Source organism: Rhodospirillaceae bacterium (genome assembly GCA_028819475.1).
Taxonomy (GTDB): Bacteria; Pseudomonadota; Alphaproteobacteria; order Bin65; family Bin65; genus Bin65.
Genome location: JAPPLJ010000060.1, coordinates 1 through 114,967 on the forward strand (window position 1 = coordinate 1; position 114,967 = coordinate 114,967).

The 114,967-nt window shown below is 67.6% G+C and carries 105 protein-coding genes and 2 pseudogenes (1 of these 107 cut by a window edge); 55 read left to right on the forward strand and 52 right to left on the reverse strand.

From position 1 onward, the window contains the following. Positions 1–156: 156 nt before the first annotated feature. Positions 157–1,038: an outer membrane beta-barrel protein gene (locus OXM58_17745; GenBank protein ID MDE0150204.1), complete on the reverse strand. Its 882-nt coding sequence runs from the start codon at positions 1,036–1,038 to the stop codon at positions 157–159. A gap of 240 nt (positions 1,039–1,278) precedes the next feature. Here OXM58_17745 and OXM58_17750 point away from each other — a divergent pair, with 240 nt between their 5' ends. The 6 genes from OXM58_17750 (at position 1,279) to OXM58_17775 (ending at position 5,162) form a co-directional block, all read left to right on the forward strand. Further along, positions 1,279–2,730: an aromatic amino acid lyase gene (locus tag OXM58_17750; protein MDE0150205.1), complete on the forward strand. Its 1,452-nt coding sequence runs from the start codon at positions 1,279–1,281 to the stop codon at positions 2,728–2,730. A gap of 372 nt (positions 2,731–3,102) precedes the next feature. Then, positions 3,103–3,447, forward strand: a complete 345-nt coding sequence (locus OXM58_17755; GenBank protein ID MDE0150206.1) for an MmcQ/YjbR family DNA-binding protein — start codon at positions 3,103–3,105, stop codon at positions 3,445–3,447. A 113-nt stretch (positions 3,448–3,560) separates the two neighbouring features. After that, positions 3,561–3,785 carry a ribbon-helix-helix protein, CopG family gene (locus OXM58_17760; GenBank protein ID MDE0150207.1) on the forward strand — a complete coding sequence of 75 codons (225 nt, stop codon included), beginning with the start codon at positions 3,561–3,563 and terminating at the stop codon, positions 3,783–3,785. Continuing rightward, a complete protein-coding gene (locus tag OXM58_17765) occupies positions 3,763–4,026 on the forward strand; it encodes a type II toxin-antitoxin system RelE/ParE family toxin (GenBank protein ID MDE0150208.1) in 264 nt (87 codons plus the stop codon). Before OXM58_17760 ends, OXM58_17765 begins: the two co-directional genes overlap by 23 nt. A 206-nt stretch (positions 4,027–4,232) precedes the next feature. Then, positions 4,233–4,589, forward strand: coding sequence for a DUF2384 domain-containing protein (locus tag OXM58_17770; GenBank protein ID MDE0150209.1), 357 nt, complete (start codon positions 4,233–4,235; stop codon positions 4,587–4,589). Beyond that, positions 4,590–5,162: an RES family NAD+ phosphorylase gene (locus tag OXM58_17775; GenBank protein MDE0150210.1), complete on the forward strand. Its 573-nt coding sequence runs from the start codon at positions 4,590–4,592 to the stop codon at positions 5,160–5,162. Here the strand turns inward: OXM58_17775 and OXM58_17780 are convergent. Beyond that, positions 5,159–5,914 (reverse strand): Crp/Fnr family transcriptional regulator, encoded by a 756-nt coding sequence (locus tag OXM58_17780; protein MDE0150211.1) that lies wholly within the window; start codon positions 5,912–5,914, stop codon positions 5,159–5,161. The genes OXM58_17775 and OXM58_17780 overlap by 4 nt on opposite strands. 173 nt (positions 5,915–6,087) lie before the next feature. On the opposite strand from OXM58_17780, the gene OXM58_17785 reads away from it, so the two are divergent. The 5 genes from OXM58_17785 (at position 6,088) to OXM58_17805 (ending at position 13,067) form a co-directional block, all read left to right on the forward strand. Then, positions 6,088–7,608, forward strand: coding sequence for an amidase (locus tag OXM58_17785; GenBank protein ID MDE0150212.1), 1,521 nt, complete (start codon positions 6,088–6,090; stop codon positions 7,606–7,608). 79 nt (positions 7,609–7,687) lie between these two features. Next, entirely contained in the window at positions 7,688–9,214 is a 1,527-nt protein-coding gene (locus OXM58_17790; protein MDE0150213.1) for an ABC transporter substrate-binding protein, read from the forward strand. A 127-nt stretch (positions 9,215–9,341) separates the two neighbouring features. Next, entirely contained in the window at positions 9,342–10,361 is a 1,020-nt protein-coding gene (locus OXM58_17795; GenBank protein ID MDE0150214.1) for an ABC transporter permease, read from the forward strand. A gap of 14 nt (positions 10,362–10,375) precedes the next feature. After that, a complete protein-coding gene (locus tag OXM58_17800; GenBank protein MDE0150215.1) occupies positions 10,376–11,248 on the forward strand; it encodes an ABC transporter permease in 873 nt (290 codons plus the stop codon). Positions 11,249–11,258: 10 nt separating this feature from the next. Beyond that, positions 11,259–13,067, forward strand: coding sequence for an ABC transporter ATP-binding protein (locus tag OXM58_17805; GenBank protein MDE0150216.1), 1,809 nt, complete (start codon positions 11,259–11,261; stop codon positions 13,065–13,067). A gap of 190 nt (positions 13,068–13,257) precedes the next feature. On the opposite strand, the gene OXM58_17810 is transcribed toward OXM58_17805, so the two are convergent. Together OXM58_17810 and OXM58_17815 are read right to left on the reverse strand one after the other, a co-directional pair. Beyond that, on the reverse strand, positions 13,258–14,985 hold the full coding sequence (locus OXM58_17810; protein ID MDE0150217.1) for an SPFH domain-containing protein: 1,728 nt from the start codon (positions 14,983–14,985) through the stop codon (positions 13,258–13,260). 305 nt (positions 14,986–15,290) lie between these two features. After that, the gene (locus OXM58_17815) at positions 15,291–16,184 is read right to left on the reverse strand and encodes a LysR family transcriptional regulator (GenBank protein MDE0150218.1); all 894 of its coding nucleotides are present in this window, start codon (positions 16,182–16,184) and stop codon (positions 15,291–15,293) included. Positions 16,185–16,447: 263 nt separating this feature from the next. Here OXM58_17815 and cnbCb point away from each other — a divergent pair, with 263 nt between their 5' ends. The 9 genes and pseudogenes from cnbCb (at position 16,448) to OXM58_17860 (ending at position 25,137) form a co-directional block, all read left to right on the forward strand. Then, positions 16,448–17,404 carry a 2-aminophenol 1,6-dioxygenase subunit beta gene (gene cnbCb / locus OXM58_17820; protein ID MDE0150219.1) on the forward strand — a complete coding sequence of 319 codons (957 nt, stop codon included), beginning with the start codon at positions 16,448–16,450 and terminating at the stop codon, positions 17,402–17,404. Next, positions 17,401–18,213, forward strand: coding sequence for a tRNA U-34 5-methylaminomethyl-2-thiouridine biosynthesis protein (locus tag OXM58_17825; GenBank protein ID MDE0150220.1), 813 nt, complete (start codon positions 17,401–17,403; stop codon positions 18,211–18,213). Before cnbCb ends, OXM58_17825 begins: the two co-directional genes overlap by 4 nt. Positions 18,214–18,227: 14 nt before the next feature. Continuing rightward, positions 18,228–19,493 (forward strand): ABC transporter substrate-binding protein, encoded by a 1,266-nt coding sequence (locus tag OXM58_17830; GenBank protein ID MDE0150221.1) that lies wholly within the window; start codon positions 18,228–18,230, stop codon positions 19,491–19,493. 79 nt (positions 19,494–19,572) lie between these two features. Next, a complete protein-coding gene (locus tag OXM58_17835; GenBank protein MDE0150222.1) occupies positions 19,573–20,319 on the forward strand; it encodes an ABC transporter ATP-binding protein in 747 nt (248 codons plus the stop codon). After that, positions 20,300–21,067, forward strand: coding sequence for an ABC transporter ATP-binding protein (locus tag OXM58_17840; protein MDE0150223.1), 768 nt, complete (start codon positions 20,300–20,302; stop codon positions 21,065–21,067). Before OXM58_17835 ends, OXM58_17840 begins: the two co-directional genes overlap by 20 nt. Beyond that, a complete protein-coding gene (locus OXM58_17845; protein ID MDE0150224.1) occupies positions 21,064–21,987 on the forward strand; it encodes a branched-chain amino acid ABC transporter permease in 924 nt (307 codons plus the stop codon). Before OXM58_17840 ends, OXM58_17845 begins: the two co-directional genes overlap by 4 nt. A 27-nt stretch (positions 21,988–22,014) precedes the next feature. Further along, a pseudogene (locus tag OXM58_17850) lies at positions 22,015–23,064 on the forward strand (branched-chain amino acid ABC transporter permease). A 114-nt stretch (positions 23,065–23,178) separates the two neighbouring features. Then, positions 23,179–24,027, forward strand: a pseudogene (locus OXM58_17855) (hypothetical protein). Between the two features lie 354 nt (positions 24,028–24,381). Next, the gene (locus OXM58_17860) at positions 24,382–25,137 is read left to right on the forward strand and encodes an alpha/beta hydrolase (GenBank protein MDE0150225.1); all 756 of its coding nucleotides are present in this window, start codon (positions 24,382–24,384) and stop codon (positions 25,135–25,137) included. A 254-nt stretch (positions 25,138–25,391) separates the two neighbouring features. On the opposite strand, the gene OXM58_17865 is transcribed toward OXM58_17860, so the two are convergent. The 10 genes from OXM58_17865 to OXM58_17910 all read right to left on the reverse strand — a co-directional run bounded on the left by OXM58_17865 (position 25,392) and on the right by OXM58_17910 (position 34,634). Next, positions 25,392–27,038, reverse strand: coding sequence for a sulfatase-like hydrolase/transferase (locus OXM58_17865; GenBank protein MDE0150226.1), 1,647 nt, complete (start codon positions 27,036–27,038; stop codon positions 25,392–25,394). Between the two features lie 99 nt (positions 27,039–27,137). Further along, positions 27,138–27,878, reverse strand: coding sequence for an alpha/beta hydrolase (locus tag OXM58_17870; protein ID MDE0150227.1), 741 nt, complete (start codon positions 27,876–27,878; stop codon positions 27,138–27,140). Positions 27,879–27,952: 74 nt separating this feature from the next. After that, entirely contained in the window at positions 27,953–28,174 is a 222-nt protein-coding gene (locus OXM58_17875) for a hypothetical protein (GenBank protein MDE0150228.1), read from the reverse strand. A 170-nt stretch (positions 28,175–28,344) separates the two neighbouring features. Beyond that, positions 28,345–28,857 (reverse strand): aromatic-ring-hydroxylating dioxygenase subunit beta, encoded by a 513-nt coding sequence (locus OXM58_17880; GenBank protein MDE0150229.1) that lies wholly within the window; start codon positions 28,855–28,857, stop codon positions 28,345–28,347. Then, positions 28,854–30,206 carry a Rieske 2Fe-2S domain-containing protein gene (locus OXM58_17885; protein MDE0150230.1) on the reverse strand — a complete coding sequence of 451 codons (1,353 nt, stop codon included), beginning with the start codon at positions 30,204–30,206 and terminating at the stop codon, positions 28,854–28,856. Before OXM58_17885 ends, OXM58_17880 begins: the two co-directional genes overlap by 4 nt. A 224-nt stretch (positions 30,207–30,430) precedes the next feature. Further along, positions 30,431–31,219, reverse strand: a complete 789-nt coding sequence (locus OXM58_17890) for a short-chain dehydrogenase/reductase (protein MDE0150231.1) — start codon at positions 31,217–31,219, stop codon at positions 30,431–30,433. Positions 31,220–31,344: 125 nt separating this feature from the next. Further along, a complete protein-coding gene (locus OXM58_17895; GenBank protein MDE0150232.1) occupies positions 31,345–31,779 on the reverse strand; it encodes a hypothetical protein in 435 nt (144 codons plus the stop codon). Between the two features lie 15 nt (positions 31,780–31,794). Then, positions 31,795–33,087, reverse strand: a complete 1,293-nt coding sequence (locus OXM58_17900) for a TRAP transporter large permease (protein MDE0150233.1) — start codon at positions 33,085–33,087, stop codon at positions 31,795–31,797. Continuing rightward, complete coding sequence (locus tag OXM58_17905; protein ID MDE0150234.1) at positions 33,084–33,557, reverse strand: TRAP transporter small permease subunit; 474 nt, start codon at positions 33,555–33,557, stop codon at positions 33,084–33,086. Before OXM58_17905 ends, OXM58_17900 begins: the two co-directional genes overlap by 4 nt. 54 nt (positions 33,558–33,611) lie before the next feature. Beyond that, positions 33,612–34,634, reverse strand: coding sequence for a TRAP transporter substrate-binding protein (locus OXM58_17910; GenBank protein ID MDE0150235.1), 1,023 nt, complete (start codon positions 34,632–34,634; stop codon positions 33,612–33,614). 100 nt (positions 34,635–34,734) lie between these two features. Here OXM58_17910 and OXM58_17915 point away from each other — a divergent pair, with 100 nt between their 5' ends. From OXM58_17915 to OXM58_17930, 4 genes are read left to right on the forward strand one after another with little or no spacing between them, the layout of a single operon-like run. After that, positions 34,735–36,840: a hydantoinase/oxoprolinase family protein gene (locus OXM58_17915; protein MDE0150236.1), complete on the forward strand. Its 2,106-nt coding sequence runs from the start codon at positions 34,735–34,737 to the stop codon at positions 36,838–36,840. Beyond that, positions 36,837–38,588, forward strand: coding sequence for a hydantoinase B/oxoprolinase family protein (locus OXM58_17920; protein ID MDE0150237.1), 1,752 nt, complete (start codon positions 36,837–36,839; stop codon positions 38,586–38,588). The genes OXM58_17915 and OXM58_17920 overlap by 4 nt, the downstream gene beginning before the upstream one ends. Next, positions 38,585–39,010, forward strand: a complete 426-nt coding sequence (locus OXM58_17925; GenBank protein ID MDE0150238.1) for a VOC family protein — start codon at positions 38,585–38,587, stop codon at positions 39,008–39,010. Before OXM58_17920 ends, OXM58_17925 begins: the two co-directional genes overlap by 4 nt. Beyond that, a complete protein-coding gene (locus OXM58_17930) occupies positions 38,997–40,412 on the forward strand; it encodes a hypothetical protein (protein ID MDE0150239.1) in 1,416 nt (471 codons plus the stop codon). Before OXM58_17925 ends, OXM58_17930 begins: the two co-directional genes overlap by 14 nt. Here the strand turns inward: OXM58_17930 and OXM58_17935 are convergent. The 4 genes from OXM58_17935 to OXM58_17950 are packed head-to-tail and all read right to left on the reverse strand — an operon-like array spanning position 40,379 to position 44,231. Further along, the gene (locus tag OXM58_17935; GenBank protein MDE0150240.1) at positions 40,379–41,704 is read right to left on the reverse strand and encodes an amidase; all 1,326 of its coding nucleotides are present in this window, start codon (positions 41,702–41,704) and stop codon (positions 40,379–40,381) included. The genes OXM58_17930 and OXM58_17935 overlap by 34 nt on opposite strands. A 54-nt stretch (positions 41,705–41,758) precedes the next feature. Continuing rightward, positions 41,759–42,592, reverse strand: coding sequence for an enoyl-CoA hydratase (locus tag OXM58_17940; protein MDE0150241.1), 834 nt, complete (start codon positions 42,590–42,592; stop codon positions 41,759–41,761). Continuing rightward, the gene (locus OXM58_17945) at positions 42,589–44,043 is read right to left on the reverse strand and encodes an amidase (protein ID MDE0150242.1); all 1,455 of its coding nucleotides are present in this window, start codon (positions 44,041–44,043) and stop codon (positions 42,589–42,591) included. Before OXM58_17945 ends, OXM58_17940 begins: the two co-directional genes overlap by 4 nt. Further along, the gene (locus OXM58_17950; GenBank protein MDE0150243.1) at positions 44,040–44,231 is read right to left on the reverse strand and encodes a hypothetical protein; all 192 of its coding nucleotides are present in this window, start codon (positions 44,229–44,231) and stop codon (positions 44,040–44,042) included. The genes OXM58_17945 and OXM58_17950 overlap by 4 nt, the downstream gene beginning before the upstream one ends. A gap of 121 nt (positions 44,232–44,352) precedes the next feature. Here OXM58_17950 and OXM58_17955 point away from each other — a divergent pair, with 121 nt between their 5' ends. Continuing rightward, entirely contained in the window at positions 44,353–45,297 is a 945-nt protein-coding gene (locus tag OXM58_17955) for an NADP-dependent oxidoreductase (protein MDE0150244.1), read from the forward strand. Between the two features lie 60 nt (positions 45,298–45,357). Here the strand turns inward: OXM58_17955 and OXM58_17960 are convergent, their stop codons facing one another. Further along, positions 45,358–46,053 (reverse strand): FCD domain-containing protein, encoded by a 696-nt coding sequence (locus OXM58_17960; protein MDE0150245.1) that lies wholly within the window; start codon positions 46,051–46,053, stop codon positions 45,358–45,360. 298 nt (positions 46,054–46,351) lie between these two features. Between OXM58_17960 and OXM58_17965 the strand changes: the two genes are divergently transcribed. Genes OXM58_17965 through OXM58_17975 form a run of 3 tightly spaced genes read left to right on the forward strand, consistent with a single transcriptional unit; the run spans position 46,352 to position 50,979 of the window. Then, entirely contained in the window at positions 46,352–48,451 is a 2,100-nt protein-coding gene (locus tag OXM58_17965; protein ID MDE0150246.1) for a hydantoinase/oxoprolinase family protein, read from the forward strand. Beyond that, positions 48,448–50,346: a hydantoinase B/oxoprolinase family protein gene (locus OXM58_17970; GenBank protein MDE0150247.1), complete on the forward strand. Its 1,899-nt coding sequence runs from the start codon at positions 48,448–48,450 to the stop codon at positions 50,344–50,346. Before OXM58_17965 ends, OXM58_17970 begins: the two co-directional genes overlap by 4 nt. A gap of 3 nt (positions 50,347–50,349) precedes the next feature. Continuing rightward, entirely contained in the window at positions 50,350–50,979 is a 630-nt protein-coding gene (locus OXM58_17975) for an urea carboxylase-associated family protein (protein MDE0150248.1), read from the forward strand. Positions 50,980–51,224: 245 nt separating this feature from the next. Here OXM58_17975 and OXM58_17980 read toward each other — a convergent pair whose 3' ends face one another. The 18 genes from OXM58_17980 to OXM58_18065 all read right to left on the reverse strand — a co-directional run bounded on the left by OXM58_17980 (position 51,225) and on the right by OXM58_18065 (position 72,160). Then, on the reverse strand, positions 51,225–52,430 hold the full coding sequence (locus OXM58_17980) for a CaiB/BaiF CoA-transferase family protein (protein MDE0150249.1): 1,206 nt from the start codon (positions 52,428–52,430) through the stop codon (positions 51,225–51,227). Positions 52,431–52,472: 42 nt separating this feature from the next. Next, a complete protein-coding gene (locus tag OXM58_17985) occupies positions 52,473–54,110 on the reverse strand; it encodes a methylmalonyl-CoA mutase family protein (protein ID MDE0150250.1) in 1,638 nt (545 codons plus the stop codon). Further along, positions 54,095–54,529, reverse strand: coding sequence for a cobalamin-dependent protein (locus OXM58_17990; protein MDE0150251.1), 435 nt, complete (start codon positions 54,527–54,529; stop codon positions 54,095–54,097). Before OXM58_17990 ends, OXM58_17985 begins: the two co-directional genes overlap by 16 nt. Continuing rightward, positions 54,526–55,656, reverse strand: a complete 1,131-nt coding sequence (locus OXM58_17995) for an acyl-CoA dehydrogenase family protein (GenBank protein ID MDE0150252.1) — start codon at positions 55,654–55,656, stop codon at positions 54,526–54,528. The genes OXM58_17990 and OXM58_17995 overlap by 4 nt, the downstream gene beginning before the upstream one ends. 19 nt (positions 55,657–55,675) lie before the next feature. Beyond that, positions 55,676–57,418 (reverse strand): hydantoinase B/oxoprolinase family protein, encoded by a 1,743-nt coding sequence (locus tag OXM58_18000; GenBank protein MDE0150253.1) that lies wholly within the window; start codon positions 57,416–57,418, stop codon positions 55,676–55,678. A 12-nt stretch (positions 57,419–57,430) separates the two neighbouring features. Continuing rightward, complete coding sequence (locus tag OXM58_18005; protein ID MDE0150254.1) at positions 57,431–59,518, reverse strand: hydantoinase/oxoprolinase family protein; 2,088 nt, start codon at positions 59,516–59,518, stop codon at positions 57,431–57,433. A gap of 29 nt (positions 59,519–59,547) precedes the next feature. Beyond that, the gene (locus OXM58_18010) at positions 59,548–60,885 is read right to left on the reverse strand and encodes a TRAP transporter large permease subunit (protein ID MDE0150255.1); all 1,338 of its coding nucleotides are present in this window, start codon (positions 60,883–60,885) and stop codon (positions 59,548–59,550) included. Next, a complete protein-coding gene (locus OXM58_18015) occupies positions 60,886–61,404 on the reverse strand; it encodes a TRAP transporter small permease (GenBank protein ID MDE0150256.1) in 519 nt (172 codons plus the stop codon). It lies immediately after the preceding gene. Between the two features lie 71 nt (positions 61,405–61,475). Continuing rightward, entirely contained in the window at positions 61,476–62,438 is a 963-nt protein-coding gene (dctP, locus tag OXM58_18020; GenBank protein ID MDE0150257.1) for a TRAP transporter substrate-binding protein DctP, read from the reverse strand. A 214-nt stretch (positions 62,439–62,652) separates the two neighbouring features. After that, positions 62,653–64,035: an MmgE/PrpD family protein gene (locus OXM58_18025; GenBank protein MDE0150258.1), complete on the reverse strand. Its 1,383-nt coding sequence runs from the start codon at positions 64,033–64,035 to the stop codon at positions 62,653–62,655. Next, positions 64,032–65,204 (reverse strand): iron-containing alcohol dehydrogenase family protein, encoded by a 1,173-nt coding sequence (locus tag OXM58_18030; GenBank protein ID MDE0150259.1) that lies wholly within the window; start codon positions 65,202–65,204, stop codon positions 64,032–64,034. The genes OXM58_18025 and OXM58_18030 overlap by 4 nt, the downstream gene beginning before the upstream one ends. Then, the gene (locus OXM58_18035) at positions 65,197–67,623 is read right to left on the reverse strand and encodes a xanthine dehydrogenase family protein molybdopterin-binding subunit (protein ID MDE0150260.1); all 2,427 of its coding nucleotides are present in this window, start codon (positions 67,621–67,623) and stop codon (positions 65,197–65,199) included. The genes OXM58_18030 and OXM58_18035 overlap by 8 nt, the downstream gene beginning before the upstream one ends. Positions 67,624–67,677: 54 nt before the next feature. After that, the gene (locus OXM58_18040) at positions 67,678–68,322 is read right to left on the reverse strand and encodes a flavin reductase family protein (GenBank protein MDE0150261.1); all 645 of its coding nucleotides are present in this window, start codon (positions 68,320–68,322) and stop codon (positions 67,678–67,680) included. Positions 68,323–68,394: 72 nt separating this feature from the next. Beyond that, positions 68,395–69,711: an O-acetylhomoserine aminocarboxypropyltransferase gene (locus OXM58_18045; protein ID MDE0150262.1), complete on the reverse strand. Its 1,317-nt coding sequence runs from the start codon at positions 69,709–69,711 to the stop codon at positions 68,395–68,397. 55 nt (positions 69,712–69,766) lie between these two features. Next, positions 69,767–70,255, reverse strand: coding sequence for a CoA-binding protein (locus tag OXM58_18050; protein MDE0150263.1), 489 nt, complete (start codon positions 70,253–70,255; stop codon positions 69,767–69,769). A gap of 127 nt (positions 70,256–70,382) precedes the next feature. Further along, positions 70,383–70,742 (reverse strand): DUF86 domain-containing protein, encoded by a 360-nt coding sequence (locus OXM58_18055; protein MDE0150264.1) that lies wholly within the window; start codon positions 70,740–70,742, stop codon positions 70,383–70,385. Continuing rightward, positions 70,739–71,185: a type II toxin-antitoxin system ParD family antitoxin gene (locus OXM58_18060; GenBank protein MDE0150265.1), complete on the reverse strand. Its 447-nt coding sequence runs from the start codon at positions 71,183–71,185 to the stop codon at positions 70,739–70,741. The genes OXM58_18055 and OXM58_18060 overlap by 4 nt, the downstream gene beginning before the upstream one ends. A 156-nt stretch (positions 71,186–71,341) precedes the next feature. Beyond that, positions 71,342–72,160, reverse strand: a complete 819-nt coding sequence (locus OXM58_18065) for an enoyl-CoA hydratase (GenBank protein ID MDE0150266.1) — start codon at positions 72,158–72,160, stop codon at positions 71,342–71,344. Between the two features lie 232 nt (positions 72,161–72,392). On the opposite strand from OXM58_18065, the gene OXM58_18070 reads away from it, so the two are divergent. From OXM58_18070 to OXM58_18090, 5 genes are all read left to right on the forward strand, one after another. Then, positions 72,393–72,752, forward strand: coding sequence for a DUF427 domain-containing protein (locus tag OXM58_18070; GenBank protein ID MDE0150267.1), 360 nt, complete (start codon positions 72,393–72,395; stop codon positions 72,750–72,752). A gap of 196 nt (positions 72,753–72,948) precedes the next feature. Next, the gene (locus OXM58_18075; GenBank protein ID MDE0150268.1) at positions 72,949–74,142 is read left to right on the forward strand and encodes an amidohydrolase family protein; all 1,194 of its coding nucleotides are present in this window, start codon (positions 72,949–72,951) and stop codon (positions 74,140–74,142) included. Between the two features lie 87 nt (positions 74,143–74,229). Further along, the gene (locus OXM58_18080) at positions 74,230–75,213 is read left to right on the forward strand and encodes a tripartite tricarboxylate transporter substrate binding protein (protein MDE0150269.1); all 984 of its coding nucleotides are present in this window, start codon (positions 74,230–74,232) and stop codon (positions 75,211–75,213) included. A 151-nt stretch (positions 75,214–75,364) separates the two neighbouring features. After that, a complete protein-coding gene (locus OXM58_18085; GenBank protein ID MDE0150270.1) occupies positions 75,365–75,931 on the forward strand; it encodes a tripartite tricarboxylate transporter TctB family protein in 567 nt (188 codons plus the stop codon). A 42-nt stretch (positions 75,932–75,973) separates the two neighbouring features. Beyond that, positions 75,974–77,485 (forward strand): tripartite tricarboxylate transporter permease, encoded by a 1,512-nt coding sequence (locus tag OXM58_18090; protein MDE0150271.1) that lies wholly within the window; start codon positions 75,974–75,976, stop codon positions 77,483–77,485. A 29-nt stretch (positions 77,486–77,514) separates the two neighbouring features. On the opposite strand, the gene OXM58_18095 is transcribed toward OXM58_18090, so the two are convergent. The 3 genes from OXM58_18095 to OXM58_18105 form a co-directional block, all read right to left on the reverse strand. Beyond that, on the reverse strand, positions 77,515–77,904 hold the full coding sequence (locus OXM58_18095; GenBank protein ID MDE0150272.1) for a (2Fe-2S) ferredoxin domain-containing protein: 390 nt from the start codon (positions 77,902–77,904) through the stop codon (positions 77,515–77,517). An 84-nt stretch (positions 77,905–77,988) separates the two neighbouring features. Further along, positions 77,989–79,350, reverse strand: a complete 1,362-nt coding sequence (locus tag OXM58_18100; GenBank protein ID MDE0150273.1) for a hypothetical protein — start codon at positions 79,348–79,350, stop codon at positions 77,989–77,991. A 103-nt stretch (positions 79,351–79,453) separates the two neighbouring features. Continuing rightward, on the reverse strand, positions 79,454–80,806 hold the full coding sequence (locus OXM58_18105; protein ID MDE0150274.1) for an amidase: 1,353 nt from the start codon (positions 80,804–80,806) through the stop codon (positions 79,454–79,456). A gap of 335 nt (positions 80,807–81,141) precedes the next feature. Between OXM58_18105 and OXM58_18110 the strand changes: the two genes are divergently transcribed. Both OXM58_18110 and OXM58_18115 read left to right on the forward strand, forming a co-directional pair. Beyond that, entirely contained in the window at positions 81,142–82,263 is a 1,122-nt protein-coding gene (locus tag OXM58_18110; protein MDE0150275.1) for an amidohydrolase family protein, read from the forward strand. A gap of 49 nt (positions 82,264–82,312) precedes the next feature. Continuing rightward, positions 82,313–83,731 carry an MmgE/PrpD family protein gene (locus tag OXM58_18115; GenBank protein MDE0150276.1) on the forward strand — a complete coding sequence of 473 codons (1,419 nt, stop codon included), beginning with the start codon at positions 82,313–82,315 and terminating at the stop codon, positions 83,729–83,731. 44 nt (positions 83,732–83,775) lie between these two features. Here OXM58_18115 and OXM58_18120 read toward each other — a convergent pair whose 3' ends face one another. Next, the gene (locus tag OXM58_18120; GenBank protein ID MDE0150277.1) at positions 83,776–84,552 is read right to left on the reverse strand and encodes a GntR family transcriptional regulator; all 777 of its coding nucleotides are present in this window, start codon (positions 84,550–84,552) and stop codon (positions 83,776–83,778) included. Between the two features lie 131 nt (positions 84,553–84,683). On the opposite strand from OXM58_18120, the gene OXM58_18125 reads away from it, so the two are divergent. Together OXM58_18125 and OXM58_18130 are read left to right on the forward strand one after the other, a co-directional pair. Continuing rightward, positions 84,684–85,586: a sulfite exporter TauE/SafE family protein gene (locus OXM58_18125; protein MDE0150278.1), complete on the forward strand. Its 903-nt coding sequence runs from the start codon at positions 84,684–84,686 to the stop codon at positions 85,584–85,586. A 98-nt stretch (positions 85,587–85,684) separates the two neighbouring features. After that, positions 85,685–86,698 carry a quinone oxidoreductase gene (locus tag OXM58_18130; protein MDE0150279.1) on the forward strand — a complete coding sequence of 338 codons (1,014 nt, stop codon included), beginning with the start codon at positions 85,685–85,687 and terminating at the stop codon, positions 86,696–86,698. A gap of 57 nt (positions 86,699–86,755) precedes the next feature. Here the strand turns inward: OXM58_18130 and OXM58_18135 are convergent, their stop codons facing one another. Further along, complete coding sequence (locus OXM58_18135; protein ID MDE0150280.1) at positions 86,756–87,769, reverse strand: NAD(P)H-quinone oxidoreductase; 1,014 nt, start codon at positions 87,767–87,769, stop codon at positions 86,756–86,758. Positions 87,770–87,893: 124 nt separating this feature from the next. Here OXM58_18135 and OXM58_18140 point away from each other — a divergent pair, with 124 nt between their 5' ends. Then, entirely contained in the window at positions 87,894–88,466 is a 573-nt protein-coding gene (locus tag OXM58_18140) for a VOC family protein (protein ID MDE0150281.1), read from the forward strand. 43 nt (positions 88,467–88,509) lie between these two features. Next, complete coding sequence (locus OXM58_18145; protein ID MDE0150282.1) at positions 88,510–89,298, forward strand: glutathione S-transferase family protein; 789 nt, start codon at positions 88,510–88,512, stop codon at positions 89,296–89,298. 97 nt (positions 89,299–89,395) lie between these two features. Here OXM58_18145 and OXM58_18150 read toward each other — a convergent pair whose 3' ends face one another. Then, positions 89,396–90,220, reverse strand: a complete 825-nt coding sequence (locus OXM58_18150) for an FkbM family methyltransferase (GenBank protein MDE0150283.1) — start codon at positions 90,218–90,220, stop codon at positions 89,396–89,398. Between the two features lie 161 nt (positions 90,221–90,381). On the opposite strand from OXM58_18150, the gene OXM58_18155 reads away from it, so the two are divergent. Both OXM58_18155 and OXM58_18160 read left to right on the forward strand, forming a co-directional pair. Next, entirely contained in the window at positions 90,382–91,032 is a 651-nt protein-coding gene (locus OXM58_18155; protein ID MDE0150284.1) for a hypothetical protein, read from the forward strand. Beyond that, entirely contained in the window at positions 91,022–91,453 is a 432-nt protein-coding gene (locus OXM58_18160; GenBank protein ID MDE0150285.1) for a hypothetical protein, read from the forward strand. Before OXM58_18155 ends, OXM58_18160 begins: the two co-directional genes overlap by 11 nt. 46 nt (positions 91,454–91,499) lie before the next feature. On the opposite strand, the gene lexA is transcribed toward OXM58_18160, so the two are convergent. From lexA to OXM58_18180, 4 genes are all read right to left on the reverse strand, one after another. Then, positions 91,500–92,213 carry a transcriptional repressor LexA gene (gene lexA, locus OXM58_18165; protein MDE0150286.1) on the reverse strand — a complete coding sequence of 238 codons (714 nt, stop codon included), beginning with the start codon at positions 92,211–92,213 and terminating at the stop codon, positions 91,500–91,502. 124 nt (positions 92,214–92,337) lie between these two features. Then, entirely contained in the window at positions 92,338–93,564 is a 1,227-nt protein-coding gene (locus tag OXM58_18170; protein ID MDE0150287.1) for a molybdopterin molybdotransferase MoeA, read from the reverse strand. Then, positions 93,561–94,055 carry a cyclic pyranopterin monophosphate synthase MoaC gene (gene moaC / locus OXM58_18175; GenBank protein ID MDE0150288.1) on the reverse strand — a complete coding sequence of 165 codons (495 nt, stop codon included), beginning with the start codon at positions 94,053–94,055 and terminating at the stop codon, positions 93,561–93,563. The genes OXM58_18170 and moaC overlap by 4 nt, the downstream gene beginning before the upstream one ends. A gap of 37 nt (positions 94,056–94,092) precedes the next feature. After that, on the reverse strand, positions 94,093–96,006 hold the full coding sequence (locus OXM58_18180; protein ID MDE0150289.1) for a SurA N-terminal domain-containing protein: 1,914 nt from the start codon (positions 96,004–96,006) through the stop codon (positions 94,093–94,095). Between the two features lie 283 nt (positions 96,007–96,289). Here OXM58_18180 and tpiA point away from each other — a divergent pair, with 283 nt between their 5' ends. The 13 genes from tpiA to OXM58_18245 all read left to right on the forward strand — a co-directional run bounded on the left by tpiA (position 96,290) and on the right by OXM58_18245 (position 109,419). Next, entirely contained in the window at positions 96,290–97,033 is a 744-nt protein-coding gene (tpiA, locus tag OXM58_18185; GenBank protein ID MDE0150290.1) for a triose-phosphate isomerase, read from the forward strand. A 184-nt stretch (positions 97,034–97,217) separates the two neighbouring features. Next, positions 97,218–97,460 (forward strand): hypothetical protein, encoded by a 243-nt coding sequence (locus OXM58_18190; GenBank protein MDE0150291.1) that lies wholly within the window; start codon positions 97,218–97,220, stop codon positions 97,458–97,460. Beyond that, on the forward strand, positions 97,460–97,861 hold the full coding sequence (locus OXM58_18195) for a type II toxin-antitoxin system VapC family toxin (GenBank protein MDE0150292.1): 402 nt from the start codon (positions 97,460–97,462) through the stop codon (positions 97,859–97,861). The genes OXM58_18190 and OXM58_18195 overlap by 1 nt, the downstream gene beginning before the upstream one ends. A 161-nt stretch (positions 97,862–98,022) precedes the next feature. Continuing rightward, positions 98,023–98,436, forward strand: a complete 414-nt coding sequence (locus OXM58_18200) for a rhodanese-like domain-containing protein (protein MDE0150293.1) — start codon at positions 98,023–98,025, stop codon at positions 98,434–98,436. A gap of 157 nt (positions 98,437–98,593) precedes the next feature. Then, on the forward strand, positions 98,594–101,143 hold the full coding sequence (locus tag OXM58_18205) for a CoA transferase (GenBank protein MDE0150294.1): 2,550 nt from the start codon (positions 98,594–98,596) through the stop codon (positions 101,141–101,143). 267 nt (positions 101,144–101,410) lie between these two features. After that, positions 101,411–102,199 (forward strand): PhnD/SsuA/transferrin family substrate-binding protein, encoded by a 789-nt coding sequence (locus OXM58_18210; GenBank protein MDE0150295.1) that lies wholly within the window; start codon positions 101,411–101,413, stop codon positions 102,197–102,199. Between the two features lie 179 nt (positions 102,200–102,378). Continuing rightward, a complete protein-coding gene (locus OXM58_18215; protein ID MDE0150296.1) occupies positions 102,379–103,413 on the forward strand; it encodes a TRAP transporter substrate-binding protein in 1,035 nt (344 codons plus the stop codon). Positions 103,414–103,472: 59 nt separating this feature from the next. After that, a complete protein-coding gene (locus OXM58_18220) occupies positions 103,473–104,009 on the forward strand; it encodes a TRAP transporter small permease subunit (protein ID MDE0150297.1) in 537 nt (178 codons plus the stop codon). Positions 104,010–104,029: 20 nt separating this feature from the next. After that, a complete protein-coding gene (locus OXM58_18225) occupies positions 104,030–105,313 on the forward strand; it encodes a TRAP transporter large permease (GenBank protein MDE0150298.1) in 1,284 nt (427 codons plus the stop codon). 23 nt (positions 105,314–105,336) lie between these two features. After that, complete coding sequence (locus tag OXM58_18230; protein MDE0150299.1) at positions 105,337–106,224, forward strand: fatty acid desaturase; 888 nt, start codon at positions 105,337–105,339, stop codon at positions 106,222–106,224. A 183-nt stretch (positions 106,225–106,407) separates the two neighbouring features. Then, entirely contained in the window at positions 106,408–108,126 is a 1,719-nt protein-coding gene (locus OXM58_18235; GenBank protein ID MDE0150300.1) for a hypothetical protein, read from the forward strand. A gap of 291 nt (positions 108,127–108,417) precedes the next feature. Next, positions 108,418–109,194 (forward strand): SDR family NAD(P)-dependent oxidoreductase, encoded by a 777-nt coding sequence (locus OXM58_18240; GenBank protein MDE0150301.1) that lies wholly within the window; start codon positions 108,418–108,420, stop codon positions 109,192–109,194. 15 nt (positions 109,195–109,209) lie between these two features. Beyond that, entirely contained in the window at positions 109,210–109,419 is a 210-nt protein-coding gene (locus OXM58_18245; GenBank protein MDE0150302.1) for a ferredoxin, read from the forward strand. A gap of 6 nt (positions 109,420–109,425) precedes the next feature. Here the strand turns inward: OXM58_18245 and OXM58_18250 are convergent, their stop codons facing one another. The 4 genes from OXM58_18250 to OXM58_18265 form a co-directional block, all read right to left on the reverse strand. Beyond that, positions 109,426–110,358: a fumarylacetoacetate hydrolase family protein gene (locus OXM58_18250; GenBank protein ID MDE0150303.1), complete on the reverse strand. Its 933-nt coding sequence runs from the start codon at positions 110,356–110,358 to the stop codon at positions 109,426–109,428. 29 nt (positions 110,359–110,387) lie between these two features. Beyond that, positions 110,388–111,257, reverse strand: coding sequence for a hypothetical protein (locus OXM58_18255; protein MDE0150304.1), 870 nt, complete (start codon positions 111,255–111,257; stop codon positions 110,388–110,390). Between the two features lie 75 nt (positions 111,258–111,332). Continuing rightward, positions 111,333–112,574 (reverse strand): cytochrome P450, encoded by a 1,242-nt coding sequence (locus OXM58_18260; GenBank protein MDE0150305.1) that lies wholly within the window; start codon positions 112,572–112,574, stop codon positions 111,333–111,335. A 193-nt stretch (positions 112,575–112,767) separates the two neighbouring features. Further along, positions 112,768–113,664 (reverse strand): NAD(P)-dependent oxidoreductase, encoded by an 897-nt coding sequence (locus OXM58_18265; GenBank protein MDE0150306.1) that lies wholly within the window; start codon positions 113,662–113,664, stop codon positions 112,768–112,770. 44 nt (positions 113,665–113,708) lie between these two features. On the opposite strand from OXM58_18265, the gene OXM58_18270 reads away from it, so the two are divergent. Next, a complete protein-coding gene (locus tag OXM58_18270; protein MDE0150307.1) occupies positions 113,709–114,839 on the forward strand; it encodes a 12-oxophytodienoate reductase in 1,131 nt (376 codons plus the stop codon). Positions 114,840–114,847: 8 nt separating this feature from the next. On the opposite strand, the gene OXM58_18275 is transcribed toward OXM58_18270, so the two are convergent. Further along, a protein-coding gene (locus OXM58_18275) for an EthD domain-containing protein (GenBank protein ID MDE0150308.1) crosses the window boundary here: on the reverse strand, positions 114,848–114,967 show its 3' portion. The gene runs 573 nt beyond the window's last position; only the last 120 of its 693 coding nucleotides appear in the window; its start codon lies off the right edge, out of view; its stop codon occupies positions 114,848–114,850.

Consider the following 114,967-nt stretch of genomic DNA (forward strand, 5'->3'; position numbering starts at 1 on the left):
GGACAGGTTGAGAATCCCCTTTCGCAGAGAAATCCTCTGAAGAGGGGGAAGGACAAGGTGGCGGCGGCTTGGCCCTCTTCGCTGAAGAATCCCAAGGGGCGGGCCGGACATCTCAGCACTCGGCCGGGCGGCGTGCGGCCGGACCGGCCGGCGGCGTCAGAAAAGATAGCGGAAGCCGACCTCGAAGAGGTGGATGCGCATGGCGGACTTCGTCTTGATCGTGGTGCCGCCGGTCTTGCCGTCGAACTGCAGGCCCGGCGCCATCTGATACTTGTAGCTCAGATGGACCGAAGTTTCGTCGCTCACCTTGTAGGCGACCCCGCCGCCGACCTGAAAGGCGAAGACGGTATCCTTGTCGGCGGGCCGGGCGCCCTTGATTCCGGCCAATGCCCCAGCGCATTCCGGAGAGCCTGGCGTTGGCGCGCCTCCCACGCCGGAGCACACAAGCGGTGCTGCGAATCTTTGGGCGATCAGGTCGGTATTCCATTTCAGGCCGCTGAAATCGGCGTGAAAGACGCCGACTCCGCCGCCGACATAGGGGCTCCATTGCGAGTCCACGGGAATGTCGTACCAGGCGTTCACCATGGCGCCCAGCATCTTGGCGTTGCCCTTGATCCTGGCGGTCACTTTGCCGGGAATCGGTATTGTGACGGGCCCAGCCACTACGCGCGTGCCGCTATGGACGGACTTTTTCACCCGCGCGAAGCCGTAGAACACTTCGCCCTCGAGCCGGAGATTGGGTATGACGTAATAGCCCACCGTGCCGCCGACCCTGAACCCGAGCCCGTAGTGAGAAACGGCATTCGTCGTGTATGTGCCGGTCTGTCCATCAAGCGTCATAGACCCGCTCACGTCGGTCTTCGTGTTGTCGATGAACATCACGGGGACGTTCAGGCCGAAATACCACCTGCCCTCGTTCCCCTCGTCGGCCTGCGCGCCGGTCGCGAAGGCCGGTGCGAGGCCCGGCGCAAGGCAAAGCGCAAACGCCGCCGCCGCAACCCGGCGGCCAGCGGTTTTCGGTAATGCAATTGTTTTCATAATCCTCCCTCCAGCCTGTCCGGCCGACGAACCTGCGCCCCCGAACTTACCCTCCAGGCCGTTTCGCCGCAACCGGGACCGGCGCACGGGCCCGCGTTTGCGGTCGGAGTCGCGCCGCCCGACGCGGCCGATTGCCGGTGCGCGGCGGCTGCCCTAGGGTGCGCGCCCCGACGCCGGCACGCCGAGCAAGCTGCCGGACAGGGGATTCTACACAGAGGATTCCACACAGGGGACCGGAGCATGACCGTACGCGTGAACTCCCGAGCCGATCTCACCCTCGAAGCGGCCCGGCGGGTCGCCTGGGAGGGCGAGGGCGTCGAACTCGGGCCCCGGGCGCTCGCGGCCATGGCGCAGGGCCGCGACCGGCTGGAGCGCATCCTCGAGCACGATCCGGATGTCACGATCTACGGCGTGACGACGGGGCCGGGTCAGCTTGCCCGCGCCAGGCTGACCGCCGAGCAGCGCGCCCAGTGGGCCGGCATGTCGCCGGCGCGCGCCGCGGCCTCCTGGGGCGATCCGCTGCCCGGCCGCGCCGTGCGCGCCATCGTGCTTGCGCGGCTCGCCAACTTCGTCGAGGGCCATGCCGCGGTGTCGCCGGAGATCGCCTGCCGGGTCGCCGCCATGCTGGACGGAGATGACCTGCCCTTCGTGCCGGTGCAGGGCCACGGCGGGGCGGGCGAGATCCTGGCGCTGAGCCACCTGTTCACCGGCCTGGCCGAAGCCGGGCGGTTGGCGCCCAAGGACGTGATGTGCCTGATCAACGGCTCGCCGGCGGCGGCCGGGCTCGTCACCGACGCCGCGCTCGCCGCCGCGGGGCGGCTGGAGGCGGCGGCGCGGATCTTCGCCCTGTCCTTCGAGGCCTTCAACGCGCCGCTCGGCCATCTCGACCCGGCGCTGGAGGGCTACTGGAACAATCCCCACGACACCTGGGCGCTGCAACGCCTGCGCGACCTGGTGGGCGAGGGCGACGAGGCCGGACGGCGGCCCTACCAGGCGCCGGTCAGCTACCGCATCCTGCCGCGCATGCTGGGCCAGGCCCGGCGCGCCGCGGCGCTGGCCGCCGAGGTCGCCGAAGAGTCGCTGCAGGCCGTGACGGACAACCCGGTGTGGATCGACGATACCGGCGAAGACCATCCCTTCGGCCGGTTCGTCTCGACCGGCGGCTATCACAATCCCCACGCCGCGCTCGCCATGGACGCGCTCGGCGCAGCCTGCGCCAATCTCTGCCTTCTCGCCGGGCGCCACGGTGCGAAACTGCTGGACGGCAAGGTGTCGCTGCTGCCCGACCAGCTCGCCGACTCCGAAGACTTGGGCGATGTCCGCCGCGCCTATCTGGGCTGCCTGCCGATGGCCCAGACCGGCTACGAGGAGGAGGCCCGCCTCCACGCCCAGGCCACGCTGCTGCCGGGCAGCGAATCCGGCGGGTTCGGCCAGAACGACGTCGCGAGCCCGGTGTTCCTGGCCTGGTCGAAGCAGGACCGGGCCGGCCGCTGCCTCGACATGGCGCTCGCCAGCCTGGCGCCGATCGCCCTGCGCGCGCTGGACCTCACCGGCCGGCCGGTGCCGCCGCAACTGGCCGGGCTCGAAGCTGCGGTCCGCGAAGGCCTGCCCGATCCGATGCAGCCCGTAGCGCCCGGCCAAGCGGCGGCGTCGATCGCCGAAGCCCTGCGCCGGGGGATCTATCCATCGTGACGCCCGAACAAGCGGCCATCGCGGAATTTGCCGGTATTCGCCCCCTATCGATTCCTCTGCGAAAAGCCGTGAGGCGGACCCGGCAGGCAAGACAACGTATCCCCCCTCCCCTTGGGGGAGGGGGTCAGGGGGAGGGGTATGCGGCCTCTGTCGCGGCTCCGGGTTCGGACATCGGTACGGCGGCAGGCAACCCCTCCCCTAACCCCTCCCCCAAGGGGAGGGGGATTCGCGCGGCGCCCTTTTTCGCAGTGGAACCCTTTGGGGGGACGCGTTGTTTCGCCTGGTGGTCGGGGCCGATGGGCATCGCCTCGGCCTTCCGGGTCGTGCTACGAACCGCGCCGGGAAACCGGGCCGGACGACGGGAGAGGCAGAATGAGCCGCGACAGGGTGAACGAGATTTGCCGGGCGTTTCCCGGCGCCGAGGTTTCCGACCCCTGGGGCGGCGGGCACGACGCCTGGAAGGTCGGCGGCAAGATGTTCGCCTGCATGGGCTCGGTGACGTCCGGCGTCTCGGTCAAGACCGACAGCATCGAGACCGCCGAGATGCTGATCGAGTTCGGCGCCGGCCGCAAGGCGCCCTATTTCCACCGCTCCTGGATCAACATCCCCTGGGACCTGCCGGAGGAGGAACTGCGCCACCGGCTCGCCGAATCCTACCGCCTGGTGCGCGGGGCGCTGAGCAAGAAGGCCCAGTCCGCGCTGGCGCCGTTCGCGTGAACGTCGTCTTCCCCTTGCATCCGGCGCGGCGGTCTGTAAGGCCCGCATTTTTGACAAACGCCTACAGTTACAGTATCATGATGTAACTGACATCAAACGGCTTCAGTGCTGCCATGACCCAGCAGATTACCGCGCGTTTGCCGGATTCGGCGGTTGAAGCCCTGGACCGGGCCGCAGACAGCCTGCGGCGGAGCCGGGCCGAGGTCATCCGGCAGGCGGTGGAGCGCTACCTGGAAGATTTTGACGATCTTGCCGTTGCGATCGACCGGCTTCGCGACCCCCACGACCCGGTGCTGGATTGGGACACGGTCCGGCGTGACCTACTCGATTCGGATTAAGGCCAGCGCGGCGAGAGAACTCAGGCGCATCGCGGAACCGGAGCGGTCGAGGATCGTCGCGGCGATCGACCGGCTTGCGGAGAATCCGTTTCTCGGCAACGCGCTCAAGGGCGATTTGAGGGGCCTGCGGCGGATTCGTGTCGGCGACCATCGGGTGCTTTACGAAATGCGCGACGATACGCTGGTCGTGCTGGTCGTGCGCGTTGCACACCGCCGGGATGCCTATCGCCGGAGACCGTAACTGCGAAAGGCTGCCGGGGCCTCTGCCGGGTAAACGGGAGCGTGCCGAACGCAATAATACCCAAAAAGATTTCTTAGATTGATTTGTTGAAATTTTTCTGTAATTCAATCGAAGGCGGGTCTCGCGACCCGATCCGCGAAACCTGCGGGAGTCCGCACGATGCGCCCGGACATGCGCGCTGCAACACCGGCTCGAAAGGGCAGGGCATGGCCGTAGCTGCCGAGCGATCGACGGCCGTTTCCCGCATGGTCGGCGAATTGCGCCGGTTGAGCGGCCTGAAGAATGTCGATCTTGCGAACATCGTCGGCGTCTCTCCGCCGACGGTCCACCGCTGGAGCCGCGGCCAGGGCAGCCCGACGATCGAAAAGCAGCAGGTCATCGCCGACCTCCGGTGGGTGGCCGAACGGCTGTCGGACTTCTACGAACCCGACGAAGCGCGCCTCTGGCTCCAGACGGGCCATCCGCAACTTGGCGGCGCGCGGCCGTACGACCTGATCAACGACGGCCGTATCGCGGACGTGCTGGAGGTGATCGACCGCCTGGAAAGCGGGGTCTATCTCTGAATGGCGGTCCGGCGCGCCGGTCACGAACTCGGTCTCCTCGATGCGCTGGCGGACCTCCCGGAAACGGTCTTCGACGGCGAATTCTGGCGCGCCGTGCACGGCGCAAGGTCGCCGCTCGACGGCTCGAAAGGCGCCGGCCGGTGGAATGTGCGCGAGAGCGAGGTGCTGTATTGCGCCCTGGAGCGGGACGGCGCGCTGTCGGAAATCTTCTTTCACATCAACCGCCAGCAATCGGTCTTTCCCAGCCGCCTGCGCTCGACGGTTCACCGCATGCGCGGCCGGTTCGGCAAGGCAATCGACCTGACCGGTATGGCCCTGCTGGAACGGCTCGGCGTGGACCCGGCGCGCTATCGCGAGATCGTCTACGGCGACACGCAAAGGATCGGCGAGGCTGTGGGCTTTCTCGGCTTCGAAGCCATGCTCGTGCCGAATGCCCGGCACCCGAGCGTCAATCTGGTCGTCTTTCCGGCAAACTGCGACCTCGATGCGATCGAACGGATCGAGGCGGAGGCGGTCGATTGGGCGGAGTGGCGCCGCCGCCGGGCCGGCCGCGGCCGCGATGAAAGACCCTAACCCGACGCGGTGAAACGGCGGAGGGCGAAGCGGTCGCGGATTTCGGCCCGCGGCCCGTCGACATGGACCCCCCGGTCCCGGAGCGTCGACAGCGCGCGCGAGAATGTCTCCGGCTTCATGCCCAGCCGGTTGGCGATCAGCTGCTTGTCGTAAGGCAGCAGGACGACGACGCGCGCGGCATCCGCCCCCGAATCGGCCCCCGAATCGGCCCCCGAATCGGCCCCCGAATCCGTCCCTGCATCCGTCCGGGGGGCCGGCCCGCCGAACTTGAGGAGGAAATCCGCGACCCGCTGGGCGGCGGTCTGGGTTTCCTTTTTCTCGATACGGTTGACGAGCTCCTTGAGCCGCACCGCCATCGACGCGAGCATGCTGATCGCCAGGTTCGGATCCTGCCGCACCCGCTCGCCGAAGGCCGCGGTCGGCACCGCCAGCAGCCGGCCATCCTCGACCATCTCGGCGCTGACCGGATAGCCCTCGGGCATGTGCATGGCGCCTTCGGCGAAGGATTCGCCCGGACCGAAGATCTCCACCACCACTTCGGCGCCGTCCGGGCGCAGGCGGAACAGCTTTACCCAGCCGGAGAGGACGACAAAGAAATGGGTTGCCGGGTCGCCCTGCAGGAACAGGGTCTTGCGTTTGCCGTGCATCCGGACCGCGCAATCCCCGAGCAGGTCCGTGAGGCTCTCGGCAGACAGGCCCGCGAAGAGGGGCAGGGCGTGCAGGCGGGCGATTTCCTGGGCGCTGAGATTCATGGGCGCTCGCAGCGGCTGCCGGAATTCGGCGCCAGCATGCCACAAGTCGCCGCCTTTCCGCGATCACGCTGTCGTGGCCGGCTTTCAGCGCCGCCGGTCTGTGCTATGGGTTCCCGCCGGAACGAGAACTGTACACCGGGCTATACACCGGGCGAAACGGAGGACGCTGCCCCATGACGGCCAAACCGCCCACACGGGAACAGATCGCGCGCGCCGCGGACACGCTCGGCCTTTCGCTCGAACCCGCCGATCTGGACGAATTCACCGACATGATCCGCGGCACGGTGGAGACCTATTACCGGCCGCTCGACCGGCTGCCGGACAACCTGCCGCCGGTCAAATATCCGCGCACGCCGGGCCATTTCCCGACCGACGCGGAAGACCCGCTGCGCGCCTGGTACGTCAAATCGACCATCGAGGGCAGCAAGCGCGGCAAGCTGCGCGGCAAGACGGTGGCGATCAAGGACAATATCTGCGTCGCCGGCCTGCCGATGATGAACGGCGCCTCGGTGCTGGAGGGCTATGTGCCGGAGGTCGACGCCACGGTGGTGACCCGCACGCTGGACGCCGGCGGCACGATTCTCGGCAAGGCCCATTGCGAGTATTTCTGCTATTCCGGCAGCAGCCATACCAACGCCCAGAAGACGACGCTCAACCCGCTGAATCCGGAATACACGCCGGGCGGTTCGTCCTCCGGCTGCGCGGCGCTGCTGGCGGCCGGCGAGGTCGATCTCGCCATCGGCAGCGACCAGGGCGGCTCGATCCGCGAGCCGGCGGCGTTCAGCGGCCTTGTCGGCATGAAGCCGACCTGGGGCCTGGTGCCTTATACCGGCGCGGCGTCGATCGAGATGACGCTCGACCATCTCGGCCCGATGAGCCGGACCGTCGAGGACAATGCGCTCTATCTGGAGGTGCTGGCCGGGGAAGACGGGCTCGACCCGCGCCAGTACACGCCGCGCACCGCGCGCTATACCCAAGCGCTGGGCCAGCCGGTCGCGGGCCTGCGTATCGGCGTCATGCAGGAGGGCTTCGGTTTCGAGGACAGCGAGGCGGATGTCGACGAGGCCGCGCGGGCCGCCGCGCAGGTCTTCGCCTCGCTGGGCGCGGCGGTGACGGAAATTTCCGTGCCGGCCCATCGCGAACTCGGCATGCCGGTCTGGGTGCCGATCGCCTGCGAGGGCGCCTACGAGCAGATCCTCAAGGGGCTGGGCAACGGCCACAACTGGAAGGGCGCCTATGTGCCCAGCCTGCTGGAAAAGCTCAACGGCTGGCAGGCCAAGTCGAACATGTTCTCGGAAATCTTCAAGCTGGGGATGCTGTGCGCCGAGCACATGCGCACGGTCCATCACGGCCGCTACTACGCCAAGGCGCAGAATCTCAGCCGCCTGCTGCGCGCGGCCTACGATGCGGCGCTGGAGGACGTCGATATCCTGCTGACGCCGACCTCGCCGATCAAGGGCTCGAAGCTGCCGCCGGAAGACCGCAGCCGGGAGGAAGATATGGTGCCCGGCTTCACGCCGATCCCGAACACGGCGCCGATCGACTGCACCGGCCATCCGTCGATCAGCATTCCCTGCGCCATGCGCGGTGGATTGCCGGTCGGCCTGATGCTGACCGGGCGGCATTTCGACGAATCGACGCTCTATCGCGCCGCCCACGCCTTCGAGCAGGCGGTCGACTGGAAATCGGTCTAGCGCGGCATTTGTACAGCGGCGCCGGTTGCTGTTACGGTGTCGCCGGAATCTTACGTCATCGCACAAGGAGGAGGGTTCAATGCGTAGACGCACTTTGATTGCCGGCGTGGCCGCCGGCGCCGCGGCCGTTCTGGCCGTTGCCGGGTCGCTGGCGCCCCAGGCCCAGGCCGCGAAGGACAGCGTGGTGATCGCCTGGCAGGTCGATCCCCAGACTTGGGATCCGAACAAGCGGACGGTTCCGGTCCGGCAATCGCTCTACAAGATGGTCTACGACCAGCTGCTCACGCAGGCGCCGGACATAAAGCTGGAGGCGTCGCTCGCGACGAAATGGTCCCAGTCGGCGGACGGCAAGACCGTGACGCTGGACATCCGGGACAACGCCTACTGGCACGACGGCACCAAGGTGACGTCGGCCGATGTCAAATACACCTTCCTCGAACGCGGCAAGGCGGGCCACAAGATCGACCTCGTGCGGATTTGGCGCAACGTCGCCGATATCGAGACCCCGACGCCGACCCGCGCGGTCATCAAGCTGAGCAAGCCGATGGCGACGGCGATCCCGTGGCTGGCGTTCCTGGCCAACTTCGTGGTGCCGAAGCACCATGTCGAGAAGGTCGGCGCCGACGGCTTCGCCGACAAGCCGATGGGCAGCGGGCCCTACAAGGTCGTGGACTATCAGCGCAACTCGCGCATCGTGCTCGAAGCCTTCGACAAATACTGGGGGCCGAAGCCGAAAATCCGCAAGGTGACGATCCTGATCATGAAGGACCCGTCGGCCCGCGTCGCGGCGGTCCAGTCCGGCCGGGTCGATTTCGCGCCGGACGTGCCGATTCGCGAAGTCGGACGGCTGGACAAGATGGCGGCGCTGAGCGGCCGGATCTTCCCGATCTCGCGCGTGATCCTGCTGCAGATCCGCAGCGACAAGGCGTTCGCCGACAAGAATGTCCGGCTGGCCGCACATCACGCGATCAACAAGAAGGCGATTTCGCAGGCGCTCTATGCCGGCAAGGCGGTGCCGCTGTCGATCGTCGCGCCGCCCGGCACGCCCGGCTATGTCAAGGATTTCGAATTCCCCTACGATCCGGCGAAATCGAAGGCGCTGCTGGCGAAATCCGGTTTCAGCACCGACAAGCCGCTCAAGATCGGCATGGCCAGCTTCAACGGCAATTTCCCCGGCGACTACGACATCGCCCGGGCGATCGTCTCGATGTGGAAGAAGGTCGGCATCGAGGCCAATCTGCAGGTGATCGAGTACTCGAAATATTTCGAGCTCAACCGCGGCAACAAGCTGCCGGAGGCGACTCTCTACAGCTGGGACAACGCCGTCGGCGACCCGGAGATGTTCACCGGCTACCTGATGCATCCGAAGCTGCCCTTCTCGGCCTGGAAGGACATGGATGTCGGCGGCCGGGTGATGAAGCTGTTCGGCGTCGTCGACTATGACAAGCGCATCCAGGGCTACAAGGATGTTGCCGTCTACGCGTCGAAGCAGGGCGCCGTCATGCCGCTGCTGCAGTCCGTGATCACCTGGGTCCACAAGAGCGATCTCGGGGTGGTGCAGTACAACAACGGCTGGGCGCTGCCCCAAACCTGGTCCTGGAAATAGGCCCTGAAACGCCGGTAATGCGCGCGGCCCGGCGGAGAACATCCCGCCGGGCCGCCGCGTTGCCGGTTTTCCTTCTCTTCCCGGCCGCCGCTTGCGCGCCTGTGCGCGCGGGCCTTATGTCTGCCCGATGAGCGGCGAAATCCTCGGCATCGTGTTGCGCCGGATCGCGGTCGCGATCCCGCTGATGCTGCTCGTCTCGATCCTGGTCTTCATCGTGCTGCGGCTGATTCCGGCCGATCCGGTGGCCATGTCCATGCCGCCGAACGCGACGAACGAGGATATTGAGGCACTGCGGCGCGAAATGGGCCTGCACCTGCCGGTCATGCACCAGTATGCGATCTGGCTCGGCCACATCCTCGAAGGCGACCTGGGCCGGTCCATCGCCTTCGGGCAGCCGGTTTTCAAGCTGATCGGCCAGTCCCTGCCGGCGACCATCGAACTCGCGGTTTTCGGCGCCCTGTTCGCGACGGCGATCGGGCTGCCCGGCGGCATTCTCCTGTTCCGGCTGCGCGGCCGGCCGTCGGAGCAGGCGGTCGATGTCGGCAGCACGCTGATGATGTCGATCCCGGAATTCCTCTGGGCGCTGTTCCTGATCCTGGTCTTCGGCGTCGCGTTCAACCTGCTGCCCTTCGCCGGCCGCCTGCCGCCGGACATGACGATTCCCAGGGTCACCGGTTTCCTGCTGCTCGACTGCCTGCTGACCGGCGACCTCACGGCCTTCTTCGAAGCGATCCGGCACATGCTGCTGCCGGCGCTGGCGCTCGCGCTCGGCACCGTGCCGCTCATCATGCGCCTGCTGCGCTCCAGCCTGCTCGACGTGATCGGCGAGGATTATGTCACGATGGCGCGGCTGCGCGGCGTGCCGGAGCGCCGGGTGGTCAACCGCCACGCCCTGCGCAACGCGCTGCTGCCGACCCTGTCGCTGATGGGCGTCCAGTTCGGCTTCCTGTTCGGCGGCACGCTTCTGGTCGAGGTCATCTACTCCTATCCCGGCCTCGGCAACCTGATGGTCGAGGCGGTGCGCAATACCGACCTGCCGATCATCCAGGGCGCCGCGCTGGTCTTTGCGCTGGCCGTGCTGACCATCAACCTGGCCGTCGACGTGGTCTACATCGTCGTCAACCCCAAGCTGCGGCGGGCCCGGTGAGCGCGGAATTGGCAATGAGCGCGGCGGCCGTCGCCGGCGAGAGCCCGCTCCGGCGCGCCTTGCGGTCGGGCCGCGTCGTCGTCGGCGGGTCGATCCTGCTCATCTTGCTGTTCTGCGCCGCCGCCGCGCCGCTGATCGCCCCCTACGATCCCAACGAGCAGGACCTGCTCAACGCGCTCAAGGGGCCGTTCTGGACCGACAATGCCGAGCCGGGCTTCTGGCTCGGCACCGACAATCTCGGCCGCGATACCCTGTCCCGGCTGATCTACGGCACAAGGGTCGCCCTGTTCGTGGCGGTCTGCGCCGCGGTCGGCACGATGCTGATGGGCACCGCGCTGGCCCTGCTCGCCGGCTATTTCGGCGGCGTGATCGACTGGCTGATCTCGCGCGCCGTCGACCTGTGGATGTCCTTCCCGCCGGTCGTGCTGTCGCTGATCCTGATCGTCGGCTTCGGCGTCGGCATCGGCAACGTCATCCTGGCGATCATCCTGGTCGACTGGACGCGCTTCTGCCGCGTCGTGCGCAGCGAGGTGCTGGTGATCCGCCGGCAGAATTATGTCGATGCCGCCCGGCTCTCCGGCTTTTCCCACATGCGCACGATGGTGCGCGAGGTGCTGCCGGCCGCCGCGCCGACGATCATCACGCTGATGAGCCTGGAGATGGGCATCGCCGTGATCGTCGAGGCGATCCTCAGCTTCGTCGGCATGAGCGTCGAGGCGAGCATCCCGGCCTGGGGCGTGATGATCGCCGACGCGCGCAACTACATGTACCAGTCGGCCTGGGGGCTGGTGCTGCCGATCCTCGCCATCGTGACGACCGTGCTCGCCTTCAACCTGCTGGGCGACGGTCTGCGCCGGACCTTCGACGCCCGGCTGCAGCAGCACTGAGCGCCCTGTCATGACGCTCCTCGCCCTCAACGACGTCAACGTGACGACCGAGGCCGGCGGCCGGCGGATCGACGTGCTGCGCGATGTCTCGCTGGCCGTCGGCCGGGGCGAGCTGGTCGGCGTCGTCGGCGAATCCGGCGCCGGCAAGTCGATGGTCGGCCGGCTGATCGCCGGCATGCTGCCCAGGGGTTTCGCAACGAGCCGCGGCAGCGTGACCTTCCTCGACCGCGACCTGCTGGCCATGGCGCCGCGCGAGCGCACCGGCCTGCTCGGCGACGCCATCGCCTTCGTGCCCCAGCACCCGATGACGTCGCTCAACCCGGTCCTGTCGCTCGGCGCCCAGTTCGACGAGCATCTCCGGCGTCTCGGCCGGGACGGCAAGGCGGCGCGGCGCGAACGGGCGCTCGCCGCGCTCGATTCGGTCCATCTGCCGCGCCCGGCCGACCTGCTCGGCCGCTTTCCGCACCAGCTTTCCGGCGGCCAGTGCCAGCGCGCGCTGATCGCCATGGCCTTCGCCGGCAAGCCTGACCTGATTATCGCCGACGAGCCGACCACGGCGCTGGACGTCATCACCCAGGCGCGGGTGATGGAGCTGATCGACGAATTGCAGCGCGACAGCGAGACCGGCCTGCTCTTCATCACCCACGATCTGCGGCTGGCGGCGCAGCATTGCCAGCGCCTTGCCGTGATGTATGCCGGCGAGATCGTCGAGACCGGGCCGGCGGCGGCGCTGCTCAGCGATCCGCTGCATCCCTATACGCGCAGCCTGGTCGCCGCCAATCCCGGCATCGCCGGGCCGGTGCGCCGGCTGGCCGCGCTGCCCGACCACATGCCGGGCCTGAGCGGTTTCGCCGACCTGCCCGGCTGCCGCTTCGCCCCGCGCTGCCCGGTGCGCGACGAGGCCTGCGCCGCCGCCCGCACGGCGCTGACCGAGGTTGCGCCGGGCCGGTTCGTGCGCGGCGCCGGGGCGTGCATGAAACAGGCGTCGGCGCTGGCCGGGCAGGGCGACCTGCCCCGCGCCGCGGCCGACGCCGCCGCGCCGCCGATCCTGTCGGTCGACGGGCTGGGCAAGACCTTCCGCTCCGGCCGCAACTGGCTCGGCCGCCGCCGCGCGCCGGTGGTCGCGGTCGACGGGGTGAGCCTCGACATCGCGCCCGGCGAATTCGTCGGCCTGGTCGGCGAGAGCGGCAGCGGGAAATCCACCGTCGCCCGCCTGCTGCTCGGCCTCGAAACGCCGGACGGCGGCCGGATTGTCGTCGACGGGCAGGACATCACAGGCCCGTTCCAGCGCACCGCGAAGCAGCGAATCGCGCTCATCCAGATGATCTTCCAGGACCCGCAATCGGCCCTCAACCCGCGCCAGCGCATCGGCCGGCTGGTGACCCAGTCGATGGAGGTGCGCCGCCCGCCGGCGCGCTGGCCCGAGCGGCTGGAGCGCGCGCGCGACCTGCTCGGCCAGACCGGCCTGCCCCAGGACACGATCGGCCGCTATCCGGTGCAGGTCTCCGGCGGCCAGCGCCAGCGGGTCAACATCGCCCGGGCGCTGTGCACCGCGCCCAAGGTGCTGGTCGCCGACGAGATCGTCTCGGGCCTCGACGTGTCGGTGCAGGCGCAGATCCTCAACCTGCTGCTCGACATGCGCGCGCAGATGCAGATCTCCATGCTGTTCATCAGCCACGACCTCTCGGTCGTGCGCTACCTGTGCGGCCGGGTCGCGATCATGAACCGCGGCCGGATCGTCGAACAGGGCCCGACCGAGCAGGTCTTCCGCGCGCCGCAGCACGACTATACGAAGGCGTTGCTTGCGGCTGTGCCGTAGGGGGCGGGTGTGAAGGCCTGACCCGTCATTTCGACCGGAGCGGCGAAGCCGCGTAGTGGAGAAATCTTTCGGCTACGGCGCTTCGGACCCGCCACGGCGCGGGAAAGATTTCTCCGCTGCGCGGGCGTGCGGCCCGCTCCGGTCGAAATGACGGTGAGTGGCTCGGGGAGCGGCCGGCAGAATTCCGCCCCTACTCCTTCTCGCCGCCCGTCTCCCCCGCATCCCCCGAGCGCAGCATCCGGGTGAGCGCGCTTTGCAGTTCTTCCGGGTCGTCGGCGGAGAAGCCGACGTCTTTCAGGAGCTGGTCGAGCACCGGGGCGTGGGCGCGGTAGCGCAGGGCGCTGTTGACGATCTGGTCGGAGAGGCCGGTCTCGCGCTTCTCGCCCTCCGCCGCGCCGCCGCCGCTCTGGGGCGCGAGGCCGTCGACATGGACGATCTTGATGCCCTCGATCCGCTCCAGCGGCTTCACGCTCTCGGCGATCATGCCCTGGAGATGCTCGACGATGGCGAGCCGGATCTTCATGTCGATCAACTCCGGGCTGAGGCCGGAATCGGCGTCGTTCATGGCGCGCTTGGCGGCGGCCTCGATGCTGCTGCGCAGCTCCATGGCGGCGGCGCGCAGCTTTTCGCCTTCGGATTCCGCTTCGGCCATCGCCTTGATCCGGCCGGCTTCGCTGTCGGTCTGGAGCCGGTCGGCCTCGGCCAGTTCGCCGGCGGCCTCGCGCTTCGCGGTCGCCGAGGACACGGTGTCGATGGCCGATTTCTCGGCCTCCCGCTGCGCCTCGATCAGGTCGATCCGCTTCTGCCGTTCGGCGCGCTCGATCTCGCGCACCGTCTCCACGGCCTCCGCCGCGCGTTCGGCCTCGGCCCGCGCATCTTCGGCCTCGGCGCGGACCTTGCTCTGCTCTTTCGCTTTGGTGTCGATCTCGATGCTGCGGTTGTGCCGGGCCAGTTCCACGGCGATGTCGCGCTCGATGTCGCGCTCGCGCACTTCCTGCTCGGCGGCGATGCGTCTTGCCTCGATCTCCTGGTCGCTCGCCACCTTGGCGAGGTCGATCGCCTTGCCGGACGCGATCCGGGCCTCCTCCATCTCGCGTTCCTTCTCGGCCTCGCGCGCGGCGACCTCGCTGCGCTGCTCGGCGCGCCGGGTCGAAACCGCCCGTTCCTGTTCGAGGCGGGCGAATTCCTCGTCGCGCGCGATCTCCAGCTTTTCCTGCTCGGCCTTCAGGTTGCGCGCCTGGATCTCGACCTCCGTGTCCTGCTCGATCTCGTTGCGCTGGCGGCGCCGGTTCTCGATCTCCTGGGTCAGCCGGGTCAGGCCCTCGGCGTCGAACGCGTTCTGCGGATTGAAATGCTCCCGGTCGGTCTGGTCGAGGCTGGTCAACGAGACCGACTGGAGTTCGAGGCCGATGGAGGCGAGGTCGTCGGCCAGGGTCTCCCGCACCCGGCGCACGAACTCGATCCGCTTCTCGTGCAATTCCTCCATGCTCATCTCGGCGGCGACCGAGCGCAGGGCGTCGGTCAGGCGGCCCTCGATCAGCTCCTTGAGCAATTCGACCCGCAGCGTCTTGGTGCCCAGGCTCTGCGCCGCGGTCGCGATGGCCTCGTGATCGGCGCCGACCCGGACCAGGAAATCGGCCGACACGTCGACCCGCAGCCGGTCCCGCGTGATCAGCGCGTTGCGCGCCGCCCGCGCCACGTCGATGCGCAGCGCGTTCATGTTGACCTGGATGATGTCGTGCAGGACGGGCAGCACCAGCGCGCCGCCGTTCATCACCACCTTCTGGCCGCCGAAGCCGGTGCGGACGAACGACAGTTCCTTGGTCGCGCGGCGGTAGAGCCACCAGAACAGCAGCCACAGGACGACGATCGCGACGAGGGCGATTACGATCGCCAGAACGGCGTTGCCCAATGTCATGTCCGCCTCCCCGGAGGATGGTTATCGCGCCGTTTTCGCTCCGGCCTGCCGCCGCCCCGGACCGCGCAGGACCGGGAGAGCTACCGGGAAACTAATGTTTATCGGGGCAGGTTTGCAATCGCCGGGCACGGGGGCGTCGGCCGTCCGGCCCGGCCGCGCCGCCACGCCCTTTGGCGGCGCAAGTGGAAATCCACGGAATTCCGCAATTTTCCGGGTTCTGCCCGAACCCGCGATCCACCGTTCGGATATCGCACAATACCGGGCCGGTATTGTGCGGCCCGGCAATTCGGGCCGATGCCCGCGGATCAGGCCAGGATGCGGCGGCTCACGCTGCGTGCCGTATCGACGAAGCGGTGGACCAGCGGCCCGCGGCTGTCGATCCGCCAGTTCACGCTCAGCTCGGTCTCCGCCTTCACACCGTCGAGCGGCCGGCAGACCAGGCCCCTGCGTTCGCCGGTGGCGGTCGATTCCGGCACCAGCGAGACCCCGACGCCGACGGATACCAGGCCGGCGGCCGTCTGGTAGTCGTAGACGAGCTGCGCGACCCTCGGTTCCACGCCGCGGGAGCGGCAGATCGCGATAACGTGGTCGGCGAAGGTCGGCCGCGGCTTGTCCGGGTAGAGCACGAATTCCCGGTTCGCCAGGTCGGCGACAGTCAACGCCGGCATCCCGGCCAGCGGGTCGGTCGCCGGCAGCGCCACGACCAGCCGCTCGCGGTTGATCGTTTCGTGGCGCAGCTCGTCGTCGTCGATCCGCGGCCGGGCGATGCCGATATCCATGCGCCGCTGGATCAGGGCGTCACGCTGGCCGGCATTGTTCATGGGAACCAGGGTGAGTTCGACGTCCGCATTCTCTGCGCGGAAGGCGTGGACGATATCGGGCAGCACGCTGTAGGTCGCGGAGCTGACGAAGCCGATGGTCAGGCTGCCGATCGTCCCGGCGCCGGCCTGCCGGACGGCTTCTTCGGCATTCTCCACCCGGCCCAGGATGTCCCGCGCCCGTTCGCGCAGGATTTCGCCGGCGTCGGTCAGCCGGATCTGGCTGCGCGACCGGTTGAAGAGGACTGCACCGAGTTCCTCCTCCAGCGCCTTGATCTGGCGCGACAGCGGCGGCTGCGCGATGCCGAGGCGCGCCGCCGCCCGGCCGAAATGCAGCTCGTCGGCGACGGCGACGAAATAGTGGAGGCGGCGGAAATTCATGGCCCAGCTCCCGTTCTGCGCCGGGCGGCCGGCGCGCTGCGCAATAGATACCGATTCGATGAAAAGATGATACCGAATCGGTTATTGTGCTGACCAGCGGTCACGGCAACAATGCGTTGATTTTTCGGGGGCTCGGCGCGATCGGATCGCGCGCCGGGCCGGGCGGTTCTCCGACCGCGCCGGCGCCGGTTTCCGCTATCGTCCCGCCTCCCGGAACCGGCCCCCGTGCGCCGCGCGGGGAAGCAGGCGTGGGGAAGAAGGCCATGGCAAACGGCGAAATCATCGCAGGCTTTCTGGCGCCGCATCCGCCCCATCTGGTCTACGGCGAGAACCCGCCGCAGAACGAGCCGAAATCCGAAGGCGGCTGGGAACCGCTGCGCTGGGCCTACGAACGCGCGCGCGAAAGCCTGGACGAGCTGCGGCCGGATGTATTGCTCGTCCACTCGCCGCACTGGATCACCCAGGTCGGGCACCATTTCCTCGGCGTCCGGCACCTCTCCGGCAAGTCGGTCGATCCGATCTTCCCGAACCTGTTCCGCTACAGCTTCGAACTCGAGGTCGACGTCGAACTGGCCGAAGCCTGCTGCGAAAAGGCGGCCCAGCACGGCCTGACGGCGATGATGATGCGCAACCCGAAATTCCGGGTCGACTACGGCACCATCACCACGCTGCACATGATCCGCCCGCAATGGGACATTCCGATCGTCGGCATTTCGGCGAACAACTCGCCCTATTACCTGACGACCGAGGAAGGCCTGGACGAGATGGACACGCTCGGCAAGGCGACCCGGGAGGCCATCGAGGCGACCGGGCGGCGCGCTGTGCTGCTGGCGTCCAACACCCTGTGCCACTGGCATTTCCACGAAGAGCCAGACACGCCCGAAGACATGTCGCGCGAGCATCCGCAGAGCTATGACGGCTACAAGTGGGACATGCGGATCATCGAGCTGCTGCGCCAGGGCAAGACCGCCGAGGTCTTCCGGATCCTGCCGCAATTCATCGACGAGGCGTTCGCCGAGGTGAAATCCGGCGCCTTCACCTGGATGTTCGCGGCCATGGGCTATCCGGAACTGCCCGGCGAGCTCCACGGCTACGGCACGGTCATCGGCACCGGCAATGCGGTCATGGAATGGAACCTGGTGAAGGCCGGGCTGGCCGGCGCCGCGCCGGTTCCGCCGCCCGCCGGCGGGCGCGAAGCCTATGCAGGCGCGATGCGGTGACCGCGGTTTCCGCCTTCCTCGTGCCGGGCTCGCCCCTGCATCTGTTACGGCCCGACAATCCGCCCTGGAGACCGATCGTCGCCGGCTTCGAACGGGCGGCCAGGGCGCTGGCGGTGTCGCGTCCCGATGCCATCCTCCTCTATTCGACCCAGTGGATCGCGGTGCTCGACGCCCTCTGGCAGGCCCGGCCGCGGCTGACCGGGACCCATGTCGACGAGAACTGGCACGATCTGGGCGACCTGCCGTTCGACATTCGCGTCGATACCGATCTGGCCCTCGCCTGCGTGGCCGCGGTCAAGGCCGCCGGAATTTCGTCCAAGAGCGTCGACTACGACCAGTTTCCGATCGACAGCGGCACCATCGTCGCGACCCGGCTGCTCGACCCCGACGGCCGCTTCCCGCTCGCGATGGCGGCCAACAATCTCTACCACGACGCCGCCACGACCATGAAAATGGCCGGGATCGCCGCCGCAACGGCGCGCGCCCAGAACAAGAAGGTGGCGGTGGTCGGCGTGGGCGGACTGTCCGGCACCGTCTTTCGCGAGCCGATCGCCATAGAACAGGACCGCATCGCGGCGGATTCCGACGACGACTGGAACCGGCGCATATTGCGGTTGCTGGAAAAGGGCGAAACGGGCCAGCTTGACAGCCGGATCGAGGACTACGCCCGCGAAGCGCGGGTCGATATGGGCTTCAAGCATTTTGCCTGGGTCCGCGGCGCGGTCGGAGGCCGGTTCTTCGGCGCGCGGGTGCATGGATACGGCCCGGCGCATGGCGCCGGCGCCGCGGTTATCGAGTTCAGACTCTAGGGAGGACTTGGAAGATGCGTAAGGAACTAGCCTCTGTACTGGCGCTGGCGGCCATCGCCGGCACCGCCGTTGCGACCGCGCCGGCACCCTCTGCGGCGCAGGATTGCAGCATCACGGTCGGCCGCGTCGTGCCGCTGACCGGCCCGCTGCTCGACATGGGCCGGGAAACGCCGTGGCTCGACGAGAACAAGGTCGGCGCGATCAACAAGGCCGGCGGCCTCGCGGTCGGCGGCAAGAAGTGCAAGATCAACTACAAGATCTACGATTCGCGCGGCACCATGGCGGGCTCCGGCGAAGCGGCGACCCGCGCCATCCTCAAGGACAAGGTGGATGTCGTCTTCGCCCAGGGCACGCCGGACACGACCAACGCGCCGTCCGACCTGTGCGAGCGCTACAAGGTGCCGTGCATCACTTCGAACACGCCGGTCGAAGCCTGGCTCTACGGGCCGGACGGCAAGCCGAAGACCTACAAGTACACCTTCCACTTCTTCTTCGGCGTGCCGGACCTGGTGGCCAACCATGTCGGCATGATCAAGGCGCTGCCCGGCGGCTTCAACGGCAGTATCGGCTATCTCTATCCGAACGATCCCGACGGCGTCGTGTTCGCCTCGCTGTTCGATCCGACCTTCAAGAAGGAAGGCTGGAAACCGGTCGATACCGGCCGTTTCAAGCAGGGCTTGCCGGACTTTTCGGCGATCATCAACAAGTTCAAGCGCGGCCGGGTCCAGGTGGTGACCGGCGTGCTCGCCCCGCCGGACCTCCAGAACTACCTGCAGCAGGCGGCGCAGGCCGGCTTCAAGCCGCGCATGTACATCATCGACAAGGCGACAGGATATCCGGAAGCGATGAAGGCACTCGGCGAGTTCGGCATCGACATCCTGAGCGTGAACTTCTGGTCGCCGGCCTATCCGGGCAAGTCGAAATACGGCGGCTATACCGGCCAGGGCCTCGTCGACCTGTACGAGACGCAGAACGCCGGCAAGTATTATTCGCCGCCGCTGGCCTATACCGATGCGTCCTACGACGTGCTGTTCGACGCCATGCAGCGGGCCGGCTCGACCGACCGGGCGAAGCTGCTGGCGGCGCTGGCCAAGACGGATCTCGAAACCGTCGTCGGCCAGGTCAAGTTCAACGCCCAGCAGTTTTCCGTGCAGCCCCTGGGCGGCGCACAATGGCGCGTCGATTCGAAAACCAAGCGCTGGGTCAAGGACAACGTGTATAACGCGGTCTATCCGTCGGTTAAGAAGACGGCGGAAATGCGCCTGTACCAGGCCAAGTAACCGGCCGGTTCTCCGGTCGCCCGGCGCGCGCCCCGGACCAGGAACGGGGCGGCGCGCCGGGTGACGCTGCAGAAAGATCGTGCCGGCCGGAGCGCACGACCGGGATGCGATGACGACGGTTCTTTCTGCAACGCGGCTGTCCAAGGCGTTCGGCGCGATCCATGTCGCGGATCGCGTCAGCTTTTCGATAGACGAAGGCGAGATCCTCGGCGTCATCGGGCCGAACGGCGCGGGCAAAACCTCGTTGTTTGGCCTGATCTCCGGCAACATCCGGCCGGATTCCGGCTATGTCGAATTCGGCGGGAAGGACATCACCCGCTGGGCGCCGCAGGACCGCGCCCGCGCCGGCATCGCCCGGACCTACCAGATCCCCAAGCCTTTCACCCACATGACCGTCGCCGGCAACCTCAAGGTTGCGGCGATCTTCGGCGGCGGCGTGGCCGAGGACGAGGTCGAGGAATGGATCGACGGGGTTCTCGCGCAGACCCATCTCGCGCCGGCGCGCAATACGCTGGCCGGGCGGCTGCCGCTGCTCATGCGCAAGCGTCACGAGCTGGCCCGGGCGCTCGCCATGCGCCCGAAACTGCTGCTGGTCGATGAAGTCGCCGCCGGCCTGACCGACCACGAGGTCGGCGAATTCATCGACATGGTCGCGGGAATCCGCGCCGGCGGCGTGACCGTCCTGTGGATCGAGCATGTCATGAAGACGATGCTGACCGCGACCGACCGGCTGCTGGCGCTGGATTCCGGCCGCATCATCGCCCAGGGAAGGCCGGACGAGGTCATCAACTCGCCGGACGTCCGCCGTGTCTATCTCGGCGCCTGAGCATCCCGCGCTGCTGACCGTCAAGGGCCTCTCGGCCTACTACGGCGAGAGCCGCGCGCTCTACGGCGTCGGCTTCGCCGTCGAGAAGGGCACGATCCATTCCATCGTCGGCGCCAACGGGGCCGGCAAGTCGACCCTGCTGCGCGCCATCGTCGGCATGATGAACCGGGGGCGGGCGGCCCACACCGCCGGCAGCATCGAATTCAAGGGGCGCAGGATCGATGCGCTGCCGACCGAAGACATCGTCGGCATGGGCGTGACCATGGTGCCGGAGGGCCGGCGGCTCTTCGCCAGCATGTCGGTGGAGGAGAACCTGGTCTGCGGCGCCTTCCTGCCGCGCTGCCGGTCGGGGCTGGGCGAGACCCTGGAGGATGTCTACAGCCTGTTCCCGCGGCTCGCCGACCGGCGCCAGCAGCCGGTGTCCCAGATGTCCGGCGGCGAACAGCAGATGGTCGCGATCGGCCGGGCGCTCATGTCCTCGCCCGAGCTGATCCTGCTCGACGAGCTCTCGCTCGGGCTGGCGCCGATCGTGGTCGACCAGATCTACGAGCGGATCGCGGCGATCAACGTGCGCGGCGTCACCTGCATCGTGATCGAGCAGGATACCGAGCGCGCGATGCGGGTCGCCGGCGCGGTTTCCGTGCTGCTGGAAGGGCGCGTGGTGCTTGAGGGCGATCCCGAAGAACTGGGCCGCGACCGGGTCTCGGCGGCCTATTTCGGCATCGAGACCGCGGGGCAGGGCGGATGAACGAAGACCTGTACTGGACGTTCATCGACATCGCCAACGGGCTGCTGTCCGGCGTCATGCTCGGCGGCTATTACGGAATCATCGCGATCGGCCTGGCGCTCACCTTCGGCGTCATGCGCATGGTCAACCTGGCCCACGGCGACATGCTGGTGCTCGCCGCCTACCTGGCGGTGCTGGTGCTCCAGTTCGTGCCGATGTCGCCCTTCATCACGCTGGCGCTCGTGATCCCCGTGATGTTCGGGGTCGGCTATGCGCTGCAACGCTTCCTCCTGAACGCGATCTCGGTCCAGTCGATGGAGCGCAAGGGCATGTCCGCCGGCTTCGGCCTGATGTCGCCGATCCTGGTCACCTTCGGCCTGTCCATCGTCATCGCCCACGCGCTGCTCGGCGGCTTCGCGTCCGACGCGCGAATCATCCGCAACGCGCTCTCCTATTCGGCGGTGCGCCTGACCGAGGATCTGAACCTCTCGACCCTGCGGCTGATCTTCTTCGTGATCGCCGTGGCCATCCTGGTCGCGCTGCACCTGTTCCTCAGGCGGACCCATGCCGGCCGCGCGATCCGCGCCTCGGCGGACGATGCCGAGATCGCGCCGCTCATGGGCGTCGCCACGCCGAAGATCAACGCGCTGGCCAGCGGCATCGCCATCGCGATTGCCGGCGTCGCCGGGGTCATGGTCGGCATGTCGCGCACCTTCCAGCCGTTCGACGGGCCGGTCTTCCTGCTGGTCGCCTTCGGGGTGGTGATCGTCGGCGGGCTCGGCTCGATCGTCGGCAGTCTGGTCGGCGGCGTCCTGCTCGGCATCACCCAGGTGCTGGCGGGCACCTATTTCGGCCCGTCGGCGCAGCTCGTCGCCGGCTATATCCTGATCCTGTTCGTCCTGGCGGTCCGGCCCCAGGGCCTGTTCGCGCGGCGGCGCTAGGCGGCGGGCAGGGGCGGGCAGGCGGCGATGCTGGGCGGCTTCCTCGACCGATGGCTCACCGGCTGGCGCGCCCGGGCGCTGGTCGCCGCCGGGCTCGTCGTGCTGGTCGTGCTGCCGCCGCTCCTCGGGCCGAACAGCTATATCACGCAGCTGCTGCTGACCCTGTTCGTCTTCGCCGTGTTCGGCCATGCCTGGAACCTGCTGGCCGGCTATTGCGGGCTGCTCTCCTTCGGCAACCAGGTCTATGTCGGCATCGCCGGCTTCACCATGGCGATCCTGGTCTACTACGGCGGCGTCCATGTCTGGGTTGCCATGCCGATCGCCGGCCTGGTTTCCGCCGCCTTCGCCTTCCTGCTGGCAATCCCGGTGCGCACCAGCCTGATCGGCCCGGCGGTGCTCAGGCCGGTCGCCGTCGCGGTCGCCCTCTGGATCGGCTACGAAATCCTCGTCTACTACGATCCGTGGTGGGACGTGTTCGGCGATCCCTACGTCCGCCGGGTGATGATCCTGCTGCTCATTTTCCTCGGCGCGATGCCGCTGCTCACCCTGGAAGGCGCCTATTTTGCAGTCGCGACCTGGCTGATTGCGGCGGCGGTCGGCACCGTCTTCAACGAATGGAAGCTGGTCGGCGCCGGCGGCGGCATGCGCATCCCGTCCTCGGTCACGCTGGAGGAGATGTATTATGTCGGCCTGATCCTGCTGGTCTTCGCGACCTGGATCATCCGGGCCCTGCTGAACAGCCAGATCGGCCTGGCGCTCACCGCCGTGCGCGACGACGCCGAGGCGGCGGGGACCGTCGGCGTCGACGTCGCCAAGGTCAAGCTGCTCGCCTTCGTCCTGTCCGGGGCGCTCACCGGCCTCGCCGCCAGCCTCTATTTCGTCGATGCGGTGTCGCTGACGCCGCCGTCGGCCTTCACGGTTTTCTGGTCGGCCTATTTCGTCTTCGTCGCGGTCGCCGGCGGCATGGGCAGCCTGTCCGGCCCGATCGTCGGCGCGCTCATCTTCGTCGTCATCGACCGGCTGCTCTCCGGCTGGCTCGACCAGCCATTGCTCGTGCTCGGTCTGGCCTCGGTCATCGTGATCCTGGTGCTGCCGCGCGGCGTCGTCGGCGCGCTCGACGTGCTGCGCAGCGCGCGCGACGCCCGCTCGGCCTGGCGCGAACTGTTCGAGGCGACCGCGCTGGCCGACCTGATCGGCCGGCTCGGCCGCCATCGCCGCGCGCGCGACGGCAACGCGGTCGTCGCCGCCTTCCTGGTGCCCGGCACGCCGTTGCCGCTGCTACGGCCCGACGCGCCCGGCTGGAAAACCCTGCTCGATGGATACAGGGAAGCCGCCCGGTCGCTCGAAAAAGCGCGGCCCGACGTTCTCCTCGTCTACTCGACCCAGTGGATCGCGGTGCTCGACCAGCTCTGGCAGACCAGGCCGCGGGTGCGCGGCATCCATGTCGACGAGAACTGGCACGCCTTCGGCGACCTGGCCTACGACTTCGACATCGACGCCGAACTGGCCCAGGCCTGCATCGACCAGTCCGACGATGTCGGCGTGCGCTCCAAGCCGGTCAACTACGACCGCTTCCCCATCGATACCGGGACGATCGTCGCGGCGAACCTGCTCAATCCGGACTCGCGCCGGCCCCTCGTCCTGGCGTCGAACAACCTCTACCACGACGGCGCGCTGACCGGGCGGCTGGCGGCGCTTGCGGTACAATGCGCGGCCGAACAGGGCAAGCGGGTGGCGCTGATCGGCGTCGGCGGCCTTTCCGGCGCGGTGCACCGGCGCGAGATCGACCCGGCCGAGGACAGCTTCGCCGGCGACGCCGACGACCACTGGAACCGCCGCCTGCTCGACGCGCTGATCGCCGGCGACGTCTCGCAACTCCGCGCCCTGCTGCCGGACTATGCGGCCAACGCCCGGGGCGACATGGGCATGAAGCATCTGGAATGGCTGCTCGGCGGGGCCGGGCCGCAATGGCGCGGCGCCTACGTCCACGCCTACGGGCCGGTCTGGGGCAGCGGCGCGGCGGTGGTCGAACTGGCGCTCGACGACCGGCTCGCCCGGCGCGGCCGGGCGCGCGGCATTCCCGCCGAAGCCAAACGCCGGCTGACGGTAAGCGGCGATGCGCCGGAGTCTGCCGCAGAGCCGCCCCCGAAATCGTCAGTCCCGAAACCGTCAGCCCCGAATCCGTCAGTCGCCGCGCAGCCCGCCGCTCCCGGTCCGTCCCGCCGGGCTGCCGCGCCTGCCGCTGTAACAGCGCCGGCGTCGGCGGCCGCTTCGGGCGGCTTCCTGTACCGGAATTTCCGCACCCAGGCGGAGATCGACGCGCAATACGATGTCGAAGCCTCGGTCGAGGATTTCGGCGCCTGTGTCGAGTTCTTCCTGTCGAACAGCGAGCGGGTGCGCCGCAAGCTCAAGCCCGCGCTCGACATCGCCTACGGCCCGACCGCGGCCGAGCATCTCGACCTCTATCCGGCCCGGGCGCCGGATGCGCCGCTGCACCTGTTCATCCACGGCGGCTACTGGCATTCGCTGAGCAGCAAGGAATTCAGCTTCGTTGCCGAGGGGCTGGTCGAGGCCGGCGTCGCCGTCGCCGTCCTCAACTACGACCTCTGCCCGAACGTGACGATGACCGAGATCGTGCGCCAGAACCGGGCCGCCGTGAAATGGCTCTACGAGAACGCGGCGCGCCATAACTGCGACCCCGATCGGATCTCGGTCTCCGGCCATTCCGCCGGCGGCCATCTCACCGCCATGCTGATGGCGACCGACTGGGCCGGCGCCTGGGGCCTGCCGCCCGACGCCGTGAAAAGCGGCTGCGCGGTCTCCGGCCTGTTCGACCTCGCGCCCTTCGAACACAGCTGGCTCCAGCCCAAGCTGAAGCTGAACGCTGAGGAGATCGAACGCAACAGCCCGATCCGGCACATCCCGCAGTCCGCCGGGCCGCTGATCGTCACGCTCGGCGGCGACGAATCGGCGGAGTTCCACCGCCAGTCCCAGGATTTCCTCGCCGCCTGGACCCGCGCCGGCCTGCCGGGCGCCTATCTCGACCTGCCCGGCCTCAACCATTTCACCGTGCTCGAAGGCTACATGGACCGCCGCAGCCCCCTGTGCAGCGCCATCCTCCGCCAGATCGAGGAGACGCGGGTGGGGTAGGTGGCGGCGCGCCGATTTTCGGACCTGTTACCCATGTATCCGGTTAGCACCGTTTCTCCCCCCTCCCCTTGGGGGAGGGGGTCAGGGGGAGGGGTCAGCGGGCGCCTGTTGCAACGTCGGAACCGGACCTCCTTGCGGCGGCAGACAACCCCTCCCCTAGCCCCTCCCCCAAGGGGAGGGGGATTCGAGTCGCGGTTTCGCAATTCCACAGAGAAATTCCCGGAAAGGGAGAAGAACATTCCTGCCCCAACCCCTCACGCGCAGTATTCCGCCTTCGGGCCCATGTCCTGGTGGCGCAGGGTTTCGCGCAGCATCTGTTCGAGGAGTTCGGCCTTGACGCCCTGCGCCGCCGGGTCGTTCCACAGGTTGCGCAGCTCCAGCGGGTCTGCCTCGCGGTCGAACAGTTCGCCGAGCCGGTCGCCGTCCCAGAAAGTCAGGCGCCAGCGCCCGGTGACCAGGGTGCGCAGGCGCGTGTAGCGTTCGATGTTGGAATTGACCGGCAGATCCTCCTCCTCGACCAGGAGGGCGTCGCGCACCGGCGTGCCGTCCCTGGCCGCCGCCATCAGGTCGAAGCCGCGGTTGCCGTTGGGCGGCGCCAGACCGGCCCGGCCGAGCACTGTCGCGCCGATGTCGATCGAGCCGGAGAGCAGGTCGCTGCGCCCCCCAGTCCCGCCGGCCGCGCCGCCGTCCGGCTCGCTCCAGATGAAGGGCACGCGGATCAGCCCTTCGTAGTGGAAGCCGTGCTTCAGCATCAGGCCGTGGTCGCCCATCAGGTCGCCGTGATCCGTGGTGAAGATCAGCACCGTGTTGTCGGCCAGCCCGAGCGCATCGAGCCGGGCGACCAGGGCGCCGACTGCATCGTCGATCATCGAGATCATGCCGTAGGTCAGCGCGATCGATTCCCGGGCCTCGCGCGCCGAAAGGGCGTAGGGATGGACATGCTCGCGCCGGGCGACGCCGTCCTCAAGGTCGCGGTGGAACCTGCGCCACAGGGCCGACGGGTCGAGATGCTCCGCGCCGTGGGAGGCCGGCACGGGGATGTTGTCCGGGTCGTACATGTCCCAGTAGCGGCCCGGCGGGGTGAAGGGATGGTGCGGGTCGGTAAAGGAATATTGCAGGAAGAAGGGCCGGTCCGGCGTCCGCGCGAAGTCATCCAGCAGTTCGATCCCGGCCTCGCGGATATAGCTGGTGGAATAGAGCTCCTCCGGCATCCGCGTGCGCCAGGCCTGGGGCGCGGTGATCGTGCCGCGGTCGAGCGCGTTTTCCGGGCCACGCAGGGCGTCCGGGTCGTTCGTGCGCTGCAGCAGCCAGCGGGTATGGTGCCCCTGTGTGTCGTCGGCGTGGCGGATGACCAGGCGGACATCGTCGAAGCCGTAATAGGGCGACGGCATGGCCCGGTCCGGGTCGGCAATCCACAGGTCGTTCATCTCCGCGTCGTAGCCGGGGCCGGAGACCGGGCGGCGCAGGGATTCGGCGAGCGCCGCCGGCGGCGGCCGGCCGGGGGCAGGCGGCGGATAGTTCGATGCGTCGACGGGAATCGGCATCATGTTCTGGAGATGGCATTTGCCGGCGAGCGCGGTGCGGTAGCCGTCGGCGCGCAGCAGGTCGACGAAGGTCGTCGATTCGAGCGGCAGGGGCAGGCCGTTGGTCGGCACGCCGTTGGCGCTCGGCATTTTGCCGGTCATGATGGTCGCCCGGTTGGGCATGCAGATCGGGCTGGCCACATAGAAGCGGTCGAAGGCGAGCCCGCGCGCCGCGATCGAATCGATATGCGGCGTCCGGACGATGCCGTTGCCGTAGCAGCCCAGATGGTCGGCGCGCTGCTGGTCCGTCATGATCAGGACGAAATTGGGCCTGTCCGGGCGCGGCCTGTCGGGACTCGACCTATCGGACCGGGGCATGGCGGACCTTTCGCTGGGGCGGTGAGCGCGGCGGGCCGGGCGTCGCGCATCCTATCGCGGCGCTGCCCGCCACGCTATCGGCGCCGGAACGGCACGCGTTCAGAGGCCGAAGAAATCGGTCAGCCGGGCGTTGAAGATTTCGGGACATTCCCAGTGCAGGAAGCGGCCGGCGCCTTCGACCGGTTCCACCTGGCGGAAATTCCGCACGCCGCCGAGGCGCGCCGGGTCCTCGATGAAGGGGTCGGCGGTGCCGTTGATCCCCATGACCGGAATGTCCAGCGCTTCGAGCCGCGGAATGACGTCCGGAACCGAGGCCGCCATCTCCAGCATGCCGGTGCGGTATTCCTCGACCGGGTGGTTGGCGAGGAGCTGGATGACCGGCTCGCGGAACGGATGGCCCTCCGGCGGGATGACCTTGAAATACTTCGTGCCGCCGTGTTCGCGCAGGAAGGCGACCAGTCCGTCCCGGCTGCCGGCTTCGAGGGCGTCGGCGGCGGCCCGACCCGCAACCTGCCAGCGTTCCAGGTAGGACCGGGCCTCGTACAGCTCGCCCCAGGCGATCAGGGCGAGGCCGGACACGCGCTCCGGATGGTTGACGGCGAAGTTGGCGGCGATGGTGGTGCCGAAGGCGAGCGCGACCAGGAGCGGCCTTTCCAGCCCGAAATGCTCGACGAGGCCGAGCAGGTCGACGGTCTGGTTCTCGACCGAGAAGCCATAGTCCGTCATGCCGGTGCCGGCATGGCCGCGCCGGTCGTAGGCCAGGCAGGTGTAGCGGTCGGAGAAGGCCTCGATCTGCGGCGCCCAATAGTCGAGGCCGTGGATTTCGCCGTGGATGAACACGATGCCGGGGCCGTCGCCCTCGATCCGGCAATTGAAATCGCAGCCGTTGACGCGGATTTTTATTGCCTGAAGCTTTACAAATACTTGATCGCCGCAAACAACGCACCGGCAAGCGCGAGGCCGTAGAGCATCAGCCGCCGTTCGAGTTGTGCAACCGTGGCTTCCGGATCGACCTTGCTGACAAGTTCGCCTTGCCCGGCACGGATAGCCGTGGCGACGGCTTCGGCTTGGCGCATGTCCATGCCTGCGGCTTCCATTTTTCGGGCCGCGTCAAGGGTATCGAATGTTTGCGCCATGGCGCAAAGGTAGGTCCTAAAGGTCGCCGGCGTCAAGTTCGAGCGGCAGGGTCAGGCCGTCGGTCGGCACGCCATCGGCGCTTGGCATTTTGCCGGTCATGACGGTCGCCCGGTCGGGCGGGCATTTCGGTCTGGCGACATGGAAGCGGTCGAAGACCGGGCCAACCGCCCTACAGAATAATCGGGATACCGCGGTTCTCGCCTTCGGAATCGATCAGGTCGATGCGCTTGAAGGCGATGCGGTAGCTGCCGTTCTCCGGAACGAGCCGGTGGGTGCAGCGCCCGGCGAACAGGCGGGTGCGGCCCTGCCGGTATTCGGCGACCGTCTGGTTCGAACGCACGACGATCCGGCCGTCATCCGGTTCGGCTTCGACGGCGACGTTGGCGATCATATGGACGGTGCGGGACGGCGGCGCCTGGGCGTGGACCCGCGGATGGCCGAGCCGGCGCACCCGGGTTTCGAGCAGCTTGCGGTCGTCGTAGATCAGGGAAACCGTGTGCTGCGGATCGGCCTGGCCTTCCTCCAGCGGCACCCAGTAGCGGCAATCGTCGGTGTAGAGGGCGAGCCACGCCTCGAAGTCGCGCCTGTCGATCAGGTCGGCCTCATGGATCAGGAAGGCTTCGACTGCCGCCCTGTCGGAAGCGGGGTCGAGGGCCGAGGCCGGCACGGAGCTGCCGCTCATTCCGCCGCCACGGCCATGTCCGCGGCATCGGCGGCGCCGGCCCCGGTCATGTAGCCTGCCCAGGCGCGGAACTGATTGCGCACGGCGATCTCGCTGGTCCCGGTGCCGCCGCGGTCGAGGCCGTTATCGCCGTCGCGCACGTCGCGGCCGAAGCCGCGGCCGGTGTCGACCCATTCGTTGCCGTCGGCGCCGAGGCCGGTCTGGAGCCGCTCGTATACTTCCAGGTCGTCGGTCAGCACCGGCGAGCCGGTGCCGTTGACCATGTTGGCGAAGGCGACCGCCCGGCGGAACATCGCTTCCGGCGCGCCCTTCAGGCGGAAGACGTAGGTATCGAGGACCGTGCGGCCGGCGGCGAGCGGCCGGACGATGCGCAGCTGGCCGAACTGGCTCATGAAGGAGACGTTGGGGAAGACGATGGAGTTCCAGCGCGTGACCGACAGGATTTCCCGCGCCCGTTCCGGCCCGTAGGCCGCCTCCATCCGCTTCTGGTATTCGACATGAACCGGGTCGTCCGACGCCGCGACCAGCTTCTCGTCGTCGTGATAGTCGGCCATGTAGCCGTGGCCGCCGCCGGCGACCCAGAGGCCGATGCCTTCCCACAATTCGTTGGGCGCGCCGTTCTGGCGCATCTGGCGCACGCCGACCTCGCCGGCCCCGTCGGTCGGGCTGCCGTCGTCCTGCTCGTTGGCGGCGGCGATCGAGGAGGCGTGGACGTAGCGCGGATGGATCGTGTCCAGATGGTTCTCCAGCACGAATTTCCAGTTGCCGTCATAGGCGTGGCGCGAGACGCCGCCGGCGACCTCGACTTCGCCCTCCGGCGCCCGGTCGACCAGGTCGTCGAAGGAGGAGATCAGCGGGCCGAGAAAATCGCGCAGCGACGGGCCGTCCGCGGCCAGGCTGGCGAAGACGAAGCCGCGATACACTTCGGTCCGCGGCACTTCGGCGAGGCCCAGGCGACGCTGCGGGCTGCGCTCCTCGGCATAGCCCTCCGGCGACGGCACGGCGAGCAAGGCGCCGTCCAGGCCGTAGGTCCAGCCGTGATAGGGGCAGACGAACTGCGTGACCGTGCCCTTCGCGGCGCTGCACACGGTCGACCCGCGATGGGCGCAGCGGTTGAACAGCACCGCCACGCCGCCGTCGCGCTGGCGCACCATGAGGACCGGCTGGCGGCCCATCTGCGTCGTCACGAAATCGCCCGCGCGCGGGACCTGGCTGTCATGGCCGAGCAGCAGCCAGGCCCGGCCGAAGATCCGTTCCATCTCCAGGTCGAAGATGCCCGGATCGGTGTAGGCGTCCCGGTGCACCCGGCCGGGCTGCACCAGCTCCGCAATCCGCTCGGTCGTCCACATGGCGCCCTCGTTCGTTCAGCCTGGCAAAGGTTACACCGCAGGGCGGGGCAGCGGAAGCCGGCCCTCCTACTGCCCGTCCGACGCGCTTTTTCCGCTCCGTCGGGCGGGGGTGCCACGGACTGCGCGGGCTCGAACCTGTGTAGGGGAGGGTTTCAAACCCTCCCCTACGGACTCTCCGCCCGGATCGGAGTCCGGCGCGCGATCGGTGCGGCCCGCCGGCCTGCTCAGAACAGCGGCCCCTTGTTCACCATGCCGCCGTCGACGGTCACGATCGTGCCGGTGGTGTAGCTCGACAGGTCGCTCGCCAGGAACACGGCCATGTCGGCGATTTCTTCGACCGTGGCGGCGCGGCCCCAGGCGAAGGGCGCGAAATATTCGGAATAGCGGTCTTCGTCGCCCCAGGCGTCGCGCGCCGCCTTGCGCATCATGCCGACGAGCTTTTCCGTCGCCACCGGGCCGGGATTGAGGCCGACGACGCGCACGCCGTCCTTCGGCCCGCCGCCGCCGAGCGCGCGGGTGAAGGCCATCAGGGCGGCGTTGGCCGTGCTGCCGCAGATATAGTCGGCGACCGGTTTCTCGCCGCCGTTGCCGATGATGTTGACGATCACGCCGCCGCCGCGCGCCTTCATCGCGGCGTAATAATGGCGGCACAGGTTGATCGTGCTGAAGACCTTGAGGTCCCAGACCGCGCGCCATTGCGGCTCGAGGATCTCGTCGATCCGGCCCTTCGGGATCGCGCCGGCGGAGTTGATAAGGATGTCGGCGTCCGGGCAGGCTTCGGCGAGCACGGCCTGGCCTTCGCTCGTCGAGAGGTCGCGCGGATGGCAGGTGACCGACACGGAATGCGCCGCCTCGATCTCCGCCTTCAGACCGTCGAGCCGCGCCGCGGTGCGCGCGGATATGTGCAGATCGACGCCTTCGGCCGCCAGCCGTTCGGCGATCGCCCGGCCGATGCCTTCGGACGCCCCGGTGACGACCGCCGTCCTCCCGGCAAGGTTGGTTTCCAGCGCCATGGGATCCTCCCGCCAGTTGAAATTCATTGCCTGCGATGGACCGGCGCCAGCATTCCGATTGTCGAGCGAAAGGCAAGAGGGGAGGCGGATGGGCACGGGCTGCGCGCGCCGGCGATCCCGCCGCGTCAGCCCGCGGATTTCTCGATCAGCCGCTTCAGTTCGCGGATTTCGCTTTCGTGGCCGGATCTGAGGCCGCTCCAGCGGGCGTCGTCCATGCCCGCCTGGCGCCACGCGATCAGGGAGACGACGCAGGTCCCGGGATCGCATTCCAGAACGTTTCCCGGCACCACGCGGATCATGATCCGGGGGACCAGTGAGTCGCGGTCGGGGCCGAGATGGAACAGGATCGTGCCGCGCTCCGGGTCGGCGTCGATAAGGCCCCAAATCGGCGCGCCGGTCTCCGGGAAGGCGCCTTCGACCGTGCCGTCCGGATGGACCGTGGCGTCGCCCAGGCCGACCGCCCAGGAGGCGAGATTCTCCGGCGCCAGCAGGAACGCCATCGCGTCCGCGGCCGGGCGGTCGACGGCGGCCGAGCAGATATGGGCCCATCGGTCTTCCATCGCACACGCTTTCCGTCAGAAGCCGAGCAGCCGGGGCAGCCACAGGCTCAGGCCCGGCACATAGGTGACGAGCACGAGCGCGGCCAGGCTGACCAGCAGGAAGGGCCAGGTTTCGCGCAGCAGCGCCGGCAGGCCGCAGCCGGCGATCCGCTCCGCCGCGAACAGGCAGACGCCGAGCGGCGGGGTCAGCAGGCCGATATTCAGGTTCAGGATGGCGATGGCGCCGAAATGGACCGGGTCGACGCCCGCCGCCGTGGCCGCGGTGGCGAGGATCGGCACGAACAGGATGATCGCGGCCACCGGGTCGATGAACATGCCGAGCAGCAGCATAATGAGGTTGAGCGCGATCAGCAGCAGCGCCGGCGGCAGGGCAAGCTCGCGCACCGTGTTCTCGAGCAGGGCCGGCACATTCTCCATCCCCATCACCCAGGTGAAGATCGCGCCGCAGCCGACGATGATCAGGAGCTGGGCGGAAAACACCGCCGAACGGTCGAGCACTGACAGGAACTGGCGCAGGCCCAGGGTGCGGTAGAGGAACGCCGCGATCAGCAGGGCATAGAAGGCGGCGAGCCCGCCCGCCTCGGTCGGGGTCATGATGCCGCCCAGGATGCCGGCCAGGATGATTCCGGGGATCATCAGCGGCGGGAAGGCGCGGCCTGCCGACCGGGCGACCGCCGGCAGGCTGCGGTCCATCGCGACGGCGGCGTGGCCCCGCCGGCGCGCCTGGAACCCGACCAGCGCCATCTGGCACAAGCCGATCGTCAGGCCCGGCACGATGCAGGCGGCGAACAGGGCGCCGATGGAGATGCCGGTCATCGAGCCGTAGATGACGACGATCAGCGACGGCGGCACCATGGGGCCGATGATGGAGGAGGACGCGGTGACCGCGGCGGCGTAGGCGGCGGAATAGCCGCTCCGGCTCATCGACGGGATGAAGACCTTGCCCAGCGCTGCGATGTCGCCCAGTGCGACGCCGGTGATGCCGGAGAACAGGATCGACGCGCCGATATTGACCTGGGCCAGCCCGCCGCGCATCCAGCCGAACAGCACGTTGGCGAAGGCGATCAGCCGGTCGGTGATCCGGCTTTCGTTGATCAGTTCGCCGGCCAGGATGAACAGCGGGATCGCCATCAGCACGAACACGTCGATGCCCTGGAAGATCCGCTCCGGCAGAACCGGCAGAAAGGCCGTCTGGCCGCTCGCCACGAGCCACAGGAGCGACGCGGCGACCATCGTCCAGGCGACCGGCAGGCCCGCGAACAGGAGGAACAGGAACGACGCCAGGAACAGGCCGAGCGAGAGGCTCACCCGGCATCCTTCCACGGCCGGCCGGACCAGGACTGCCACAGGCGGACGATCAGAAAGACCAGTCCCAGGCCGAAGGCGACCGGCAGGGCCGCGTAGGGATATTGCAGCGAGACCTGCAGCCCATCGCTGGTCTGCCCGCCGGCGAAATCGACGGTGCGCACCGCAGCGAAGGTGAGGATCAGCAGCAGGGCGACGGTCAGCAGGTCGAGCGTTCGCATCCAGTACCAGCGCGCGCCGGGCCGCAGCAGGTCGGGAACGAAAGTCACCCGGATATGGCCGTCGGTCCGGATCGAGACCGCCACGCCCGCCAGCACCGACCAGACGAGCGCGTAGCGGGCCATCTCCTCGGTAAAGAAGGGCGTGACGCCGAAGCCGTAGCGCATGGCGACCTGCGCGACGATCAGCGCGAACAGCAGCAACAGCGCCGTCGCGCCGATGGTCCGCAGCAGCCGTTCCAGCCAGCCGGTCATGGAACCACGGTCAGGGCCGGGCGCCCGGCCGGCGGCTCGGCGTGGTCCGGAACGCTATTTGGACAGCCGGGCCACCTCGGCGATGATCTCGTCGACCAGCGCCGGCGTGTCGACATTCTTTTTCAGCCACGCGATCGCCGCCGGCCGCACGCGGTCCGCGAACGCCTGCTTCATCTCCCGTGTGAAGGGGATGACGGTGACGCCGCGTTCCTTCGCCATCGCGATATTTTTCGCTTCGGCGTCCCGCGACGCCTTGCGGTTGTAGGCGATGGCCTTCTTGCCCGCGGCCAGCACGACCGCCTTGTGCTTGTCCGACAGCTTGGCGAACCAGCGGTCGTTGATGCCGAGCGGCCCGAAGGCATAGATGTGGCCGTCCAGCATCAGGAATTTCTGAACCTCATGCAGCTTGATCAGGTTGAACACCCAGACGGCGTTGTCCTGCCCGTCGACCACGCCGGTCTTGAGCGAGGTGTAGAGTTCCGGGAAGGCGATGGGCGTCGCCGAGCCGCCGAGGGTCAGCACCGGAATGCCGAAGATCGGCGCCATGACGCGCATCTTCAGGCCCTTCATGTCGTCCGGTTTGCGGATCGCCCTGTTCGCGCTGTAATGCTTGAAGCCGCCGGATTCCCACCAGCCGAGGACGCGGATGCCGGTCTTTTTGCGGATATCCTCGGCCATCTTCGTGCCGACCGGACCGTCGAGCAGCTTCCAGGCCGTTTGTTCGTCCGGGAACAGGTAGGGCATCGAGAGGATCTGGATGTCCTTGTAGATCGAGGCGTAGTTGCCGTCGGACGCATCGGACATCTGGATGATGCCGTGGCGGACCTGGTTCAGCCGTTCGTTGGGCTTGCCGAGCGCGCCGCCGTAGACGATCTCCATCTTGATCGCGCCGCCCGAGCCTTTCTCCACTTCCGCCTCGAAAAGCTCGAACATGCCGTTGACCGGCTCCGCGCCCGGGAAGCCCTTCTTGAGCATGAGGCCGGCCTTGATGTCCGCCGCCGAAGCGGGCGCGCCGATTCCGGCCGTCAATACGGCGGTTGCGGCCAGGGCTGCCGCCGCCTTCAGAATACTCCTCATCGTACGTCTCCGTTGACGCCTTGCCAGGGAACAGGCGTATACAATCGGCCGATCGTCGCGGTTCGGCAAGGTGCTTCGGCATGACCAATAACATCCGGCAATGACCGATTCGCCAACCCGCTACCAGATCGGCATCGACGTCGGCGGGACGTTTACCGATTTCCTGCTGAGCGGCGGCGGGGCCGGGCGCATCTTCAAGATCCTGTCGACGCCGGACGATCCGTCGGACGCGGTCATGGCCGGGCTGGCGGAGATCGCCGCGGCCGAGGGGAAGACGCCGGAGGCGTTTCTCGGAAGGGTGCAGCGCATCGTCCACGGCACGACCGTCACGACAAACGCGGTGCTGACCGGCGCGACGGCGAAGACCGGGCTGCTGACGACCCACGGCTTCCGCGACGCGCTGCAGATGCGCCGCGGCATCCGCGAGGAGTTGTACAACAACAAATTCGTTGCGCCGAAGCCGCTGGTGCCGCGCCGGCTGCGCCTGCCGGTGCGCGGCCGCATTCTGGCGACCGGCGAGGAAGCGTTGCCGCTGGAGCCGGACGACGTGGCCGCCGCGGCACAGGCCTTCCGGGACGCCGGCGTTCAGGCCGTCGCCATCTGTTTCATGCACGCCTACGCCAACCCCACCCACGAGCGGGCAGCGGCGGCGCAGCTTCGGGCCCTGATGCCGGACGCCTATGTCAGCGCGTCCGCCGACGTGCTGCCCCAGGTCCGCTATTACGAGCGCACCAGCACAACCGTGCTCAACGCCGCCGTCGGCCCGATCCTCAAGCGCTACCTGGAGCGGTTGACCGGGCGGCTGGATGCGGCCGGCTTCGGCGGCGCCCTGCTGATCATGCAGTCCAACGGCGGGGTCTGTGCCCCGCAGGCCGCCATCGACAGGGCGGCCGCGACCCTGCTGTCCGGCCCGGCCGCGGGGCCGGTTGCCGCCGGAATCTACGCCCGCCGGTTCGGTTCGCCGCGCAACATCGCTATCGACATGGGCGGCACGAGCTTCGAGGCGTCGCTGACGCTCGACCGCGCGCCTGCGGTGACGACCGGCGCGACGATCGACAGGTTCGCCATGGCCCTGCCGTCGCTCGACATCAAGACGATCGGCGCCGGCGGAGGCTCGATCGCCTGGATCGACGGCGGCGGCCTGCTGCGCATGGGGCCGCAGAGCGCCGGCGCAAAGCCGGGGCCCGTTTGCTACGGGCTGGGCGGCGGCCGGCCGACCTGCAGCGACGCCAATCTCCTGCTCGGCTATCTCTCGGCGGATTTCTTCGCCGGCGGCCGGATGCGCCTCGATGCCGATGCAGCGCGCCATGCGATTGCCGGGGAGATCGCCGGACCGCTCGGCCTCGATCCGGTCGGCGCGGCGGCCGGCATGTACCGGGTGATGAATGTCAACATGGCCTCGGCGATCCGCGAGGTCTCCATCGAACGGGGCTACGACCCGCGGGATTTCCCGCTGGTCTGCGCCGGCGGCGCCGGGGCGATCCACGCCGCCATGATCGCCCGCGAGCTGGGCATCGGCACCGTTCTCGTGCCGCGCGAGGCCTCCATCCTGTGCGCCGCCGGCATGCTGCGCACCGACCTGCGCCACGACCTCGTGCGCTCCTGGGCGACGCCGTTCACGGCGCGGGACATGGATAGCGACGTCCTGCTGTCCCTGCTCCGGGACCTGGAAGCCGAAGCGCATGCCCTGCTGCGCGCCGAGGGCGTGGCGGACGACGACCGGGAGTTCGTCTACGCCCTCGACCTGCGCTATGTCGGCCAGTATCACGAGGTCCGGGTCGACGAAATCCCGGAAACGGCGCTCAAGTCCCTCGATCTGGAAACCGTCACGGCCATGTTCCACCGCAGCCACGACCGCATGTTCGGCTACGATCTCGCCGAGGAGGAGACGGCGGTGGAACTGGTCAACGTGCGCATGACGGCGCTCGGCCGGACCCCGAAGCCCGGCCTGGAGGTCCGGCGGGACGCCGGCCCCGACCCGGCGGCAGCCCTCAAGGGGCGCCGGCCGGTCTTCGAGCCCGCCGCGGCGGAATTCGTCGACGCGCCGGTCTTCGACGGCGGGCTGCTGGCGCCGGGCAACGCGCTTTCCGGGCCGGCCATCGTCGAGACGGCGGTGACGACGATTCTCGTTCCCGCCAGTTTCGATGCCGGGATCGACGCGGTCGGGACGGCGGTGCTGACCGACCGGGCGGCAGGTCCGGCATGACGGCCCGGACCGAAGCCATCGATCCGGTCCTGGCGTCGGTGATTGCCCGGCGGCTCAAGTCGATCACCGAGGAGATGGGCCTTGCCCTGCTGCGCACCACGCGCTCGCCGATCCTCAACGAGGCGCGGGATTTCGTCACCGGCCTCTACGACGCCGACGGCGACATGCTGGAGCAGACGGAATACATCCCGGTGCTCGCCTTTGCCCTGCAGCCGGTGTGCAAGCGGATCATCGCGTTCTTCGGCGCCGACATCCATCCCGGCGACGTCATCCTGCATAACGACGTGTTCAGCGGCGGCAACCAGAACAACGACGTTGCCGCCTTCCGGCCGATCTTCCATGACGGAACGCTCGTCGCCTGGGCCGCCTGCAAGGGGCACCAGGCCGATATCGGCGGCGCCCAGGCCGGCGGCTACAACCCGGACGCGCGCGAGGTCTGGCAGGAGGCGCTTCGCATTCCGCCGCTCAAGGTCTACGACCGCGGCGTGCTGCGCAAGGACGTGTGGGGCATGGTGTTCGCCAACATCCGCTACCGCATCGTCGAGGAGGATATCAAGGCCCAGATCGGCGGGACGCGGGTCGGCGAGCGCGCCATGCAGGAACTGATCGCCCGTTACGGCCTGGAGCGGTTCCTCGCCCACAAGGCGCATCTGTTCGACAGCACGGAAGCGACCGTCGCGCGCGGCATCGAGGCGATTCCCGACGGCCGCTACGAGGCGACCAGCACCGTCTTCTACGACGGCGTAACCGACGGCTCGACCATGGAAATCCGCCTCGCCGTGACGGTCGACGGCGGCCACGTCACCTTCGATTTCACCGGCTCGTCGCCCCAGACGCCGGGCTTCGTCAACGCGCCCTACGCGGCGACGGCCTCCGCGGTCATGCTGACATTCCTGATGCTGATCGACCCGGACATCCCGCACAATGCCGGCATCCAGCGCCGGGTCCACATCGTCAATCCCGAAGGTTCCTTCCTCAATGCGGCCTTCCCGGCGGCCACCACCTTCGGCAACTCGATCACCGGCCCGACCTCCGACGCGATCATGCGGGCCTTCGCCCAGGCGATTCCGGAAACCGTGACCGCCGGCTGGAACCGCTTTCTCGGCTTTGCCGTGACAGGCGACGACCCGCGCAAGGGCCGGCCCTATACGGACATCCTGTTCCTCGCGCTCAAGGGCGGCTCCGGCGCGACCTTCGGGGCCGACGGCTACGACCATATCGGCCTGATAAACTGCGCCGGCGGCATCCTCGCCCAGGATTACGAAATGTTCGAAATCCAGAACCCCCATGTCCTGGCGAAGCACGAATACCTGCCCGATTCGGCCGGTCCGGGGCGCTGGCGCGGCGGGCTCGGCACCGAAACCGCATTCCGCATCGACGGCGAGAATGTCACCGCTGTGGCGTTCGGCGACGGCATAGAGCCGGGCGCCGAAGCCTTTGGGCTGTTCGGCGGCGGCACCGGCGTGCTCAACCGGGCCGTGCTGCGCGCGCCGGACGGGACCGAGCGGGTGGCCAAGTCCAAACAAATCCTGCGCGACATCGCCAGGGGCACGGTGCTCGTGCAGACGGCGGGCGGCGGCGGCGGTTACGGCGAGCCCTTCGAGCGGCCGGCCGAACTGGTCGCCGAAGAGGTGCATAACGGGCTGATCAGCCCGGAGGCTGCGGCGCGCGACTATGGCGTGGCGGTCACGCCCGACGGCGAGATCGATCGCACGGCCACGGCGGCATTGAGGGGAGCGGAACGATGAACCGACCGCGGATCGACCATATCGGCCTGATGGTCGCCGACCTTGACGCCGCCGTGGAGCGGCTGCGGCCGGTTTTCGGCGACGAGGTGTCCTACAAGGACCTGCCGCAATACGAGCTCCGCACCGCGATCTTCCACACCGAAAACCTGGCGATCGAACTGCTCCAGTATACCGGCGAGGCGGCGTTCGCCCGGGGCGTCATGGGCAGCCGGCTCGGCCTCAACCATGTCTCGGCCGAAGTCGCCGACGCCGAGGCGAGCATCGCGGCCCTCAAGGAGCGGGGATTTGCCGTCAAGGACGGTTTCCCGGCCGACGGCGTGCACGGCCGGGTCGCCTTTTTCGAGCCGGACGACGTGACCGGCCTGCTGTTCGAGATCTGCGAGCCGTTTGCCGCCGGCCCCAAGGCCGATGCCGCCGACTGACCCACGGCAGCGCCTGTGGAATCCGGCGGTCGAGACCCTGCCGCGCGACGCGCTGCGGGACTTGCAATGGCACCGGCTGACCCGGCAGCTGCGCTATAACTTCGAGGGCTCCGCCTTCTATCGCGCCCAATTCGAAAAATCGGGTGCGGAGCCCGGCGACATCCGGTCGTTCGAGGATTTCGCCCGCCTGCCGCTCATGGACAAGGCGGATCAGCGCGCCGCGCAGGCGGAGTCGCTCGACCGCTTCGGCAACCCGTTCGAACTTCTGGCCTGCGCGCCGCGCGAGAAGATCGTCCGCATCGTCTCGACCTCCGGCACGAGCGGCACGCCGACCCTCTACACGCATACGGCGCACGACATCGCCGTCATCAACGAGATGCACGCCCGCAAATACTGGCGCGCCGGCATCCGGCCCGGCGACGTCATGCTCCAGGCGGTGTCGCTCAGCATGTTCACCGGCGGCCTGCCGCTGTCGGACGGCATCCAGCATCTCGGCGCCTGCGTCGTCCCGGTCGGCATCGAGGGCGGCACCGACCGCGTTCTGCAATATCTCGACCTTACGCGGCCGTGCGCCCTGCTGGCGACGCCGTCCTTCGGCCGGTACCTGATCGAGCAGGCGCCGGACCGCGCCGGCCGGCCGGCGCGCGACCTCGGCATCCGGTATTTCTTCTGTGTCGGCGAACCGGGCGGCGGCTTGCCGGAAGTCCGCAGCCTGCTGGCCGAGGGCTTCGGCGCCAGGGTGTTCGACCATACCGGCGGCGGCCATGCCTTCCACGGCATCTCGCCGGACGAGCCGCCGGAGCGCGCTTCCGGCATGCAGTTCATCTCCGAAGACCATTGCCTGCTCGAACTGATCGATCCGGAGACCCGCGCGCCGGTGGAGCAGACCGACGGCGCGGTCGGCGAGATGGTCTTCACCTTTCTCGATTGGGAAGGCACGCCCTTCATGCGCTACGCCCTGGCCGACCTGATCCAGCTGTGGGACGCGCCGCCCGATTGCCCGACGCCCGGCCGGCTGTTCCGCATCCTCGGGCGGACCGACGACATGCTGATCGTCAAGGGGGTCAACGTCTATCCGGCGGCGATCCAGGATGTTCTCGCCGGCTTCCGGCCCCGGGTGACCGGCCACTTCAGGATCGCCGTCGACGGGCCGGGGCCGCAGGTCGCGCCGCCGCTGGGCCTGAGGGTCGAGCATGGCGCCGCCGTGCGCAGCGACGATCTGCCGGCGCTGGCGGCGGATATCGTCCGGGCGTGCCGGGCGCGGCTCCGGGTGACGCCGGATATCGAATGGCTTGCGCCCGGCGCCCTGCCGCGCGAGGCCGGCAAGACCCGCCCGATCGAACGGACCGGGCGGCCGCGCGCAAGCGGTCAGGCGACCGCGTCGTCCGGCGTTGCGCGGTAGGGGAAGCGGGCCTCGATCCACTTCGCCGCGTGTACGACCCGCCAGTCCCGGCCGATACGGCCGATCAACTGAACGCCCAGCGGCCGGCCGGCCGGGCCGGCGAGCAGCGGCAGCGTCATGCAGGGCATATGAAGCAGGGTCCAGACCCGGTTCAGGATCGGATCGCCCGTGCTCTCGAGTCCTTCCGGCGCCTCGCCGGGAGCGGCCGGAGCGAGCAGGACATGGACGCCCGCCCGGCGCAGCATTTCGTTCAGCGAGGAGCGGCAGTGGTTGGCAAGGATGCGGGCGGCGCCATAGTCCCGGTCCGACAGGCTCTCTCCCAGTTCGAAGATGGCGCGCAATTTCTCCGAACAGAGGTCCGGATGGGTCAGCCGCTCCCAGGTCAGCGACCGGGTCGTTTCATAGGCCATGATCGTCCACTGGGCGTCGGCCAGACCGCCGAATCCGACCGGAAAAGTGATATCGGCGACATTCGCGCCGGCCCCGCGCAGCGCCTCGACGAATTCCAGGAGCGGCTCGATCGTGCCGCTTTCCGCGGCGGACCATTCCGCGGTCCGGCACAGGGCGAACCGTGGCGCGGCCTCCGGATCGTCGGGTTCCTGAAAGGATTGCCGGCCGTCGGACAGCGAGGAAAATTCCGCCACGTCGCCGACGTTGCGGGCGAAATACCCCACCGTGTCGAGCGAACCTGCCGACGGTTTGAACCCGGCCCGCAGCGTATAGCCGAAGGTGGGCTTGTAGGCGACGACACCGCAATACGAAGCCGGCCTGATCACCGAGCCGGCGGTCTGCGTGCCCATCGCCACCGGCGCCATCGACGCTGCGACGGCCGCCGCGGAGCCGCTCGACGAGCCGCCGGGCGTCCGGCCCAGGTCGCGCGGGTTTCGCGTCACGGTCGGATTGTTTGCGGCGAACTCGGTCGTCCTCGTCTTGCCCAGGATGATGGCGCCGGCAGAGCGGGCCAGCGCGACGCAGGCGGCGTCGGCGCGCGGCCGGTGCCCCCTGTAGATCGGGCTGCCGTATTCCGTGGCATAGTCCGCGGTCTCGAATATGTCCTTGACGCCGAACGGCACGCCGGCCAGCGGCTTGTCCCTCCCGTCTCGGTCCACCGCGCGCGCCTGTTCGATCGCCAGATCCGGGTCCATGGCCGCCCAGGCCTGTACCCGGCCGTCGATCTCGTCGCATCGTTCCAGAAAGGCGCGGATCACCGCTTCGGCCGTCCAGCGCCCTTCGTTCACGCCCTGCGCGATGTCACGCGCCGTCAATTCGACAAAACTGCGTTCCTGGCTCATCCCGACACCCTGCCCGTGTTTGCCGGACCCGTGTTCACCAAGGCCGGCGCCTCGTCACCGGCCCTCGAAAACGGGCTTGCGTTTTTCCGCGAAGGCGGCGCGGCCTTCGGCAAAATCCCGGCTGTTCGCGCACGCCGCGACCGCCTCCTCGCAGGCGATACGGCCGGCCTCTGCAGGCTCCCCCAAGAGATAGCCTATTGTCTCCTTGGCCGCACGCACCGACATGGGCGCATTGTCGGCGATTGTCCCGGCGATGCGCGCAACCTCGGCGTCGAGCGCCGCTTTCGCGTACACGCGGTTGACCAGACCGAACCCGTCCGCCTCAGCGCTGTCGTAACGCCGGCCGGTGTACAGCATTTCCCGCGTCGGGGCCGGGCCGATCAGATCGACCATCCATCTTACGAAGGTCAGGGGAAAGGCCAGCCCAAGACGGGCCGACGGGATGCAGAACTGCGCGTCGTCGGCGGCATAGCGCAGGTCGCATGCGGCGGCCAGGGCCACGCCGCCGCCGAAACAATAGCCGTGGATCGCCGCGATCGTCGGTTTCGGGCAGTCGGCCACCGCTTCGAACAGGTCGCCGGCCAGGGCCAGATACCGGCGCTCCGCCTCGTCCGCATCCCGTCCCCTTTCGAACTCTGCAAGGTCGCCGCCGGAAACGAAGGCCCGGTCGCCGCCGCCGGTCAGCACGAGCACGCGCTGGCCGCCGTCGTCGGAGAAGGCGCGCACGGCATCGAGCGCCTCCTCGATCATTCCCATGGACAGGGCATTGTGCTTCGCCGGCTGGTCGAAGATCAGCCACCGGACCATGCCGTCCGTGCGCAGGCCGATCCTGCCGGTCGGTGTCGCGGCCGGTCCGACGGCCGGTGTTACGGTCGAATCGGAAGTCATCGGGGCCTCGCCGGGGCGTTCGGTTCCGCCTCGCCCGAAGCGATGGCGGGCGCGCGTTCGGTCCAGTCCGTCACTTTCTGATACGCGTCGCCGAGGCGCAACAGGGTGGCCTCGGCGAACGGCCGCCCGACCAGTTGAAACCCCGCCGGCATCCCGCCGGTCTGGAAGCCGCAGGGAATCGAAACCGCCGGCAGGCCGAGGAAGCTGAACGGCCGGGTGCAGCGGCCGAACCGGGCCATGACCCTGGCGGCCCCGTCGGAATCCGCGACGGCGCTTTCGGCCAGCGTCGGGGTCGGATCGTCCAGCACCGGCGTGAACAGGACATCGGCCTGCGACAGGGGCCCGGCGAGCCAGCGCGCGAGAACCGGCCCCCGCTCTCGCAGGGCGCGGAGATAGTCGACAGCGGAAATGGACAGGCCGGTCTCCATGCCCTCCCTGATGCCGTGGTCGTAATCGCCCGGACGGTTGCGCATCCAGTCTTCGTGAACGGCGGCCGCCTCCGCCTTGAGGACGATCACGGCCAGCCGGAAGGGCACGGCAGGATCGGGCACATCGACCGGCGTCACGGCGACACCGAGGCCGGCAAACGCCTCCAGCGCAGCGTCCAGCAACGCGCGGATACCGCCGTCGACCTCGTCAAGGAAATAGGTGGTCGGTACGCCGATCCGCAGCCCGGCGACCGGCTCTTCAAGCGCCGCGCGGTAATCGGGAACCGGAACCGCCTCGGCTGTCGGGTCCGCCGGATCGCGCCCGGCGACCACCTGAAGCAGCAGGGCGGCGTCCTCGGCGGTCCGGGCGAGCGGCCCGGCGCTATCCATCGACCAGCTGCGCGGAAAGATGCCGTGGCGGCTGACCCGGCCCTGGGTCGGACGCAGGCCGACCGCGCCGCAGAAATGCGCCGGCATCCGGACCGACCCGCCGGTATCCGTGCCGAGGGAGGCGAAGATCTGCCGGGCCGCGACGGCAGCCGCCGAGGCGCCTGAAGACCCGCCAGGAATGCGCGCAGGATCCCAGGGATTGCGGCAATCGCCGTGGTGCCGGTTATGGCCCGTGGCGCCGGCAGCGAACTCCGAAGCGCCGAGGGTGCCGATCTCGACGGCTCCGGCGGCGTCCAGCCTGGCGAGGACGGTCGCCGTATTGTCCGCGACCCGGTCGTTCAGGAGGATGCCGCCGGCGGTCGTGACCCGGCCGGCCCGGTCGAACAGATCCTTGTGCGCAACGGGGATTCCGTCCAGCGGGCCGAGGGATTCGCCGCGCGCCCTGCGGGCGTCCGAAGCCGCCGCGGCGGCGGCCGCGCCCTCGGCGTCCACGGTCAGGAAAGTGTTGAGAACGGGCTGCTGGCGCACGACCCGGTCGAGGCAGGCCGCGGCCAGTTCGCCGGCCGAAATGCCGCCGCCGGCGAGCTGCGCGGCGGCGGCCGAAAGCGTCAGATCGGCCGGGTTGCCGGTCACCTCGCGGCGGCGCGGACCAGCCGGCGCCGCAAATCGACGCCGGGCTCGACGGCCGGATCGGCCGGCCCGACTCTCTTCAGGACCGCCGAGAAGTGCGCCAGTTCGTCTGCAACCTGGTGCCGGTCCGGCGCGCCTGTATCGGTCCCGGTGCGCGCCGCCGCCGGAGTCTCCCGGGTATCGCCTGTCATGCACGGCCTCAAGGTGGAGAAGAAAGCGGCGCAATATTGACCTTGCCTCCGCCTTCTCGCAAGGTTTCCGCGCCGCGCGGCGGTCGTCGGAAAGGCCCTGCGCACACGCTGGAGGCGCCCCTTGAAAGCCATCCGTTTCGACCGGTTCGGCGGGCCGGAGGAACTGAAACTGGTCGACCTGCCCGATCCGCAACCGGGCCCGGGCGAACTGCTGATCGAGGTCCATGCCGTCAGCGTGGTGCCGGGCGACTGGAAGCTGCGCAAGGGCGAGCTGACCGCGATCTTCCCGGTCCGGCCGCCCAAGGTGCCGGGGCGCGACGGCGCCGGGATCGTGCGGGCGGTGGGCGCCGGCGTCGACCGCTTCGCCGCCGGCGACCGGGTCTGCTTCACCTGCCAGCATGTCGACCAGGGCTCCTATGCGCAACTCGCCGTCCGCCCGGTGGACGATGTCGTGCCGATGCCCGAAGGCTTCGGTTTCGTCGAGGCTGCCGCCGTCATGCATGCCGGGGTCTGCGCCTGGATCGCCGTGGTGGAAACCGCCGGCGTCAAGGCCGGCGACCGGGTGCTGGTGCACGCGGCGGCCGGTGCGATCGGCGGCATGGCCGTGCAGTTGTGCAAGCATCTGGGCGCCGAAGTGACCGGCACCTGCAGCGAACGCAACCGCGGCCATGTCGCCGCGCTGGGCTGCGACCGGATCGTGCCCTACGACACGGTGGCCTTCGAGACGGCGGTGTCCGGCCAGGACGTTGCGATCGACCTGGTCGGCGGCGCGGTCCACACCCGCTCCTACGGCGTGCTGCGGCCCGGCGGCATGCTGGTCTGGCTGATCGCCGCGCCCTTCGAGGACCGCTCGGCCGGGCTGGATATCGCGGTGCGCCAGGCCATGATCCAGGACAATCGCGATATCCTGGCTTCCGTCGTCGGCCTGGCGGAGGCCGGACATCTCCGGCCGCTGATCAGCCGGGTCCTGCCGCTGGACAGGGCCGCCGAAGCGCACCGGATTCTCGAAGCCGGGGAAAACACCCGCGGCCGGCTCGTGCTGGAAACGCAGCGCTTTGCGAACTGAAGGGCGTTCCCGGTATTTCCCCAGGCGGCCGCAGACCCGCGCGATACGGCCCTCAAGCCGTCAGCCCGGTTCCGTTTCCGCTTCGCGCTTGGGTTTGAGGAGCTTGGAGATTGCCTTTTCGGTCTTGATCAGATGCGCATCCATCAGATCGATTGAGGCAGCCACGTCGCGGCCGATGACCGCTTCCATGATCCTTTCGTGATCGCGCTGGGCGTCGAGCTGGCGGCTCTCGTCGGCTCCGGTCTGGAACAGCCGCAGTTTCCGATAGCGTTCCGATTGGTCCGCCAGCGTGTTCCAGAACTGCAGGAGCCAGTCCGAACCGCAGGCGGCGACCAGCGCGTAGTGGAACTGGCGGTGGCAGCGTTCCCAGTTGGCAGTCGTTTCCCGGGAGTCGGTCGGGTCGGGAAACGGGGTTCGCGACATGACATGGAAGGACCGCACAATCTCCGCTTCCCAATTCGCATCGCCCAGTTCGATCGCCTTGGTCAGGCACAGCCTCTCGATTTCCCGGCGGGTTCGGATCATGTCGCGGAACTCTTCGAGATTGTCGTCGGGCACGCGCGCGCCGCGATAACTTTCCCAGGATACGAGCCCCTCGCTGGTCAGGCGCATCAGCGCCTCCCGGATCGGCGACAGCCCGAGCCGGTAGCGCTCGTTCAGGTCGGCCACGCGAAGCCGCTCGCCCGGCATCAGCGCGCCGTGCAGGAGCTCCTGCCGAAGAAATTCATAGGCATCCGCGCTTGTGCGTCTTGCCATGACTGCTCCCGTCATTCCTGAATCGATAAATTATTCAAATAGAGTTTTGAGTAATCATTACTCTATTGTGTCGATCCGAATTTACCGAAACCCGGAGGCCAATTATACCTCGAACAGAAACGATCGGGCCCTCGCTATATTCGCGCATGCCTGTCCGGTCACGGTCCGGACGGAGGCCGGCGGAAATCGTCGCGATCCCGCTGCCGGCGCGTGACGGTCAGGTCGCGCGGTTCGGCCCGCTGTCGCACCGTCTCGCCGAAACCCGTTTGACGAGAGAATTCCGGAAAAACGGTTAGCCATGGCGCGTTCGCAATCCGGATGGCGCCTCGGCGTCGACATCGGCGGGACCTTTACCGACCTCGTGCTCGCCGCGCCGGACGGCGCCCTGCACACCCATAAGCTTCTGTCAACGCCCGACGACTACGGCCGGGGCATCCGCGACGGCGTTGCGGCGCTGCTTGACCGGCAGGGGCTCGAACCAGCCGCCGTCGGCCGGGTCGTCCACGGCACGACCGTTGCGACCAACGCCGTGCTGGAGGGCAAGGGCGCGCTGACCGGGCTCGTCACCACGCGCGGCTTCCGCGACGTGCTGGAGATGCGCCGCCTGCGCATCCCGGAGATGTACACGCTGAACTATCGCCGGTCGGAGCCGCTGGTCCCGCGCCGGCTGCGCCTGGAGGCGGATGAACGGATGGGGCCGGAAGGCCAGGTCTGGCGGCCGCTCGATGCGGCAAGCGTGGAAGCCGCGGCCGGGCGGCTGGCGGCGGCCGGGGTCGAGGCGGTCGCCGTCTGCCTGCTCCACGCCTACGCCAACCCGGATCACGAGCGCCGCGTCGCGGCCGTCCTGCGCGACCGGCTCGGCGACGATGTGTTCCTGACCTGCTCCAGCGATCTCCTGCCGGTCATCCGCGAGTACGAGCGGACCAGCACGTCCGTCATCAACGCCTATCTCGGGCCGGTGATCCGGGGCTATCTCGGCCGGCTGCGGGAGCATCTGGACGGCATCGGCGTGACCGCGTCGATCCTGGTGATGAAATCCGACGGCGGCATCATGAGCGCCGCGGCGGCGGCGGAGAAGCCGGCCTACATCGTCGAGTCCGGACCTGCCGCCGGCGTGATCGGCGCGGCCCACGCCGGCGCGCGCGACGGGATCGCCGACTGCATCACCCTCGACATGGGCGGCACCACGGCCAAGGCCTCCATCGTCGAGGCCGGCGAGGTCGCCCGGACCGGCGACTATGAGGTCGGCGCCGGCATCAACCTGTCGAGCAAGCTGGTCATGGGCGGCGGCCACGCGCTCAAGCTACCGGTCATCGATATTTCGGAGATCGGCGCCGGCGGCGGCAGCCTGGTGCGGGTCGACGCCGGCGGGCTGGTCCGCGTCGGGCCGGACAGCGCCGGCGCCGTGCCCGGTCCGGTCGCCTACGGGCAGGGCGGTACGGAGCCGACCTTCTGCGACGCGGTGCTGACCCTCGGCTGGCTCAATCCGGATTATCTGGTCGGTGGCGGTCTTGCCGTCGACGCCGGAGCTGCCGCAGGGTCGGTCGCCGAACGGATCGCCGTGGTGCTGGGCCGGGACGTGCTGGACGCCGCCCACGGCATCCTGGAGGTCGCCTGCGGCACCATGATGCGCGCCGTCAAGGCGGTCTCGACCTACCGCGGCCGCGACCCGCGCGATTTCGCCCTGTTCGCCTTCGGCGGCAACGGACCTGTCGTGGCGGCGGCGATCGCCGACCTGCTGGAGATGACGAGGGTTGTCGTGCCGCCCAATCCCGGCGTGTTCAGCGCCTACGGCCTGCTGCTCTCCGACATCGAGCAGGAGGCGGCGCGCAGCCATCTTGCGCTGCTCTCCGAGACCGGGCCGGCGGCGATCGACGCCCTTTACCGGGAACTGGAAACCGGCCTCGCCGCGGACATGGCGGCGGAAGGGTATGCTGCCGGCGACTATGCCCTGCGCCGTCTCGCCGAGCTGCGCTACGAGGGCCAGGCGCACGAACTGGCGGTTCCGGTGCCGGCGGGGCCGGACGGACTGCCCGATACCGCGGCGATGGCCGCCGCCTTCGGCGCCGAGCACGAACGGACCTATGGCCACCGCGCCGATGCCGTCGCCGTGGAAAGCGTTACCCTGCGCGCGGTCGCGACCGTTGCGGTCGACAAGCCCGCGCCGAAGCCGAAACCGGGCGGTGCGACTGCCGGCAGCGCCCGCCCGGCTTTTTTCGGCGCGGCGGCGGGCCGGCCGAACGTGCCGGTCGTGCCGCGCGAGGCCCTGACGGCAGCGCCGCGCGGCGGCCCGCTGATCGTCGAGGAATACGACGCGACCTGCGTTGTGCCGCCCGGCTGGACGGCGCGCCTCGATGCGGCGCAGAATATCGTGCTGGAGAAGGGAGGCGTGGCATGACCCGGGCCCGACTCAACGCCCGACTCAACGCCCGACTCAACATGGGCCGCAACGCCGATCCGATCGCCCTGGAGGTGGTGCGCAACGCCCTGTCGTCGATCGCCGACGAGATGGCGCTGGTCATCATGCGCACGGCCTATTCCTCCATCGTGCGCGATTCGATGGACTATTCGACCGGCCTGTGCGACCGGCACGGCGAGGCGGTCGCCCACGGCCTGACCATGGCGCTGCATCTCGGCTCCTTCCCGGACGGCATGAAGGCGCTCATCGCCGAGTATGGCGACGATACGAACCCCGGCGACATCTTCGTCTTCAACGATCCATATACCGCCGGCGGGATGCATCTGCCGGACGTCTATATCGTCAAGCCGCTGTTCTACGGCGGCGAACTGGAAGGTTACGCCGCGACCCTGGTGCACCAGATTGACATGGGCGGCATTGCGCCGGGCAGCACGGCGGTCTACGCCACGGAGATTTTCCAGGAAGGGCTGCGCATTCCCGTATTGAAGATGTACGAGGCGGGCCGGCCCAACGAGACCTTCTTCCGGCTGATGCACCAGAACACGCGGGTGCCGGACAAGCTGGCCGGCGACATGCGCGCCCAGGTCGCCGCCTGCAACACGGCCGAGCGCGCCTACGGCGGCCTTGTCGAGCGCTACGGCAGCGAGACTTTCCGCACCATTCTCGCCGACCTGCACGACTATGCCGAGGCCGTCACGCGCCGGGAAATCGCCGCGCTGCCTGACGGGCAGTGGTCCTTCACCGACTATCTGGACGGGCTCGGCGACAACCCGGAGCCGATCCCGCTCAAGGTGACGGTGACCATCGATGGCGGCCGGATGATCGTCGACTGGGCCGGCACGGCGCCGGAGGTGCCGGGCGCGATCAACTGCCCGTCGCCCTTCGTCAAGTCGGCGGTGCAGCTCATCGTCAAATGCATTGCCGACGGGGAAATCCCGAACTTCGAGGGCTTCGCGCGGGCGATCGACATCCGCCTGCCGGAAGGCACCATCGTCAACCCGCGGCCGCCGGCGGCCTGTGCGGCGCGGGCGATCGTCGGCTGGCGCGCCATTGACGTGCTGCTCGGCGCATTCGCGCAGATCGTGCCGGACAGGATCCCGGCGGCCGGCGAGGGCGGTGTCACCTTCCCGGCGATCAGCGGCATGCACCGGGGCCGGCAATTCGTCCTGTCCGAGACACTGGCGGGGAGCTGGGGTGCGATGCCGGACCGCGACGGCACTTTCGGCATCCCCAACCCCGGCGGCAACCTGACCAACCAGCCGGCCGAGATGATCGAGGCGCTGCATCCGCTCGAGATCGAGGGCTACGGCATGGTCGAGAATTCCGGCGGGCCGGGCCGCTACCGCGGCGCGCCGGCCTACCGGCGGCAGTACCGGGTGCGCGCGCCAGGCGGCGTGCAGATGGTCATGCGCTCCGACCGGCGGCGGATCCTGCCCTACGGGCTGGACGGCGGCTGTCCGGGCACGCCGTCGTGGAACATCGTCAATCCGGGGCCCGACCAGCGCACCGAGCCGGTCATGCCGATGGAAGCGATCCGGCTCGCGGACGGCGAGGTCTTCTGCCATATCGGCGCCGGCGGGGCCGGGCAGGGCGATCCGCTGGAGCGCGATCCCGCCCTGGTTGCGGCGGATGTCGCGGAGGAGCGGATCACGGCCGATTACGCCGAAGCGGTCTACGGCGTCGTGCTCGGCGCGGCCGGCGCGGTCGATGCACAGGCTACGGACGCCGCGCGGGCGGAACTGCGCAAGGCGCGGGGAAACGGCGCCGATCCGGCGCCGGCCTATCTGCGGATGTTCCAGGACAGCCTCGGCCTGCCGGACTTCCGGCTGGCGGGCGAGCGGCGGATGGTCTACGCCGAAGAGGAAAGGGATTAGGCGATGCCGGGGAAAGTGGTGGAAGACTTCGTCATTCCGGCCCGATACGGGCGCGGTTTCGTCGTGAAAAAGGGCCAGGTGCTGCGCATCGCCCAGGTCGAGGGCGGCCAGGTCGGCGACTGCGCCTTCTTCAACGCCGACGATCCGAAGGAGATGTTCCACTGCGGCCAGAGCTGGGCGATCAACGTGACCGCGGGGACCGGCACCAGCAAGGCGTTCCGGTATTTCTATTCCAAGCCGCCGCGCGAGAATGTCATGCTGACGGTGCTGGAAGACACCTACCCCAACCACTGGGGCAACATGGGCGGGCGCTGCTCGACCCGGCTCTACGAAATCCGCGACAATCTCCCGCCCGGCAGCCACCGCTCGTGCCAGGAGAACCTGCGTGAGGCGGTCGAGCCGTTCGGCCTGACCGGCGACGACATCATGGACGTGTTCAACGTCTTCATGAATGTCGACCTGTTCACCGACGGAAGCTTCAAAATCCTGCCGACGGAGGCCGGGCCGGACGACTATATCGACCTGCGCGCCGAGATGAACGTCCTGGCCGCGATCTCCGCCTGCCCGGCCGATACCTCGCCGACCAACAACTTCCGCTCCGCCCCGCTCGCCATCCGGATTTTCGAGGGCTGAGCGTTCCGCTGTCCCGATACGGCGCGCAGCCGTTCCGAGTGCCGACGCCGTTAACCACCCTTCAGTGCCGCCCCGGATGGAGCGCAGCGGAAATCCGGGGCCCAGAGTCGCCCGGCACGATCTTGCCTCACGTCCCTGGGCCCCGGATCAAGTCCGGGGCGGCATCATTGGTTTTTGTGGTATCGACGAAGGGGCGGCATTTGCAGTTTTCGTCGGCTTTCTCCCGCCGCCGCCCGAAAGTCCGGCTATGCGGCTGACGGACCCGCGGCGATACCGGTCTCGATCATCCGGTCGATCTCCTTCCCGGCATAGCCGACTTCGCGCAGTACGGCCCTCGTGTCTTCGCCGTAGCCGCGCGGGGGGAAGAAGTCCTCCGGCTTTTCCGCCAGGTCGACGGCGCGCGGCTGCAGGCGCAGGGCCCGGCCGGTCGGCAGCACCGTCCGGGTCATCTTCGAGCGGACCGCCGGCATCTCGTGAACCTGCGGGATCGGGTTGATCGGCGTATTCGGGATCTGCGCCGCCGACAGTTCCGCCGAAACCGCCGCCAGCGTCGCCTGCCCGGTCGCCACGCCGATCTCCCGGTAGATCGCCTCGCGGTCGGCATAGCGCGCTTCCGGCGTGTCGCGCGCGCCGTCCTTCGCCACGGGGACGAAGCGTTCGATCGCTGTCAGGCGGCGCCACTGGGCGTTGCTGCCGACGGCGATATAGATGTAGCCGTCGCTGGTCGGGTAGACGCTGGTCGGGATGAACTTGCGGTGGGCGTTGCCCCAGCGGGAAATCTCCTCCGGGTCGCAGTCCAGGTCGATCAGCGGCAGGAGCGTGATCAGCCACGACGCCGCGGCCTGGAGCATCGAGACGTCGATCCGCCGGCCGCCGGCCCTGTCCGCACCCTCGGCGAGCGCCAGCAGGACGTTGGCATAGACCTCGTCGCCGGCCTTGAGATCGACCACCGGCACGCCCATCAGGGTCGGCGGCCCGTCCTCGAATCCGGTCACTTCCATATAGCCGCACATCGCCTGGATGACCGGATCGTAGCCGGCGACCCTCGGATAGTCCGGCCCCATGGCGGAAATCCCCGCCCAGATCAGCCCCGGTTTGATCGAGCTCAGGGTCTCGTAGTCGATGCCGAGCTGTTCGTAGCGGCTGGGAATCGTGTTGCAGGTGAAGACGTCGGCGTCGAGCTCCCGGATCATGCGATGCAGGGCGGCCCGGCCTTCCGCCGTCTTGAGGTTCAAGGCGACGCATTCCTTGCCGACATTCTGGGCCAGGAAATAGGAATAGGGCTCGATGCCCGGCACCGGCCCGCCGATATAGCGGTTCGGGTCGCCGGGCTGGTCGCCGCCGCCGGTCGATTCGACCCGGATGACCCGCCAGCCGAGATGCACGAAGCGCATCGTCGCGTAGGGCATCGCGAGCGCCTGTTCCATGGCGATGAGGGTGCGTCTCGTCACATTTTGCTCCGCTGCTGCTGCCTCCGGCCTGCCGTACCGGCCTCAGATCGTGACCGGCTCCTCGAACCGGCCGTAGACGTCGGCGAGGACCTTCGTCATTTCGCCGACCGTCGCGTAGGCCTTCACCGCCTCCATGATCGCCGGCATCGTGTTGGCGCCGCCGGCGGCATCGGCGTGGAGCCGTTTCAGCGCGCGGTCGACCGCATCCCGGCTGCGCTCCGCCCGCACCTGTTTCAGGCTCGCCATCTGCATATCGACGTCCTCCTGCCGTTCGGGATGGAACGCGACGTCCGGCTTTTCCTCCTCGACCCGGTAGCAGTTGACGCCGACCTTGCGCGCCGCGCCGCTCTCGACCCGGCGGTGGTGCTCGTAGGCCTGTTGCGAAACCCGGTCCTGGATCCGGCCGCTCGCGACGCCGGCGACGATGCCGCCCTCGTCCTGCACCCGCCGCATCGCCGCCGTTATCTTCTCCTCCATCTCGTCGGTCAGCGCCTCGACGAAATAGGAGCCGCCGAGCGGATCGGCCGTGTCGCACAGGCCGAGTTCCTCGATCAGCAATTGCATGGTGCGGATCGAGATCTGCTGCGCCCTGGGCGAGGGGATCGTGTAGGCCTCGTCGTAGCAGCACAGCGCGATCGTCTGGGCGCCGGACAGCACGGCCGAGAGCGCATAGTAGGCGCCGCGCATGATGTTGTTTTCCGGCTGGTCGATGGTGAGCCCGAAACCGCCGCCGCCGGCGATCATGCGCATCCACATGGTTTTGGGATTTTTCGCGCCATACTGTTCTTTCAGAATTTTCGCCCACATCCGGCGGCCGGCGCGGAACTTGGCGACTTCCTCGAACAGCTTGCCGAAGACGTTGAAGTTGAAGGACAGCCGCCCGGCGAAATCGTCGATGGCCAGGCCGCGCTTCAGCGTCTCGTCGATATATGCCTTGGCGATCTCGAAGGCGTAGGCCATCTCCTCGGCCGGATCGCAGCCCGATTCGCGGATGTGGTAGCCGCACACGCTGACCGGGCTGTAGTTCGGTGCGTGGCGCGCGCAATATTCGATGGTGTCGCCGACCAGCCTGACCGACGGCTCGACCGGGAAGACCCAGGTGCCGCGGCCGACCATCTCCTTGAGGATGTCGTTCTGCGCCGTGCCGCGCAGGGCGGCGATGTCGTAGCCGCGCTTTTCCGCCATCGCCAGATACATGGCGATCATGATCGCCGCGGCGCCGTTGATCGTGAGCGAAACGGTGATCGCGTTCAGGTCGACGCCGTCGAACGCGACCTCGAAGTCGCGCAAACTGTCGACCGCCATGCCGACCCGGCCGACCTCGCCTTCGGCGGCGGGGTCGTCGCTGTCCAGCCCGCACTGGGACGGCAGGTCGAAGGCAACGTTGAGCCCCGTGTTGCCGGTCTCGATCAGATAGTGGAAGCGCTCGTTCGTCGCCTGCGCGTTGCCGAATCCGGTATACTGGCGCATCGTCCAGGGCCGCCGGCGGTACATCTCGGCGTGGATGCCGCGGGTAAACGGATACTCGCCCGGCCGTTCCTCGCCGGCGCCGTTGGCACCGTTCGCATCCGCCGCCGTGTAGACCGGCTTCACCTCGATCCCGGAGTCGAAAAAGACCGGCTCGACGCCCCTGGGCAGATCGAGCCCGCCTTTCGCGTCCGTCGCTAGTTTCTCGGCCATCTCGCTACATTCTCCTCGATATACCGGACGATGTCGTCCAGCCGGCTGCGCGAATTGAAGACGGCGTCGACGCCGATGTCGGCGAGCGCCTCGTGGTCCCGCTCCGGCACGTTGCCGCCGACAAGCCAGAGCCGCGTGCCGAGGTCGTATTCGTCCCACAGGTCCTTGAGCCGCCGGGCCAGCGGCAGGTGGGAGCCGGACAGGATCGACATGCCGATCACGTCGACCTCCTCGTCCTTTGCGCGCCGGGCGATGTCCTCCGGCGTCTTGCGCAGTCCGGTATAGACCACGTCCATGCCGGCGTCCTTGAGCGCGCGTGCAACCACCTTGGCGCCGACATCGTGGCCGTCCAGCCCCGGCTTGGAGATCAGCACCCGGATCGGCCTGTCCGTTGCCTGGCCTGTCGCTTGGCCGGTCATCCCGCGGACACCTCCTTGGCGATGACCAGCTTCAGGATCTCGCTGGTGCCGCCGCCGATCAGCAGGAAGCGCACGTCGCGCAGATAGCGCTGGGCCGGATACTCCATGGCGAAGCCGTAGGACGCGAAGATGCGCGAGGCGTGTTCGCAAATGCGCGCCGCGGCCTCCGAGGCGAACAGCTTGGCCATCGCCGCCTCCTTGTGATGCGGCAGGCCGGCGTCGCACAGTTGCGCGGCGTGGGCGACGAGGTGGCGGGCGGCCTCCAGGTCGGTGCCCATGTCGGCCAGGCGCATCTGGACGGCCTGGAAACGGTTGATCGGCTTGCCGAACTGCTTGCGCTCGCCGGCATATTGGACGGCGTCGTCGAGCGCCGCCCGGGCGATCCCGAGGCCCATGGCGCCGGTCATGATGCGGATGCGGGCGAGGATCTTGCGCAGATGGGTTTCGCCCTCGCCGACCGCGCACAGTCGGTGGCTGTCCGGCACGAAACAGTCGTCGAACGAGAGTTCCGAGGTCGGCAGGGCGCGGACGCCCAGCTTCTCGATCGCCCGGCCGACCTGGAGGCCGTCGAAGTCCCGCTCGACCAGGAAGATGGTGATGCGGTCTTCGTCGCCGGCCTTGGCAAAAACGGTGAAGAAATCGGCGACCGGCGCCGAGGTCACCCACATTTTCTGGCCGTTGAGCCGCCAGCCGCCATCTGCTTTCGCCGCGCGGGTGTTCATGCCGTGCAGGTCCGAGCCGGCGTTGGGTTCGGTCATGCAGATGCCGCCGATCTTCTCGCCGTCGAGCGCCGGGATCAGCAGCCGCTCGACGATGTCGTCGCTGCCCAGTTCGTTCAGGAAATGGGTGCCCATCAGCGCCTGCATCGAGCAGGCCGCGGCCAGCGCCATCGAACCGCGCGACAGTTCCTCGACCGCCAGGCAGAAGGGCAGCAGGCCGAGTTCCAGCCCGCCGACCCGCTCCGGATAGCGCATGCGGAAAAAGCCGAGTTCGCCGATCTGCCGGAACAGGTCGCGCGGAAACTCGTGGGCCTCGTCGATCGCCTCGGCCTGGGGCAGGATCCGCTCGTCGCAGAAGCGGGCGAAGGTCTCCCGGATTGCGGCAACCTCTTCCGGCAGCTCGATCATCGGCGCGCTCCGCCGCCCTTCATTCCGCAGCCACGGCCGCGCCGCCGGTCCGGGCGCGCAGGGCGGCGGTTGCGGCGCGGTCGACCCGCATGGCCGCCCGGTCGACGACCGCGCCGTAGTCGCGTTCCGCTCGCTCCGGCGTCACCTTGCCGTCCAGCAGATCGCGGTCGATGGCGGCGAGGTCCCGCTCGCGGGGATCGCCGTAGCCGCCGGCGCCCGGCTGGCGCAGGCTGACGACATCGCCTTCGGCCAGCGTGTCGAGCGCCTTGGACCGCATGCGCTCTTCCTTCGGCGTACCCGGGTTGCGAACGATGGCGCCGGGCGCGCCGGGCCGGCCGCCGAACAGCCCCTGGGGCGGGAATTTCTGACGGTCGGCGTAGCGCGCGAAGCTGACCGGGCCGGTGAGCAGGCGGATGTCGCGGCGCAGGGCAAGGCTGCCGCGGAACTTCCCGGCGCCGCCGGTGTCCGGCAGGAATTCGTAGCGGTCGATGCGGAAGGGGAAACGGCTCTCCACGGCCTCGACCGGCGTGTTCATGAAGCGGGGCAGGTGGCTGTCCTGGCCGTCGGCGCCGTCCTGGCGCGGCCTGCCGCCGTTGCCGCCGCCCTGGATGTCGATCATGATGAAGGTCTCGCCGGTCTTCGGATCCGTGCCGCCGAAGCCGCAGGTCGTGATCTGGCCGTGGCTGCCGGCGGTCACCCGGTCCGGCGCGGCCTGCGACAGGGCGAAGAAGGTGCCCTCGGCGATCTTCTGCGAGGCATTGGTGCGCGCGGCGACGGCGCCCGGCGGCAATGGATCGGCGATCGTGCCCTTCTTCGTCACCACCTCGACCGGGCGGTAGCAGCCGGAATTGGGCGGCGCGTGCGGATCGACCACGGCGATCATGACATAGTAGATCGCGGCGTGGGTGTTCGCGATGGTGGAGTTGGTGTTGCCCTCGGCCTGCGGATCGGACTCCGTCAGGTCGACGATCGCCCGGTCGCCGTCGATCGTGACCTTGAGCGCGATGCGGATCGGCTCGTCGTTGATGCCGTCGTCGTCGATGAAATCCTCGGCCTCCCAGGTGCCGTCGGGCAGGGCCGCGAGCCCCTGGCGCATGCGCCGCTCGGAATAGTCGAGCAGGTCGTTCCAGGCGCTCTGGACCACCGCCTTGCCGTAGCGGTCGAACAGCCGGCCGAGCCGCTCGGTGCCGACCATCAGCGAGCTGATCTGCGCCCGGATGTCGCCCAGCGTCTTGTCCGGCACGCGGATCTGGTTGGCGATGATGCCGACGATTTCGCGGTCTTCGGCGCCGGCTTTCATAATCTTCACCATCGGCAGGCGCAGGCCTTCCATGTAGATTTCGCGGATGCCGCCCGCGACGCCGCCCGCCGCCACGCCGCCGAGGTCGGAATGGTGGGTGATGTTGCCGACGAAGCCGATCAGCTCGCCGCCGTGGAAGGCCGGCGCGATGGCGTAGAGATCCATGATGTGCTGGCCGCCCCGGTAGGGGTCGTTGGTGACGATGACGTCGCCGGGCGCCAGGTTCTCCGGCCCGAATTCCTTGACCAGCTCGCGCATGGTGATCTCGAAACCGGCGAGCAGGCTGGGCGTGTGATGGGCCTGGGCGACCGTCTGGCCCTTCGCGTCGGTCACGACACAGGAAATGTCCTTGATCTCGGTGATGATGGTCGAGCGGCCGGTGCGGACCAGCGTGTAGCCCATCTCGTCGGCGATCTGCTCCGAGGCGTAGCGGATCACCTGCATGGTCACCAGATCGTTCATCGCCCGCTCCCGCTACGATCCGCGCAGATCGACGATCAGGCCGAGGTCGGCGGCCACGGCCGCCTGCGTCCCCGGCGGCACCAGGGTCGCCGAGGTATCCTCCTCGATCACCGCCGGTCCGGGCACCATCATGCCATGGGCGAGCCGTCCGCGCTGAAAAATCGGCGTGTCGGTCCAGCCCGGCCCGTCGAAATAGACCGCACGGCGGCCGCTTTCGGCCGCGGCGGGCGAGGTTGCGCTTCCCGTACTCTCCGGGAATTCGACCGGCGGATTGAGTCCTTCGGCGCTGAGGCGCAGGTTGACGATCTCGATGGGCTCGTCCTCAAAGAAGAAGGCGTAGCGCTCGCGATACAACCTGCCGAAATCCGCAGCCAGCGCGGAAATCCCGGCTTTCGTCACCGGCCCCTGGCCGGGCAGGGGCAGCAGCAGCTCGTAGGTCTGGCCAACGACCTTGAGGTCGGCGAGCCGGGTCAGGCGGATGCGCTCGGCCGGAAACCCCTGGGCGGCCAGCAGGTCCTTGCCCTGTTGCTCCATGTCCTGAAAGGCTTTTTCCAGCCCGGCGATCTCCGCCTCTTCGGCGACGATGCCGCCGGTCGCGGTCACATAGTCGTGGCGCATTTCGGTCGCCAGCAGGCCGACGGCGGAAAAAGTGCCGGGCATCGGTGGCACGATGGCTTCGGCCATCGACAGTTCCTGCGCCAGGTCGACCGCGTGGGCGCCGCCCGCGCCGCCGAAGGAGACCAGCGAGAAATCGCGCACGTCGATGCCGCGCTGGATCGTGACCGTGGCGATGCCGCGGATCATGTTGGCGTTGACGACCCGGACGACGCCGAGCGCGGCTTCCTCCAGGCTTGCGCCCATCTTTTCCGCCAGGGCGCGGACGGCGCGTTCGGACGCCGCAAAATCGAGCGCCATGCGGCCGGCGTTGAAATTGTCCGGGTTGAGCCGGCCAAGCACCAGGTTGGCGTCGGTCACCGTCGCCTCTGCGCCGCCCTGGCCGTAGCAGGCCGGGCCGGGCACGGCGCCCGCCGAGTGCGGCCCGACATTGAGCGCGCCGCCGGGATCGATCCAGGCGATCGAGCCGCCGCCTGCGCCGATGATATGCAGGTCGACGATCGGGATCTTGACCGGCAGGCCCTGGAAATCGCCCTCGGTCGTCACCCGCGAGCGGCCGTCCTCGATCAGCCCGATATCGAAGGAGGTGCCGCCCATGTCGACCGAGACCATGCGCTCGCGCCCGTGCCGCCGCCCGTAGGCCGCCGCCGCCACGACGCCGCCGCACGGGCCGGAGTTGACCGTCGTGACCGCCTTGCGCCGGGCCTGCTCCACCGAGGTCGAGCCGCCGTTCGCCTGGATGACGGAGAGGCGCGCCGCCGGCGCGGCCTCCGCGATCCGGGCTTCGAGAGTGCCCAGATAGCTGTCCATGACCGGCGTCAGATAGGCGTTCATCACCGCCGTCGAGGCACGCTCGTATTCCCGGTATTCCGGGCTCATCCGGTTGGACACGCTGATCGGCACACCGGGCAGGCGCCCGGCCAGGAGTTCGGCGGCGCGGTCTTCGTGTGCCGGGTTGAGGTGGGCGAACAGGAAGCAGATCGCGACAGCCTCGACCTGTTGGCGGGCGAACACGTCGGCGGCGGCGAAAACGCCGGCCTCGTCGAGCGGCGTCACGATCCGGCCTTCGGCGTCGATGCGCTCGACGGCTTCGAGGCAGCGGTGGCGCGGCACCAGGGGCGGCGGCCGGTCCACGGTGAAATCGTACAGGCCCTCCATCGGCCGCTGGACGCGGCCGATCTCCAGCATGTCCCGGAAGCCCGCCGTCGTGAGAAAGCCGACCTTCGCGCCGCTGCGCTCGATCAGCGCGTTGGTGCCGGTCGTCGAGCCGTGAACCACCTCGACGATGCCGTCCAGGCCGATCCCGGCCGCTGCGGCAGCCGCATGAATGCCCTCGATCGCGCCGGCGGCGCGGTCCTGCGGCGTCGTCGGCACCTTGGCGCCGGTCAGGCCCCGGCCCCGCTCGTCGGCGACCACCACATCGGTGAACGTGCCGCCGACGTCCACGGCGACGCGGTATCGGCGCGCCGCATTGGCGGAATCCATCTGCGCCCCGCCGCCTACAGCCTTACCGCCTACAGCCCCGGCAGCCACAGGACGATCGGCGGGAAGAAGATCATCAGCAGCATGACCAGGGAATCGCAGCCCAGGAAGGGCAGGGCGGACTTGTAGATGTCCATCATCTTCGTGCCGGCCGGCGCGACGCCCTTCATGACGAAAAGCTGCAATCCGAAGGGCGGCGACGTGCTCGCCATCTGCATGTTGAGCAGCATGATCGCGCCGAACCAGATGATTGCCTGCTCCGGCGTCAGGCCGAGGCCGGGCGCCAGCGCCTCGACGATCGGCAGGTATATCGGCACCGTCAGGAACATGATCGACAGCGGCTCCATGAAGGTACCCATGACGAGCAGCACAAGCATCATCAGGATGATGATGACGAAGGGCGCGACCTGGACCGCCGTCGCCAGCTCGACCATGCCGCGCGAGGCCCCGGTAAAAGCGAGGATCTGGCCGAACGCCGTCGTGCCGGTCAGGATCATGAACATCATGACCGTCGTGCCCAGGGTCGAGCGCAGCGATTTCGCCGCGACATCCCAGTTCAGCCCCCGGTACAGGGCCGCGAGGATGAAGGTGCCGGCGGCGCCCAGGGCGGCCGATTCGGTCGGCGTCGCCACGCCCATGAAGATCAGGCCGATCACCAGGAAAACGATGGTAGCGAGCGGGAACACATAGATGAGCGTATTGCCGATTTTGGGCAGCAAGGGCTGGGGCGGCACGTCGTAGGGCGGCGCCAGATGGGGTTGCAGAGTGCAGCGGATCACGATGTAGGAGGCGTAGAACAGGCCCATCAGCAGGCCCGGCAGGATGATCGCGATCAGGAAATCGCCGACCGAGAAATCGCCGATGGCCGCGAGCAGCACGCCGAGCGCCGAGGGCGGAATCATGATCGCCAGACCGCCGGAACCCAAAATCGGCCCCAGGGTCATCGGCTTGGCGTAGCCGCGGCCTTCCATGTCCGGCACCAGCAGCTTGCCGAGCATCGCCGTGCCCGCCATGCCGGAGCCGGTGAGCGTGGCGAACATGGTGCCGCCGCCGACCGCCATCAGGCTGAGCCGGCCCGGCACCCGGCCGAACCAGGAATCCAGCACCTCCATCTGCTTCGAGGCGATGCCCGAGCGGAACATCACCTCGCCCATCAGTATGAACATGGGGACGGGCAGGATCGCGAAATGGGTGACGGACGCGCCGACCGAAAGGACGAGCTGGTTAAAGCCCGCAAAGCCGTTCCAGAAGATGTAGACGCCGACGACGTTGATGGCGAGGAAGGCGAAGGCGACGGGCACGCCGATCGCCAGCAGCACGATCAGCGCGCCGAAGATGACCAGCAGGACGACCCACCACTCGGGACCCATCTATCCGATTTCCGTTTCGAAGCTGGCCTGGTCGCTGCGCACGCCGGCGGCGAATTCGATCGTGTGGCGCAGGAAGCGCAAGGCCAGGATCAGCGAGCCGACCGGGATGCACAGAAGGACGATCCACGACGGGAACTCCACGACCGTCGGCTTGTAGGCGCCGGTGACGTATTTCTCCCAGGTCGCGCCGGCGCCCCAGATCAGCAGGACGAGCGCGATCCCCAGCCCGAGCAGCGACGAGATGACGCCAAAGCGCTGCCGCCAGCGCTGGGAAAAGGCATAGAGGAAAATATCGACGCGGACGTGATTACCCTCGCGCAATGCCCAGGCCGCGCCGAGAAAGCAGATATAGAGCAGCGCATACTCGGCAAACTCGACGACCCAGACCAGCGGGTCGTTGAGAACGTAACGCATGAAGACTTCGAGGCAGACCGCCAGCGTGATGGCGACCAGCAGCAGGACAGCGCCGAACGACATCGCGTCTTCGATCCGGTCGAGGATGCGAAGGAAGCGTTGCATGGGGCGATCCGCAAAAAATCCGGGGGCGGCGGGAAGCCGCCCCCGAACCTATATCCTCAGGGCATTCGCGCCTAGTTGCAGGCGAGCTTCTTCAGCTCGGCCACACGCTTGGCGCCGACCTTTTCGGCCAGCCGCGCCCATTCGGTCTCATAGGCGGCGTCGACATAGGTCTTGTTCTCGGCGTCCGAGAACTTGATCTTGGTGACGTGGCCCTTGAGCGACTCCCAGTCCTTCGCCTCGAGGGCCTGGTAGTATTTCACCATGCCCGGCTCGTAGCCGACCGAGATTTCGGTGATCTTCTTCCGGGCGTCGGCCGGCAGCTTCTTCCACCGGTCGAGATTCATGATCGCGCCCATGTTCGAATTGCCGAAGAAGGGCAGGTCGACGACGTACTTCGCCTTCTTGACCCAGCCGCGCTTGAGCACACCGGCGGTCGGCCAGCCGAAGCCGTCGACCACGCCGCGCTCCAGCGCCGTGTAGACGGCCGGCGAGTTCATGGTGACCGGCACCATGCCCAGCTTCTTCATCATCTTGTCGTAGAGCGAACCCGTGCGCATTTTCAGGCCCTTGAGATCGGCCAGCGTCTTCGCGTTCTTGTTCATCCAGAGATAGAAGTTGCCGTACTGGACCCGCGCGATCAGCTTCAGGTTCAGCTTCGCCATCTGGGCGTCGAGATGGGCGAAATGGCCGTTGTTGCGCTCGTCCGGAATCGTGCATTTGGACAGCCAGCTCGACGCCGTCTCGGGCGCGCGGTCCTGGATATCGGCGAACACGGCGAAGATGATGTCGATCACGCCGTTGCTGGCCGCGTCCCATTGCTGGCGGCGGCCGATCACTTCCGGCCCGCCGATATAGTTGATTTTCAGCGTGCCCTTGAGCGCGGCGTTCACCTTGTTCACCCAGTCGTGGGACGATTTCATCACCGGATGCTTGTGCGGAATGAAGGCGATGGCGCGCATGCCGGTTTCCGCCATCGCAAGGGACGGAGCGGCGGCAATGGCCGCGGCACCGATCAAAAGACCCAATTTACGCATTACAAACTCCTCGTTTTCCCGCCATTCCCGTTTCCTCCCTATGGAATTCCGGGATTGCGCCGCAGAACCTACCCGACCGTTCGCCGGATTACCAGCGCACGCAGCGCATGGCGCCCCGGACGCCACTCCCGGCCTCCGGACCAGGCGAAAGAATCGTAGGGAATGGTTTCAAGCCTCCCCTACGGACGGCTGCGGACTTGCGTCTTCCGGAATTTCAATCGGAGACGCTGCCGGACAGCGCAAACAGCCGCGCGAAATCGGGCAGGGGGCCGCCGACGACTGCCCGTTCGAGCGCGTCGGTATCCCGCGCGGGGGAAGCGCGCCGGGCGTTGGCGCGGAATTTCGCCAGCACCTTGCCGGCATCCGGCGGAGCGGAGGAGACCGGCCGTTCGCGCCGTCCGCCGTCGGACAGGTCGAGGATCAGCACGCCGTCAAATCCCTGGCCGAGCGCCGGGTCTTCCTCGTGGGTCAGGCGCGCCGCAAGGTCGAGGACCGCCGGGTCACGGCGCGACGGCGCGTCCAGGGCGTCGAGGGTCACCGCGCCGTCGGCGAGTGCGACGGCCAGCAGGTAGGGCAGGCTGGCGATCGCCGCCATTTCGCTGTCCGGGCGGAGCTTGGCGGCCCGCGGCTCGCAGACGATCTGCGCCGCCCACGGCGCGATCCGGCAGACGCCGCCCACAATGTCGCCCGCGCGGAGGCCATGCTCGCGGCGCAGGTCGATGGCGGCGTCGAGATAGGGCTGAATGACATGGGCGCAGGGATAGTATTTGAAATGGACCTCCGCGCCGCGCCAGGCCGCGCCCAGCCCGCCGGTCAGGGTTTCCGCCAGACCGGCCGGCGAAATCTCCTCACCCGCCAGCAGTGCGGCATAGAGATTGTGCCGCCCGTCGAGCACCCCGGCCGGCCCGCGGAAGCCCTGCGCCGCCATCTGCGCCGCCACGATGCCGCCATGGGCCGCCCAGCCGGCGTGCAGCCATTTCGACCAGGAACCGTCGGCGACGAAGGCCATCAGCCCGCCCGCCATGCTGCCGGCGAGGCCGAAGGCGTTTGCGATGGCCGCGCCGTCGAGCCCCATCAGCCGGCCGGCGGTCGCGGCCGCCGCAAACGGGCCGACGATGCCGGTGGCGTGCAGGCCGCGGATGTGGAAGCGCCGGCCGGCGACGCTGCCGAGCCGCGCCGCGACTTCGTAGCCGGCGACGATGGCGGCGGCGATGTCGGCGTCCGCCGCACGGTTCGCCTCGCCGACCGCTAAGGCCGCCGGCACGACGACCGAGCCGGGATGCACGACGGAATCCTGGAAGGTGTCGTCGAAATCCCGGCAATGGGCGGTCACGCCATGCACGAAAGCCGCCCAGGCCGCCGATGCCCTGCCGCCGCCCGGAACAATGCCGGCTTCGTCCGATGCGCCCTGGCGGCCCGCGACCTGCCGAGCCGCCGCCGCCGCGTCGGTCGAAGCGCCGGCGAGGATGAGGCCCAGCGTATCGAGCACGCGCAGGCCGATCAGCGGATGCTGCGCGGCCGGAACGTCCGCCCACCGCAGGCCGGCCGTCCAGTCGGCGAGGATGCGCGCGGCGGCGCGGTCGGCCGGGGCGGTCAAAGAACGTCCCTGAGCAGGTCTTCGACCTCGCCGGCCGTCACCGGCCGCGGGACGTGGGGCATCATGTAGTCGTCCATCGCCAAGGCCGCGATCGGTCCGAGATCGGCGTCGGTCAGGCCGGCGTCGGCAAGCCGCTGCGGGATCGGCAGGGCGCCGACAAGCTCCGCCATCGCGTCCGCCGCGCGGGCTCCGGCTTCGTCCGGCGCGAGGCGGTCGGTGCGCACGCCCATCGCCTCGGCGACCCAGACCTGCCCGCCGCCCAGCGCCGGCAGCAGGCGGCGCATCGCCGGCGCCAGCAGGATCGAATGGGCGATGCCATGCTGCAACCCGTGGCGGCCGCCGAAGATGTGGCCCAGCGCATGGACGACGCAGACCATCGTGTTGATGCCCGCGACGCCGGACATCAGGCAGGCCATCTGGCAGTCGGCGCGCGCGTCCAGGTCGTCAGGCTTTTCGACCGCGCGGGGCAGGGCGCCCCGCAGCAGCCTTGCGCCGTGCAGCGCCAGACCGGTCGTGACCGGCTGGCGGGTGCGGGCGTAGAGGGTTTCGATGCAGCGGGCCATGGCCGTCATGCCGGTGAGCGCGCTCAGCACCGGGTCGGCGTAAATCGCCATCTCCGGGTCGAGGATCGTCGCGTCCGGCACCATGCGCCGGTCCCAGAACAGCAGCTTGGTGCGCTTTTCCGGATCGCGCAGGCCGGCCGTCGGCATGACGTCGCTCGAAGAGCCGGCGGTGGTCGGCACCGCGATATGGGCGATGCCGGGGTCGGGCATGGCGGCGCGCTCCATGCCCCTGGCGCCGAAATCGATGGTGTAGGGCGCGAAGTCGCCGCCGGTCGCCCGGAGCAGGGCGATGCCCTTGCCGGCGTCGATCGCGCTGCCGCCGCCGACGCTCACGACCGTGTCCGCGCCGCAGGCGTCGAACTGCGCCGCCGCCTCCTCGACCTGGGCATAGGGCGTGTGGGCCGTGATGCCGTCATAGACGCCGGCCAGCCGGCCGCCGAGCGATTGCGTGACGGCTTCAAGCATCGGCCCGGCCGCGACCGTCCGGCCGCAAACGACAAAGGCGCGGGCGCGCCCGAATTCGGCCATCAGTTCGGGCAGCCGCGCGACGCTGCCCCGGCCGTGGCAGACCTTGCGTGGCCACTCCTGGATCAGCCCTTCAAGCATCGGCGGCTTCCGCGGTTTGCGTCCCGGCGCGGGCCTGCCGGATCGCCTGCCAGACCCGGTGCGGCGTCGCCGGCATGTCGAGATGGGCCACGCCCAGCGGCGCCAGCGCATCGAGGATCGCGTTGACGACGGCCGGCGCCGTGCCCACCCCGCCGGCCTCGCCGATGCCCTTGGCGCCGAGCGGATTGTGCGCCGAGGGGACTTCGTGCAGCAGCAGCCCGAGCGTCGGCACATCCGCGGCCCGGGGCAGGGCGTAATCCATGAAGGAGCCGGTCAGCAGTTGCGCGCTGCCCGGCTCGTAGATCGCGTGTTCGAGCAGGGCCTGGCCGATGCCGGTCGCGACGCCGCCGTGAATCTGGCCTTCAACGACGACCGGATTGACGATCCGGCCGGCGTCCTGCGCGATGACGTACCGGTCCAGCGTCACGGCGCCGGTCTCGGGATCGACCTCGACCTCGCAGATGTTGCAGCCGGCCGCCGAGGTGCCGTGTTCCGGCCGATAGCTGGCCGCGGCGTCCAACGCCTCCCCATCCCGCGCCGCCAGCCCGGCAAGCGCGGCCAGGTCGATCCGCCGGTCGGTGCCGGCGATCTCGAAAACGCCCCGCGCGTAGGTGACGTCGCCGGCGGCGGCTTCCAGCGCCTGCGCCGCCCGATCCCGGCCGGTTTCGACCAGCGCGTCCGCAGCCAGCAGGGCCGAGGAGCCGCCGATGGTCAGCGACCGGCTGGCGCCGGTGCCGGAGCCGGTTTCGATCCGGTCGGTATCGCCCTGGACGACGCGGATGCGCGCGGGGTCGATGCCGAGGCTCGCCGCCGCGACCTGCGCGAAGGTCGTGGCGTGCCCCTGTCCGCCGGACTGCGCGCCGATCAGCAGGTCGATCCCGCCATCCGCACCGACGACCAGCCGGGTCGTCTCGATAAAGTTGAAGCCCGCCATGTAAACATGCATGGCGATGCCGAAGCCGCGCCGCAGGCCCTGCGCTTCGGACTGCCGCCTCCGCGCCGCGAAGCCCGCGCGGTCCGCCATTTCGAGCGCCGCGTCGAGCAGCGCCCGATAGTCGCCGGTATCCTGCACGAGGCCGGCCGGGTTGGTGCGGGGCAGTGCATCGGGCGGCAGCAGGTTGCGCCGGCGCAGTTCGACCGGGTCGCGGCCGAACCGGCGCGCCGCGGCGTCGATCAGCCGCTCGACGATGTTGACGCCCTCGGGCTCGCCGGCGCCGCGGAAATTACAGGTCGGCACGGTGTTCGAATGGAAGGCGCGCAGTTCGTAGTCGACCGCCGCCACACCATAGACGTTGCCCAGGACATAGCCGGAGTTGCGCAGCGAGACGACGCCGCGCGGCGCGAGATAGGCGCCCAGGTTGCCGGTCGAGCGCACGCGGACGGTGAGAATGCGCCCGTCGCCGTCGAACGCCATCTCGGCCCGGCTCGCCTGCTCCCGGCAGCCAACATCGCTGAGCAAGCCCTCGTCGCGGCGGCCGATCCACTTGACGGGCCGGCCGAGCTGCCGAGCCGCCCACATCACAAGGCATTCCTCGGGATAGAGCACGTTCTTGATGCCGAAGCCGCCGCCGACATCGGGCACCTTCACGGCGATCTTCTCGGGCGGCACGCCGAAAATGTCCGCGGCCAGGGTCTTGCGCATGGAATGAGGTTTGCCGGCCGCGGCGTACAGCACGATGCAATCGCGTTCTGCCTGGTATTCGCCGATGTAACAACGGTTCTCGATCGGCGCGCCGAAAATCCGGTTGCTCTCCAGTTCGATGCTCTCGACATGGGCGGCTTGCGCGAACGCGGCGTCGGTTTCCGCGCGGTCGCCCAGCCGGATCGTGAAGGCGCAGTTGCCCGGTGCCTGCGGCCACAGGGCCGGGGCCGGCGCGGCGGCGGCTTCCGCGCTGTCGGCGCAGGCCGGCAGCGGTTCATATTCCACGGCAATGCATTCGGCGGCATCGCGGGCGATGGCCTCGGTTTCGGCCACGGCCATCGCCACGATCTCGCCGCAGAAACGGACGGTATCGCCGGCGATCAGGGGCTGCGGCGCGGCGACGGAGGGATCGCCCAGGGGAGGCAGGGATTCGGCGGGCGCGTCGGATGGCGGGCGCACTTCCCACGGCACGCCGCCCAGCCTGTCGGCGGCAACGTCCGCGCCGGTCAGAACCGCGAGCACGCCCGGCATCGCTTGCGCTTCGGCGATGGACAGGCCGCCGATACGGGCGTGGGCGTGCGGGCTGCGCAGGAAGACCGCCCGGGTCTCGCCCGGCAACGCGATATCCTCGACGAAGCGACCTTCGCCGCGCAGAAAGCGCTCGTCCTCCAGCCGCAGCAGCGGAGCGCCGATACCCGCCGGCTCTGCATCCGAATCTGCGGCGGGGCCCGCCTCCGCCGCCGTGACGGCCGGCACAGTGGGTCGGTCGCTGTCCATGCCGGTCTGCTTATCGGCCGCCCCGCCTCCGGGCAACCGCATTTCGGGGCCGTCTCAGCCCTCTTCGCGCATCCGGCGGGCGTTGTCCTCATAGGCCCGCCGTTCCGGGCCGTCGTAATTCGGGGCGACGGCGACCGGTTCGAAGGCCGGCACGAACATGTCGATATAGGCAGCGCCGCAGGTGTGGACGGGCTTCGCCCGGTCCCAGACGAGGTATCCCCGCTCGTCCACGCAATCGGCATCGGCCGAGGCGGCGGCGACCCGGCCGGCGACCATGACCCGCCCGTCCCATTCCTTCGTCCAGATCACCCGGCATTCGAAATGGCGCGGGCATTCGGCGACCCGCGGCGGGCGCACGGCCTGGGCCGCCAGCGCGGTCAGGCCGGCCTGCTCCAGTTCGTTCACGCCGCGGGAGAAGGACAGGCCGACGGTCTGCAACCTTGAGAGGATGTCCGGATCGAACCGGGGCAGGTTGACGGTGAATTCCGGGATTTGCCGGAGATTGGCCACCGTGTCGTGGGTCGCGTAGGCTGTGAAGGCGATATCGAGCGGCTCATGGCTGACGCGCACGCAGCTGCCGTAGGCCGCGGCGTTGACCCGGCCGGCGCCGTCGCAGGTCGTGACGATGGCGACGCCCGACGACGGCGCAAACGCCCGGTCCCGCTGCCGGCCTTCGAGATCGCGTTTTTCCGGGACCATGGTGGCTTCCTTTCTCCGCTCGGCGACGATGGCGGGGACGGGGAAGCCATTACCAGCCGTGCGGGTGCCCGCCTATTCCGCAGCGGCCCGGATCGCCGTGGCGCGCAGGGCGCGGTCGAGGTCGGCGATCAGGTCGTCGGCGGTCTCCAGTCCGATGCTGAGCCGGATGACGTCGTCGCCGGCGCCGGCCGCCGCGCGCTGCTCGTCGGTCAGCTGCCGGTGGGTCGTGCTCGCCGGATGCAGGATCAGCGAGCGGGCGTCGCCGACATTGGCGAGGTGGCTGAACAGCTCGACCGTCTCGACCAGCCGCATCCCGGCCTCGTAGCCGCCCTTGAGCCCGAAGGTGAAGACCGAGCCGGCGCCGCGCGGCATGTAGCGCTGCTGCAAATCGTGGAACGGGCTCGACGGCAGCCCGGCATAGGACACCCAGTCGACCGCCGGGTGGCCCTCCAGCCATTCGGCGACGGCGCGCGCGTTGGCGCAGTGCCGCTCCATGCGCAGGGGCAGGGTCTCCAGCCCGAGCAGGGTGAGCCAGGCGTTCATCGGCTGCTGGCTGGCGCCGAGGTCGCGCAGGGAGACGGCGTGGGCGTAGGTCGTGTAGGCGAGCGTGCCGAAGGTCTCGGCGAAGGTCAGGCCGTGATACTCCGGCGCCGGCCGGGCGAGGCTGGGGAACTTGTCGGCGTGCTCCAGCCACGGGAAATCGCCGGTATCCACCACCGCGCCGCCGAGCGAGGTGCCGTTGCCGGACAGGAACTTGGTCGTCGAGTTGACGACGATGTCGGCGCCGAAATCGATCGGCCGGCACAGCCAGGGCGTTGCCATCGTGTTGTCGACGACGAAGGGCACGCCGGCTTCGTGCGCAATGGCGGCGATGGCTTCCAGATCGACGATCACGCCGCCCGGGTTGGCGATGCTCTCGACGAAGAGCGCCCGTGTGTCGTCGCTCAGCGCCCGGCGGAAATTCTCCGGATCCTCGGGATCGACGAACTGCGCCTTCCAGCCGAACTTCTTGAAGCTGTTGCCCATCTGGTTGAGCGAACCGCCGTAGAGCTTGTTGGCGGCGATGACCTCGCAGCCCGGCGCCATGAGTGGGAACAGGGCGAGGACCTGCGCCGCGTGGCCGGTTGCGACCGCCGTGCCTCCGACGCCGCCTTCGAGCGCCGCGAGGCGCTCCTCCAGCACCGCGTTGGTCGGGTTGGCGAGCCGCGAATAGACGAAGCCCGGCTCCATCAGGTTGAACAGGGACGCGGCGTGGTCGGCATCGTGGAAGACGTAGGAGGTGTTCTGAAAGATCGGCGTCTGGCGCGCGCCGGTCACCGGCTCGGGCTGCGCCCCGGCATGGATCGCCAGGGTCTCGAAGCCGTAAGTCGGGTCGCCGCTGCCGCTCATCGCCCCGTCCTCGTTCGTGCCGTCCTCATTCGACCTGTCCTCCGGGGCGCCATCGTCAGTTCAGCCGCGCGCGCCGGCGCTTTGCCGAGATGACGCCGGACCAGAAGCCGCCCCAGCTCAACTCGCCGAACAGGCGGGAATATTCGATCTTCGGGCAGCGGTTCATCACGACGCGCAGGCCGGCGGCCTCGGCGCGTTCCGCCGCCTCGTCGTTGCGGACGCCGATCTGCATCCACACCGCCTTCGCCCCGGCGGCGATCGCTTCATCGGTGATCGGGCCGGCGGCGGCCGAGTTGCGGAACACGTCGACCAGGTCCGGCGTCTCGCCGAGCTCGTCGAGCGCGCCGGCGACCGCCATGCCGAGGATTTCGCCGCCGGCCTCGCGCGGGTTGACCGGCAGGACGCGATAGCCCTTGGCCTGAAGATATTTCGCCACGAAATAGCTCGGCCGGTTCCAGTTGGCGCTCAGGCCCACGATCGCGACCGAGCGCGCATCGCCCAGCACGCTGCGCAGATAGGCGTCGGTGTAGGCGTCGTGGTTCATGGGCGGGGGAAGCCTATGATGGCAGGGTCAGGGCGGTGCGCCGGGACCGGGTCGGCGAGACAAGGGTTGTACACCGCCGGCCCGCCCGGTTCGAGGGCGAAGTTATGGGTTGGCTCTCAGTGCCGGTTCAAGAACGCTCCTGGGCCTCCAGCGCCCGCCGGATTCGTGTGACGGCGGCCTTTAGCGGACTGAGATCCCGCCGGCAGGCTTGCCAGAGTATAGAAGGCTGGCTTCGGTGGTAGTCGTGACGCAGGACATTCCCGATGCTGGCTATCGCGCGCCAGTCGATCTCCGGTTCGCCGGCTTTCAGATCGTCGGGCAGGCGGCGGCTGGCTTCCGAGACGATTTCGAGGTTGCGTTCGACAAGCTGGCGGGTCCGCCGGTCGGCGCAAAAGCTGTCGAATGTATGGCCTGCGAGGTCATCTTCGATATTCGCGATGGCCTCAAGGATATGTTGGGCGTAAAACCGCCGGTCCGATCGCGTCAAAAGACCTGTACGGCGTCCCTGAGAACCCGTTCTCCAATTGTCGGTGCGATGCCTTCCCGGGTGACGATATCGACGTCATGCCCCAGCCGGTCGGAGAGGAAGTTCTTCAGGGAAGCGAGATCGACCAGGCTGAACGGGTAACCGGCTGCGACGTCGATCAGGATGTCGATGTCGCTGTCCGGCCCGGCTTCTCCGCGCGCCGCCGAACCGAACAGGGCCAGGGATGCCACGCCCCGCTGCCGAACCTCGCTTTCGGCGGCTTGCAGCCGTTCGAGCACGGTCTCCCGAAGCGGCCCGGCCCGGACATCCGGCATCGCGCCCGATTCCCGTTCGATCAGCATCCGCAGCGCTTCGCGGACAACCTCGCTGGCATTGTTGTATAGGCCGGACGCAACCTTGCGTCGGACAAATTCTTCCAAAGTTGCTGTAAGCGATACATTCATCGGCCCGCCTCCAGAATGGCGCACCGGCAAATATAACAAACATTGTCAAACTTTGCCATTGTTTGCCGACGAGCAGAATTCCAGGAGAAATTCCGGTCGAGCCCGAGAACGGTCAAATCGGTTTGTCCGGACTCCTCTATCGGCGCGTATTGCCCCTCACCTGTCCCGCCACACCGGCGCGCGTTTCTCCAGGAAGGCGTCGATGCCTTCGACGGCGTCTTCGCTCATCATGTCGCAGGCCATGTTGTGGGCGGCGAAGTCGTAGGCGTCCTCGAGATCGAGGCCGAGCTGCCGGTAGAACATCTTCTTGCCGCTGCGCGTCGTGACCGTCGACTTCGCGGCGATCTGGTCGGCGAGGTCGGCCGTGGCGTCGTCCAGTTCGTCGTCCGGCACTGCCCGGTTGATCAGGCCGATCTCGGCGGCCCGGGCGGCCGAGATAAACTCGCCGGTGAACAGCATCTCGAAGGCGTGCTTGCGCGCCACGGCCCGGGACAGCGCGACCGACGGCGTCGAGCAGAACAGGCCGTTGTTGAGCCCGTTGGTCGCGAAGATCGCCGTTTCGGCGGCGACGGCGAGATCGCAGGCGGCGACGAGCTGGCAGCCCGCCGCGGTCGCGATGCCCTGGACCTGGGCAATGACCGGCTGGGGCATCGTCGTGACGGTCTGCATCATGGCGCTGCAGCGGTCGAACAGGGCGGTGTAGTAGGCTCGGTCCGGCTGCGCGCGCATTTCCCTGAGATCGTGGCCGGCGCAGAAGGCGCGGCCGGCGGCCCGGATCACGACGACGCGCACCGCGCTGTCCTTCGCGGCGCTCTCCAGCGCGCTCTTGAGCGCATCCAGCAGGTCTTCCGACAGGGCGTTGTAGACGCGCGGCCGGTTGAGCGTGAGCGTGAGAACGCCGCGTTCCGACAGGTCCGGCAGCAGCACCGGTTCGTTCGGGGCGGCGGAGGCTGGGGATTTCGACGGTTCGGTCATGGCCCGGACCCCCCTCGTCCTTATCGATTCCCTCCGCCGGACTCATAGACCGATAGCAAGAATATGAAAAGCCGACGCCATGCCGCAATCGCGATGGCGCGCCGCGCGGCTGCCGGCGGGCCGCGTGCGCTCCCGAACTGCCGGGCATCATGGTCCGGGCGGCGTCGCGGGGTCTGGACAAGCGGCGCACCCGGGAGTGAAAATCGCAACCCGGTCAGCGAGGAGGCGAAGCGTGAAGAAGCCCGGCCCCGATCATCCGATTACCGTCGAGCCCGCTGCGGAAACGGTGACGGTCGTCTTCAACGGCAAGACGGTCGCCCGGTCGTCGCAGGCGCTGAAGATGCAGGAGGCGCACTATACGCCCGTCTACTATATACCGCTGGCCGATGTGGACCGGGCGGTCATGGCGAAGACCGCGCACCGGACCTACTGCCCCTACAAGGGCCACGCCAGCTACTACACGGTGACGGTCGGCATCGAGAGCGCGGAGAATGCGGTCTGGGCCTACGAGGAGCCGTACGAGGCCGTCGCCGCCGTCGCCGGCCACGTCGCCTTCTATCCCGACCGGGTGGATTCGCTGACCGCCGGCTGATTGTCGGCTGACCGGGGCAGCCCCGCCGCGCCGGCGCATAATCCCGCCGCCGTTGACGCCAAATATCCCGTAATATATAGTAGCTTGACAGTTACTTTATTTGAATCGTTCTAAATTATTTGTCGGCGCAGATCGGCCGGCAAGGCACTGATTGAATTCATTCGTATTGGAGGAATTGCAAAACGGGGGGCAGGTCATGGCGGAACCGGCAAGAAAGCTGAACGGTAACGATCGCTATCAAGTAATTGCCGACGAGTATCGCTCTCCAACCAAGAAAATCCGTCCCGAGTATTTCGTCATCGATGCCGACCGGCATATCATCGAACCGCCCGAGGCCTTTAACAAATATCTCGACAAGAAATATTCCGACGCCGCTGTGCAGGAAGTGCGAGACAATTTCGGCGCGACCCGGCTGATGATCGAAGGCCGTTTGTACCAGAAACCGAGAGGGCTCGGCAGCGGCCGGCCCGAGGGCACCTCCGATCACCGCCCGCGCGGGGTTTCCCTGAGCTATCGGGATGCCTGCGAACATGTCTACGCCAACCGGGACGAAGACATGGACCGCACGGGGATCGACGTCGCCCTGTGGATCCCGACGATGGGCGTGTTCCTGCCCGACGTCCTCGACTGGGACCTGCAATACGCCTACATGCGCAGCTACAACGACTGGATCGCCAACGACTGGGCGATCGGCAAGCGCCACTTGTGGTGCGCCTCGATTCCCCTGGATCCCGTCAATGCCGTGGCGGAAATCAAGCGGGTCGCGGAGATGGGGGCGAACGGGATCGCGCTGCGCCCCAACGTGATGCAGGACGTGCACTGGTGGGAGCCGGAATGGGATCCGGTCTGGGAGGCCATGGTGGACGCCGGACTGCCCGTGGTGTTCCATGAAGGGACCGGCACATACCACGCGTCCTACAGCACCGAATACAAGTTCAAGCACTACTGGTTGACCCACACGGTCTCGCATCCGTGCGAAATGGCCACCGGCCTGGTCGGGATCATCGGCATGGGCGTCCTCGCGCGCCATCCCGGACTGAGAGCCCTTCTGTGCGAGGGCGGCGCGACCTGGGTGCCGTTCTTCCTCGGACGGCTGGACGATCATTTCGAAGACCGGCCGGGCGAGAATATTTATATCGACAGGCTGCCCTCGGAGTATTTCAGGCAACAGTGCTGCATCTGTACGTTCGAACCCCAGGAACCGCTCCTCAAGGAGACGATGGAGTGGCTGAACGGCAGGAACATGGCATGCACCAGCGACTATCCCCACTGGGATTCGAGCGGTGTCAGCGGCGTCGAACAATATCTCAAATACTATCCGGATTTCGACGAGGAAACCCGGAACCGGTTCTTTTCTCACAACGCAATCGACGTTCTGGGAAACCTCTAGGAATGAGGCACGACCGAGACACGGAGAGGTAACGACTCACCGAAAGTTCGAACTGTACCTGAAACTATTGCGCTGGGAGGAAACGCAATGAGTACGACAGCATACATTCGCAAGACGACCGGTATCGTTGCGATAGGACTCGCGTTGTCGGTCGCGGCATCCGGTTCATGGGCCGCAGAGAAATTCCCCAACAGGCCGATCGACATAATCGCCAACTACGGCCCCGGCGGCGGCGCCGATCAATTCGTCAGGGCCCTCGCGCCGTTGTTGTCGAGAGAGCTCGGCGTAAAGGTCCAGCCGTCGAACGTCACGGGCGCGCAGGGCAATGCCGGCGTTCATGCGGTCGCAACGGCGAAGCCCGACGGTTACACCATCGGTTCGATCACCGCGTTTTCCGTTGCCTCGTGGCTGCAGGGGTACGGCAAGCTCAGGGCCAAGGACATGTCGTTCATCGGCCTCGGCCAGGTCACCGATTCCATGCTCTTCGTTCCGTACAAGAGCAAATTCAAGAACTTCAAGGAAATCCTGGCGTATGTGAAAGCCAACCCGGGCAAGATGAAGCTTGCACTTGGCGCCAGTTTCGGCGGTCCCGACGACCTCACCCTGAAGTATCTTGCGACCAAGGGTTACAAGTGGAAGCCGATTCCCTACGAGCTTCCGGCCGAACGGTATGCGGCGCCCCTGGGCGGCCATGTCGACATCATGTATGAGGAACCCGGCGACGTGCGGCAGTTCATCGACGCCAAGCAGATCCGGCCCGTTGTCGTGTTTTCCCCGGAGAAGAACCCCTACTATCCCGACGTTCCGAAGATCACGGACTTCGGCTTCGATATGTATCTGAAAAACTACCGGGCGATCATCACGGCCAAGGACGTTCCCGCGGATCGCCAGAAAATCCTGAGCGAAGCGCTGGGCCGGGCGTTCACCTCGCCCGAATTCAAGAAGTTCTGCGATCGGACGGCGACGTGTACGGCGCCCCGGAATCCCCAGGATACAAGGGCATTCATCGAGAACTACTACGGCACGATGAAGAAGTACTCCAAGCAGTTCGGAATTCCGACCAAGGAGTAGGACCGGACAACAGCCTGCGACATACGTCCGGGACCGGTGCGTGAAGTCCGCTTTGAGCCCCCCCTTCCGTTCTGCGGAAGGGGGGGTTCGGCTGCGTTGAGGGATTAGATTGGTCCAAATCAATTCAGTGTGGAAACAACTCGGCGTTCCGTTGCTCGTTCTGGGCGCCGGGTGCCTTGTCTTTTTCGCCCTGTTCACCGACGTGCATTTCGATGCCGACAGGCCCCATAACCCGGTGACCTGGCCGTCGATGATGACGATGGCGCTCATGGCGGTCGCCGGAGTCATGCTTCTCTGGAACCTGCGCAACCTGTGGAAGGAGCGCAGGAATTCGGCCGGCCAGCAGACGACCGCCGGAACGGCGCCGCCCGCTTCCGACGAGATCATCGGCGATGACGTCGTCGCAATCGTCGCCAGCGAGGGAGTGGAGGCAGGCGAGCACGACAACACGAAGATGGTCCTGGGATTCCTGGGAATTGTCGGATACGGCGTTGCCACCACATATCTCGGATTCGCGTTCGCGACCTTCCTGGTGATTCTCTACTGGCTCGTGATCAGCGGGCAGCGCCGGGTCTTGCCGATCCTGCTCACCGGCGTGGTCGCGACTTTGGTCTTCCTGTTCGTATTTCTCAAAATGGCCTACATGCCATTGCCCAAGGGTGTCGGTGTCTTTCACGACCTGACAATCGGGCTCTACCGCACATTGGGATTATTTTAGCATCGTCGCGAAATGACGAACGGCTCGAGATAAGGCACGGCGATGGACATCATTCCGAATTTGATTGCCGGAATGGGCAACCTCTTTCAGGTCACCAATTTTGCATTTCTTCTGGTGGGGTCGTTCATCGGTATCGTCGCGGGAGCTATGCCCGGCATTGCCTTCGTCAACGCCATGGCATTGGGTCTGCCTTTCGCCTATTTCATGACCCCCGTTTCGGCCATGCTGTTTTTGACCGGCATTTACGTCGGCGGCATATTCGGCGGTTCCATTTCGTCGGTTCTTTTGAACATACCGGGTTCGCCCGGGTCGTTGCCGGCGACGTGGGACGGCTATCCGATGACCAAGCAGGGGCGCTCGGCGAAAGCCCTTGGCATCGCCATCACCTGTTCGGCCATCGGCGGCATGGTCAGCGCGCTGCTGATGATTTTCTTCGCGCCGCCGTTCGCCCAGTTCGCCCTGACATTCGATCAGCCGGAGTTTTTTGCCGCGACCTTCCTCGGGCTCGTCACGGTGATATCCATCGCCAAGGGCAATATGCTTCCGGCGCTGCTGTCGCTTTTCGCCGGTCTCATCATTGCGACGATCGGAATCGATTACTTTTACGCCATGCCGCGTCTGACCTTCGGCTGGGAGGTCCTGGACAGCAGGGTCAGCTTCGTCGTGGCGATGATCGGAATGTTTGCGGTCGGTGAGGTTCTGTTTACGCTCACCCAGCACCTGAAAATCGGTCATCGCAACCTGGACAGGCACACCCAGCTCCCGTCTCTCAAAGAATTGTGGAAGCTGAAGGGCACGATCGCACGGGGCTCCGGTCTGGGGTGCATGATCGGCGTCATTCCCGGCGCCGGCGGCCTGGTCGGGGCGATCATTGCCTATGGCGTGGAGAAGCAGGTTTCGCCGCGAGGGGATAAATTCGGCACTGGCGTGGAGGAAGGGCTGGCGGCGCCGGAAACGGCGAAGAACGCGACCACGGGCGCGGCGACCATTCCCATGCTGACCCTGGGGATCCCGGGAAGCGCGGCAACCGCGATCATGATGGCGGCCCTCATGCTGAAGGGCGTGAACCCCGGCCCGATCCTGTTCGTGAGCGGCAAGGAACTGGTCTACACGGTCTTTGCCGGTTACCTGGTCGCCAATCTCCTGATCGTGGTCATGGGGCTGCCGATTGCGCGCGGCTTCTCGCTCATCATGAAGGTGCCGCCGGCAATTCTTTATTCGATGATCATCGTTCTGGCGGTGATCGGCGCGTTTGCCGTGCGCAACAACATCGCGGACGTCTATATCTGCCTGTTCTTCGGGGTCCTGAGCTACTTCATGAAGCGGTTCAACATTCCCACGACGCCTATGGTCCTGGGCATAATTCTGGGGCCGTTGGCGGAACGGTTTTACCTGACCTCCCTGGCCAGCTACGACACCGCACTGATCTTTTTCACCCGCCCGAAGAGCGGCGTGATCATGGCGCTCGCGATCGCATTCCTGCTGTGGTCCCTGTGGCCGTCCATCATGCAACTCGGCCGGACGATCAGAAATCGTATCGGCGGCCCGGCCTGACCGGGGGTATTAAAAACAGTCCGGAATTTTCAGGAAATGTCTTCCGGTTTCTGTTTCGGTATCACGAGTAGTTCTTCGACCCGCTCCTTCCGAATAACGTGCCTGAGCAGGATTTTGTCGATGTCCGCGCGGCTGGCGTAGCGATAGCGCACTTCCTCCGGCAGAATCATCATCATGGGGCCGACCTCGCAATAAAGATCGAGACAGCCGGCCGAATGAACCCGCACATGCGCGAGGTTCAGCTCCCTGACCCGGGCGATCAGGTAATCGCGAAGATCGGCCGAGCCGTTGAGGCCGCACGACCGGCGCGCGTCCGGGCTGCGCTGAAACGTGCAGCAAAAAATCTGGCAGCGATAGTCTCCCGGATAATAGGGCGTCGGATCGTCGACTATCGCTGTTTCGGCCCTTGGACCTTTCATCGCGGCCCATCTCTATCCGCCGCAATTTTCAGGAGACCGCTCTGCATGGAGCGCTATTCCCCGGTCGCCGGCGCGCCGGTCCGTTCACCACGCGCAATTCAGGTGGAAGGGTAGCGGCGGCGCTTCATACAGGTCTTCCGGCGGCAAACCGACGTAGCGAAGGTCGTCTTCGGTGATCGCCGGCATGGTCGGCTGCATGCCGTCATAGAACTTGGTGTTGACGAGCATGCGGCAGCAGCCGGCGCAGTAGGTATCGACGCCAAATTTCTCGGTAATCGATTTCAGGTTGGAATAAATATAGATCATTTCGCGAATGCTGGGCGGCATCTGGCCTTCCAGTGCCGTGCCCTTTAGCGGCACAAACACGAAAATAGTCGGAATTACCCCCATCGACGCCAGATGCTCGATGCCATCGACCGTTCTTTGCGCCGGCTCCAATCCGGCAAGCAGATTGGCGTTCGCCCGTCCGGTGCCGAAATTCTCGACAATGTGCCTGATCATCTTGTCATACTGATCGTGCCCCGGGACGCCGTCTTCGATGTCCTTTACCTTGCCGGGGCACAATTTGTTGAACAGTTGCGGGTCGTAGATTTCGTAGTTGTACCCCACCATGTCGGCGCCGGCTTCGAACAGCATGTCGGCGTATTTTTCTTCTCTGGGCGGCGCGATCGTAAGGCGCAGCCAGTTGTCCGGAAACGCGTCCTTGATCGGCCTGAGGAATTTGGCATGCACCTTCGCGCCCCGGTCCGGTCCGGCCGTCGTGCCGCCGGCAAAAACCGGGCCGTGCCGGAAACCGGGGTGTTTACGGGCTTCTTCCAGGGTTTCGAGGAAATCGTCGATGCGTTTCGGATACGGATCCCGTCCGGATTCCAGGTTCTCGTCGATCCCGCAAAACCGGCACTCGGTGCCTTCGAACTCCTTGAGGAAATGACCGAAATAAACGCATTGCGGAAAGATCGTGGAACCTCCGAAGTCGCCCGCATGAGGCATGATCGACCGCATGGAATGGCCGTTCGAGGTCTTCTTGTCGTAATAGCCGGGAGTCGCCGGCAGGGTGCAATTCATCAGCCGTTCCGGTTCGGCGTCCTCCTCCATGCAAATCCAGCGACCGTCCTCTTTCAACCGGGCCGGCTTCTTCCCGATGAAAAACTGGCCGTCGCCATCGACCTCCAATGTGAAAGGCGTGCCGTCCTCGAAATGCTCGTTCACGGCGGCGCCGTGCGGCAGGCCGACATAGACCTTTCCCGGTGTCAGGATGATGTCGAGGGCGTGTTTTCCGACCGCGCCGACCGCATGATCGATCTTGAGGGATTTTCCGATTTCCTCACTGGCAGCCGGTGAAATTCGCAAGCCCTGGCTGAGCAGTTCAAGTTTCAAAATGACCGGGTGGTACAGCACGCCAATCTGCTGCGGTATCAGGTCTGCCCGCCGTAAAATCCTATTCATGACTAATAAATCCCGATCCGAAGAAAATAGGGACTACGTACTATAATGTAGTTTCGGGCAATTTGTAACCGAATTGTCCCGGAACCGGTTTGGCAATCCGATTTCAGATGCCGGATCCGGTCCATAGGATCGGCGGTTGTTCATCCAACAGGCCCGACGCTGATTCGAAGGCTGCGGCGACCCGAACGATCAGGCTTTCGTCGTTTCGGTCGCCGACGATCTGCATGCCGATCGGCAGGCGGTCGGCGCTCAGGCCGCACGGCAAGGCGATGCCGGGCAGTCCGAGGTAACTTACCGGTACGGTGAAACGGCGATGATCGCCTGACAGGTCCGGCGGGTCGTCAATGCCCGCATGCATGCCGGGAAATACCGGCGTCAGCAGGCAATCGACATCGGCGAAAAGGTCCGCGGCAGCGCGCCGGTGCTGCCGCCGCTCGGCGACGAGCCGGTCGTAGCGGCCCGGAACCGCCTCGCGGGCCCTGGCGATATCCCGGTGCACGATCTCGCCGAACAGGGACGGGTCGGCACGGTCGTACTCGTCCGCAATCGCCTCGGCGAACTCGTGAAAAATGATTTCAGCCAGCCGGGCGGCATCGAGGGTTCTGCTGAGGAGGGGCGCGCCGACGAATCTGACCTGCGCGCCCAGGCTTTCGAAAGCGGCAACCGCGCCCGAAATGGCTTCGGCGACTTCGGGATCGAGCTCTGCGAACGAAAATCCGTCGACGAGGCCGAGACGCAATCCGTCGATTCCCCGGTGCAGGTCCCGCGCGAAATCCTCCTGCGGCAGGTCGAGCGAATTCGGGTCGCCGGGATCGTGGCCGGCCATCGCCGTCAGCAACGCGGCGGCGTCGGCAACCCGGCCGGCAATCGGCCCTGCCGTTCCGAAACTCCAGCACCTCGGAAATATCCCGCGGCTGCTGACCCGCCCATAGGTCGGCCGGATTCCGACGACGCCGCATCGCGACGCCGGCCCGCGCACGGAGCCGCCGGCATCGGTGCCCGTCCCGCCGAGGCAAAGCCGCGCCGCCACCGCAGCGCCCGTGCCGCTCGACGAGCCGCCGGGGTCATGGCGAAGCGACCAGGGATTTCGGGTATTCCCGAAGTGGGGATTGAAGCCGCCTTTGCCGCCGGCGGCGAATTCGTTCATGTTGGCCTTGCCGAGGATGACCGCGCCCGCCGCCTTCAGCCGCGCAACCGCCGCCGCATCCCGTTCGGCGATGCGCGCTGCACCCCGGGCCCCGTACAGCGCGGACCCGACGATTGTCGGATATCCGGCGACGTCCGTATCGTCCTTGACGACGATTGGAATGCCGTGCAGCGCGCCCCGGTCGAGGCCGTTTTTCAGTTCGGCGTCCAACGCTCCCGCTGCGGCGATGGCAAGATCGTCGTCGACCGCGATCAACGCGTTGAGCTGAGGCTGCAGCCGGTGGATTCCCTCCAGGAAATGCCGGGTCAACCCATAGACGCTGAAGGCGCCCGACCGCAGTCCGGCGCCAGCCTCGGCAATGCTCGTCGGCCAGCCTTCGGCGCTCTTGGTCGCGATGGCTCAGACCCTCGTCGATAACCGGCCGTTCCGCATGGAGCGCCGTTCCGCCGCCGTTAATGCTTGACTCGCCATGCGAAAGGACTTTTGATAATCCGTACTATATAGCACATGGAAATGCCTTGATGGTCACGGCATCGTGCAGAGGATACGGATCGGGTGTCGTCATGGGCGAGACAGCAGCACAACAGAACGGGAATGATTTTTACCACGCGGTTGCCGATTCATATCGTCAATCGTCGAAAACGGTGGGTAAGGATTTTTTCGTTTTTGACGGCGACCGCCATCTAATCGAGCCGCTGGAAGCCTTCACCAAGTATCTGGACAAGGATTTCCAGGATCAGGCGCCGTATGTGGCGGTCGATAACGGCGGCGGTATCCGGTTTGTTGTCGAGGGGCGCATGTACCAGAAGCCGCACGGCTGGGGCGTGGGCCGTCCGGAAGGCAACTCGGACTACCGGCCGCGCGGCGTATCCCTGACGCGGGACGAAGCCGTCCAGCATGCCCTCGACAAGCGTGACGAGGACATGGACATCACCGGCGTCGATATCGGCATGTGGATTCCCACGGGCGGCCTTTTCCTGCCGGACGTGGTCGATATCGACCTGCAATACGCCCTCATGCGGGCGCTGAACGACTGGACCGCCAAGGACTATTGCGTCGGTAAGCGCCACCTGTGGTGCGGCGCCATTCCGCTCGAGCCCGGGCGCGCCGTCGCCGAGGTCAAGCGGTGCAAGGAACTGGGCGCGTCGGCCATGTGGCTCCGGCCCAATGTCATGCAGGACGTGCGCTGGTGGACCGAGGACTGGGATCCCGTATGGGAAGCCATGACGGACAACAACATGGCGCTCCTGTTCCATGAGGCGACCGGCACCTACAACGCGACCCACAGCGCCGACTACAAGTACGACGTCTACTGGATGGCGCATGTGGCGTCCCATCCGCTGGAAATGTGCGGCGCGCTCATCGCTATCATCGGCTACGGCGTCCTGCAGCGCCATCCCAGGCTGAACGTCATGATGTGCGAAGCCGGCGTCACCTGGGTTCCCTACTTCATCGGCCGCATGGACGAGCATGTGGAATCCCGTCCGGCCCATGAACTGAACCTGGACATGCTGCCGTCCGATTACTTCAAGCGCCAGGTCTGCATCTGCGCCTTCGAGGACGACGAGCCCCTGCTGGCCGAGACAATGGCTCTCTGGGAAGGCAGGAACATGGGATACACCAGCGATTATCCGCACTGGGATTCCAGCGGCATCAGCGGCGTCGAACGCTACCTCAACGAGTTTCCGGACATCAGCCCGGAACACAGGGAACTGTTCTTCTCTCGGAACCTGATCGACGTGTTCAATCTGAAACCCGACGACTGAGATCCGGGCCGGGCGCGGCAGTCCCTGGGGCCGCGCCCGCTTTTTTTCCATGTTGGACGAAGAAATCGTCGGTCCGGTTACCGCCCGGGTTGCCGAGTGGGCGGCCGGTCTCGCCTATGGCGACATACCGTCGAATGTCGTCGAATTCACCAAGCGGTCGATTCTGGACGGCATCGGATGCGCGGTGCGCGGCCTCGAGTTCGAAACCGGCGCCCTGATCCTCGACTATGCCCGCAGTCTCAGTGCCGGAACGCCGGACGCCGGCGTCTGGGGAACCGGCATCGATCTCCCGGTTCGTACAGCGGGGCTCGTCAACGGAACGGCGGCGCACGCGCCGAACATCGGCGACTCTTTCAACGCGCATCCTGTTCACACCAACTACCTGATGCCGCAGGCGGCGATCGCCGTGGCCGAAAAAGAAGGGCTTTCCGGGCGCGATGTGATTGCGGCCTGCGTCGCCGGCACGGAAGTCTGCCTTCGGGCGGCGGTGGCGACCGACGTCAGCGGGCGCGGCGGATATTTCGATTCGGACGGCAGGGGCTGGCAAGCGACGGGTGCGCTCGGCGCCATCGGCACCTCGGTGGCTACGGCGCGTCTGCTCGGTCTGGATCCGGGCAGAATGGTTCAGGCCCTGGTGCTCGGCGGCACGCAGCTGGCGGGGGTCTACCGTCCGTCGGGCGGCCATATGGGAAAATCGCTGTTCGCCGGCAAGGCCGTCGCCGGCGGTATCGAAAACGGCTATGTCGCCCGGACCGGGTTCGTTGCGGGATACCGGCTTTATGAAGACGGACTTTGTTTCGGATCGGGGATCGTTTCTCCAAACTATAATCTGGCAGAAGCGGCTGCCGGTCTCGGCGCGGTGTGGCGCTCGCGGGAAGTGGATTTTTGTATCCATCCCGCAAAGAAAACCTTCAATGCCAATATCGATTCGCTGCTTGAGATTCTGCGCAAGGAACGATTGAAAGCCGGCGATATCGCCCGCATAGATTTGTTGTCTGCCTATGTATCGGCTCACGGCCATGAAGAATTCCGCGAACCGAAAAATTCGACGGAAGCCTTCAATAACCTCCGCTATATCGCTGCAGCAACGGCCATGGACGGCGACTATTGGTTCGATCAATTGTCAGAGGAGAAATTTACAGATCCCGATATCCTTCGTTTCGCATCGGAGAAAGTGAGGATCGTCCGCAGCCCGGAACTGGAGCGGCTGACCGGCCGGTCATGGCCCGGCGGCGCCGAGGTCACGACGACGGACGGTCAAAGCCACCATGTCCGTTTCACGGCGCACAAGGGCGAAATTACCAATCCTTTGACCGGGCCGGAGCTGGAAGCGAAGTTCCGCCGGATGACCGAACGCTTCGATACCCGCTGGGCCGACCGGGTCGTCGATGTCGTCGACAAGCTGGAGACACTCGACGATATGCGGGACCTGAAAGCGGCGCTCCGGCCGGATTCGGTGCGCGGTTAAATCGTATACGGATTCGCCGGGGCGTCCTGTGACCTCTTTTGGCTCTATGCCTGCTTTTCGCCCAATACCAGAAGCCGCCGGTTGGGCGGCAGGTAAACGAGGTGGTAGGAAATCGGCCCGTCCCGATAGCCGTAGCTCTGGATATGAAAGACCATGCCGACCGAGTCTTCGGGGAGGCAAAGGCTTTCGCATACGTCGCGGGGAAACGCCTGGCACGCAACCCTTTCGCTGAGCCGCAGAGTCGGCGTTCCGAACCTCGACCTCAGGATTGCACGGATGTAGGTGCCGCTGAGTTCCCTGACCGGCATGTCGAGAAGATCGCCATACTTGTCGCCGGAGACGAAGAAATGGCTGACGGCGCGGAATTCGTCGTTCACGTCGACGGCGCGCTTGATGCAGACATAGAACGGGCTTTCGCCCAGGAAAGCCGCCCAGGGCTGCTCGCCCTTGACCCTCTCTATGCCGACGACTTCCTGGCGGACCGGCAGGATCGTCTTGCCGTCGTCGTCCATGAATTTCAGATGCCAGGGGCCAAGAAGCGATTGCGGGCCGTTTACGAAAGTGCCGCGGTAATGTTTGCGAATGATGGCGCCCTGGTCATACAGGCGGCTCAGGGCTTTTTGGATGGTTCCGAGACTTGCGGGCAAAACCTCGGCCATGTCGGCTTCCGACGGTAACTTGTCGCCCGGCTTCCAGATACCCGCTTCGATCATGTGCGACAAATGCGTGGCAAGCTGGGCATATTTGGGTTGCTTCAAGACGTTTGGGTCGTTCTCTTCCTCGATCATCTGCAACAGATTTTTGAGCGCGTCGTTCGGCATTGGACCTGCAATTCCCCGACCCTCTTAAGGATGCTCCCCGAGCCACGGTGCCCGGCCCCTACCTACCCGTTTTGGAGACGCGAAGCAAACGATGCTAGATAGTTGACGGTTAGGATCCGGGGACCTGGCGCATGCAAGACCTCGCATTCAATCCTTATCTCGCGTTCGGATGGTCGGTGTTCGCGGGATTTGTCATGGCCATGGGCGGCGGCGGCGGCGGCATTCTCGCGGGCATCGGTCATATTTCTGTTCTCGGGATCGGCGATCCCAACATGATCAAGGCCGTCAATCAGATCCTCGAGTTCATCAGCCGCATCTTCTCGGTCCCCATCTATCAGCGCCAGAGACGCATCGTCTGGCCGCTCGCTCTTGCGTTCGCAATCGGTGCGCCTTTGGGCGCCATCGCGGGTTCGTGGTTCTCGAAGAACTATCTTGGCGACATGGCCGACTACCGGCCCGTATTCGGCGGCCTCGTGGCTCTGGTCGCGGCGCGGGTGTTGTACGAGGCCTGGACCAGGTCGCCGTCGCGCGCGGCGCGCAAGGCCGAGGCTGCCTCGGAGCGGGTGCGCCAGGCGCAGATCGATGCCGAGTCCGGCCACGCGCCGGCCGGCCACGCGCCGAAGACCCTGTCGATCGCCTGGAACCGGGTGCGCATCGCCTTCGCCGGCGAGGAGTTCGACTTCAAGCCCCTGGGCGTCGCCGCCGGCGCTTTCGGTATCTCGTTCCTCGGCGCCTCGGTCGGCGTCGGCGGCGGCTTCCTGGTAACACCGTTCATGGCGACGATCCTGCTGTTTCCGATGTACCTCGTGGCCGGTACGGCGCTGGTCGCCCTGATGGTCCCGCTGATGGCCAGCGTCCTCGCCTACATCGCCATGCATGTCCATATCGACTGGTGGCTGGTCGGGATCGAAGGCAGCGGGATCATGATCGGGTCGCTCCTGGGGCCAATGCTCAACCGCTATATCAACGAAAGGCTGCTGAAGCTTTACGTCGCGATCATTCTATTCGCCATCGGTCTGTATTATCTGATCTAGGCCTGCGGTATCGATCGTAATTTTCAGTTAATTCAGAAAGACTGCAAACCGGCCCGGAACCCGGAAATTGCCCGTCCGGCTGCACAGTGGAGGCACTCATGAAAGCGGTTATCGTCAATCGGTTCGGCGGTCCGGAGGTTATGGAAATGGCCGACCTGCCCGTGCCCGCGGCGGCGCCGGGCTGGGTCGTCGTCAGGGTTTCGCACGTCGGCATCAATTTCAAGGACATCTATCTCAGGACCGGCGTCTACAAGGCCCGGCCGACCGGGCCTTCGGGCATCAGCTACGAGCCGAGATTCCCGTTCACCCTGGGGCTCGAAGCGTCCGGCGTGGTGAGCGAGGTCGGCGAGGGCGTCGATGACGTCAGGCCCGGCGACAGGGTCTGCTTCCAGGAGGGCATCGGCGCCTATGCCGAATTCGTTGCCGTTCCGGCCTGGCGCTGCGCACCGGTGCCGGACGGCGTTTCCATGGAGCTGGCGGCGGCGGTTCCGCTCCAGGGCGGGACGGCCCACTATCAGTGCCACGGGTTCACCACCCTGGGCCCCGAAAGTTCGTGCCTGGTTCATGCCGGGGCCGGGGGAGTCGGGCATATCCTGATCCAGCTCGCCAAGCACCAGGGCGCCCGGGTGTTCACGACCGTCGGCAGCCCCGAGAAAGCCGCCTTCGTGCGAAGCCTCGGCGCCGACGTCGTGATCGAATACCGGCATCAGTCCTTCCTCGATATCGTGAAAGAGGAAACCGGCGGAGCGGGGGTCGATATCGTCTGGGATTCGGTCGGTATCGCGACCATTCACGACAGCATCAAGTGCGCCCGCAGGCGCGGCATCTGCATTCTGTTCGGGTCGGTCTCCGGGCAGGTTCACGCCGTCGAGCCGCTGGCGCTCGGCGCTGCCGGCTCGGTCCTGCTCACGCGCAGCCACCTGGAACATTTCACCAGCAATGCCGAGGAGGTCCGCACGCAGGCGCGGGAACTCTTCGACGGCATTCTCGAAGGCTGGCTGAAGGTGACCATCGACCGGGTCCTGCCGTTCGGGGACTATGCGGAAGCGCAGCGGGTGCTCGAGGATCGTGAGAATATGGGCAAGGTTCTGCTCAGGGTGTCGGACGATTGACCCGGATCGACCCGTCGTCCTGAGCGGCGCTCCGGAGAGCGCGGATCGAACGGCGCTTCACGCCACCGTCAGCACGAACTTGCCGATATGGTCCCCGGCCTCCAGCGCGGCGTGGGCGGCGGCGGCGTCCTTCAGGTCGAACGTATCCTGGATGACCGGCGCGATCCGCCCGGACTCGAGCAGGGGCCAGACGTCCGCGCGCAGGCCGTCTGCGATCGCCGCCTTGGCCCCGACCGATTGCGGCCGCAGCGTCGAGCCGGTGAAGGTCTGCCGTTTCATCATCAGCAGGCCGAAATTCACCTCGGCCTTCGCGCCGCCGAGCAGGGCGATCGTGACCAGCCGCCCATCCAGGGCAAGGCACTTCTGGTTGCGCGGGACATAGGGGCCCGCAACCATGTCCAGGATAACGTCGGCGCCCCGGCCGCCGGTCATGTCGTTGACGATATCGACGAAGTCCTCGTTGCGGTAGTTGATCGCGCGCGCCGCGCCCAGCTCCTCGCAGGCGGCGCATTTGTCGACCGTGCCGGCGGTCGCGAGCACCGTCGCGCCGCGCGCCGCGGCGACTTGGATCGCCGTGGTGCCGATGCCGCTGGCGCCGCCGTGGACCAGCAGGGTTTCGCCGGATTGCAGCCGGCCGCGCATGAAGACGTTGGTCCAGACGGTGAAGAAGGTCTCCGGCAGCGCCGCCGCCCGCACCATGTCGTAGCTTCGGGGAACCGGCAGGCAATGCGCCGCCGGCAGGGCGCAATATTCGGCATAGCCGCCGCCGGGGGCGAGGGCGCACACACGGTCGCCGACGGCGACTCCCGCCGCCCCGTCTCCCAATGCGGCGATTTCCCCGGCGACCTCTAGGCCGGGCAGGTCCGACGCGCCGGGCGGCGGCGGATAGCTGCCGGCGCGCTGCGCCAGGTCCGGCCGGTTCACGCCCGCCGCGGCGGTCCTGATCAGAACCTCGCCGTCGCCCGGCGCGGGAACAGGCCGGCGAGCGGGCTTCAGCACCTCCGGTCCGCCATGCTCGGTTATCTCGATCGCAGTCATCGTGTCGGGCAGGCCGGCGGGCAGGGCGGTCATCGGCGCGGTCTCGCGGTCGTTGAACGGGGATGCAGCGACCGATAGCAGATCGCCGCTGCGGAATCAGCATTTGATCGGGCGCACCCGCCCGCTACACTGGCCGCGGCAATCGAGGAGCCGGACCATGCCCCAATCAATTCCCGGGCCCCCCGCCAATCTCAGCTTCAGCCATGTCGGCTTCTACGTTCACGACCTGCCGAAGATGGAGGCCTTCTACACCCGCGTGCTCGGCTTCGTGGCGACTGACCGCGGCATCGCGCGCGGCGCGCCCATCGTGTTCCTGAGCCGCGACCCGAAGGAGCATCACCAGATCATCCTGGCCGAAGGCCGCACCGGCGGCCCGGAGGCGCGGGTCGTCAACCAGGTCGCGCTGCGCGCCGGTTCGCTCCAGGACCTGCGCGACATGGCGGACATCCTCGAGGACGAGTCCGAGGTCAGTCAGATCGACCCGATCAACCACGGCAACGCCTGGTCGCTCTATTTCCGCGACCCGGAGGGCAACCGCATCGAGGTCTTCGTCGATTCGCCCTGGTATGTCGAACAGCCGCTGATCGAGCCGCTCGATCTGTCGATGAGCGACGACGAGATCCACGACCGGACCCGGTCGGCCTACGGCGACTCACCGACCTTCCGGCCGGCCGAGGAATGGCGCGCGGAATTCGGCGAGAAGCTGCGCGCGGCCGGCCTGCCGGTCTGAGGCCGCGGGGCGGGCTGTCTGCGGCGGATCGGGCGGTGACGCGATGCTAGAACTGCACCACAACAACATGAGCGTGTGCTCGGCCAAGGTCCGGCTGGTGCTGCGCGAAAAGGGGCTGGCGCCGGTCGAGCATCACTACAACCTGCGCAAGGGCGACCAGTTCGCGCCCGCCTACATGGCGCTCAACCCGCTGGGCGTTGTGCCGACTCTGGTGCATAACGGCTTTCCATTCTTCGAATCGACTCTGATCTGCGAATATCTCGACGAGGCCTTTCCCGAGCCGCCGCTGCGCCCGGCCGACCCGGCGGAGCGGGCGGCGATGCGGCGCTGGGCCAGCGAGCCGGACCGGGGGTTGCACGCCGCCTGCGGCGCGGTCTCGAACGCGCTTGCCTTCCGCTACCAGTTTCTCGCGCTCACGCCGGAAGAGCTGGAAGCGAACCTGGCGCAGACACCGGATCCGGCGCGCCGCGAGCGCAAGCGCATGGGCATCGAGATGGGCATGGACTGGCCGCCGGCCGCCGCCGCCGTGCGCGTCTACGACAGTGCGCTTCAACGGATGGAGATGACGCTGGCGGCGGGCGGGCCGTGGCTCGCCGGCGACGCCTATTCCCTCGCCGATTCGGGGCTCACCCCCTATGTCGTGCGGCTCGACCATCTCAACCTGTCCTGGCTTTGGGACCGGCGCCCGGCGCTCGCGGCCTGGTACGACGCGGTGCAGGCCCGGCCCAACTTCGCCGGCCTCGCCGACCATGTCGAGCCGTCCTACCTGGACATCATGGATGCCCACGCCGCCGAACTGCGCCCAAAGGTGGAAGCGGCGCTTGCGGGGTAGATCGGGTTGACGGTTGTCCCGACGCCGTAGGGGCGGGTTTCAACCCCCCCTGCAAATCGTCCGCGCCGGTCGGGTGGCCGGACCGCTTCTCTGACCCTCACGGATCCCGGATCAGGATGACGTTGCCGGTCGGCGTGCGCGCCCATTCGCGATAGCCGCGCTCGCCGGCGATCTGCCGCCAGTCCTCCGTCCAGTGATCGCTCCAGGTGTGCTCGGCGACGATCGTCCCGGGCAGGAGCGCTTCGGGCGCGTCCCTGAGAAAGGGCACGAGCACCCGGTCCTCGAAGCCCTCGACGTCGACCTTCAGGGCGCCGAGCCGGTCCAGCCCTTCGTCCCCGAGAATGTCCAGCAGCGGACGCATCTCAACGGCAACCGTGCCGGCATCGTCGATCCGCGTCCGGCCGAGATTGCGCGAATCCTCGGCAAGGCGGATCTCTCCCGTCCGGTCGCCGACGGCGCATTGCAGGAGTCGCAGCGGGGAATCCGGGTTCAGCGCGGCATTGAACTGCAGCCGGCGGACCATCTCCGGATGCGGCTCTATGGCGACGACCCGGCCGCCGGCCGCCGCGACCCGGAGTGCGTAGAAGCCGCAGTTGGCCCCGACATCGACGAAAGCGAAGCCCGGCCGCGCCCGCTGCAAGAGCAGGTTCGTCTCGACCGGATCGAAGCTGTCGGGGCGCAGGAGCAGGCGGCTGTCCGAGACGTTGCCCGTACGATAGAGGCGCCAGCGCAGGCCGAAGCGCTCGACATCCGCGATTCCGCCCGACGCGAGCGCCCGGTCGAGCCAGCGCAGACGCCCGAAAATCCGCTTGCCGATCCAGCCGTACCGGTAAACGTCCGCCGTAAAACGATACAGACGGCGCTGCACCGCATTCGGGCGATAGGCCCAGAAGGGGCTGGTATCGTCGACGATGGCGGTCATGGAGGATCGGTCATCCTTCGCGGCCGTGCCTGTGGAGCGGCATTGTAGGGGCTAACCGGCGCCGGCGAAGCGGCGCCCGGCCGATCCCGCCTCGTCATTTTGCCGCCGGTGCGACGGGAGTCGGCTTGAAAGTACCTTTCTCGGGTACTATTATCCCTGATATGGGTATAGAACTTGAGTATCCGGATACGGTTGCGCCGCACCGGAACCGCGGTGCCGGCAATCCGGGCGTTTCGGCCCTCGCCGGCGCGCTGTTCACCGCGACCCAGCAGCGCGTACTCGGTCTGCTGTTCGGCCAGCCGGACCGCAGTTTCTTCGTTAACGAAATCATCGCCCTGGCCGGTTCGGGTCACGGCGCCGTGCAGCGCGAACTCGCCCGGCTCGCCGGCAGCGGCCTCGCCGTCGTGTCCCGGGTCGGCAACCGAAAATACTACCGGGCGAACCCCGATTCTCCGTTGTTTCACGAGATTTGCGGCATCGTGCGCAAGACCGTCGGGATCGAGGAAATCGTTCGTGGCGCGCTGGAGCCGCTGTCGGGCGAACTCACCCTGGCTTTGCTCCACGGATCGGTCGCCCGGCAGACCGATACGGCTTCGAGCGACATCGATCTCCTGCTGGTGTCCGATCGGTTGACCCTGGAGGATGTCTACGCTGCTCTGGCGCCGGCCGAAAATCTGCTTGGCCGGCGCATCGGTCCCACCCTCTACACGGCAGAGGAATTCGGCCGCCGGCGCGCGGCCAGAGCCGGATTCTTGACCCGGGTGCTCGAAAGCCGCCCCGTCGTTCTTGCAGGAAGCCTCGATGGCCAATGAGCATCTCGACAATCTGGTGCGAACCGGCGGCCTCAAGGCGGAAGCGGCGATGCCGGGCGAAATTTCGGGGCTGATCCGTTCGGGATTTGCGCGGCTCCGGGATGCGAAAAACGCGGACCTCAACCTCGAGTCGCGGTTCGATCTGGCCTACAACGCCGCCCACGCCCTGTCCCTGGCAGCGTTGCGTATGGCCGGCTATCGTTCGAACAACCGGTATCTGGTGTTTCAATGCCTTCGCCACACCCTCGACTTTCCGAACGAAAAATGGCGGGTGCTCGACCAGGCGCACCGCAAACGGAACATCGCCGAATATGAGGGCGCCTCCGAAATCGACACGAATCTCGTTGAGGCGCTGATCCGGGTGACCGAAGAGGTCGCCGCGCGCGTTTCCGATACCGGCGCAGCGCCCGAACGGCCTTAGGGCCCGGCGCAGGCGAAATTCAGGCCATCGCCAACGCCACAGACTCCTAAAACTGCCGGATCAGGCCGATCAGGCGGCCCTGGATGCGCACCTGGTCCGGGTGGAAGATGCGGGTTTCGTATTTCTTGTTGGCCGGCTCCAGGGCGATCGAGTTGCCGCGCTGGCGCAGGCGTTTCAGCGTCACTTCCTCCTGGTCGACCAGGGCGACGACGATCGTGCCGTTGTCGGCCTTTTCGCAGCGCTGGATGACCACCGTGTCGCCGTCCATGATGCCGGCCTCGACCATCGAGTCGCCGTCGACTTCAAGCGCGTAATGCTCGCCCCGGCCGAGCATGCTGGGCGGCACGGCGACGGTGTTCGATGTGTCGCGCAGCGCCTCGATCGGCGTGCCGGCGGCAATCCGGCCGTAAAGCGGCAGGGCCGTGGCGTCGTTCGCCGCCTCGATCGCCCGGCCGGCGAGCAGGTTGCCGCGCCCGCCGTCGATCACGTTGGGCGAGAACTTGCTGTTGCGCGCCGGCGTGCCCGGCGTGGTGCCGACCGCGGCGGTCTCCGGCATGCGCATGACCTCCAGCGCGCGCGCCCGGTGGGGCAGGCGGCGCAGGAAGCCGCGCTCCTCGAGCCCGGTGATCAGCCGGTGGATGCCGGATTTCGAACGCAGGTTCAGCGCGTCCTTCATCTCGTCGAAGCTCGGCGATACGCCGCTCTCGGCGATGTAGTCGTTGATGTAGATGAGCAATTCGTGCTGCTTGCGCGTAAGCATGTCGACCTCTCTGCGTCGCGGGTTCCGTGAAGCCTGGTCACCCGATGTCACGGAACAAAATAAAAACTTGAACGTTGTTCTACTTTGGTTCGAAAAGCCGGTCAAGTATTCTTTGAGACGGCGGTCAAATCACGGCCAGGTCTTTCGACAACGGAATAATATTGACGCTGTCGCCGGCCGACGCAGGCGGCGCGTGGGGTGGGCGGACGATCAGCGCATCGGCCGCGGCCAGGCGCGAGAGCATCGAGCTGTCCTGCTTGGCGAACGGCGTCGCGACCGGCCGGCCGGCGGCGTCCGCTGACAGGGTGGCGCGCAGATAGTCCTCCCGCTCGTCGTTGGCCGCGAGGTCGGCGCCCAGGATCGCCGTTTCGGTCGGCGGGCCGTCCGCCGGCCGGCCGAGCATGCGTTGCAGCACCGGCGCCATGAACATGAGGGCGCAGACCAGCGCCGACACCGGGTTCCCCGGCAGGCCGAGGAAAGGCGTCTTTTCGCCGTTCCGTTCGAGCGCGCCGAAAATCAGCGGCTTGCCGGGACGCATGGCGATCTTCCAGAAATCGACCCTGAGGCCGATCTCGCCGAGCGCCGCCTGGATCAGGTCGTGCTCGCCGACCGAGGCGCCGCCGGTCGTCACCAGCAGGTCGACCCGGTCCATGCCCCGGACGGCGTCCTGCAGCGCGGCGGGGTCGTCGCCGGCGATGCCGAGATTCTGCGCCGTGCCGCCGTTCCGCTCGACGAAGGCGGCCAGCGCCCAGCTGTTGGAACTGACGATCTGGCCCGGTTCCACCGGATCGCCGGGCAGCACGATTTCGTCGCCGGTCGCAAGGATCGCCACGACCGGCCTGCGCACCACCGGCAGCCAGGGCGCATTCACCGCGGCGGCGAGGCCGATATCGCGCGGGCGGAGGAGCCGGCCGGCGGGCAGCAGCACCTCGCTGGCGGCGAAATCGAGGCCGGCCGGACGGATATAGCGCCCCTCGGAAACCGGTTCGGCGACGATGACGCTGTCGCCCTCCCGTCCGGCGTTTTCCTGGATCAGAATCGCATCGGCGCCCGCCGGCACCGGCCCGCCGGTGAAGATGCGCACCGTCTCGCCGGGCCCGACGTCGCCGCCGAACGGCCGGCCGGCCGGCGCTTCGCCGACCACGCGCAGGCGCGCGCCCGGGGCCTGTGTATCGGCCGCCCGCACGGCGTAGCCGTCCATCGCGGAGACCGCCAGCGGCGGCTGGGTCAGGCGCGCCGGGACGTCCTGCGCCAGCACGCGCCCGGCGGCGGCGGAGAGCGGCACGATCTCGGCGGGCAGCGGCGCGAACCGGCCGACGATCCGCGACCGGGCTTCGGCCACCGGAATCATGGGGATCCGCGCGACCAGTCGCCGGAGCGGCCGCCGGACTTCTCCTCCAGCCGGATGTCGCCGATGGTCATGCCGCGGTCGATCGCCTTGCACATGTCGTAGACGGTGAGCGCGGCGACGGAGACGGCGGTCAGCGCTTCCATCTCGACGCCGGTCCGCCCCGTGCAGGCCACCGTGGCGGCGATCTCCAGCGTGCCGGCCGCCCGGTCGGTCGAGAGGTCGACGGACACGCTGGTCACGGGTAGCGGATGGCACAGCGGGATCAGCTCGGCGGTCCGCTTGGCCGCCATGATGCCAGCGAGCCGGGCGGTCGCCAGCACGTCGCCCTTGGCGATGGCGCTGGCCTCGATCTTCTCCAGCGTAGCCGGCGCCATGCGCACGCTGCCGCGCGCGACGGCCCGGCGTTGCGTCACCGCCTTGCCGCCGACATCGACCATGCGCGCCGCGCCCTGCGCGTCGAGATGCGTGAAGTCCTGCGCTGGATCGGCCATCTTGCCAGCCCGGTTCGAACGCGCCGCGCCGTTTGCCCTAGGAGCCCTGTTGCCGCTGGGCCGCGCGCGAGAACAGCCGGTCGATGCCGGCCCGGTCGATGTTGACCGGATAGGTCCGGCGCAGCAGGGCGCCGTACTGTTCGAGCAGTTCCCGCCCGATCGACGCTTTCACGTTGTCGAGGATCGCCTTGCGATTCTGCGTGGCGTCGCCGCCGTTTTCGACCGCTGCGAGGACGGCGACCGAATAGCCGCTGACGCCGGGCTCGGCCACCGCCGCACCGCTGGCCTCCGCCCTGAACAGGGCGTCGCGCAACTGGCCGGAAACGCCGGGATCGCCGGTCGTACCGTAGCGGTTGAGCGGCGAACTGTTCTTGATGCTTGCGCCGGCCTCTTTCGCGACGGCCTCGATGCTCCGGCCGGCCCGGATCTGCTGCGCCAGCGCGTCGGCCCGAACTTTCAGGGCGCCGGTGCGGGCGTCGGCGGTCCAGTCCTGCGCGACCCGTTTCTCGACTTCGCTCAGCGACGGGATCCGGCTCGCTGCGATCTTGTCGATCTGGACGATGAAAAAGGCGCCGTCCTTCCGTTCGATGACGTCGCGGTCGTCGCGTCCGACCTCCTGCTCGAAGATGCGCTGGAGGAAGCGCGGGTCGTCCGGCAGGCCGCCGATCGCCTCGCCGGCGGCGTTGCGCCCGCGGCTGTCGATGGCCGGGATGCGCTGCAGTTTCACCCCGACCTGTCCGGCGATCCTGTCGAGCGGCAGATCGGCGCCCAGCCCGTCGTCGGCGTCTTCGCGCAGCCGGTCTAGGATGTCGCCGGCGCGCCGCCGCTTGATCGCCTCCTCGATGTCGGCCCGTATGCCCTCGATCGGCGTCATCTTCGCCGGCTCGACCTTGTCGACGACGATGACATGCCAGCCGAGCGCCGATTTGACCGGCTCCGTGATCTCGCCCTGTCTCCGGGCGAAGGCGGCTTGCGCGATTTCGGGAAGCGGCAGATCGGCGGCCGTTACCGTGCCCAGGCTGAGCGGCGTCTGCCCGACGACCTCTTTCGCCACCGTGTCGAAGCTCTTGCCGCCGGCCATCGCCATGGCGACCTGCCCGGCGTCGGCTTCGGTCGTGAACAGGAGCTGCCGCAGCGTGCGCTTCTCGGGGCTCGTGTATTTCGTCTTGTCCCGCTGATAGGCGGCCAGGATTTCGCTGTCGGCGACCGGGATCCGGTCGAACACGTCCTCCGGCAGGACGATCAGGGCGGAGACCGTGCGGTTGGCCGGCCGCGTGTAGCGCGCCTTGTGCCTGTCGTAGAATTCCGCAAGCTGGGCCGCCGTCGGCTTCGGCAGTTCCGTCACCGAACTGGCGCGCAGGGTGAAGAAGGTGGCGCGGCGCTTCTCGTTGCGATACCGGTCGATGGTGTCGACGATCGCTGCCGGCGCGGTCTCGAGGCCACCGATGCTCTCGGAGAGATATTGCGCGGCGAGTTCGGTCCGTTGCGCGTCGAGAAATTCCGGCTCGCTCATCTGCGCGGATTCGAGGCCGCGCCGGTAGAGCTGCGGATCGAACCTGCCGTCCACGCCCTTGAACGCATCCATCGCCCGCACGGCTTCCCGGACCACCGGATCGCCGACCAGGATGCCTTCGTCGCGGGTCGCCTGCCGGAACAGGGCCTCGCTCACGAAGCTCTCGGCGACGATATCGACGACGCCCATGGACTTCGCCGTCCGGTAGTCGACGCTGGCGCCGCTGCGCCGGTTCAGCGCGTCCAGCCGCTGGCGGAAGGCGCGCTCGTACTCGCGGCCGAGGACTTCCTGCTGGCCGACCGTGATCACCGCTTCGGCGCGGTTGAAGCCGTCGCGGAAGACATATTCCACGCCGACGATGGCGAAGGGCGGAATCAGGATGCAGGCGAGAACGATGCCGAGCCAGGATCGGGCGCCCCTGCGGATGTCTTGCAGCATAATCGCCGGGTCCGGTTGTTGTGCGCGGGCGCGCCCGGAAGGGATGGGGCGGCTGCGCCGGGTCTGCCGGCAATGTAGGGATGCGACCGCAGCGCTGGCAAGCGGACCCGTTCACATCCGCGCGATGCAATTCGGCGCGGCCCAATTCGGCACGGCCCAATTCGGCACGGCCCAATTCGGCACGGCGGGGCGGCTTATCGGCCGTGCGGGCGGACACGCGGGCGGCGCCGGCCGATCCGGAGTCTGGCATGCGCGGGCTGCCCCTGCTAAATCCGGTCGCGAGATGACAAAAACCAAGCCGCTGATCGCCGGCAACTGGAAGATGAACGGCCTGCGCGCCGAGGCCGTCGCGCTGGCGGAATCGGCCGCTGCCGCCGCCGCGGCGTCCGACTCCTGCGAGGTCGCGGTCTTCCCGCCCTTCACCGCGCTCGACGCGGTTGCCGGCGCGCTCGCCGGATCGCCGGTCGCGCTCGGCGGGCAGGATTGCCACGAGGCCGAAGCGGGCGCCCATACCAGTTGCATAAGCGCCGCCATGCTGGCCGATCTCGGCTGCCGCTACGTCATCCTCGGCCATTCGGAACGCCGCCACGGCCGCCGCGAAACCAGCGAGACCGTTTACGAAAAGGCCAAAGCCGCGTTCCGCGCCGGGCTGATCCCGATCGTCTGCGTCGGCGAGACCCGGGCGCAACGCATACGGGGACTGGGCGACGATGCGGTCGTCGACCAGGTCTTCGGATCGGTCCCGTACGCCGATGGGCCGATGATGCTCGCCTACGAGCCGGTCTGGGCGATCGGCACCGGCAAGGCGGCCACGGTCGAGGACATTGCCAGGATGCACGATATCCTCAGCGGCGTGCTCGAAGCGATGGAGCGCGACTGCGAAGGGAGCCCCATCCTGTACGGCGGCTCGGTCAGCCCGGACAACGCCGCCGAGATCCTGGCGGCCGACGGGGTCGGCGGCCTGCTGGTCGGCGGCGCCAGCCTGGACGCGCAGGCCTTCGGCGAAATCATCCGCGCGGCGGGGTAGGGGCCCGCAGGCCCTTGACTGCGGACCGCCGCGGCGCCTTTCAACGGCGGTACGCGACGGGAATCCGGCGATCCCGGTATCCGACCAACCGCTTGACCAAGTCCTTGCCGGAGTTAATCTCCCACGTTGAGCCGGAGGTCCGCGGCGCCGTTTGCAACCGGGCCGGGCAAGAATCGGAGACACCATGACCCGACATGTGAAGATCGGAGAGGCGAAGACCCACCTTTCCGCGCTCCTGGCAGCAGTGGAGGCCGGCGAGGACCTGGTGATCTGCCGCGGCGCGAAACCGGTCGCGCATGTGACGCGAATCGCCGACGCCGGCGAACATGCCGCGCTCAGCGCGACGCTGCGCCAGGAGCGGGCGAAGCAGAAGGCGGTGACGACGGCCGAGATCCTGTCCTGGCGTCACGAGGGACACGCGCACTGATGGCGTTCGTCTCTGACGCCTCGGTGGCGGCCACCTGGCTGCTGCCGGACGAGGACGCAGCGCTGGCCGAGCTTGCGCTGGACCGGTTGGGCGCGGAGACGGCGAAGGTGCCCGCCGTCTTCTGGCACGAGTTGCGCAACCTTTTGTTGTCGGCCGAGCGCCGGGGGCGGATCGATGGCGGTCACGCCGACGCTTCCATGGCGCGGTTGCGCCGTCTTCCCATCGTCTGTCCGGCCGAAACCGACGACCGGGAGGTCATGGCGCTGGCGCGCGCCCACCGCCTGAGCGCCTACGATGCGAGTTATCTGGCGCTTGCGATCCGCGAAGGCTGTGCGCTGGCGAGTCTGGACCGGCGCCTGAACGCGGCAGCGGCGTCCGAAGGTCTGCCTTCATTGGCTTGAGCCGGCGCCGTGCTTCGGGCCATTCGGTTGCTCCGCCGCGGCGAAAGGCAATGCAGGCCGCGGCCTTCATCCGGTTGACCGCGCGCCGGGCCGCGCCATGATGGCCGGCGAATATTCAGCGACCGAATCCCGCAAACAGCCAGCAACGAAGGAACCCAGCCATGCCGGTGACGAAAGGCATCAAGGCCCTGGTCGAGGAAGCCTACGCCCGGGTCGAGACCTGGACGGTCGAGGACGCCATCGCCCGCTTCGGCGACGACTCGATTCAGCTCGTCGACATCCGCGACATCCGCGAACTGTGGCGCGAGGGCACGGTGCCTAGCGCGGTCCACGCGCCGCGCGGCATGCTCGAATTCTGGGTCGATCCGGACAGCCCCTATCACCGCGAGGTCTTCGCGACGGACAGGAAACTGGTGTTCTACTGCGCCGCGGGCTGGCGCAGCGCGCTCGCCGGCAAGGCGATGCTGGAGATGGGCCTGACCAACGTCGCCCATATCGACGGCGGTTTCACGGGCTGGAAGAAGGCCGGCGGCCCGGTCGAGGAAAAACCGCAGCCCGCGCCGAAGCAGGGGTAGGGGACGGAACACTGCTGATCGGCCCGGATTTCGGTTCGGGCAGAGAGATCGTAGGGGAGGGTTTCAAACCCTCCCCTACACGGGTTCGGACCCGCCGGCGGCCTGCAGAAGCGGACTCCGCCGCAGGTTTCGCCGATTTCGGGGGAGGAGGGCGTACATGACCACCGATGCACCGGATCGCGCGGCGCCGCTGGCGGGCGTTCGCGTCCTCAATCTCGGCACGCGCTGGCCCGGCCGGGTGGCCGCCATGCTGCTGGCCGACCAGGGGGCGGACGTGGTCGAGATCGTCCGGCCCGGCCGCGAAAGCCACGCCGTCGACCCGCTGCTCGACCGCGGCAAGCGCCTGGTCGAGCTCGACCTCAAGAACGAAGCGGCGCAGCGCCTCTGCCGCGACCGGGCCGCGGAGGTGGACGTTGCGATCGAGAATATGCGCCCCGGCGCCGCCGCCGCGCTCGGGCTCGACTACGCCGCGCTCGGCGGCGAAGGCAGCGGCCTCGTCCATATCTCCCTGCCCGGCTTTGCCGCGGGCGATCCGATGCGCGACGTCCCGGCCTGGGAGGGGACCGTCTGCGCCGCCGTCGGCGTCTATTCCGACATCAGCCCCCTCGGCGCCCTGCTCGGCAGGCCGGTCTACACGGCGATCCCCATGGCGTCGGCCTATGGCGGCGTGCTCGGCAGCCTCGCCGCCTCGCTCGGGCTCTACCGGCGGCAGCGCACCGGCCGCGGCCAGCATATCGAGGTGCCGCTGGCCGATTGCGTGATGGCGGCCATGGCGCTGCTCACCTGCAAGATCGAGGGCCAGCCCGCGCGCTACAACTTCCCGCCGATCGACAACGCGGTGCTGGATCTCGTGTTTCCCGCGCTGCGCGACCTGCGCGGCGGCATGAGCGAAGACCATGTCGCCGGGATCGCGGAGTATGTCCGGGGCCACGCCAACCCGACGATCAACTTCTACGAATGCGCGGACGGGCGGATCCTCTTCGTCTGCGCCCCCGACCACGTCTACCAGAACCGCGCCTTCCTCCAGGCCATCGGCGTCTACGACCGGGTCATTGCCGAGGGGATGGTGAGCGAGACCCCCTACACGGAGCACGACGCCGGCAATAATGTGAACAAGGCGGCGAGCCTGACCCCGGCGTGGCGCAAGCGGCTGATCGGACTCATCGCGGAGGCGGTGAAGACCCGCCCGGCGGCGGAATGGGAGGCGACAATGCGGGCCGCCAACGTGCCGGCGTCGATGGTCCGGACGAGCGCCGAATGGCTGGCCGACCCGGCCGTCCTGGAGGCCGGGATCACCGCCGACCTCGACGATCCGGTCCGGGGCCCGGTGCGCCAGCCGGGGCGGTTCCTGTCGATCGAGAACGCGGCGGTCCGCTCGCCGGGGCTCCGGGCGGGCAGGGCCGCCGCGGAAGATTTCGCCTGGCTGGCCCCGCCGATGGAACGGCCGGACCCCGCGGGCACGGGGCCTGACGCGGACGCAGATTTACCGTCGCAAGGAATGCTCGAAGGCGTCCGGGTACTCGATTTCTCGAACATCGTCGCCGGCCCCGCCGCCGGCCGCACCCTTGCCGAACACGGCGCGGACGTCATCCGGATCGATCCGCCGGCGCCCCAGGCCGGGCCGTACGCGACCATGTGGTTCGGTGTCGACGTCAACCAGGGCAAGCGCGCCGCGGTGCTCGACCTCAAGTCCGATGCCGGGAAAGCCGTCCTTGCGCGGCTGGTCGCGGGCGCGGACGTCGTCCTGCACAACTTTCTCGACCGGTCCGCCCGGTCCCTCGGCATCGCGCACGATCAGCTTGCCGCGATCAACCCCGCCATTGTCTCCGCCCAGATTGGCGGGTGGACGGGAATGGCGCCCGGCCCCTGGGACGACGATCCGTCCTTCGATCCCGTGCTCCAGGCGGCGACCGGAATCATGGCGCGGTACGGCGACGGGCCGGACAAGCCGGTCATGCACGCCATCGCCTCCTGCGTCGACTATATCACCGGCTTCTCGACGGCGGCCGGCATCGCCCAGGCGCTGCTGGCCCGGCAGCGCGGGCAGGGCGGCAGCTATGTCCGCACCTCGCTCGCGATGGCCGCGCAACTGGTCCAGTTCCCCCACATGGTCGCCTGGGACGGCATCGGCCCGGGCGCGGAGCCGTCCGGTCAGCAGGCGACGGGCGAAGGCCCCGAACAGCGCCTCTACGAGACGGCCGACGGCTGGGCCTGGATCGGCTGCCGCCCCGGCGACGCCGCCCGGCTCGCCGAAGCGCTTGGGGGGGCGCTCGGGGCGGCGGACGGCTCGGCGGATGCGATCGCGGATGCCGTGCGCAGGCTTCCGACCGCGGAGATCCATGCCCGGCTCGCGGAGCTGCCGGGCGCCGGGGCGGCTGCGCTCCGGACGCTCGCCGACATCCGCGCCGACCGCACGGTGGACGCGGCGGAGGCAGCGGACGGGCGCTCCAACTGGATGAGCAGCGGCTCCATAACCCTGCGCCGAGGCCCGCATCCCTCCGGCCATCCCACGACCCTGCCCCTGCCGACCTGGGTGCGCCCCGAAGCGGCGGCCGTCCGGCATCTCGACCCGGCGCCCCCGCCCGGCGCCCACACCGCAGAAGTGCTTGCCGGGGCGGGGCATTCGGACGAGGAGATAGATGGCCTCATGGCGAGCGGCGCCGCCCGGGACGGCTGGGCCGTCCTGCCGCGCTACCTGCCGACGTGAAGGGGGCCGGCGGTCCCCGCTCTTCCCGATGATGGCCCGGCCGGGCCGCCCGGATGCGAAACGAACCGAAAACCCTGTTACCCATGTAACCGGTCCATAGTGTCACCCCTGTGACCGGTTTCTCACTCCCGGCGCCGATACACGAACTCGCACGTCACCCGTCGCCCGGTCGAATTGATCCATCCGGGAGATCGGACTAGAGTGGCGAATCCCGGGAATTTCTCCGGCCTCGGCGGTCGCGTGATGCAGCTGATTGCCAATACCAGAATGTATGGGGTGGGAGAGCGGTGCCGCCGGCTCTGGAACGAACTGGTGACGCACATCTCGGACGATTCCGGGGTTTCCCTCGAAATATTGGACCATGCCGCTCCGGCGCCCATGGCGGACCTGTGGAACCGCCCCGACATGGGCCTCGTGCAGATGTGCGGCTGGCCGTTCTGGCGCGCGAAACCGCAGCCCGGTCTGGTCGCCGCGCCGGTTCCCGATCATCCCTATTGCGGGGACCGGCCGCTCTACTGGACCGACATGGTCGTGCGGCGCGACGAGGCGGCGGCTACGCTCGAGGAGCTGTTCGGGCGCCGGATCGGCTGGACCACCGAACATTCGCATTCGGGCTACAATGCGCCGAGACGAATGCTGCTGCCGCATTTCCTGAAAACGGGCAAACCCCTGTTTTCCGAGAGCCGCGGCTCATACATGTCGCCGATGGGAATTGTCGATGCGCTGCTCGACGACGAGATCGATGTCGGTCCCGTGGACGGCTATTTCCATATGCTGCTCGAACGCCATCGGCCGGAACTTGCGGCGAGGCTGCGCACGATCGCGGTAACCGAGCCTGCGCCGATTCCGCCCTTCGTCGCGTCGGCGGGAATACTGGAAGGCGAACTCGAAAAATTGCGGCGCGCGGCGGTGCGGGTCCATCTGAAGCCGGCTGCGCGGAAAATCCTCGACGATCTGGCCATAAGGAGATTTGTCCTGCCGGAAGCCGGATTCTACGAGGCGACCGAGCGCTGGAACCGGGAAGCGACCGCAAAGGGATACGAACGGCCGGCGTAATGCACGAGACTCGCCGCCGGTTCGTCGGGCCAGCGGCGGATCGGCGGACTCCGCCCGGCCGCGTCTGCGGCTGCCACGGCTACGCTATTCGTGTATATGCTATTTCACGGAAACAGACGCGGAGGTCACGGAGAAATCCTTTGGAAACAGGAATCTGTCCAACCGATCGGGAGGGAAAAATGTACAGGCTGAAATTCACGGCGTTGGCGTTCGGCGTCGCGGCGATGGCGGGCGCTGCTGTGTCGCCGGCCGCATTTGCCGAAGACAAGGTGACAACGTTGCGCTGGGCGAGCTTCGTTTCGCCGAAGAGCACGAACAATGCAGTGGCGGTTCCGGCGTTTGCAAAGGCGGTGGAGAAAGCGTCCGGCGGTACGCTCAAGATCGAGCTCTACGCCGGCGGCACCCTGGGCAAGGGCCCGGTCCAGCAGCTGTCCATGGTCGAAAACAAGGTCGCGGACATCGCCGAGGTCGTCGTTGCCTACTCGCCGGGGCGCTTTCCGGAACTGTCGATCTTCGAACTCCCGTTCCTGGTGAAGAACAATGCCGAGGCCGGGCTGGCGGCCTGGAAGCTGTACGAAAAGGGTCTGCTTTCGGATTTCGACGACCTGATGCTCGTCGGGGTCATCATTTCCGGTCCGTACGGCGTTTCGGCGACCAAACCCATCAGGTCGATCAAGGATCTGGCCGGACTGCGGCTGCGGGCGGCCGGTCCGATCCAGAGCGAGATCGTGTCGCGGCTCGGCGCCGTTCCGGTCGGCAACATTCCCGCCCCGGGGATCGCCCCGAACATCAGCCGCGGCGTGATCGACGGGACGCTGATGTCGGCAAGCAACGTCTACACGTTTCGCATCGCCGACGCCGCACAGCATCACAATTTCGACCTGAAGCTCGGATCGGTCGCGGTGATCTTCCCGATGCGCCGCGACACCTACGAGAAACTGCCGGCCAAGGCGAAAGCGGCCTTCGACAAGTATTCCGGCGAATGGCTGACCCGTATCCTCGGAGAGGGTCTCGACAGTCAGCGCGACGGTGCGGTGAAGAAGCTCCGGTCCGGCGGCGGCCACACGATCCATAAATGGGATCAGGCGACCGTTGCGAAGGCCCGGGAACTGCTCGCGCCCATCGTCGCGAAGCACGACAAGGCCAATGCCAAGGGCGTCAATCTTTACAGGGAGGTGCTGGCCGCCATCGAGGCGGCGCGCGGCGCCAAGTGACGCCTGACCTGCCCCGCCCGGCGCCCTGAAATTTGCGAGCAGGGTATGGGGGCCGGCGAATGATTCGACTGATCGGGACCGCCGGGAATTATTCGGCGGTCCTCGGGCTGGTCTGCCTACTGTCGATGTCCGCCGCCATTCTGGCCGACGCGCTGACGCGAACGGTCTTCAATGCGCCGATTTACGGCCTGAACGACCTTCTGGAAATCCTGACGCCCGTCATCGTCGCGTCCTGTTTTCCGGTAACGCTCGCAACCCTGCAGAACATTTCCATCCGCTTCCTGGGGCGGTGGCTGACTCCCCGGGCCGGGCAGCTGGTGGAACTGTTCGGCCAGGTCGCCGCCCTGCTTGTCATGGCCGGAATCGTCTGGGAAGTCGGGCGCTATACGGCAAAGCTGGTCGAGCACGGGCAGTATACCTGGCTTCTCAAGATTCCGGTCTGGCCGAGCTGGGTCGTTTCGACCGCGCTGCTGGCCTTCTGCCTGCCGGTCCAGGCGCTGGTCGTCGCCGGCGTGTTCAGGGACTTCAGGCGCGGCCGGCCCCTGGCGGGCTCGGAATCCGAAATCCCGGATATGGTCGAGGAAACCCGGCGATAGTCGATCCCATCACCATCGGTTTGCTGTCGTTCCTCGGCATGCTGACGCTGATTGCGGTGCACGTCCCGGTCGGAATCGCGATGGCAATCGCCGGGGTCGTCGGGTTTGCGATCATGACGGGAGACCCGCTTGCCGCAATCTCGATGTTCGGGTCGGAAACCGCGAGCGCGATCTCCAGTCCGGCATTGATCATCATTCCGATGTTTCTCCTGATGGGGTCGTTCGCGGGAGTCTCGGGGCTTGCGAGCGACCTGTACCATCTCGCCAATTCGCTGTTCGGGCATCGCCGCGGCGGGCTGGCGATGGCGACGGTGGCCGGCTGCGGCGGCTTCGGCGCGGCCTGCGGCTCGTCGATCGCGACGACGGCGACGATGGCGCGGATCGCGCTGCCGGAAATGGAGCGGCGGGGCTATGCGCAAAGCCTGGGCGCCGGCTCGATCGCCGCCGGCGGCACCCTGGGATCCCTGATCCCGCCGTCGTCGATCATGCTGATCTATGCGTTTCTGACCGAGCAGTTCGTCGTCACGCTCTTCATTGCGGGCGTCGTGCCCGGCCTGCTGACGATCGCGATCTACTTCGTCGCCATTCAGATCGTCGTCCGGCGTAACCCGTCGCTCGCGCCGGCCGGCCCCAGGCAGACCTGGGCCCAGACCGCCAGGACGGCGGCAAACAGCTGGGGCATCGTCACGATCATCCTCATCATGACCGTCGGGCTCTATGGCGGGGTGTTCACGGTTATCGAAGCGGCGGCGGCGGGGACGCTCATCGCCTTCGGATTCGCGGTCGCCCGCGGCACGCTGAACCGGGACTCTTTCTTTCGGACCATCGGCGAAACGGCCGGCAATGTCGGCCTCCTCTATACGATCATCATCGGGGCCCACATATTTTCTAACCTGATTACGATCACCAGGATGCCGGCCGCGCTGGTCGACTGGGTCGTCGGCCTCGGCCTGCCGGCGCTCGCCATCATTTTCGTGCTGGCCGGCATCTACATCGCGCTCGGCGCCATCTTCGATTCCGTCGCCGCCATGGTCATCACCCTCCCCTTCGTGTTTCCGCTGGTGACGGACGGGCTGGGCTACGATCCGATCTGGTGGGGGATCGTGATGATCATGGTGATCGAGATCGGCATGATCACCCCGCCGATCGGCATCAACGTCTTCGTCATGCACGGTGTCCGGCGGGACATTCCGCTCGGCACCATTTTCCGCGGGATCGTCTCGTTCCTGTGCGCCGATTTCGTCCGGCTCACCCTCGTCATCCTGTTCCCGGCCATTGCGCTCTGGCTGCCGCGGACCATGTGAGGCGCATGGCGATGGACCACAGAATGTTTCTGAGATCGCTGTCCAGGGCCGACCGCAAGGCGCTCGCCGAACAGAAGGACGGTCCCGGCCTGCGCCATCTGGCTGTCTACATCCTGTTGATGCTCGCCTTTGCGATCCCCATCGCCCTTCGCGTACCGGGATGGCCCCTGCTGATGGTCCCGCTCGGCATCCTGTTGGCGTTTCTTTTCAATCTCGAGCATGAATGCGTGCACACGACCCCGTTCAGGACGAAATGGATCAACGAATGGTGCGGCCGGCTCTCCGGGCTGCTGATCCTGCAGCCCTTTCAGTGGTTCAGATACTTTCACTTCTCCCATCACCGGTTCACGAACGACCCGGAACGCGACCCGGAACTGGTCGGCAAACCGAAGCCGAAGACCGTCCGTCAATACGTCGTCTTCGCGCTGGCGCCGCTTTACTGGAAGAACAAGGTGCTTCTTCTGTTTTCGAACGCGCGCGGCAGGGCCTTCGACGAATTCGTGCCGGAAAACGCCTTCGGGCAGCTCAGGACGGAGGCGCGAATTTCGATCGGGATTTATGCGGCGGCCCTTGTTTTTTCGGTCTGGGCATCGCCGCTACTGGTCTGGATCTGGCTTGTGCCGCTGGTCGTCGGCTTTCCGTTTCTCAGGCTTTATCACCTCGCCGAACACGGTCTTTGTCCGGCAGTCGAGGACATGTTCGAGAATTCGCGCACGGTTTTCACCAACCGTATTGTCCGCTTCGTGACCTGGAACATGCCCTATCATATCGAGCACCATACGCTGCCGATGGTGCCGTTCTTCCGGCTTCCGGATCTGCACCGGCTCGTCAGGGAGCATCTCAAGACGACCAGCGACGGCTATGCGCGCTTTACGGTCGACTACGCAAGTCGACTGACGCCGGGAAGATGACGACCCTCGGGCAGCCGGTGTCGAGGAGTCCGATAGTGTCCCCGATAGTGTCCCCGATAGTGTCCCCGATAGTGTCAGGGCCGACTGCGGCTGTATCCTGTCAGCCGTTCGGCGGTCTTTGCCGGGCACCTCTCGCCGGACTATCGTCTCCGGCAGCATTGTCGTGGCGACGGGTATCGAGCCATGAGTGAAGACCGTTCCGGAACCGGACTCCGGAAAGATCCCCGGGATTACGATTTTGCCCTCGGCGCCTGGACGAGGAAGATCTCGACCGCATCGCCCGAGGCCCAGGCCTGGTTCGATTTCGGCCTGAACTGGACCTATGCCTACAACCATGAAGAGGCCCTGGCCTGTTTTCGCGCGGCGCTCCAGCGCGACCCGGACTGCGCGATGGCCTGGTGGGGCATCGCCTACGCCGGCGGGCCGTTCTACAACCGGCCGTGGATCCGCTACAGCGCGCGGGAAATCGCCGAAACCCTGCCCCTGTGCCACGACGCGGCGGCCGAGGCGCGCCGCGCGCTGGAGCGGGCCGGCAACGGCAGGCCCGACGAACGCGCCCTGATCGAAGCGGTTGCGGCCCGGTACCGGTCGCGCGACGAATCCGACCCTCGCGTCCTGGACCGGTGGCACCGCGAATTCACCGGCGAAATGCGGAAGGTGCACGCCGCCTTCCCGCACGACCCGGATATTGCCGCGCTCTTTGCGGAAGCGGCGATAACCTGCACGCCGCGGCAATTGTGGGACCTCAGGACCGGCGAGCCGAAGCCCGACGCCCTGACCGGGGAAGCGGTCGTCGTTCTGGAGACGGCGCTGAAGGAGATCGAAAGTTCCGGAGTGCCGCATCCGGGCATCCTTCACATCTACATCCATCTCATGGAGATGTCCGCGTCTCCGGAACGCGCCCTGCGCGCCGCCGACCTGCTGCGCGGGCTCGTGGCGGACGCCGGCCATATCGAGCATATGTCGGCGCATATCGATATTCTGTGCGGCGACTATGCGCAGGCGGTCGAGCAGAACCGGCGCGCCGTCCGGGCCGACGACAAGTACCTGCGCTATGCCGGTCCGGATAACTTCTATACGACGGCGCGGTGTCACAACCTGCATCTGCTCATGTATGCGGCCATGTTCCTCGGCCAGTACGAGACGGCGATCGCCGCCGCCGGCCGGATCTGCGAGACGGCGACACCGGAGCTGATCGCCTCCAGCCCCCCCTTCATGGCCAGCATCCTGGACGGCTATTCCGCCATGCGGACCCATGTCTGGGTCCGCTTCGGCAAGTGGCGCGCGCTGATCGAAGACCGGCTCCCGGATGGCGCCGGGCAGGCTTTTATGCGCGTCGCGATGCATCGGTACGGCAGGGGCGTGGCCTACGCCGCGCTTGACGAGATCGAACGCGCGGAAACGGAGAAAGCAGGATTCGAGGCGTATTTCGAGACCGTTCCCGAAGATGCCGTGTTCCTCAGCAACACCGTCCGGGACATCCTGCAGGTCGGCAGGGCGATGCTGGACGGGGAACTGGAATACCGCAAACGGAACTACGACGCCGCGTTCGACGCGCTGCGCCGGGCGGTCGAATACGACGACAATCTCAATTTCACGGAACCCTGGGCCTGGATGCACCCGCCGCGCCACGCGCTGGGCGCGCTTTTGGTGCAGCAGGACCGGTTCGAAGAGGCCGAGGCCGTCTACCGGGCGGACCTCGGTTACACCGGCGACATCGCCCGATGCAGCCGGCACCCCGACAATGTCTGGGCGCTGCACGGGCTGCTGGAGTGCGTGAAGAGAAACGGCGACTCGAACGAGGCGCGGATGCTCGGGCAGAAGCTGACGACGGCCCTGGCAAGAACGGACCTTCCCATATGGGCGTCCTGCTATTGCCGGACGCAAAAGGGGACCGGCTAAAAAAGATCGTCGCGACCGCGAACACGGCCGTCGCCGCCGCCCGTTCGCTATCTGCCCGTTCGCTATCTGCCCGTTCGCTATCTGCCCGTTCGCTATCTGAAAGCCGCAGGTTCGGGTCGCGCCCGGGTGCCGACGAACATCGATGCCCGACAATCGATGAAAAAAGCAGCCTTTTCGGCTGACCGAATTCGTCACAAGTGACTGAATTCGTCACAAGTATGATCGTTGTGCGCGTAAAAAGGGTCTGCCGTGCTGCTTTCCACGGCAGACGGAAGTTGCAGGTAAATTCTTATGGCGTCATCGGAATCGGATCGGAACCTGGGTGTCGTGATCGGCGGTGCGCGGGGAATCGGGCTGGCCGCCGGACGGTGTTTGCTGCGCGACGGCTGGCGGGTCGTCGTCGCCGACCTCGATTCGCCGGAAGCGAGCGAACCCGGCAACCCGGACAAGCCGGACAATGCCGGGAACGGCCTGCACTATATCCAAACGGATGTCGCCGATAGCGCATCGATGGATCGGTTGGCGGCGGAAGTGGAGAAGATGGGCGGCGGGTCGGTGCATGGGCTGGTGAACGCCGCCGGCTATAACCGCCACGGGGCTGTGAGCGAGATCGACGATCGGACCTGGCAGGGCCTGCTGGACGTCCATCTGGGCGGCGTCATCCGGGCCTGCCGCGCCTTTTATCCGTCGCTCCGCCGGGCTCGCGGCGCGGTGGTCAACTTTTCCTCCATCGGCGCGCGGATCGGCCGGCCGCGCCGCGCGCCTTATGGCGCCGCCAAGGCCGGCATCGAAGCGTTGACCCGAACGCTCGCCATCGAATGGGCGGCCGATGGCGTCAGGGTCAACGCGGTCGCGCCGGGCATCGTCGACACCCGCATGATCCGGCAGAATATCGAACGGGGGCTGGTCGATCCGGAGCGCTTGCGGCGCAGCATCCCGCTCGGCCGCTTCGCCGAGCCGGCCGAGGTCGCCGAGGCCGTGGCCTTTCTCCTGTCGGGCCGGGCGGGCTACATTACCGGCCAGACCCTGGCGGTCGACGGCGGCCTGTTGGCGAACGGCGACCGGTAGGACGGGGAGGTGCCGATGGCGCGACGCCTGAAGATCATCGTCGACCGGGACAAGTGCGTCGGTTCGGGCGAATGCGTTTTTACCGCGCCGGAAGTGTTCGACCAGGACGAGGACGACGGCATCGTCGTATTGCTGACCGACACGCCGGAGGAAGCGCTTTGGGATTCCGCGCGCCAGGCCGCGCGCCAATGCCCTGCCAATGCCATAAGGGTGGAGGAAGGGTAGGGAGCCCTACATCACCGGATTGCGCAGTTCTCCGAGTTTCTCGATGCGGGCGACGACGGTCTGGCCAGAGCGCAGATAATATTTCTCGGGTTCGTCCCGCGCCAGCGCGACACCGGATGGGGTGCCGGTGATCAGGATGTCACCGGTTTCCAGCCCGGTGCGCGACCACCAGGCGATCAGCTCGGCGACCGGGAACATCATGTCCGCGGTGTTCGCGTCCTGCCGGACCTCGCCGTCGACTTCCAGCGTAAGCTGCAACGCCTGCGGATCGCCGACCGCATCGGCCGTCGTCAGCCACGGCCCCATCGGCGCGAAACCGGGAAAATTCTTGGCCAGCACGATGCCGATCTGGGCTTCCATCTCACGCCGCTGGATGCCGCGCGCGCCGGCGTCGTTGCAGATGGCATAGCCGGCGACATGGTCGAGCGCCCGTTCGGCGGTCACGTTCAGCGCCGGAGAACCGATAACGACGGCGAGTTCGATCTCGTAGTCGAGATCGTCGACCCCATCGGGTATGCACAGCGGGTCGTACGGTCCGGTCAGGCTGGACGGGAATTTCGCGAACGCGGTGGGGAATTTCGGAATTTCCACCTTCCGGCCGCGCTTCGCCCAAATTTCCTGGCCCTCGCGGACATGGTCCATATAGTTGCGCCCCGCGGCGATGATCTTGCCCGGCCGCGGGACCGGCGGGCCGAAACGCCATTCGGCCGGATCGGCCGGCGCGAGCCCGGCATCGCCGATACGCTCCCCGATTTCGGCCAGGCGGGCCAGCCCTTCGGGAGCAAGCCAACGGTACCCGACGGGATCGGCCAGGTCCGGCGGCAGCCCTGCACCGACGGCATTGGCAGCGTCCGGGATAGCGAACAGGCCGCCGGCGGCGTCGACCAGGGCGAGACTCCGGCGGGCGTCCTGCCGGTGAACGAGATTGGCGATGCGCACGGCGGGGCGGCTTTCCGGTGCAATGGCCCTCAGAACAGGTCGAACGGCACCTTCTCGCCATTCGGGCCCCAGCCGACGATCAGCAGCGTGGCGTCCGTCACCGCCTCGAGGGGCGGATGGTCCTCGCCGCCCGGCAGGACGAAATAGGACAGCGTATCGAAGTCCGCGCCGGCGAAAGAAAGATCGCCGTCGAGCAGGAACACCGCACGGTGGCCTTCGGGCACTGCCCCGGGCAGGGCCGCGCCTGCCGCGATGCGCGCCATCTTGATGTTCGGTCCGCATTCGAAGAAGTAGGCCAGGTCCCTGGCCTCGACGCCGGGCAGGCCGGAATGCGCGCGCCAGGGCATACCGGTCGAACGCAGCACGACATAGCTGTTGAGCCGGGGCGCCGGATATTCGATCCGTTCTCCGGTCAGCTCCTCCAGAATCGCCTCGTAGGCGTCGCGCTTGCGGCCGTTCGGGAAGGTGTAGACGCCTTCCTCGAAGGTGCCGGTCTCGGCGAGCCGGCGCTGGGCGTCGACCACCTCTTCCGGTTCCGGATAGGGGATGCCGGACGGGCCTTCGAACTGGATGTCGGCGAAATGGAGCTGCTCGCCGTTGCCGATCGGCTTGACCGGGCCGTAATAGGCGCCCTCCGGGATGTAGAGACAGTCGCCGGGCCCGTAGACCTCGCTGCCGTATTTCATCTTGCCGGACAGCACATAGCGCACCTGCTGGAAGGTGTGCCGGTGGCGCGGCGAATGATAGTAGGGCTCGGCATATAGGCTGCCGATCCGCGCGGCGATCCGCCGGCTCTTGTCAAAAAAGCCTTGGTAGCGCTGGTTGTAGCCGGGCCGCACGCCGATATCGACCCAGGGCAGGTCCGCCTCGCGGACGCCGGTTGCTCCGTGCAAGTTCATTGCTGTTTCTCCCTCAGGTCGCGACCGCCGGCCCCGGTCCGGTCGAGCGGGATTATGGCCGGGCCGGCCGGCGTGTCAAACCGGCCGCGCCTGCCAGACCACCGGCAGTTCGTAGAGGCCGTAGATCTGCGAATCGTATTTGAAGGCCAGCCGGTGCAGCGGCTCTGCAGTCCGCAGGTCCGGGAACCGCTCGAAGAGCTTGCGGAAAACGACCTGCAACTCGACCCGCGCCAGCCCCTGGCCGAGGCAGCGGTGAATGCCGTAGCCGAAGGACATGTGGTGGGTTGCCCGGCGGGTGATGTCGAACCGGTCCGGATCCGGAAACTGGTCCGGGTCGCGGTTGACCGAAGGCGACAGCGCGAACACCCCGTCGCCCTTGCGGATCGTCACGCCGGCGACCTCGACATCCTCCAGCGCGACGCGGCGCGGCGCAAACTGGACCGGCGACAGGAAGCGCAGCAGTTCCTCGACCGCCGATTCCGTGAGCGACGGATCGGCCTTGAAGGCGGCGAGCTGGTCCGGGTGCTCCAGCAGCAGAACGACTCCCAGCGCGATCATGTTGGTCGTCGTATCGTGGCCGGCGCGCAGGATCATCGAGCAGATGTTGGCCAGGTCCTCGCGGCTCAGGTCGCCGGGCAGGACATGGTCCCGGATCACGCGGCCGAGCATGTCGTCGGCGGGTTGCCGCTCCTTCGCAGCGATCAGCTGCCGGCAGTATTCGACCAGGTCATTGGCCGACTGCGCCGCTTCGTCGGCCGATTGGGACAGGCCGTGCCGCCCGGCGGCGCATTTCAGAATGTAGGTGTGATCCTCGTAGGGCGAGCCGAACAGCTCGCACATCACCAGGGCCGGCAGTTCGACGGCGAGGTCCGCCACCAGATCCCTGGGCGGACCCTTTTCCGCCATTGCGTCGAGCAGCCCGTCGGTCAGCCGTTCGATCTGCGGCTTCAGGGCAAGCATCCGCTTGGTCGTGAATTCCCGGGTGAACATGCGCCGGAAATGATCGTGGCGCGGGTTGTCCATTCCGACGAAGGCGCGTTCCAGCTTGTCGATGGCGCGGCGCGCTTCGGTGACGGTGGGGAAGTCCTCGCGGGCGAATGCGCCGCTGAAGCGCTCGTCGAGCAGGACCTTCTGATAATGCTCGTAGCGGGTCAGCAGCCAGGCGCTCTGGCCGTTCCACAGGGTAACGGGTGCAATCGGGCAGGTCTCCCGGGCAAGGGCGTATTCCCCGGGCAGGTCGAACTGCCGGTCGCGCGCGAACGGAAAGGCGGGAGGCGCCGTGCCGGCCGAGAACGGGCAACCCACGTCATCCGGCATGTTGACCTCTCCCGTTGTCATTCGAGGGTTCGGGCTTATCGCTTCCGGCGGCCGGCGCCCGCCATCCGCCCGCATCCTGTCCCGGCCGTCTTGAATGAACGGGTGCGCATGCTATTGATCGGCGCCGCAATTGTGAAGCCTGCCCATCGTGCCGACCGTTCAATCCTGCGCCCTCCTGCAAGCCGATCCGGAATTATCGGCCGGTCCGGCCCACCCGGACACCGGCGGCGTCCTCCATCGGCAGGATGACCGAGGCGATGTCGTCGCCGGCATGGCCGCGGGCGGCGGCGTCGGCGAAGAGTGTCATGGCGGTTTCTCCGAGCGCCAGCCGGATGCCTTCGGCCGCCGCCAGGTCGAGCGCGCCCTGGAGGTCTTTCCTGATGGTCTCGATCGAAGCCGCCGCCCTGAAATCGCGCGGCAGGAAATGGCCGGGAACGACGCGCTCGAGCGTCCGGCTGTAGGCAGAACTCTGCGACAGGACTTCGTAGAGCGCATCGGCGTCGATACCGGCTTTCGCGCCGAGCACCATGGCCTCGGCGATCAGCGCATGGCTGGTGATCGTGATCAGGTTGTTGCACAGCTTTGCCGTCACGCCGGCGCCGGTTCCGCCGACATGAAAGGTCCGCCTGGCGAGACTGTCGAACAGCGGCCCGGCGGCCGCGACCGCCGCCTTTTCCCCGCCGGCGATGATGGTGAGCGCGCCCGACGCAGCGGCATGGGGCCCGCCGCTGACCGGCGCGTCGATGTAGCTTGCGCCGGCGGCTTCGAGCGCCCGGCCGATCTCGCGGGACGCCATCGGGTCAATGGTTGCGAAGTCGATGCACAGCGGCGGCACGGAGCCGGCGGCGAGCACGCCGTCCGGGCCGGTGAAGACGGCGCGCGACTGGTCGGGCGTCACCCGGCAGGCGCAGAACGCCTCGACGCGGCCGGCCACGCCGGCGGCCGATTCCCCGGCCACGGCCCCTTGCGCAACCAGGGCATCGACCGCTTCGGCGCTGGCGCTGAAAACATGGACCTCGTGGCCCGCCTCGACCAGGCGGCGCGCCATGGGGCGGCCCATCAGGCCGAGCCCGACAAACCCGATCTTCATGGGCTCCCTCCGTCGAAGCGTTCCGTTACGCCGGACCGGGCGTCGTGAGCGCGTCCGCCGACAGGCTGTTCGAACCGCAGCCGTTCGGCCCGGCGACGCTCCGCAACCGGATCGTCATGGCGCCGATGACGCGCAAGCGCTCGCCGGGCGGCGTGCCGAACGAAGAGGTTGCCGCCTACTACCGGCGGCGCGGCGAAGGCGGCGCCGGCCTGATCTTCAGCGAGGGCGCCTTCATCGACCATCCGTCCGCCCAGGCCCACGAGGGCAACGCCTACAACAACATCCCGCATTTTTTCGGGCGCGAGGCGCTGCGCGGATGGGAGCGCGTCCTGGCGGAGGTCCGCGGCGCCGGCGCGCTCTTCGTCCCGCAACTGTGGCATGTCGGCGAGGTCAGGCGCCTCGGCATGGCGGACGATCCGGCCGTGCCGGGTTACGGGCCGCGCGAGATCGTTGAGGACGGCAAGGCCGTCGTGAAGGCGATGTCGGAGCGGGACTGCGAAGAAATCGCGGACTCCTACGCCCGGTGCGCCCGCACGGCGCGCGAGATGGGCTGCGGCGGCGTCGCGCTGCACGGCGCCCACGGCTACCTCATGGACCAGTTCTTCTGGCCCGAATCCAACCGCCGGAGCGACCGCTACGGCGGCGGGATGGAAAATCGCAGCCGGCTCGCCTGCCTCGTCGTCGCGCGGATTCGCGACGCCGTCGGCCCCGGCTTCCCCATCGTCTTTCGCTTCTCGCAATGGAAGATGACCGACTACGACGCCCGCATCGCCGGGTCGCCGGCAGAACTCGGGATACTGCTGGACCGGCTGGTCGCCGCCGGCGTCGACTGGTTCGACGTCAGCACCCGGCGCTTCTGGGAACCGGCGTTCGAGGGCGATACGCGCAGCCTCGCAGCGTGGACCCGGCATTTGTCCGGCAAGCCGGCGATTGCCGTCGGCAGCATCGGACTCGACCGGCCCCACCAGTCCAAAGTCTTCCGGGACAAGGTGGATATTGCCGCGAAATACGCCGACGTCGAGCCGGTCGTCGAGGCGCTGGCCCGGCGCGATTTCGATCTTGCCGCCGTCGGCCGGGCCATCCTGGCGGATCCGGAATGGCCCGAGAAAGTCCGGACCGGCCGGACCGCGGAAATCCGCCCTTTCGAGCGTGCGGACCTGGCGGCTTATTGGTGACCGCCGGATCACGGCGCCGGGTGGAGGACCGTTTCCTCCGTCCAGACGCCCTCCAGACCGCGGACATGTTCCGGGAAATCCGGAGTTTCCCGAATCGGGCCCGCCAAGAGCGCGTCGACACGCATGGC

Coding starts and splice junctions, on each gene's coding strand:
- OXM58_17750 (MDE0150205.1), top strand. CDS start 1,279: ATGACCGTACGCGTGAACTCCCGAGCCGATCTCACCCTCGAAGCGGCC.
- OXM58_18210 (MDE0150295.1), top strand. CDS start 101,411: ATGTATGGGGTGGGAGAGCGGTGCCGCCGGCTCTGGAACGAACTGGTG.
- OXM58_18095 (MDE0150272.1), bottom strand. CDS start 77,904: ATGAAAGGTCCAAGGGCCGAAACAGCGATAGTCGACGATCCGACGCCC.
- OXM58_17885 (MDE0150230.1), bottom strand. CDS start 30,206: ATGTGGACGACCGAGCGGATTGCGGAGCTGGTGCAGCCCGGCCGGGTG.
- OXM58_17995 (MDE0150252.1), bottom strand. CDS start 55,656: ATGATCGAGCTGCCGGAAGAGGTTGCCGCAATCCGGGAGACCTTCGCC.
- cnbCb (MDE0150219.1), top strand. CDS start 16,448: ATGGCAAACGGCGAAATCATCGCAGGCTTTCTGGCGCCGCATCCGCCC.
- OXM58_18140 (MDE0150281.1), top strand. CDS start 87,894: ATGCCCCAATCAATTCCCGGGCCCCCCGCCAATCTCAGCTTCAGCCAT.
- OXM58_18245 (MDE0150302.1), top strand. CDS start 109,210: ATGGCGCGACGCCTGAAGATCATCGTCGACCGGGACAAGTGCGTCGGT.
- OXM58_18255 (MDE0150304.1), bottom strand. CDS start 111,257: ATGAACTTGCACGGAGCAACCGGCGTCCGCGAGGCGGACCTGCCCTGG.
- OXM58_18090 (MDE0150271.1), top strand. CDS start 75,974: ATGGACATCATTCCGAATTTGATTGCCGGAATGGGCAACCTCTTTCAG.
- moaC (MDE0150288.1), bottom strand. CDS start 94,055: ATGGCCGATCCAGCGCAGGACTTCACGCATCTCGACGCGCAGGGCGCG.
- tpiA (MDE0150290.1), top strand. CDS start 96,290: ATGACAAAAACCAAGCCGCTGATCGCCGGCAACTGGAAGATGAACGGC.
- OXM58_17845 (MDE0150224.1), top strand. CDS start 21,064: ATGAACGAAGACCTGTACTGGACGTTCATCGACATCGCCAACGGGCTG.
- OXM58_18040 (MDE0150261.1), bottom strand. CDS start 68,322: ATGGTCCCGGAAAAACGCGATCTCGAAGGCCGGCAGCGGGACCGGGCG.
- OXM58_17830 (MDE0150221.1), top strand. CDS start 18,228: ATGCGTAAGGAACTAGCCTCTGTACTGGCGCTGGCGGCCATCGCCGGC.
- OXM58_17895 (MDE0150232.1), bottom strand. CDS start 31,779: ATGGAAGACCGATGGGCCCATATCTGCTCGGCCGCCGTCGACCGCCCG.
- OXM58_18150 (MDE0150283.1), bottom strand. CDS start 90,220: ATGACCGCCATCGTCGACGATACCAGCCCCTTCTGGGCCTATCGCCCG.
- OXM58_18075 (MDE0150268.1), top strand. CDS start 72,949: ATGGCGGAACCGGCAAGAAAGCTGAACGGTAACGATCGCTATCAAGTA.
- OXM58_18010 (MDE0150255.1), bottom strand. CDS start 60,885: ATGGGTCCCGAGTGGTGGGTCGTCCTGCTGGTCATCTTCGGCGCGCTG.
- OXM58_18125 (MDE0150278.1), top strand. CDS start 84,684: ATGCAAGACCTCGCATTCAATCCTTATCTCGCGTTCGGATGGTCGGTG.
- OXM58_17815 (MDE0150218.1), bottom strand. CDS start 16,184: ATGAATTTCCGCCGCCTCCACTATTTCGTCGCCGTCGCCGACGAGCTG.
- OXM58_17755 (MDE0150206.1), top strand. CDS start 3,103: ATGAGCCGCGACAGGGTGAACGAGATTTGCCGGGCGTTTCCCGGCGCC.
- OXM58_18000 (MDE0150253.1), bottom strand. CDS start 57,418: ATGAACGATCTGGTGACCATGCAGGTGATCCGCTACGCCTCGGAGCAG.
- lexA (MDE0150286.1), bottom strand. CDS start 92,213: ATGCTTACGCGCAAGCAGCACGAATTGCTCATCTACATCAACGACTAC.
- OXM58_17920 (MDE0150237.1), top strand. CDS start 36,837: ATGACGGCCCGGACCGAAGCCATCGATCCGGTCCTGGCGTCGGTGATT.
- dctP (MDE0150257.1), bottom strand. CDS start 62,438: ATGCGTAAATTGGGTCTTTTGATCGGTGCCGCGGCCATTGCCGCCGCT.
- OXM58_18035 (MDE0150260.1), bottom strand. CDS start 67,623: ATGGACAGCGACCGACCCACTGTGCCGGCCGTCACGGCGGCGGAGGCG.
- OXM58_18205 (MDE0150294.1), top strand. CDS start 98,594: ATGACCACCGATGCACCGGATCGCGCGGCGCCGCTGGCGGGCGTTCGC.
- OXM58_17985 (MDE0150250.1), bottom strand. CDS start 54,110: ATGGCCGAGAAACTAGCGACGGACGCGAAAGGCGGGCTCGATCTGCCC.
- OXM58_18215 (MDE0150296.1), top strand. CDS start 102,379: ATGTACAGGCTGAAATTCACGGCGTTGGCGTTCGGCGTCGCGGCGATG.
- OXM58_17940 (MDE0150241.1), bottom strand. CDS start 42,592: ATGACTTCCGATTCGACCGTAACACCGGCCGTCGGACCGGCCGCGACA.
- OXM58_18130 (MDE0150279.1), top strand. CDS start 85,685: ATGAAAGCGGTTATCGTCAATCGGTTCGGCGGTCCGGAGGTTATGGAA.
- OXM58_17875 (MDE0150228.1), bottom strand. CDS start 28,174: ATGGCGCAAACATTCGATACCCTTGACGCGGCCCGAAAAATGGAAGCC.
- OXM58_18005 (MDE0150254.1), bottom strand. CDS start 59,518: ATGGATTCCGCCAATGCGGCGCGCCGATACCGCGTCGCCGTGGACGTC.
- OXM58_18260 (MDE0150305.1), bottom strand. CDS start 112,574: ATGCCGGATGACGTGGGTTGCCCGTTCTCGGCCGGCACGGCGCCTCCC.
- OXM58_18190 (MDE0150291.1), top strand. CDS start 97,218: ATGACCCGACATGTGAAGATCGGAGAGGCGAAGACCCACCTTTCCGCG.
- OXM58_18100 (MDE0150273.1), bottom strand. CDS start 79,350: ATGAATAGGATTTTACGGCGGGCAGACCTGATACCGCAGCAGATTGGC.
- OXM58_17880 (MDE0150229.1), bottom strand. CDS start 28,857: ATGAGCGGCAGCTCCGTGCCGGCCTCGGCCCTCGACCCCGCTTCCGAC.
- OXM58_17800 (MDE0150215.1), top strand. CDS start 10,376: ATGAGCGCGGCGGCCGTCGCCGGCGAGAGCCCGCTCCGGCGCGCCTTG.
- OXM58_18080 (MDE0150269.1), top strand. CDS start 74,230: ATGAGTACGACAGCATACATTCGCAAGACGACCGGTATCGTTGCGATA.
- OXM58_18135 (MDE0150280.1), bottom strand. CDS start 87,769: ATGACCGCCCTGCCCGCCGGCCTGCCCGACACGATGACTGCGATCGAG.
- OXM58_18045 (MDE0150262.1), bottom strand. CDS start 69,711: ATGAGCGGCAGCGGCGACCCGACTTACGGCTTCGAGACCCTGGCGATC.
- OXM58_17785 (MDE0150212.1), top strand. CDS start 6,088: ATGACGGCCAAACCGCCCACACGGGAACAGATCGCGCGCGCCGCGGAC.
- OXM58_18145 (MDE0150282.1), top strand. CDS start 88,510: ATGCTAGAACTGCACCACAACAACATGAGCGTGTGCTCGGCCAAGGTC.
- OXM58_18240 (MDE0150301.1), top strand. CDS start 108,418: ATGGCGTCATCGGAATCGGATCGGAACCTGGGTGTCGTGATCGGCGGT.
- OXM58_18060 (MDE0150265.1), bottom strand. CDS start 71,185: ATGAATGTATCGCTTACAGCAACTTTGGAAGAATTTGTCCGACGCAAG.
- OXM58_17950 (MDE0150243.1), bottom strand. CDS start 44,231: ATGACAGGCGATACCCGGGAGACTCCGGCGGCGGCGCGCACCGGGACC.
- OXM58_18180 (MDE0150289.1), bottom strand. CDS start 96,006: ATGCTGCAAGACATCCGCAGGGGCGCCCGATCCTGGCTCGGCATCGTT.
- OXM58_17915 (MDE0150236.1), top strand. CDS start 34,735: ATGACCGATTCGCCAACCCGCTACCAGATCGGCATCGACGTCGGCGGG.
- OXM58_18220 (MDE0150297.1), top strand. CDS start 103,473: ATGATTCGACTGATCGGGACCGCCGGGAATTATTCGGCGGTCCTCGGG.
- OXM58_18120 (MDE0150277.1), bottom strand. CDS start 84,552: ATGCCGAACGACGCGCTCAAAAATCTGTTGCAGATGATCGAGGAAGAG.
- OXM58_17930 (MDE0150239.1), top strand. CDS start 38,997: ATGCCGCCGACTGACCCACGGCAGCGCCTGTGGAATCCGGCGGTCGAG.
- OXM58_17760 (MDE0150207.1), top strand. CDS start 3,561: ATGACCCAGCAGATTACCGCGCGTTTGCCGGATTCGGCGGTTGAAGCC.
- OXM58_18115 (MDE0150276.1), top strand. CDS start 82,313: ATGTTGGACGAAGAAATCGTCGGTCCGGTTACCGCCCGGGTTGCCGAG.
- OXM58_18050 (MDE0150263.1), bottom strand. CDS start 70,255: ATGAACCACGACGCCTACACCGACGCCTATCTGCGCAGCGTGCTGGGC.
- OXM58_17770 (MDE0150209.1), top strand. CDS start 4,233: ATGGCCGTAGCTGCCGAGCGATCGACGGCCGTTTCCCGCATGGTCGGC.
- OXM58_17990 (MDE0150251.1), bottom strand. CDS start 54,529: ATGACCGGCCAAGCGACAGGCCAGGCAACGGACAGGCCGATCCGGGTG.
- OXM58_17960 (MDE0150245.1), bottom strand. CDS start 46,053: ATGGCAAGACGCACAAGCGCGGATGCCTATGAATTTCTTCGGCAGGAG.
- OXM58_18265 (MDE0150306.1), bottom strand. CDS start 113,664: ATGAAGATCGGGTTTGTCGGGCTCGGCCTGATGGGCCGCCCCATGGCG.
- OXM58_17910 (MDE0150235.1), bottom strand. CDS start 34,634: ATGAGGAGTATTCTGAAGGCGGCGGCAGCCCTGGCCGCAACCGCCGTA.
- OXM58_18230 (MDE0150299.1), top strand. CDS start 105,337: ATGTTTCTGAGATCGCTGTCCAGGGCCGACCGCAAGGCGCTCGCCGAA.
- OXM58_18065 (MDE0150266.1), bottom strand. CDS start 72,160: ATGACCGAACCGTCGAAATCCCCAGCCTCCGCCGCCCCGAACGAACCG.
- OXM58_18015 (MDE0150256.1), bottom strand. CDS start 61,404: ATGCAACGCTTCCTTCGCATCCTCGACCGGATCGAAGACGCGATGTCG.
- OXM58_17970 (MDE0150247.1), top strand. CDS start 48,448: ATGACCCGGGCCCGACTCAACGCCCGACTCAACGCCCGACTCAACATG.
- OXM58_17810 (MDE0150217.1), bottom strand. CDS start 14,985: ATGACATTGGGCAACGCCGTTCTGGCGATCGTAATCGCCCTCGTCGCG.
- OXM58_18235 (MDE0150300.1), top strand. CDS start 106,408: ATGAGTGAAGACCGTTCCGGAACCGGACTCCGGAAAGATCCCCGGGAT.
- OXM58_17805 (MDE0150216.1), top strand. CDS start 11,259: ATGACGCTCCTCGCCCTCAACGACGTCAACGTGACGACCGAGGCCGGC.
- OXM58_17925 (MDE0150238.1), top strand. CDS start 38,585: ATGAACCGACCGCGGATCGACCATATCGGCCTGATGGTCGCCGACCTT.
- OXM58_17790 (MDE0150213.1), top strand. CDS start 7,688: ATGCGTAGACGCACTTTGATTGCCGGCGTGGCCGCCGGCGCCGCGGCC.
- OXM58_17745 (MDE0150204.1), bottom strand. CDS start 1,038: ATGAAAACAATTGCATTACCGAAAACCGCTGGCCGCCGGGTTGCGGCG.
- OXM58_17865 (MDE0150226.1), bottom strand. CDS start 27,038: ATGCCCCGGTCCGATAGGTCGAGTCCCGACAGGCCGCGCCCGGACAGG.
- OXM58_18160 (MDE0150285.1), top strand. CDS start 91,022: ATGGCCAATGAGCATCTCGACAATCTGGTGCGAACCGGCGGCCTCAAG.
- OXM58_17780 (MDE0150211.1), bottom strand. CDS start 5,914: ATGAATCTCAGCGCCCAGGAAATCGCCCGCCTGCACGCCCTGCCCCTC.
- OXM58_17965 (MDE0150246.1), top strand. CDS start 46,352: ATGGCGCGTTCGCAATCCGGATGGCGCCTCGGCGTCGACATCGGCGGG.
- OXM58_17890 (MDE0150231.1), bottom strand. CDS start 31,219: ATGGCGCTGGAAACCAACCTTGCCGGGAGGACGGCGGTCGTCACCGGG.
- OXM58_17935 (MDE0150240.1), bottom strand. CDS start 41,704: ATGAGCCAGGAACGCAGTTTTGTCGAATTGACGGCGCGTGACATCGCG.
- OXM58_17795 (MDE0150214.1), top strand. CDS start 9,342: ATGAGCGGCGAAATCCTCGGCATCGTGTTGCGCCGGATCGCGGTCGCG.
- OXM58_17775 (MDE0150210.1), top strand. CDS start 4,590: ATGGCGGTCCGGCGCGCCGGTCACGAACTCGGTCTCCTCGATGCGCTG.
- OXM58_18030 (MDE0150259.1), bottom strand. CDS start 65,204: ATGCTTGAAGGGCTGATCCAGGAGTGGCCACGCAAGGTCTGCCACGGC.
- OXM58_18170 (MDE0150287.1), bottom strand. CDS start 93,564: ATGATTCCGGTGGCCGAAGCCCGGTCGCGGATCGTCGGCCGGTTCGCG.
- OXM58_17975 (MDE0150248.1), top strand. CDS start 50,350: ATGCCGGGGAAAGTGGTGGAAGACTTCGTCATTCCGGCCCGATACGGG.
- OXM58_18200 (MDE0150293.1), top strand. CDS start 98,023: ATGCCGGTGACGAAAGGCATCAAGGCCCTGGTCGAGGAAGCCTACGCC.
- OXM58_18195 (MDE0150292.1), top strand. CDS start 97,460: ATGGCGTTCGTCTCTGACGCCTCGGTGGCGGCCACCTGGCTGCTGCCG.
- OXM58_18155 (MDE0150284.1), top strand. CDS start 90,382: ATGGGTATAGAACTTGAGTATCCGGATACGGTTGCGCCGCACCGGAAC.
- OXM58_17905 (MDE0150234.1), bottom strand. CDS start 33,557: ATGACCGGCTGGCTGGAACGGCTGCTGCGGACCATCGGCGCGACGGCG.